At 39.3% G+C, this 115343-nt stretch carries 96 protein-coding genes, 2 tRNA genes, 1 pseudogene and 2 riboswitches (1 of these 101 running past the window's edge); of the genes and pseudogenes, 55 read left to right on the forward strand and 44 right to left on the reverse strand.

Annotated elements, in window-relative coordinates; genetic code table 11:
• Window positions 1–39: 39 nt before the first annotated feature.
• Together H5089_RS04210 and H5089_RS04215 are read right to left on the reverse strand one after the other, a co-directional pair.
• A tRNA-Tyr gene (locus H5089_RS04210) sits at window positions 40–124 on the reverse strand.
• 49 nt (window positions 125–173) lie between these two features.
• Window positions 174–258: transfer RNA gene (locus H5089_RS04215), tRNA-Tyr, on the reverse strand.
• 112 nt (window positions 259–370) lie between these two features.
• Between H5089_RS04215 and H5089_RS04220 the strand changes: the two genes are divergently transcribed.
• From H5089_RS04220 to H5089_RS04230, 3 genes are all read left to right on the forward strand, one after another.
• Complete coding sequence (locus tag H5089_RS04220; protein ID WP_182711546.1) at window positions 371–898, forward strand: VC2046/SO_2500 family protein; 528 nt, start codon at window positions 371–373, stop codon at window positions 896–898.
• Window positions 899–1077: 179 nt separating this feature from the next.
• A complete protein-coding gene (locus tag H5089_RS04225) occupies window positions 1078–1380 on the forward strand; it encodes a DUF6172 family protein (RefSeq protein ID WP_002961433.1) in 303 nt (100 codons plus the stop codon).
• Between the two features lie 194 nt (window positions 1381–1574).
• Window positions 1575–2492, forward strand: a complete 918-nt coding sequence (locus H5089_RS04230; RefSeq protein WP_182711547.1) for a diguanylate cyclase — start codon at window positions 1575–1577, stop codon at window positions 2490–2492.
• 74 nt (window positions 2493–2566) lie between these two features.
• Here the strand turns inward: H5089_RS04230 and H5089_RS04235 are convergent, their stop codons facing one another.
• The 3 genes from H5089_RS04235 to H5089_RS04245 all read right to left on the reverse strand — a co-directional run bounded on the left by H5089_RS04235 (window position 2567) and on the right by H5089_RS04245 (window position 4282).
• Window positions 2567–3046 carry a YchJ family protein gene (locus tag H5089_RS04235; RefSeq protein ID WP_182711548.1) on the reverse strand — a complete coding sequence of 160 codons (480 nt, stop codon included), beginning with the start codon at window positions 3044–3046 and terminating at the stop codon, window positions 2567–2569.
• A 38-nt stretch (window positions 3047–3084) separates the two neighbouring features.
• Window positions 3085–3519, reverse strand: a complete 435-nt coding sequence (locus tag H5089_RS04240; RefSeq protein WP_002961428.1) for a SulA-like leucine-rich domain-containing protein — start codon at window positions 3517–3519, stop codon at window positions 3085–3087.
• 298 nt (window positions 3520–3817) lie between these two features.
• Window positions 3818–4282: a tetratricopeptide repeat protein gene (locus tag H5089_RS04245; RefSeq protein ID WP_182711549.1), complete on the reverse strand. Its 465-nt coding sequence runs from the start codon at window positions 4280–4282 to the stop codon at window positions 3818–3820.
• A gap of 118 nt (window positions 4283–4400) precedes the next feature.
• On the opposite strand from H5089_RS04245, the gene H5089_RS04250 reads away from it, so the two are divergent.
• The gene (locus tag H5089_RS04250) at window positions 4401–5693 is read left to right on the forward strand and encodes an NCS2 family permease (protein ID WP_002961426.1); all 1293 of its coding nucleotides are present in this window, start codon (window positions 4401–4403) and stop codon (window positions 5691–5693) included.
• Between the two features lie 73 nt (window positions 5694–5766).
• Here the strand turns inward: H5089_RS04250 and H5089_RS04255 are convergent, their stop codons facing one another.
• A complete protein-coding gene (locus H5089_RS04255; protein ID WP_024594743.1) occupies window positions 5767–6525 on the reverse strand; it encodes a hypothetical protein in 759 nt (252 codons plus the stop codon).
• 324 nt (window positions 6526–6849) lie between these two features.
• On the opposite strand from H5089_RS04255, the gene cysB reads away from it, so the two are divergent.
• Window positions 6850–7827 carry an HTH-type transcriptional regulator CysB gene (gene cysB / locus H5089_RS04260; protein ID WP_002961670.1) on the forward strand — a complete coding sequence of 326 codons (978 nt, stop codon included), beginning with the start codon at window positions 6850–6852 and terminating at the stop codon, window positions 7825–7827.
• A gap of 76 nt (window positions 7828–7903) precedes the next feature.
• Here cysB and H5089_RS04265 read toward each other — a convergent pair whose 3' ends face one another.
• From H5089_RS04265 to pabB, 3 genes are all read right to left on the reverse strand, one after another.
• Window positions 7904–9280: an L-serine ammonia-lyase gene (locus H5089_RS04265; protein WP_182711677.1), complete on the reverse strand. Its 1377-nt coding sequence runs from the start codon at window positions 9278–9280 to the stop codon at window positions 7904–7906.
• A gap of 103 nt (window positions 9281–9383) precedes the next feature.
• Complete coding sequence (locus H5089_RS04270) at window positions 9384–9959, reverse strand: CoA pyrophosphatase (RefSeq protein WP_008135585.1); 576 nt, start codon at window positions 9957–9959, stop codon at window positions 9384–9386.
• Window positions 9960–9965: 6 nt separating this feature from the next.
• On the reverse strand, window positions 9966–11324 hold the full coding sequence (pabB, locus tag H5089_RS04275; protein ID WP_182711550.1) for an aminodeoxychorismate synthase component I: 1359 nt from the start codon (window positions 11322–11324) through the stop codon (window positions 9966–9968).
• A 155-nt stretch (window positions 11325–11479) separates the two neighbouring features.
• Here pabB and H5089_RS04280 point away from each other — a divergent pair, with 155 nt between their 5' ends.
• The 5 genes from H5089_RS04280 to H5089_RS04300 all read left to right on the forward strand — a co-directional run bounded on the left by H5089_RS04280 (window position 11480) and on the right by H5089_RS04300 (window position 19537).
• The gene (locus tag H5089_RS04280; protein ID WP_007375888.1) at window positions 11480–13006 is read left to right on the forward strand and encodes a fumarate hydratase; all 1527 of its coding nucleotides are present in this window, start codon (window positions 11480–11482) and stop codon (window positions 13004–13006) included.
• A gap of 429 nt (window positions 13007–13435) precedes the next feature.
• Window positions 13436–14476 (forward strand): Glu/Leu/Phe/Val dehydrogenase, encoded by a 1041-nt coding sequence (locus H5089_RS04285; protein ID WP_002961676.1) that lies wholly within the window; start codon window positions 13436–13438, stop codon window positions 14474–14476.
• A gap of 136 nt (window positions 14477–14612) precedes the next feature.
• Window positions 14613–15251 carry a chloramphenicol acetyltransferase gene (locus H5089_RS04290; RefSeq protein WP_182711678.1) on the forward strand — a complete coding sequence of 213 codons (639 nt, stop codon included), beginning with the start codon at window positions 14613–14615 and terminating at the stop codon, window positions 15249–15251.
• 176 nt (window positions 15252–15427) lie between these two features.
• Window positions 15428–16252 carry a M90 family metallopeptidase gene (locus H5089_RS04295; RefSeq protein ID WP_002961680.1) on the forward strand — a complete coding sequence of 275 codons (825 nt, stop codon included), beginning with the start codon at window positions 15428–15430 and terminating at the stop codon, window positions 16250–16252.
• A 105-nt stretch (window positions 16253–16357) separates the two neighbouring features.
• On the forward strand, window positions 16358–19537 hold the full coding sequence (locus tag H5089_RS04300) for an amidohydrolase family protein (protein ID WP_182711551.1): 3180 nt from the start codon (window positions 16358–16360) through the stop codon (window positions 19535–19537).
• Window positions 19538–19675: 138 nt separating this feature from the next.
• Here the strand turns inward: H5089_RS04300 and H5089_RS04305 are convergent, their stop codons facing one another.
• Window positions 19676–20017: a hypothetical protein gene (locus tag H5089_RS04305; RefSeq protein ID WP_002961684.1), complete on the reverse strand. Its 342-nt coding sequence runs from the start codon at window positions 20015–20017 to the stop codon at window positions 19676–19678.
• 150 nt (window positions 20018–20167) lie between these two features.
• On the opposite strand from H5089_RS04305, the gene H5089_RS04310 reads away from it, so the two are divergent.
• Entirely contained in the window at window positions 20168–20920 is a 753-nt protein-coding gene (locus tag H5089_RS04310) for a Nif3-like dinuclear metal center hexameric protein (RefSeq protein ID WP_182198005.1), read from the forward strand.
• Window positions 20921–20934: 14 nt separating this feature from the next.
• On the opposite strand, the gene H5089_RS04315 is transcribed toward H5089_RS04310, so the two are convergent.
• The 3 genes from H5089_RS04315 to H5089_RS04325 all read right to left on the reverse strand — a co-directional run bounded on the left by H5089_RS04315 (window position 20935) and on the right by H5089_RS04325 (window position 25421).
• Window positions 20935–21699 carry a YdcF family protein gene (locus H5089_RS04315; RefSeq protein ID WP_182711552.1) on the reverse strand — a complete coding sequence of 255 codons (765 nt, stop codon included), beginning with the start codon at window positions 21697–21699 and terminating at the stop codon, window positions 20935–20937.
• Between the two features lie 54 nt (window positions 21700–21753).
• The gene (locus H5089_RS04320) at window positions 21754–22641 is read right to left on the reverse strand and encodes a LysR family transcriptional regulator (protein WP_002961689.1); all 888 of its coding nucleotides are present in this window, start codon (window positions 22639–22641) and stop codon (window positions 21754–21756) included.
• Window positions 22642–23051: 410 nt separating this feature from the next.
• Window positions 23052–25421, reverse strand: a complete 2370-nt coding sequence (locus H5089_RS04325) for an EAL domain-containing protein (protein ID WP_182696419.1) — start codon at window positions 25419–25421, stop codon at window positions 23052–23054.
• 292 nt (window positions 25422–25713) lie between these two features.
• Here H5089_RS04325 and pyrC point away from each other — a divergent pair, with 292 nt between their 5' ends.
• The 9 genes from pyrC (at window position 25714) to H5089_RS04370 (ending at window position 34555) form a co-directional block, all read left to right on the forward strand.
• Entirely contained in the window at window positions 25714–26766 is a 1053-nt protein-coding gene (gene pyrC / locus H5089_RS04330) for a dihydroorotase (protein ID WP_024595527.1), read from the forward strand.
• A gap of 438 nt (window positions 26767–27204) precedes the next feature.
• Window positions 27205–27408 carry a cold-shock protein gene (locus tag H5089_RS04335; RefSeq protein ID WP_002961702.1) on the forward strand — a complete coding sequence of 68 codons (204 nt, stop codon included), beginning with the start codon at window positions 27205–27207 and terminating at the stop codon, window positions 27406–27408.
• Window positions 27409–28477: 1069 nt separating this feature from the next.
• A complete protein-coding gene (locus tag H5089_RS04340; RefSeq protein WP_024590812.1) occupies window positions 28478–29248 on the forward strand; it encodes a DUF3450 domain-containing protein in 771 nt (256 codons plus the stop codon).
• A 6-nt stretch (window positions 29249–29254) separates the two neighbouring features.
• Complete coding sequence (locus H5089_RS04345) at window positions 29255–30619, forward strand: MotA/TolQ/ExbB proton channel family protein (RefSeq protein WP_002961707.1); 1365 nt, start codon at window positions 29255–29257, stop codon at window positions 30617–30619.
• Window positions 30619–31143: a MotA/TolQ/ExbB proton channel family protein gene (locus tag H5089_RS04350; protein WP_002961709.1), complete on the forward strand. Its 525-nt coding sequence runs from the start codon at window positions 30619–30621 to the stop codon at window positions 31141–31143. Before H5089_RS04345 ends, H5089_RS04350 begins: the two co-directional genes overlap by 1 nt.
• A gap of 14 nt (window positions 31144–31157) precedes the next feature.
• Window positions 31158–31562 (forward strand): biopolymer transporter ExbD, encoded by a 405-nt coding sequence (locus H5089_RS04355; RefSeq protein ID WP_002961710.1) that lies wholly within the window; start codon window positions 31158–31160, stop codon window positions 31560–31562.
• Window positions 31562–32179 carry an energy transducer TonB gene (locus H5089_RS04360; RefSeq protein WP_024603667.1) on the forward strand — a complete coding sequence of 206 codons (618 nt, stop codon included), beginning with the start codon at window positions 31562–31564 and terminating at the stop codon, window positions 32177–32179. The genes H5089_RS04355 and H5089_RS04360 overlap by 1 nt, the downstream gene beginning before the upstream one ends.
• Before the next feature lie 11 nt (window positions 32180–32190).
• A complete protein-coding gene (locus H5089_RS04365) occupies window positions 32191–33450 on the forward strand; it encodes a lipopolysaccharide assembly protein LapB (RefSeq protein WP_002961712.1) in 1260 nt (419 codons plus the stop codon).
• 61 nt (window positions 33451–33511) lie between these two features.
• Entirely contained in the window at window positions 33512–34555 is a 1044-nt protein-coding gene (locus H5089_RS04370) for a hypothetical protein (protein WP_182711553.1), read from the forward strand.
• 16 nt (window positions 34556–34571) lie between these two features.
• Here H5089_RS04370 and H5089_RS04375 read toward each other — a convergent pair whose 3' ends face one another.
• A complete protein-coding gene (locus tag H5089_RS04375; protein ID WP_182711554.1) occupies window positions 34572–34898 on the reverse strand; it encodes a conjugal transfer protein TraR in 327 nt (108 codons plus the stop codon).
• A gap of 61 nt (window positions 34899–34959) precedes the next feature.
• Window positions 34960–35940, reverse strand: a complete 981-nt coding sequence (locus tag H5089_RS04380) for a tRNA-dihydrouridine synthase (RefSeq protein ID WP_182711555.1) — start codon at window positions 35938–35940, stop codon at window positions 34960–34962.
• A gap of 226 nt (window positions 35941–36166) precedes the next feature.
• Here H5089_RS04380 and H5089_RS04385 point away from each other — a divergent pair.
• The 12 genes and pseudogenes from H5089_RS04385 to adk form a co-directional block, all read left to right on the forward strand.
• Window positions 36167–36505: pseudogene (locus H5089_RS04385) on the forward strand (hypothetical protein); the annotation flags it as partial.
• A 73-nt stretch (window positions 36506–36578) separates the two neighbouring features.
• Window positions 36579–37436 (forward strand): DUF692 domain-containing protein, encoded by an 858-nt coding sequence (locus H5089_RS04390; RefSeq protein WP_024596352.1) that lies wholly within the window; start codon window positions 36579–36581, stop codon window positions 37434–37436.
• A 36-nt stretch (window positions 37437–37472) separates the two neighbouring features.
• The gene (locus H5089_RS04395) at window positions 37473–38225 is read left to right on the forward strand and encodes a DUF2063 domain-containing protein (RefSeq protein WP_182711557.1); all 753 of its coding nucleotides are present in this window, start codon (window positions 37473–37475) and stop codon (window positions 38223–38225) included.
• Window positions 38226–38297: 72 nt separating this feature from the next.
• Entirely contained in the window at window positions 38298–38420 is a 123-nt protein-coding gene (locus H5089_RS20230; RefSeq protein ID WP_002962301.1) for a hypothetical protein, read from the forward strand.
• 171 nt (window positions 38421–38591) lie between these two features.
• A complete protein-coding gene (apt, locus tag H5089_RS04400) occupies window positions 38592–39137 on the forward strand; it encodes an adenine phosphoribosyltransferase (RefSeq protein WP_002962303.1) in 546 nt (181 codons plus the stop codon).
• Between the two features lie 3 nt (window positions 39138–39140).
• Window positions 39141–41666 (forward strand): DNA polymerase III subunit gamma/tau, encoded by a 2526-nt coding sequence (gene dnaX, locus H5089_RS04405; RefSeq protein WP_182711558.1) that lies wholly within the window; start codon window positions 39141–39143, stop codon window positions 41664–41666.
• A gap of 60 nt (window positions 41667–41726) precedes the next feature.
• The gene (locus H5089_RS04410) at window positions 41727–42053 is read left to right on the forward strand and encodes a YbaB/EbfC family nucleoid-associated protein (RefSeq protein WP_002962306.1); all 327 of its coding nucleotides are present in this window, start codon (window positions 41727–41729) and stop codon (window positions 42051–42053) included.
• A gap of 7 nt (window positions 42054–42060) precedes the next feature.
• Window positions 42061–42669, forward strand: coding sequence for a recombination mediator RecR (gene recR / locus H5089_RS04415; RefSeq protein ID WP_002962308.1), 609 nt, complete (start codon window positions 42061–42063; stop codon window positions 42667–42669).
• Window positions 42670–42802: 133 nt separating this feature from the next.
• Window positions 42803–44704 (forward strand): MFS transporter, encoded by a 1902-nt coding sequence (locus H5089_RS04420; RefSeq protein ID WP_182711559.1) that lies wholly within the window; start codon window positions 42803–42805, stop codon window positions 44702–44704.
• Between the two features lie 4 nt (window positions 44705–44708).
• The gene (locus H5089_RS04425; RefSeq protein ID WP_182711560.1) at window positions 44709–45446 is read left to right on the forward strand and encodes an RluA family pseudouridine synthase; all 738 of its coding nucleotides are present in this window, start codon (window positions 44709–44711) and stop codon (window positions 45444–45446) included.
• A gap of 118 nt (window positions 45447–45564) precedes the next feature.
• Window positions 45565–47478, forward strand: coding sequence for a molecular chaperone HtpG (gene htpG / locus H5089_RS04430; protein ID WP_024596357.1), 1914 nt, complete (start codon window positions 45565–45567; stop codon window positions 47476–47478).
• A 191-nt stretch (window positions 47479–47669) separates the two neighbouring features.
• Entirely contained in the window at window positions 47670–48314 is a 645-nt protein-coding gene (adk, locus tag H5089_RS04435; RefSeq protein WP_002962321.1) for an adenylate kinase, read from the forward strand.
• 87 nt (window positions 48315–48401) lie between these two features.
• On the opposite strand, the gene tpx is transcribed toward adk, so the two are convergent.
• Complete coding sequence (gene tpx / locus H5089_RS04440; RefSeq protein WP_002962322.1) at window positions 48402–48983, reverse strand: thiol peroxidase; 582 nt, start codon at window positions 48981–48983, stop codon at window positions 48402–48404.
• 233 nt (window positions 48984–49216) lie between these two features.
• Between tpx and H5089_RS04445 the strand changes: the two genes are divergently transcribed.
• Together H5089_RS04445 and H5089_RS04450 are read left to right on the forward strand one after the other, a co-directional pair.
• Window positions 49217–50221, forward strand: coding sequence for a response regulator (locus H5089_RS04445; protein ID WP_182711561.1), 1005 nt, complete (start codon window positions 49217–49219; stop codon window positions 50219–50221).
• 3 nt (window positions 50222–50224) lie between these two features.
• Window positions 50225–51196: a diguanylate cyclase gene (locus tag H5089_RS04450; protein WP_182711562.1), complete on the forward strand. Its 972-nt coding sequence runs from the start codon at window positions 50225–50227 to the stop codon at window positions 51194–51196.
• A gap of 100 nt (window positions 51197–51296) precedes the next feature.
• Here the strand turns inward: H5089_RS04450 and H5089_RS04455 are convergent, their stop codons facing one another.
• The 4 genes from H5089_RS04455 to H5089_RS04470 form a co-directional block, all read right to left on the reverse strand.
• The gene (locus tag H5089_RS04455) at window positions 51297–52811 is read right to left on the reverse strand and encodes a SpoVR family protein (protein WP_182693978.1); all 1515 of its coding nucleotides are present in this window, start codon (window positions 52809–52811) and stop codon (window positions 51297–51299) included.
• A gap of 19 nt (window positions 52812–52830) precedes the next feature.
• Window positions 52831–54114, reverse strand: coding sequence for a YeaH/YhbH family protein (locus H5089_RS04460; RefSeq protein ID WP_182711563.1), 1284 nt, complete (start codon window positions 54112–54114; stop codon window positions 52831–52833).
• Between the two features lie 31 nt (window positions 54115–54145).
• Window positions 54146–56068, reverse strand: a complete 1923-nt coding sequence (locus tag H5089_RS04465; protein WP_182711564.1) for a PrkA family serine protein kinase — start codon at window positions 56066–56068, stop codon at window positions 54146–54148.
• 210 nt (window positions 56069–56278) lie between these two features.
• The gene (locus tag H5089_RS04470; RefSeq protein WP_002960323.1) at window positions 56279–56860 is read right to left on the reverse strand and encodes a superoxide dismutase; all 582 of its coding nucleotides are present in this window, start codon (window positions 56858–56860) and stop codon (window positions 56279–56281) included.
• Window positions 56861–57126: 266 nt separating this feature from the next.
• Here H5089_RS04470 and H5089_RS04475 point away from each other — a divergent pair, with 266 nt between their 5' ends.
• Window positions 57127–57465, forward strand: a complete 339-nt coding sequence (locus H5089_RS04475; RefSeq protein WP_004335359.1) for a Grx4 family monothiol glutaredoxin — start codon at window positions 57127–57129, stop codon at window positions 57463–57465.
• Window positions 57466–57554: 89 nt separating this feature from the next.
• Here the strand turns inward: H5089_RS04475 and H5089_RS04480 are convergent, their stop codons facing one another.
• From H5089_RS04480 to H5089_RS04505, 6 genes are all read right to left on the reverse strand, one after another.
• The gene (locus tag H5089_RS04480) at window positions 57555–58868 is read right to left on the reverse strand and encodes a PAS domain-containing sensor histidine kinase (protein ID WP_182711565.1); all 1314 of its coding nucleotides are present in this window, start codon (window positions 58866–58868) and stop codon (window positions 57555–57557) included.
• Window positions 58868–60199 carry a sigma-54 dependent transcriptional regulator gene (locus tag H5089_RS04485; RefSeq protein WP_182711566.1) on the reverse strand — a complete coding sequence of 444 codons (1332 nt, stop codon included), beginning with the start codon at window positions 60197–60199 and terminating at the stop codon, window positions 58868–58870. The genes H5089_RS04480 and H5089_RS04485 overlap by 1 nt, the downstream gene beginning before the upstream one ends.
• Before the next feature lie 71 nt (window positions 60200–60270).
• Window positions 60271–61479: an ABC transporter permease gene (locus H5089_RS04490; RefSeq protein ID WP_182711567.1), complete on the reverse strand. Its 1209-nt coding sequence runs from the start codon at window positions 61477–61479 to the stop codon at window positions 60271–60273.
• 11 nt (window positions 61480–61490) lie between these two features.
• Window positions 61491–62804 (reverse strand): ABC transporter permease, encoded by a 1314-nt coding sequence (locus tag H5089_RS04495; RefSeq protein ID WP_182711568.1) that lies wholly within the window; start codon window positions 62802–62804, stop codon window positions 61491–61493.
• 3 nt (window positions 62805–62807) lie between these two features.
• Window positions 62808–63518: an ABC transporter ATP-binding protein gene (locus tag H5089_RS04500; RefSeq protein ID WP_182711569.1), complete on the reverse strand. Its 711-nt coding sequence runs from the start codon at window positions 63516–63518 to the stop codon at window positions 62808–62810.
• Between the two features lie 42 nt (window positions 63519–63560).
• A complete protein-coding gene (locus H5089_RS04505) occupies window positions 63561–64814 on the reverse strand; it encodes an efflux RND transporter periplasmic adaptor subunit (protein WP_182711570.1) in 1254 nt (417 codons plus the stop codon).
• Between the two features lie 699 nt (window positions 64815–65513).
• Between H5089_RS04505 and gltB the strand changes: the two genes are divergently transcribed.
• From gltB to H5089_RS04520, 3 genes are all read left to right on the forward strand, one after another.
• On the forward strand, window positions 65514–69971 hold the full coding sequence (gene gltB, locus H5089_RS04510; protein ID WP_004335377.1) for a glutamate synthase large subunit: 4458 nt from the start codon (window positions 65514–65516) through the stop codon (window positions 69969–69971).
• A 9-nt stretch (window positions 69972–69980) separates the two neighbouring features.
• Window positions 69981–71396 (forward strand): FAD-dependent oxidoreductase, encoded by a 1416-nt coding sequence (locus H5089_RS04515; protein WP_004335378.1) that lies wholly within the window; start codon window positions 69981–69983, stop codon window positions 71394–71396.
• 792 nt (window positions 71397–72188) lie between these two features.
• Window positions 72189–73211 (forward strand): GGDEF domain-containing protein, encoded by a 1023-nt coding sequence (locus H5089_RS04520; RefSeq protein WP_404936376.1) that lies wholly within the window; start codon window positions 72189–72191, stop codon window positions 73209–73211.
• Window positions 73212–73224: 13 nt separating this feature from the next.
• Here H5089_RS04520 and H5089_RS04525 read toward each other — a convergent pair whose 3' ends face one another.
• From H5089_RS04525 to nadK, 4 genes are all read right to left on the reverse strand, one after another.
• Window positions 73225–73548: a hypothetical protein gene (locus H5089_RS04525; protein WP_024597395.1), complete on the reverse strand. Its 324-nt coding sequence runs from the start codon at window positions 73546–73548 to the stop codon at window positions 73225–73227.
• 32 nt (window positions 73549–73580) lie between these two features.
• A complete protein-coding gene (gene recN / locus H5089_RS04530; protein ID WP_182711572.1) occupies window positions 73581–75254 on the reverse strand; it encodes a DNA repair protein RecN in 1674 nt (557 codons plus the stop codon).
• Between the two features lie 75 nt (window positions 75255–75329).
• Window positions 75330–75887 carry a hypothetical protein gene (locus H5089_RS04535; protein WP_024597393.1) on the reverse strand — a complete coding sequence of 186 codons (558 nt, stop codon included), beginning with the start codon at window positions 75885–75887 and terminating at the stop codon, window positions 75330–75332.
• A 77-nt stretch (window positions 75888–75964) separates the two neighbouring features.
• Window positions 75965–76849, reverse strand: coding sequence for an NAD(+) kinase (gene nadK / locus H5089_RS04540; protein ID WP_004335384.1), 885 nt, complete (start codon window positions 76847–76849; stop codon window positions 75965–75967).
• A 154-nt stretch (window positions 76850–77003) separates the two neighbouring features.
• Between nadK and H5089_RS04545 the strand changes: the two genes are divergently transcribed.
• Window positions 77004–77969 carry an HrcA family transcriptional regulator gene (locus tag H5089_RS04545; RefSeq protein WP_004335385.1) on the forward strand — a complete coding sequence of 322 codons (966 nt, stop codon included), beginning with the start codon at window positions 77004–77006 and terminating at the stop codon, window positions 77967–77969.
• Between the two features lie 58 nt (window positions 77970–78027).
• Window positions 78028–78639, forward strand: coding sequence for a nucleotide exchange factor GrpE (gene grpE, locus H5089_RS04550; RefSeq protein WP_024597391.1), 612 nt, complete (start codon window positions 78028–78030; stop codon window positions 78637–78639).
• A gap of 26 nt (window positions 78640–78665) precedes the next feature.
• Here grpE and H5089_RS04555 read toward each other — a convergent pair whose 3' ends face one another.
• A complete protein-coding gene (locus H5089_RS04555; protein WP_182197406.1) occupies window positions 78666–79868 on the reverse strand; it encodes a Bcr/CflA family efflux MFS transporter in 1203 nt (400 codons plus the stop codon).
• Window positions 79869–80066: 198 nt separating this feature from the next.
• Here H5089_RS04555 and H5089_RS04560 point away from each other — a divergent pair, with 198 nt between their 5' ends.
• Window positions 80067–80864, forward strand: coding sequence for a M48 family metallopeptidase (locus tag H5089_RS04560; RefSeq protein ID WP_039487466.1), 798 nt, complete (start codon window positions 80067–80069; stop codon window positions 80862–80864).
• 111 nt (window positions 80865–80975) lie between these two features.
• On the opposite strand, the gene H5089_RS04565 is transcribed toward H5089_RS04560, so the two are convergent.
• The 3 genes from H5089_RS04565 to H5089_RS04575 form a co-directional block, all read right to left on the reverse strand.
• Complete coding sequence (locus H5089_RS04565) at window positions 80976–81992, reverse strand: alpha/beta fold hydrolase (RefSeq protein ID WP_182711573.1); 1017 nt, start codon at window positions 81990–81992, stop codon at window positions 80976–80978.
• Between the two features lie 198 nt (window positions 81993–82190).
• A complete protein-coding gene (locus H5089_RS04570; RefSeq protein WP_149602436.1) occupies window positions 82191–82979 on the reverse strand; it encodes a nucleoside-binding protein in 789 nt (262 codons plus the stop codon).
• A 132-nt stretch (window positions 82980–83111) separates the two neighbouring features.
• Entirely contained in the window at window positions 83112–84425 is a 1314-nt protein-coding gene (locus tag H5089_RS04575; RefSeq protein WP_182711679.1) for a Na+/H+ antiporter NhaC family protein, read from the reverse strand.
• A 352-nt stretch (window positions 84426–84777) separates the two neighbouring features.
• Between H5089_RS04575 and dapB the strand changes: the two genes are divergently transcribed.
• From dapB to ribB, 6 genes are all read left to right on the forward strand, one after another.
• Window positions 84778–85581 (forward strand): 4-hydroxy-tetrahydrodipicolinate reductase, encoded by an 804-nt coding sequence (gene dapB / locus H5089_RS04580; RefSeq protein WP_004335398.1) that lies wholly within the window; start codon window positions 84778–84780, stop codon window positions 85579–85581.
• Between the two features lie 361 nt (window positions 85582–85942).
• Window positions 85943–87079 carry a glutamine-hydrolyzing carbamoyl-phosphate synthase small subunit gene (gene carA, locus H5089_RS04585; protein ID WP_004335400.1) on the forward strand — a complete coding sequence of 379 codons (1137 nt, stop codon included), beginning with the start codon at window positions 85943–85945 and terminating at the stop codon, window positions 87077–87079.
• Between the two features lie 16 nt (window positions 87080–87095).
• On the forward strand, window positions 87096–90314 hold the full coding sequence (gene carB, locus H5089_RS04590) for a carbamoyl-phosphate synthase large subunit (RefSeq protein WP_039487473.1): 3219 nt from the start codon (window positions 87096–87098) through the stop codon (window positions 90312–90314).
• Window positions 90315–90362: 48 nt separating this feature from the next.
• Complete coding sequence (gene greA / locus H5089_RS04595; protein WP_004335404.1) at window positions 90363–90839, forward strand: transcription elongation factor GreA; 477 nt, start codon at window positions 90363–90365, stop codon at window positions 90837–90839.
• 158 nt (window positions 90840–90997) lie between these two features.
• On the forward strand, window positions 90998–92056 hold the full coding sequence (locus H5089_RS04600) for a S66 peptidase family protein (RefSeq protein ID WP_182711574.1): 1059 nt from the start codon (window positions 90998–91000) through the stop codon (window positions 92054–92056).
• A 76-nt stretch (window positions 92057–92132) separates the two neighbouring features.
• Window positions 92133–92304: riboswitch (FMN riboswitch) on the forward strand.
• 245 nt (window positions 92305–92549) lie between these two features.
• On the forward strand, window positions 92550–93203 hold the full coding sequence (gene ribB / locus H5089_RS04605) for a 3,4-dihydroxy-2-butanone-4-phosphate synthase (RefSeq protein WP_004335408.1): 654 nt from the start codon (window positions 92550–92552) through the stop codon (window positions 93201–93203).
• An 80-nt stretch (window positions 93204–93283) separates the two neighbouring features.
• On the opposite strand, the gene H5089_RS04610 is transcribed toward ribB, so the two are convergent.
• Complete coding sequence (locus H5089_RS04610) at window positions 93284–93940, reverse strand: nitroreductase family protein (RefSeq protein WP_182711575.1); 657 nt, start codon at window positions 93938–93940, stop codon at window positions 93284–93286.
• A gap of 132 nt (window positions 93941–94072) precedes the next feature.
• On the opposite strand from H5089_RS04610, the gene H5089_RS04615 reads away from it, so the two are divergent.
• From H5089_RS04615 to rhlP, 3 genes are read left to right on the forward strand one after another with little or no spacing between them, the layout of a single operon-like run.
• Window positions 94073–95008 (forward strand): LysR family transcriptional regulator, encoded by a 936-nt coding sequence (locus H5089_RS04615; protein WP_182711576.1) that lies wholly within the window; start codon window positions 94073–94075, stop codon window positions 95006–95008.
• 13 nt (window positions 95009–95021) lie between these two features.
• Window positions 95022–95366, forward strand: coding sequence for a lactoylglutathione lyase (locus tag H5089_RS04620; RefSeq protein WP_024597431.1), 345 nt, complete (start codon window positions 95022–95024; stop codon window positions 95364–95366).
• 18 nt (window positions 95367–95384) lie between these two features.
• Window positions 95385–96209 (forward strand): rhombotarget lipoprotein, encoded by an 825-nt coding sequence (gene rhlP / locus H5089_RS04625; protein ID WP_182711577.1) that lies wholly within the window; start codon window positions 95385–95387, stop codon window positions 96207–96209.
• Between the two features lie 77 nt (window positions 96210–96286).
• Here the strand turns inward: rhlP and H5089_RS04630 are convergent, their stop codons facing one another.
• The 3 genes from H5089_RS04630 to H5089_RS04640 form a co-directional block, all read right to left on the reverse strand.
• On the reverse strand, window positions 96287–97177 hold the full coding sequence (locus H5089_RS04630) for a dienelactone hydrolase family protein (RefSeq protein WP_182711578.1): 891 nt from the start codon (window positions 97175–97177) through the stop codon (window positions 96287–96289).
• Window positions 97178–97396: 219 nt separating this feature from the next.
• Window positions 97397–100546 (reverse strand): efflux RND transporter permease subunit, encoded by a 3150-nt coding sequence (locus H5089_RS04635; RefSeq protein ID WP_182711579.1) that lies wholly within the window; start codon window positions 100544–100546, stop codon window positions 97397–97399.
• A 2-nt stretch (window positions 100547–100548) separates the two neighbouring features.
• Window positions 100549–101727 (reverse strand): efflux RND transporter periplasmic adaptor subunit, encoded by a 1179-nt coding sequence (locus H5089_RS04640; protein WP_182711580.1) that lies wholly within the window; start codon window positions 101725–101727, stop codon window positions 100549–100551.
• Window positions 101728–101896: 169 nt separating this feature from the next.
• On the opposite strand from H5089_RS04640, the gene H5089_RS04645 reads away from it, so the two are divergent.
• Window positions 101897–102160 (forward strand): YkgJ family cysteine cluster protein, encoded by a 264-nt coding sequence (locus H5089_RS04645; RefSeq protein ID WP_007375812.1) that lies wholly within the window; start codon window positions 101897–101899, stop codon window positions 102158–102160.
• Between the two features lie 383 nt (window positions 102161–102543).
• On the opposite strand, the gene H5089_RS04650 is transcribed toward H5089_RS04645, so the two are convergent.
• Window positions 102544–104394 (reverse strand): TonB-dependent siderophore receptor, encoded by a 1851-nt coding sequence (locus H5089_RS04650; protein WP_182711581.1) that lies wholly within the window; start codon window positions 104392–104394, stop codon window positions 102544–102546.
• Window positions 104395–104734: 340 nt separating this feature from the next.
• On the opposite strand from H5089_RS04650, the gene H5089_RS04655 reads away from it, so the two are divergent.
• Window positions 104735–105223, forward strand: a complete 489-nt coding sequence (locus tag H5089_RS04655) for a peptide-methionine (S)-S-oxide reductase (protein ID WP_182711582.1) — start codon at window positions 104735–104737, stop codon at window positions 105221–105223.
• Window positions 105224–105600: 377 nt separating this feature from the next.
• Here H5089_RS04655 and H5089_RS04660 read toward each other — a convergent pair whose 3' ends face one another.
• From H5089_RS04660 to H5089_RS04675, 4 genes are all read right to left on the reverse strand, one after another.
• Window positions 105601–106152 carry a DUF4136 domain-containing protein gene (locus H5089_RS04660; protein ID WP_024595193.1) on the reverse strand — a complete coding sequence of 184 codons (552 nt, stop codon included), beginning with the start codon at window positions 106150–106152 and terminating at the stop codon, window positions 105601–105603.
• A 108-nt stretch (window positions 106153–106260) separates the two neighbouring features.
• Window positions 106261–109038: an ATPase gene (locus tag H5089_RS04665; protein ID WP_182711583.1), complete on the reverse strand. Its 2778-nt coding sequence runs from the start codon at window positions 109036–109038 to the stop codon at window positions 106261–106263.
• Complete coding sequence (locus H5089_RS04670) at window positions 109035–109583, reverse strand: condensin complex protein MksE (RefSeq protein ID WP_182711584.1); 549 nt, start codon at window positions 109581–109583, stop codon at window positions 109035–109037. The genes H5089_RS04665 and H5089_RS04670 overlap by 4 nt, the downstream gene beginning before the upstream one ends.
• Before the next feature lie 3 nt (window positions 109584–109586).
• Window positions 109587–110858: a hypothetical protein gene (locus H5089_RS04675; protein WP_182711585.1), complete on the reverse strand. Its 1272-nt coding sequence runs from the start codon at window positions 110856–110858 to the stop codon at window positions 109587–109589.
• Window positions 110859–111080: 222 nt separating this feature from the next.
• On the opposite strand from H5089_RS04675, the gene nhaD reads away from it, so the two are divergent.
• The gene (nhaD, locus tag H5089_RS04680; protein WP_101217585.1) at window positions 111081–112328 is read left to right on the forward strand and encodes a sodium:proton antiporter NhaD; all 1248 of its coding nucleotides are present in this window, start codon (window positions 111081–111083) and stop codon (window positions 112326–112328) included.
• A 101-nt stretch (window positions 112329–112429) separates the two neighbouring features.
• Window positions 112430–112602: riboswitch (Lysine riboswitch) on the forward strand.
• A 75-nt stretch (window positions 112603–112677) separates the two neighbouring features.
• Window positions 112678–114081 carry a lysine-sensitive aspartokinase 3 gene (gene lysC / locus H5089_RS04685; protein ID WP_182711586.1) on the forward strand — a complete coding sequence of 468 codons (1404 nt, stop codon included), beginning with the start codon at window positions 112678–112680 and terminating at the stop codon, window positions 114079–114081.
• Window positions 114082–114127: 46 nt separating this feature from the next.
• Here lysC and H5089_RS04690 read toward each other — a convergent pair whose 3' ends face one another.
• Window positions 114128–114886: a 4'-phosphopantetheinyl transferase superfamily protein gene (locus H5089_RS04690; RefSeq protein WP_182711587.1), complete on the reverse strand. Its 759-nt coding sequence runs from the start codon at window positions 114884–114886 to the stop codon at window positions 114128–114130.
• 141 nt (window positions 114887–115027) lie between these two features.
• On the opposite strand from H5089_RS04690, the gene H5089_RS04695 reads away from it, so the two are divergent.
• Window positions 115028–115343 carry the beginning of a sodium-dependent transporter gene (locus H5089_RS04695; protein ID WP_182711588.1) on the forward strand. 1007 nt of this gene lie beyond the right edge of the window, so the window shows 316 of its 1323 coding nt (coding positions 1–316); it begins with the start codon at window positions 115028–115030; the stop codon falls past the right edge of the window.

A 115343-nucleotide genomic window follows, 5' to 3' on the forward strand; every position in this document is an offset into this window, starting at 1 on the left:
GGAATATAGGAATATAGGAATATAGGAATAAAAAAAAAGTGGTGGAGGGAGCTGGATTCGAACCAGCGAAGGCTGAGCCGTCAGATTTACAGTCTGATCCCTTTGGCCGCTCGGGAACCCCTCCACACTATTTTTGTTACATTTGGCCCCACTTAACTTAGCGGTAAGAAAAGTGGTGGAGGGAGCTGGATTCGAACCAGCGAAGGCTGAGCCGTCAGATTTACAGTCTGATCCCTTTGGCCGCTCGGGAACCCCTCCAATGCAACGGCGCTGATAATAGCAAATTGCGTATTTAAGTAAAGAAAAAAGCTAAAGAAAATTGAAATAAAGCCGATAAATATCTATCAGTTACCACAATCGACTAAAGACTATGCAATTAGATGATTTGTTAATCACAGAGAGTCAGTTAAACAGTAGGCTCAATAATAGTGTGCATGAAAATCGCCGTGGCGAATTTTCTCTATTATTAGCGATGCTGTCACATGACGCACTCGACTTTAGCCAATTTCATTTACCAAAAACTGAAATAGATAATTTAGTTATAGAAGAAGAGGCATTAAGAAAGCAATTTGGCGCAGGTCCAAAGCAACTTTTAGCCCCTGATGAATACAATATGTTGGTTGGACAGTTTAATGCATCATTAATATCTCAAGAAGGAGAGCGCTGCGGTCTGACAAGTATTAAGTTAAGACAGTGCTTAAAGCCTGAACCACTTGCGATTAGAAATGATGATAAGCATATTCCACTTAATATAATAGATAACTGTGAGCTTGCTGTCAGAAGAAGAATTAAAAGCGAACAAACACAACTTGCTAATCCTCCTATAGATGCAGCTGCTTTTTACGACAGCCTTAATAATGATGCAATACATCAACCACTTCAGCTTATTGCGGTGTGATATATGATTGTAATAATCATCAGTTAATATATGCTTTATAACGGGCCTGCTTTATATATTTGCTAATAATTGATTTAATGAAAAAAAAGCATCCAAAAATTAAATGCAATTGCTATAATGGCGTCAAATGGTATGACATGAAATGCCATTATCATTAAACCAAGGTAATTAGGAACGTAATGAAGAAAACATTCACGCTAAATCACGAGAAAATCAAATACCCTCGTATGGTTGATGCTGCAAAGCACGAAGTGAAAAAATATTTGAAAAGAGAGCGTAATAAAACGCTACCTGAAGATGCTGACTATTGGGCATTTGACTGTAAGTTTGGTAACACAGCTGAAGATGCGCAAGTTGTGCACGTTGCTGAATTAAGTAACCAAATTGGCGAAATTGAAAAGCAAGGTTTGACCTCTTTCTACGTAGAGATTTTAGCTCGACCTGCTCAACGTCAGCAATTAGATTTAGATGATGACGAATAATACTTAACTAAATTAAGTATTCAAAGTTATAAAATGAGCCCAAGTGGCTCATTTTTTGTTTTTATGCAATAAAGATTTACTAAAAAGCATTTTTATTAGTAATCAACTAAGTAGAACTCCTGTTAACTAACATTTGCATAACAAAATGTGATGCTATAGGCTGTTTTTAATTAAAAAAACAAAACATTTTTACTATGCCAATAAATTACTCTGACCATCAATTAAAACTAAGTTTAAAGAATTCTAAAGTACTTATAGTTGACGATCAGTTATTAAGCTTAATCGTATTAAAAAAAATATTATCTGGGCATTTTAATGTGACAACAGCTGGAAGTGGTGAAGAAGCAATTGAAATTTGTAATGTAAATGTACCCGATATAGTCCTACTCGATATTAATATGGGTGGAATGAGTGGTATTGATACATGTTTAAAATTAAAAAATAATACTGAAACACAGGATATCCCAGTTATTTTTGTTACATCCTTTGAAAACGAAGAAGAAGAGTGTTGGGAAGCCGGAGCTGTTGATTTTATTAAAAAGCCGATTATAAAAGAAACACTATTTAGAAGGGTTCGTGCCCATATAACGTTAAAATTACAACACGACTTACTCAATCAAAAAGTATTTTTAGATGATTTAACTAAAGTATTCAATCGCCGTTATTTTGATGCACATTTTTCTAAAATGGAACGAAGCGCCTTACGAGAAAAAGTTGACTATGCACTATTACTCATCGATATAGATTACTTTAAGCAATACAATGATATCTATGGTCATGTGCAGGGGGATACGGTGTTAAACCTAGTAGCACAAACTATTACTAATAGTTTGCAAAGGCCAACCGATTTTGTTGCGCGTTATGGCGGCGAAGAGTTTGTAGTTGTTCTACCGCATACAAGCACTGAAGGTGCAATTTGTGTTGCTGATAAAATTAAACAAAATGTGGCCGATTTAGGAATATTACACAAATATTCAGAATATGATTTTGTGACTATTAGTATTGGCGGTGCAACCCTACAACCATACGTAAATAACAAAAACACGTTGCAGATCGCAGATGAAAAAATGTATGAGTCTAAAATGCAAGGGCGTAACAAAGTGTGTTTTTAAGTTTAGTTAGCTAATAAATCACTCTGCCACTTAAAAACACCTTTTAGGTGATAAATATTAAATAAGATTATTTATTACATGCTATGACATTTTTTGTACTTTTTATTGCTACCGCATGGGCAGTCATCATTTCTGCCTACTTTAATATCTTCAACAGGATATATAGTGCCATCTAAATAACGCCATTGAGTGTTTTCTTTAGTAAACTGCGATTTTTCATGAAGCTCACAAAATAAGTTTTGATAAAAATATTGGGCTTTAAATTCTACAGTTCCAGTATCGCCATCATGGCTTGAGTCAATTAAATCAAGATTTATAAATCGACAGCTGTTAGCAAAATCATTGATTTCTTTAACCGGATTCTCAGCTTGTTTTTCTTTTGCGTAGGTTTGATAAACATATTTTGCATTTTTAATAACATAAGCGCTGAATCGTGAGCGCATAAGTTGTTCAGGAGTGTCAGCTTGCTTTACAAATAAGTGGAGCGGCTCGCAGCAATCGGCATAATTGTGCCCACTGCTGCAAAAACATAATGTGGTATTGAATGAAGTCATAATAATAATACAGAATCTAAAACATTAGTTTAACAAGCTTATTGAGCGAGTGGTATCTCTGTGGTTTGAGCGTTTTTAGTAAAACAGTATAGTTTTGTATTCGTTTTACTTAAATCGAACGATAGATTTGTAAGTAGTTGGTTATTAACTATATCGGTCCAGGTAATTACCGCTGCAAAGTTTCCATTATGTAACGCAGAATTTAATACATACTCTAAATTTACTAGGTGCTTCTGTCTAATAACAAGTAATTTGCTTGTATCAATAGAGCATGAGTCAAGTAAAGCTTTGCTAGGTACATGATCTGGCGCAATTAGTAACGTCCATGCATTAGAGCTATTGTATTGGTGTAATACTTTTAAAAGCTCAAAGGTCGCTGAAATTTCATCTTCAATTTGGATCAAATTTACGCAATCGCTTTGCTCGTCTTGTTGGTAACTTTTAACTGTTCTTACGGTAATAGGCTGTAACATAGTTTCACTCACTGGGTTTTTATACAGTATTCATATACAGTAGTTTATACAGTGCTTTCGTGCAAGCATTTTATGCTATTTATTTGTACAGTTATTCAGCCTTTGATCATTGTTTTTTATTTTTAAATCTATAATTCTTTATTAATCAACTTGTTATAGGCTTGTTTTTGAGGGGGTTGTTTTAAAATAAATTTTTGAGTAGTGTTTTCATTTGTGGGTTTTATACTGTGTAGGAGTATCTTTGTAACTATATACAGTATTTTTCAACACTGTATACAGTACTTATTACTTAGTTAGTTTATGTGTTTTCACTGGTGCGAGGGATCATATGAGAAAACTGGAGTTGGTGGATTTGTTCGTACAAACTTGCTGCATAACATTGAGCATCTTTAAATCGCTTAGTTTCGATATGTTTGCGTATATCTGTAACCGCTGCAGTGGCAGGTGCGTACCCTTGGCTACTCGCTAAGCTAAACCACGCTACAGCATGAAATACACTTTGTGGCACGCCTTCACCTTTTACAAAAAATAAACCTAAATAAAACTGTGCTCTATGGTTTCCTGCCATTGCAGCAAGGCGCATCCATTTTGCAGCCAATGGAGCTTGATTATTTTTTAAATAATATAGGGCTTTATTAATAGTACTTTGCTCATCTTTTTTATTATCAATGGGCGCGGGGCTGCTTTCTGGTTGAGTAACAAAACCTAAAATGTTGTCTAGCTGTTGCTCTAAGTCTTGCTCACAAGGTGTTGTTTTAAGCATATTGGTTCATTTATTATTTTAACTACTTTAACAGTTTAGTATATAGCAAGGTAAAATGTCCTGTAAAAGATAATTTTTATGTTAAAATCTCGTCACTTTTTACTATCACAAGTTTATTATGTTTGAAGCCTTATTTAAACTCAGCGAAAATAACTCAACAGTTAAACGCGAATGCGTTGCTGGCCTAACTACCTTTATCACTATGGTATACATTGTATTTGTAAACCCGGCTATGCTTGCTGAGGCAGGGATGGACCAAGGGGCTGCATTTGTAGCTACCTGTATAGCAGCTGCGATAGGCTGTTTTATAATGGGTTTGTGGGCTAATTATCCATTAGCATTAGCGCCTGGCATGGGACTAAATGCCTTTTTTACGTATGGCGTCGTATTAGGAATGGGTTATACCTGGCAAGCCGCATTAGGGGCTGTTTTTATGTCGGGTTGTATATTTTTATTTTTAAGCTTATTTAAAGTCAGAGAATGGATTATTAATGCCATACCTCTGGTGCTCAAGCGAGCTATCGCAACAGGTATAGGTGCTTTTTTAGCCTTAATTGCCCTTAAAAATGCAGGTATTATTGTCTCAAGCCCAGCAACACTAGTGCAATTGGGCGACATTACTTCCCCAGGCCCATTATTAGCTATATTAAGCTTTTTTGTAATTGCAGCGCTTTTATACCGCGATTTTAAAAGCGGTGTACTTATTAGTATTTTATTAGTGACAGGCATTGCACTAAGTTTAGGGCTAGTTGAATATCACGGTGTTATGGCTATGCCACCATCAATAATGCCTACTTTTATGCAATTAGATTTTGCCGCCGCTTTTGATATATCAATGATGAGTGTTATTTTTGCATTCTTGTTTGTCGATCTTTTTGATACTTCGGGTACATTAGTTGCAGTCACTCAAAAAGCTGGTTTAGCTGATGAAAAAGGTAACATGCCTCGTTTAGGACGCGCACTAAGTGCTGACAGCTCAGCAACAATTGCAGGTGCGATGCTAGGCACGTCTACGACTACATCGTATATAGAATCGGTTGCTGGTGTTTCTGTTGGCGGACGTACTGGCTTAACGGCTGTAGTTGTAGGTATTTGCTTTTTACTAATGATGTTTTTTGCACCGCTTGCACAAATGGTACCGGCTTATGCTACGGCAGGTGCTATTTTATATGTCGCTGTACTGATGTTACAAAATTTAAAGTTTGTAAATTGGGATGATATGACCGATGCAATTCCTGTTACTGTGGTATTACTAATGACACCATTAACGTTTTCGATTGCGCACGGTATTGCACTTGGTTTTATATCTTATACGGCGGTAAAAGTATTGTGTGGTAAGCAAGATCAAATTAGTATTAGTGTTTGGATATTAACAGCCTTGTTTGTTTTCAAGTTTGCATTTTTGTCTTAATGACTAACAAATAGACAAAAAAGCCTGCATAAATTTAATTTGTGCAGGCTTTTTTAATGCTTTTATAAAAGAATTACCATTTCTTTTTAGGAGCAAACAATATATCTAAGTCGTCTTGCTCTTCTTCTGTTTTCTTTTTAAGTGCGCTTGCATTAGAAGCCCGCAGTTCAACACTAATTGCTTCTAAGTAACCTTCAACTTCTTGGCGTTTTGTTGTTACATATTCATCGGTGTATGTAACTGCATTGAGCGTTGCCTGTGCTTTTTCAAAATACTGCCTTGCAGAGCCAACCATACTCGCTGAGCGGGCAGATAAGCCACGTTTTATTTGGCTTTCGATATTAATACGCAGTTGTAGTTTTTCAAGACGTTTATCTTCTAAAACAAAAACTTGGCTATCAATACGACCTTTATTATGTTCAGAGCGTAAAATTGAGCGTAATTTTTTAATACCTTGAATTAGGCCAACAAGCTGCTTGTCATTACTCGGTAGCGTTAGGGCTTCACTGCTGTTGTCTAGAACTGCATTGGTGAGGTGCGTTTTAGCCTCACCTAAGCGGCTTTTGAGTGCTTTGGATGTTGGCGAACTAGTAACCATCGTGTTTAATGCTTCGTAAATACGGCGTTGCAATACACGGATTATATTTTCAGAAAGAGGTATATTGGCACTATTCATTAGTGCTTCTTCTGTTTCTTCTATTATAGCTTTTTGTTTTGTTAGCTCTTTGCGGCGTTCCGCTTCTTGTTTTTCTTTGTGTTGTTGTACAGCACTTACCCAAAGTGCAATCACAATCAATGCAACTATAAGCACTATTATAATAGAAACGATCATGGTGTAATTCTCGGATATATAATCTAATTATTTAATCTTACATTAAATATACGTTAACAGGGTAGCTTTGCGCCGATTAACTTAAAAAATACACCAAAAAATTGATAGGTTGAGCTCTTTATAAACCGTAGTCACCCTAAGGGCTTATAAACTAAAGCTGAATAAACATCGCTACCTCAAGCATATTTATTATGCTAGCCTTGAGCTCTAATCAGATAATTGCACACCTAAAGACCTAAAGTGATATTTTACGTAAATAACACTTGGTTTTAAGCGGTATTGCCTTTATAAATAATATGAATAATAACGTTAAAATTTGCAGCCATGAAATTACAACAACTCAGATACATCGTAGAAGTACAAAATCATAAATTAAATGTTTCAGCGACTGCTGAGAGTTTATTTACCTCGCAGCCAGGAATTTCTAAACAAGTACGCATGTTAGAAGATGAGTTGGGTGTACAAATTTTTGGTCGCAGTGGTAAACATTTAACGCATGTAACCGGTGCTGGCGAAGATATAATTAATATTTCTCGTGAAATACTCTCCAAAGTAGAAGGTATTAAAGCCGTTGCTAATGAGCATACGCTACCTGATCAAGGTAAGTTGAATATTGCCACAACACATACCCAAGCTCGTTATGCTTTGCCTAACGTTATTCAAGGGTTTATGAAAAAATATCCTGCGGTATCGCTTCATATGCACCAAGGTACTCCACAGCAAATATCGGATGCTGCAGCACGCGGTGATGCCGACTTTGCTATTGCAACAGAAGCACTGCATTTGTATTCAGATTTAGTTATGCTGCCTTGCTACCATTGGAACCGTAGTATTGTTGTTGCTAAAGACCATCCGCTCGCTAAAAAGGCAAATAGTTTAACTGTTGCTGACATTGCCCAATATCCACTCATTACATATGTATTTGGTTTTACGGGCCGCTCAGAGTTAGATAAAGCGTTTAGCGCACACGGGCTTGAACCACACATTGTATTTACTGCAACCGATGCTGATGTTATAAAAACATACGTACGACTGGGTTTAGGAGTTGGTGTTGTCGCTTCAATGGCGATAGATCAAGTGAGCGATACCGATTTAGTGTGTATTGATGCAAGCCACTTATTTGAAGCAAGCACGACCAAAATTGGTTTTAGAAAGGGCAGCTTTTTACGTACTTACATGTATGATTTTATTGAGCGTTTTGCACCGCACTTAACTAAAGAGCGCGTAGAGCGAGCAAGCTTGTTACGTAACCAAGATGACGTAGATAAGTTATTTGCAGATATAGAGTTACCCGTTAAATAAGGTGATTGCATTGAACGAACAATAAAAAAGCTGTCTATTTTAAAATAGACAGCTTTTTCTCTTTATAGCGAGCTGATTAACATTCGATAATATTAACTGCTAATCCACCGCGAGCGGTTTCTTTGTATTTGGTTTTCATGTCGTTGCCGGTTTCAAGCATGGTTTTAATCACTTTATCAAGTGATACCTTTTGCTCGCCACTGCCACGAATAGCTAAACGTGAGGCATTAATTGCTTTAATCGCGCCCATTGCATTACGTTCAATACACGGCACTTGTACTAAGCCTCCAACAGGGTCGCACGTGAGGCCTAAATTATGTTCCATACCAATTTCTGCTGCGTTTTCTACTTGCACAACATTGCCACCAACAATTTCTGTTAATGCGCCTGCAGCCATTGAGCACGCAACGCCCACTTCACCTTGGCAACCTACTTCAGCACCCGATATAGAGGCATTCTTTTTATATAAAATACCAATAGCAGCAGCCGTTAATAAATAACGTGTGGCTATATCGCGGTCTACTTCTTTCACAAATGTGTGATAGTACATAAGCACAGCCGGTAAAATACCCGCAGCACCATTAGTTGGTGCGGTAACTACACGGCCACCTGCCGCATTTTCTTCGTTTACGGCAAGGGCAAATAAATCAACCCAGTCCATTGCACGAAGTGGGTCGTTACTGACCTCTATATTTAGTTTTAAGTATAGGCTTGGCGCACGGCGCTTTACTTTTAAGCCGCCAGGTAAAATACCTTCGGTACGCATACCACGCTCAATACAGGCCATCATTACTTTCCAGATATGAAACAGCGTGTCTTTTATTTCATCTTCAGTGCGCAGTGTTTTTTCGTTCTTCATCATCAAGCTTGAAACACTAAGCCCTGACTCTTTACACATCTCTAGTAGCTCTTTTGCGCTACTGAAAGGGAAAGGAGCTGGGTTTTCTTCTCTAATATCGAGGGCCGCCTGTTTTTCGTTTTCAAACTCTTCATCAGTAACAATAAAGCCACCGCCAATAGAGTAATATACTTTGCTGTAAACTTTTTCGTCGTTGTTTGAGGCGATAATTTCCATTGCATTAGAGTGCTTAGGCAGCGTTTTGCGACGATGAAAAACAATAGCGCCTTGTTTTGGAAACTTAGCTTTGTGTGTTTTGTTTAGATAAATAACCTGATCTTTTTCGATGGTGGCTAAAATGTCGTCGACTAAATCGGCATCTATAGTTTCAGGGTCATAACCGGCTAAACCAAGAATTACGGCTTTACCCGAGCCATGGCCAACACCTGTTTGACCCAAAGAGCCATAAAGCTCTACTTTAATATCGGTCACATTTGCTAATAATTGTTGTTCTTGTAGGTCATTAACAAATAAGCGTGATGCGCGCATTGGGCCAACGGTGTGTGATGACGAAGGGCCAATACCAATGCTAAACATATCAAATGCACTGATCATAATGTGTGTGTCTCTACTTTGTTTTATCAGCACGAAGCTGCTCTTTGAACGGTCGAGCATGATAACGTGGAATTGTGATTGTGTAACTACTAATAACGAAGATTTAAACTGGTAAGGCGAGTTGTTTTGTAAAGTTTTTTATAATGCTTGCTGTCGCACCCCAAAGTAAACCATGTGGCGTTTTAAAACCTTGCAAAATAACCGTTTTCCCAAATCGTTGAAAAGGTAAGGGTTGCCAATTAGCTTCGTTATTTAACTCAGTGACCGAGAGTAAAAAGCTCGCTTGTACTTCATTATAGTCATTTTCCCAGGTGGTGCCTTTATTAAGTAAACCCACATAGGGGCTAATACTAAAACCCGTTAATGTTGAATACTCAGGTAAGTGACCTATTACATTAACGTTGTTTTGGGCAATATTTAGCTCTTCTTTTAGTTCGCGAAGGGCTGTGGTGCGAAGGGTAATGTCGCTTACTTCAAACTTACCCCCTGGCAAACAAATCTCCCCAGGGTGATGGTGTAAATAAGTAGGGCGTTTACACAGTAAGATATGTGCATGATTATCTATATCAATAATTGGCAGCATAACAGCGCTAGCACGTTTTTTACGCGTGTCTTTTAACTGGTTTGGCGCAGCTGTAGGGCTTAACAGAAACCGCGCCATAATGTGTTCACTATTCAAAGCGACCTACTGTTTTAATAAAGGGAGGATTTTATTTACTTTATCGTAAGTTTCTTGATATTCCAATTCGACTTTAGAATCAGCTACTATTCCGCCACCTGCCCAGCAGTAAATTTGCGCTTTGTGGCACACCAAGGTACGAATAGTGATACTCGTATCCATATTTCCACATGCACTTAAATAACCAATTGAACCACAATAAATGCTGCGGCGATGTGGTTCTAGTTCTTCAATTATTTCCATCGCTCTAATTTTGGGCGCACCGGTGATTGAGCCACCCGGAAAAGCCGCTTTTAACTGATCGACCGCTGTTTTGCCTTCATCAAGTTCTGAGGTTACCGTGCTTACTAAATGATGCACTGCCGGAAAGCTTTCAATAGCAAAAAGGGAAGGGACGTGGACGCTGCCAGGTTTTGCCACTTTGCCTAAGTCGTTACGCAGTAAATCAACAATCATGACATTTTCAGCGCGATCCTTAGCTGATGCTGCGAGTATTTGGGCTTGGCGTTGATCCTCCAGCGCATCCGCTTTTCGCGGCAGAGTGCCTTTAATAGGTTTGGTTTCTACAACGTTATTATTTACAGATATAAAGCGCTCAGGGGAAATTGATAAAATTGCCCCTTGAGGGTGATTTATAAAGCTCGAAAATGGCGCTTTATTTGCCTCACGCAGTTTAATATAAGCCGCCCAAGGGGAGCCTTCAAACTGAGCGTTAAAGCGCTGCGCTAAATTAATTTGGTAACAATCGCCACTTTTTAGATACTCCTCAATTTGGGCAAACTTTGCAGCGTATTCCGTTTCGCTCATATTTGATTGCCAGTCGCTGTTTAGGGCAAAGGACTGCGTATTAACTTGGGAGTTAGCGTGTGTATTTAAGTATTGCTCATAAAGCGCTAATCGATCGGTGTTTGGCTGCGATACATAAAACCAGCTTTGTTGCTGCTTGTCGTAAAGAAGGGCATCTAAGTAAAGACCAATAGCCATTTGGGGAAGATTAATATCTTCAATAGCACGAGTGGGGATGTTTTCAATTGTACGCCCTAAGTCGTAGCCAAAGTAGCCAAGCCAGCCGCCGTTAAAGGGTAAATCGTAATCGGCTTTTGTTTTAGCAAGATGCGAAAGCTCATTATTCATAATTTCAAAGCAGTTATCACTACTTTCTATATTATTTAAAAAGCTTTTATTATTTTTTACTTCAAGGGTACTTTGCGGCTCAATAGCAACAATATCAAAACGGCTGTTTATATGATTACTATTTGCAGAATCTAATAGAATTGCATAAGGCAAATGTGAAAAATGCGCAAAAACGTCAATGCAGTTTTGTGTTATGCCTAATTTAATACAATTTTTTTTATTGTTTAGCATTTACTGCCCCTTTAAGAACTGGCTCGAAACGGGCTGGGAGGGTATCATAAGTCAAATTTTTTGGCAGCACTAAGCTGCAAAAAACAGTGCAAACCACCGTCACCGGTTTGATTTAGATTACGCGACAACGCGTAACGGTAACTTAAGGAACCACTATGAGTACAATTTGTCAGCAAGACTTTATTGATAGCATTGAAGATGCATTGCAATATATTTCGTTCTATCACCCACTTGATTTTGTTCAAGCACTCGAAAAAGCGTACAACAAAGAACAAAGTAAAGCGGCTAAAGACGCCATTGCACAAATTTTAATTAACTCACGCATGTCGGCTGAAGGCAAGCGTCCACTTTGCCAAGACACCGGTATTATTACCTGTTTTGTTAAAGTAGGTATGGATGTTAAGTGGGATAAAACAGATTTAACCGTTCAACAAATGGTTGATGAAGGTACTCGTCGTGCATATTTGAATCCAGATAACCCTTTACGTGCATCTATTGTTGCAGACCCTGCTGGTACGCGTAAAAATACTAAAGATAATACGCCTTCGGTTGTGCATATTGATTTAGTAGCGGGTGGAAAAGTAGAAGTAATGGTTGCGGCTAAAGGCGGCGGCTCTGAAAACAAAAGTAAAATGGTTATGTTAAACCCGTCAGATGATGTTGCTGCATGGGTAGAAAAAACACTACCAACAATGGGTGCTGGTTGGTGTCCGCCAGGCATGCTAGGTATAGGTATTGGTGGTACGGCTGAAAAAGCAGCAGTAATGGCTAAAGAGTCGTTAATGGATCCGGTTGATATCCATGAATTAATGGAACGCGGCGCAGAGACAACTGAAGAAAAACTGCGTTTAGAAATTTTTGACCGTGCTAATAAATTAGGTATTGGCGCACAAGGTTTAGGCGGTTTAACAACGGTTGTTGATGTTAAAATTAAAACAGCACCAACGCATGCAGCTTCAAAACCTGTAGTAATGATCCCAAATTGTGCGGCAACTCGCCATGTACATTTTACGCTTGACGGTTCTGGCCCTGCTAATTTAAAAGCACCTAAACTAGAAGATTGGCCACAAGTAACATTTGAAGTGGGCGAAGGCACACGTCGTGTTGATTTAAATACACTGACTAAAAAAGATGTTCAAGAATGGAAAATGGGTGAAACCGTTTTACTTTCGGGCACTATTTTAACAGGTCGTGATGCAGCGCATAAACGTTTGCAAGATATGATCAACTCAGGTGAAGGTTTACCTGAGGGCGTAGACTTTGATAATAAATTTATTTATTACGTAGGCCCAGTGGATGCGGTACGCGATGAAGCAGTAGGTCCTGCTGGCCCTACAACAGCCACTCGCATGGATAAATTTACCGATATGATGCTAGAAAAAACAGGCATTGTAGGCATGATTGGCAAAGCTGAACGTGGCCCTGCAACGGTTGAGTCTATTAAAGAGCATAAATCTGTTTATTTGATGGCTGTAGGCGGCGCAGCTTACTTAGTATCTAAAGCGATTAAAAAAGCGCGTGTTGTAGCTTTTGAAGATTTAGGTATGGAAGCTATTTACGAATTTGAAGTAGAAGATATGCCAGTGACTGTTGCAGTAGACAGTGAAGGCGCCAATGCGCATACACAAGGCCCTGCTATCTGGAAAGCTAAAATTGAAGAGCTTGATAGCAAGCTAAAATAACGTACGTTTTGTATTTTTAAAAAGCGAGCCTAGTGCTCGCTTTTTTGTTTTTTAAATAGAGTTATTAGCAAGTTTACAGCTCTGACCAGTTTGCGAAAAAGCTTACTTTTTACTGGAAACCTATAGGCAGCGGTACGTAGCGGCCAGGTAGCACTTGTATATTAAACTTTACATGCAACAATTGTATTACGTTCACGTAAACGTAAGTCGGTGTGGTTCTTATATTTATAGTAATTAAAACTTAAAAATGACGGTTTTGTAAATTTTTTATCTATATAAAAGTTTTAATTAGGTTATTTAATTTAAGCTTGATGTTTTCATTGGTTTTATCATCTGTGAGTATAGCGAACACGTATATGAAGTGATAAAGTCTCGGCAATTTCCAGCGCGCATACCCTCTCACGGGTTAACTATTTCGGAGTATTTTAAGTGGCTGTGTTTAATCGAGTTGAATTTGATAACCATGAACAAGTGGTTTTTTGTTCTGATGAAGAGTCGGGTTTAAAAGCAATTATTGCTGTACATAATACCAACCTAGGTCCTGCAGTTGGCGGATGTAGAATGTGGGATTATGCAAACGACGAAGATGCTGTTTATGACGTGCTACGTTTATCAAAGGGCATGACTTATAAAAATGCAGTTGCGCGCTTACCCTTTGGTGGTGGTAAATCTGTAATTATAGGTAACGCGAAAGAAATTAAATCTGAGCAATTATTCCGTGCATTTGGCCGCCAGTTAGAGCGATTAAATGGCAGCTATTACTCAGCAGAAGATGTAAACATCACATGTGCTGATGTAGCTATCATGAATAAAGAAACTAATTACGTACTGGGCCTTGAAGGTAAAAGCGGTAACCCATCGCCATTTACAGCATACGGTACGTTTTTAGGAATTAAAGCAGCGCTACAGCATCAACGTGGCCATCAAAATTTTGCAGGTGTGAAAGTGGCTGTTCAAGGTTTAGGTGCTGTTGCTTATGGTTTATGTAAACATTTACATGATGCGGGCGCTGAGTTGTTTGTAACTGATATTAACCAAGCCGCCATTGATCGTGTAGTAAGTGATTTTGGCGCAACTGCGGTTGGCATTGATGACATTTACGACTTAGATGTTGATGTTTATGCACCGTGTGCACTAGGCGCAACTATTAACGATTTAACTATACCGCGTTTAAAAGCGACTATTATTGCAGGCTGTGCTAATAATCAGCTGGCAGAATCTCGCCATGGTGAAGTTATTCGTGAAAAAGGCATTTTATATGCACCAGATTACGTAATTAACGCCGGTGGTATTATTAATGTTTATTACGAAACAGCGCCAGATGGTTACAGTGCAGCAGCGTCTAATAAACATGTTGAAGGTATTTTTAATACGTTAACTGAAATCTTTGCCCGTAGCGAAAAAGAGCAAAAATCAACGCATTTAATTGCTGACGAATTAGCGCAAGAGATCATTAAAAACGGTCTGTGATCTAAGTTCTAATTTATATAAGGGTGTGCAATTGCACACCTTTTGTTTATCTGTAAGTTAATGCAATTGTTACTGAACAGCGGTACACTTTATTTTTAATTTTGTGCGGCAAATTATGACTCCCTCAACTTCTCTCATGCAGCCTATCGATTTAGATAATTGGCCTAGAAAGCAACACTTTGAATTATTTAAACACTTTTCTCAGCCTTATTTTAATGTGTGTGTGCGTTTAGATGCTCAAGCACTTTACGACTATTGCAAAACCAATCAATTTTCTTTTTTTCAAGCATATGTATATTGCACCTTAAAAGCGTGCCATGAGTACGATTCAATAATGCTACGTATAATAGATAGTAGGCCATGGTTACTTAATAGTGTTCGCGCAAGTGTGGTTGAGTTGTCTGAAAACGATACGTTTGTTTTTAGTTATTTTAATAGCGCAAGCGATTTTAAAGAGTTTGCAAATCATGCAAGTGACGTAAGCAAAAAAGCGAAACAACAGCCGTTATTTTCTGATGCATTTGCCCAAACAGAAGGGCAGGCCGACTTAATTCATATATCTGTTTTGCCGTGGCTGAATTTTAGTTCGTTTTCGCATGCATTTAGTGAAGGGGAGAGTTTAGGCATTCCTAAATTTGTATTTGGTCAGTTTGATAAACACACAGGTACAATGCCTTTAGCTATCGATGTACACCACTCATTAATGGATGGTTTGCACGTAGCGAAATTTATAAACACATTGCAGGGTACATTTGACTCCTTTTGCAAAGGTTAACTTAAACACGTCATTTAACGGCAGTGCAAAGCAGTAAACAATTTATAAGTAATCTATAAGTAATCTATAAGCAATGCGATGTGAATTACTTTTTATTCAAATACATAACCTTATATGCTTGAAAAGCACGTGTGCTGGACATATTTATATACCATACCTTAGCTCAGGAAATCCCCATGATAAATGGACTGTTAATTGTTGTTTTAATTCTTTTTGTGGTGATTTTCTGGCGTTGGCCATCAATTCAAAACCGATTATGGCGCAGTAAATATAAAGACTTTGCTTTAAATTCGCAGCAAAAAGATATTTTACTGCGTTGCATGCCCATCTATAAAAAAATGACCGACGCTGACAGAGAAAAGTTAGAGCGACATATTACGTGGTTTTTAAACGAAAAACGCTTTGTCGGTTGTGATGGCTTAAGGCTAACGTCTGCAATGAAGTTAATTGTAGCCGCCGATGCGTGTGTATTAGTGCTTAATAAACCGTGGCCGTTATATAGAAATGTAAAAGAAATTTTATTATACCCAAGTGCTTATTATGCTCCGCAATCAACTCGCGATAGTGCAGGACTTGTGAGTTACCACAATACGGTAAGACTAGGCGAGTCATGGCCTGGCGGCACACTTGTACTCAGTTGGCATGACGTGCTTGAGGGTAACCGCTTGCCAAGTGATGGACATAATTTAGTTTTTCATGAGTTTGCGCATCAACTCGATCAAGAAACAGGTAAAACAACGGGCACACCCATTTTAAAAAGCTCAGCAGATTACAAAGAGTGGGGCCGAGTATTTAGCCGTGCTTTCACCCAGTTAAAAAGTCACGTTGCTTATAGCATGCCGCATGTTATTCACAGCTATGGTGCGACTAACGAAGCTGAGTTTTTTGCTGTACTCACCGAAACCTTCCTCGAAAAACCCGCAGAGCTTCGCCGATACGATCCTGAAATTTACAGTATGTTAGTTAATTACTATCAATTTGACCCTATTGTTTGGCATTAAACCTACATAAACCGCGCTTTATCATATAACGCTGGCAAGTTGCGTTTGTTTTTGTTGCAATCATGTGAAATAGTTTTTACTGCAACAATAACAAGCGAGAAACGCATGAAAAAAATGCTTCATACAGTATTAGCATTGTCGGTGTCATTAGCGATAGGGCAGGTACATGCCGCCGAAAAAGACGAACAAAAATGGCAAGTAGATTCACCTAAGGGGCAATTTGTTGACGCTGCAATTAGCGTTGAGCAAGGCACATGGATGAATATAGATGTTAGCCCTGATGGTAAAACCGTGGTGTTTGACTTACTTGGCGATATTTACACTATGCCAATGAGTGGTGGTACAGCTACAAAGCTCACCTCTGATATTGCATGGCAAATGCAACCTCGTTTTAGTCCTAGCGGCAAAAGTATTGCGTTTACCTCCGATCAAGGTGGTGGCGATAACATTTGGATAATGGACTTAAATGGCGAAAACCAACACGCTGTTACCGATGAAACCTTTAGATTACTAAATAGCCCTGCATGGAGTCCTGATGGCGACTACTTAGTTGCGCGTAAACACTTTACAGCTAGCCGCTCATTGGGAGCAGGTGAAGTGTGGTTGTATCACAAAGCGGGTGGCAAGGGCGTACAGCTTACAAAACGCGAGAACGATCAAAAAGATTTAGGTGAGCCAATGTTTTCACCTGATGGTCGTTATGTATACTTTTCGCATGATGCAACACCCGGTAAAACCTTTCATTATTCAAAGGATTCTGTAGCGGGCATTTATAAAATTAAGCGCTACGACCGTGAAACGGGTGAAATTGAAACCATAATCGATACGATGGGCGGTGCTATTAGGCCTACACCGTCACCTGATGGAAAAAAACTGGCGTATATAAAGCGTGATGATTTTCAAACTAGTCTTTATTTATATGACTTAACCAGCGGTGAGCACACTAAGCTTTACGATAAGCTTGAGCGAGATATGCAAGAAACATGGGCTATTCATGGTGTATACCCAACCATTGCATGGACACCAGATAACGAAGAGTTGGTATTTTGGGCTGGTGGCACAATTCACAAGCTAGATGTTGCAGAGAAATCTGTTAAAACCATTCCTTTTAAAGTGCAAACAAGTAAAAAAATTCAAAAAGCGGTGCGCTTTACACAAAACTTAGATACTGATGAGTTTGATGTAAAAATGCTGCGTAATGTGCAAGTAAGCCCAGATGGCGAAACGGCAATTTTTGAAGCGCTTGGACATATTTATAAACGTGATTTAGAGTCGGGTAAAATTAAGCGTTTAACAAAGCAAACTGATCATTACGAATTATTTCCACAGTACTCTCGCGATGGTAAAAAAATAGTTTACACCACATGGGATGATAACAAACAAGGGTCAGTGAGAGTTGTGTCTGCGCGCAGTGGTCGTGGTGATACAGTTACTAAAGAGCCTGGCAAGTACGTAGAGCCAACGTTTAGCCCAGATGGTAAAACGGTTGTTTATCGAAAAGCCACTGGCGGCAGTATTTTAAACCCTAAGTGGTCACTTAATCCGGGGGTTTATAGCGTAAGCGAAAAAGGCGGTAAAAGTGAGCTTATTTCAAAAAGTGGTTATCAACCACAATTTGGAGATGCAAACGATCGCGTTTTTATAATGAGTCCTTGGCCAAAACCAACGCTTAGCGTAGTTGAGCTTGAAAGTAAAAAAGTTCGCAAACTGTACGAGTCAGAACATGCGACAGAATTTAGAGTATCACCAGATGGGCAATACCTCGCTTTTGCTGAGCGATTTAAAGTATTTGTAACGCCGTTTGTTCAAAGTGGTAAAACAATTAATATTGGGCCTAAAGACAGTCAATTTCCAATAGAGCAGTTATCGGTACGTGCTGGTGAAAACATTAGCTGGAGTGCTAAGAGCAACACGCTTTATTGGACATTAGGGCCTGAGCTTTATCATGCAAGCCTTGAGGGGATGTTTGCCATTAACAAAGCCGAAGATGCCGACTTTAAAGTGAAAAGTGGCGATAATATCGGTTTCAGTAAAAAAATGGCAGAGCCTAAAGGCATGATTGCGCTCACTGGTGCAAAAATTATTACTATGGACGGCGAAAAGGTTATTGAAAATGGTGTTATTATCACCGATGGCAAGCATATCAAAGCAATTGGTACAGCCAGCGAGATAAGCATCCCTAAAGGTGCTGAGGTTATTGATGTAACAGGCAAAACAATTATGCCTGGTATTGTTGATGCTCATGCACATGGCTCGCAAGCAAGCGGTGAAATTATACCTGAGCAAAACTGGAAAAACTTTGCAGGTTTAGCGCTGGGTGTAACTACAATTCACGATCCATCAAACGATACCTCTGAAATATTTACCGCAAGCGAAATGCAAAAGGCAGGCATGATTGTTGGCCCGCGTATTTTCTCAACCGGTACTATTTTATATGGCGCAAATATGCCAGGTTATACGTCGCATATTGACTCGTTAGACGATGCTAAATTTCATTTAGAGCGCCTTAAAAAAGTAGGGGCGTTTAGTGTTAAGTCGTATAACCAGCCACGCCGAGAGCAGCGCCAACAAGTTATTGAAGCAGGCCGGATGCTTGAAATGATGGTTGTCCCTGAAGGTGGCTCATTATTACAGCATAACTTAAGTATGATTGTAGATGGACACACAGGTATTGAGCACTCAATCCCTGTAGAGCACATATACGACGATATAAAGCAGTTATGGTCGCAAAGTAATGTTGGTTACACACCAACACTTGTAGTGGCTTATGGTGGCATTTGGGGTGAGAACTACTGGTACGATAAAACTGATGTGTGGAATCACCCGCGTTTAAGTAAATTTGTGCCAAAAAATCAATTATTACCACGCTCTATGCGCCGCATTAAAGCGCCCGATCATCACTATAATCACTTTAATAACGCACGCGTTGCTGCTGAGCTGCAAGACCTAGGTGTATTAGTTAACTTAGGTGCGCACGGTCAGCGTGAAGGCTTAGGTGCACACTGGGAGATGTGGATGTTCGCACAAGGCGGAATGACACCGCTTGAGGCAATACGTGCTTCAACACTCGATCCGGCTAAGTATTTAGGGCTTGATAAAAACGTAGGCTCGCTTGAAGTGGGCAAACTGGCTGATTTAATGGTTATAGATGGCGATCCGCTTAAAAATATTCGAGATTCGGATAAAGTAGATTACACCATGATCAATGGTCGACTATTCAATGCAGAGACAATGAATGAAGTGGGTAAAAAAGAACGCGAACCACTTTATTTTGAAGAACTGTAATTTATTTTAAACTTTTTAAAGCGGCTACATAGCCGCTTTTTTTAGCCTTACACAACTTATAAAGCTTTATGTTTTTGGCAAATAACGGATATAAAAAAACCGCTTAACGCGGTTTCTTTTAAAAATCATAAATGTTGATTAAACAACACCGCGCGGTAAGCGACAGTCATGATCTTTACGAGCTAAAATTACAATCCAAAGTTCTTCCGCTGTGTAACCTTCTTCATTTTCGGTAACAACAGTGAATGGCGCTTTTTTCTGTGCTTTAACAGGAGCAGCTGCTTTTGGTTTTTTCGTTTTAGTTGTTTTACCAGAGTTTAATTTTTTAGTAAGCTCTGCTACGTCAGCTAGGCGTAAATTTTTACCGCCATCAATGCTGTACCAACCAGGTTTGGTTGTGATTTCAGGTTTTTTACCATTGGCAGTTTCGTACGCTGCTTCAAAGGCAGATAACACTTCTGTTTTGTCTAGTTTGCTCATCAGAGACCCTATACGTTGTGAACACAGATAAAGAAGAGGTATTTATACCTATTTTAAAACAGTTTTTCAATTTTTTGCGATTTTCCTTCCATTTTAGGCCTATAAACGCCAAAATTTGCACAAAATTCAGTGCTAAGTAAGGTAAGTTGTATGCAACGTAGAGAATTTAACCAACTCCTAAATGACATTTTGAAACCTCATTTAATAAAAGATTTTTGCCCAAATGGTTTACAGGTCGAAGGTAAAAACGAAATTAAAAAAATTGTGACGGGTGTAACCGCAAGTCAAGCTTTAATAGAAGCTGCTATTGAGCAACAAGCAGATGCTATTTTGGTTCATCATGGTTTTTTTTGGAAAGGGGAATCTCAACCAATAACGGGTATGAAAAAGCGTCGCATAGGCGCACTACTAGCAAACGATATTAATTTATTCGGCTATCACTTACCACTCGATATTCATCCAGCAGTTGGCAATAACGCACAACTTGCAAAGTTATTAGATATTGAAATTGAAACAGGGCTAGAGCCAACTTCAAATAGCGTAGCAATGAAAGGGCGTTTAAAAACACCATTAAGTGGTGAAGATTTTGCAGATAAAATTGCAAAAGTGCTTAATCGAACCCCGCTCACAAGCTTAGTACGCTCAGCTAAAATAGAAACCATTGCACTGTGTACTGGTGGTGGGCAAGGATATATTGACTTAGCAGCAGAGCAAGGCATTGATGCTTACTTAACGGGTGAAGCATCGGAGCAGACAATTCATAGTTCTCGTGAGCAAAACATTGATTTTTTTGCAGCCGGGCATCATGCAACAGAGCGCTATGGTGTAAAAGCACTAGGTGAGTTACTTGCTCAAGAGCATGGTTTTGATGTGACATTTATAGACATAGATAACCCAGTTTAATTAGGCTATATAAGTTACAGCGCCTCTGGATCTATCCAGCGGCGCAAACTTATCCATATATTTCCTACTACTTCGTGACTGTATTGAGTAACCACAAGTAAGGCATGAGCATTGGGAATAAACTGCTTGCTCCATGGAAGTGCAGCAAAATTATGATAATCAGTGGCTGCGGTTATGACTTCAATACCTTGAGCATTAAATAAGTCTTTGGCACGGGGCATGTGCAGTACAGATGTTACTAGTGCAACTTTAAAGTCGACTAATTTTGATGCCAGTAATTTAGCTTCTTCACCTGTATCCATTGCTTTTGGATTTTGGAAAATACGGCTCTTATTAACGCCTAAACTAATTGCCGTTTGATACATAAGCCCGCTATTAGTGGTATTTTTATAACCCCCGCCTGAAACGATAAGCTCTGCATTAGGGTAGTGTTTCGCCAGTTTTACACCTTCGACTAAGCGCGTTAGCGCACAATTACCTAATTGATTATTTGAACTTAAAGCCGAATTTGGGTTTATATCGCAACCTAGTACAACTATTTTGTCTATTTTTGGATGCTTTAGAGTATTAAACGCAAGCGACGCTGGTTCATTATTTTGGATAATTAAATTGGCGATAAAGGGGGTGCTCAATGCAAGTAATACAATTAAGCTTAAAGTAGACAAGAAGAGGGCTGATTTGCGGCCTTTAAATGCCAGTGAGAGCATCAGGCACGCAAATAAACCAAATAGAGGCAGTGGCATAAGTAAACCACCAATCATTTTTTTAATAACAAACATAAGAGTTAAACGCTGTAGAGTTAATTACAGCGATATTACTTATTATATTGATGATTATCGACCGTTATTTAGCTTACACGTATTTAAAAAGTGACGATAAACAGGGTTATCTTTCATGTCTTTTTTCATCGCTAAATACATAGGACGAGTAAGGCCAAGAGCGCCCAGAGGAATTGATTTAATTAAGCCTTGGCTTTCATAAGGTGTAACTAGCCAATCAGGTAAAGCGGCAACGCCCATGCCGGCACTTACTAGTTGAAAAATAAGTAATCCTTGGTCAACCGTTTTTAATGTACCGTCAAAACGTGCATTTTGAATGAAATGCTTAAATATATCTTGGCGTTCTCGCGGGATAGGGTATGAAATAATAGTTTCGTTTTTTAAATCAAGCGCTGTTACATACGCTTTTTTAGCAAGTTCATGATCCGGTGCCACAATAAGCTTCAATTTAAAATCAAATAAGTGCGCGTATTCTAATGTGTCGGGTTCGCGTATGTCAGACGTTAAAACTAAATCGAGCTCATCGCTTAGTAAGTCAGGAATAGCGTCGTAACTAAAGCCACGTTCATAATCAATTTTTATATCAGGCCAAAAGTTATTAAATTCTTTAATAGTAGGTAATAACCAATGAAAACATGCATGGCATTCCACGCTCAAACGTAGTTGAGAAATAGGCTGGTTTAAGCTTTCTTTTAAACGACATTTAGTCGCTTCCATTTTTGGCAATATTTCGTGAGCTAATTCAAGTAATAGCATTCCCTGAGGGGTAAAGCGGACTGGTTGAGTTTTACGCTCAAATAATTGGCAATCCAATTTATTCTCTAAATCTTTGATTTGATGAGATAAAGCAGACTGTGTCAAAAATAACTCTCGTGCTGTATTAACCAAAGATCCTGTTTCTTTTAGGGTTGCTATGGTTTTTAAATGTTTAATACCAATCATCTTTAAAAATTCTCATGGGAAAAGTGAGTTCAGCTCAGATTAATTACATACTACGCCTATATAAAAAACGTTTCAACGTCTAGATGGCTAAAATTATGCGTTTTATTGCAGTTTATCGCTATGAATCGTGAAAATATTAGAGTTAGTAATGATAAAAGTCATTTTAAAACTGGTTTGATGAGTTTTAGATGAGTTTGCTTCATGTTGTATTTTAAATATAACGATTGCTGTGCGTTTTAGCTCAGCGTGAGTTTTAACCATGCTGATAACGGTATGAGGTGAGGTTTGTTGAATGCTTACTTTAGATTGTGCTTTAAAAAATAGAGTCGTTTTGCCTTATAGCTTAAGTTTAGCTCAATGGGAGAGTATATGCGTAATACCTAAGCCAGCGACCTACTCGCTGGCTCTTTTTATAAGGGTTTATTAATTAGTAATATGGCTTCTTTGGCAGTGACAGGTTTTGATTTTAAAAAGCCTTGACCATAGTCGCACGCGGTGGATTGCAAAATAGTTAATTGCTCAACTGTTTCTATTCCTTCAGCTACAACTTCAAGTTTTAATGATTGCGCAAGTGATAAAATGGCTTCAACAAGTGGGTTAGTAGAATCCTGTAGATGGTCAATAAAGCTTTTATCTATTTTTAAAATATGAATAGGCAGTTGGTGCAAGTAGCCTAGTGCTGAATAACCTGTTCCAAAATCATCAAGACATAATTTTACTTTTAAAGGTGAAAGACCTTCAATTATTTGAGTGGCGAGTTCTAGATTTTCTATTAAGCCAGATTCGGTAATTTCTAAGCATAAAGAACCAAGAGGTAATTGGTACTTATTATAAATGGAATGTATTTGCGCTACAAAATCGAGGCATGCAAAGTGTCGTGACGATACATTAACGGTGACTTTTAAAAAGCGATGGCCTTGTTGGTGCCAATTTGAAATATGCTGGGCCGCCAAATCAAGTAAATGTAAATCAAGATTTATAATTTGCCCTGTAGTTTCAGCTATCGGTATAAAGTCATTAGGGGGAACAAACCCTTTTGTAGGGTGATGCCAACGAACAAGTGCTTCAAAGCCGATAACTTCACTGGTAGTAATGGTGAAAATTGGTTGAAAATAAAGTTCAAACTCGTTGTGTTCAATACCGTGTTGTAAGTCGTTTTCTATATCGGCATGGGTTTTAAGTTTTTTACGCATCGTGTTATTAAAAAACTTTACCTGACCACGTCCGGTTGACTTAGCTTCATACATAGCGGCATCGGCTTGTTGCAGTAATATATAAGCTTCGTCGTTTACGTTATCTGTATAGGCAACCCCAATACTCGTTGATGCTTGGAGTAAGTGGTTATCTATATTTAAAGGTTTTGATAATGCGTTTTTAATGCGGTTTAAAGCTTCATTAACTTGGTTTTTATGCGTGATGTTTTCCATAAAAATTGCAAATTCATCGCCGCCTAAACGTGCAAATGTATCCGTGCTTCGTACTGTACCTTTAATCAAGTCGCATATTTTTATAAGGAAGTGGTCCCCAACTTCATGCCCGAGCGAATCATTAATACTTTTAAAACGGTCAAAGTCTAGATACAACAGGGCATGGCTAGTACTCTTTTTAGCACGCGTTAAACGTAAAATAGCATGTTTTATACGTTCAATAAGTAGTGAGCGGTTAGCTAGGCCTGTAAGCTCGTCATGTAATGCTTTGTGCTCAAGTTCTTGGCGGGCTAATTGCCTATCAATTGCCATACTTATTTGGCGACTTACATACGTTAGAAGAGCACTATCGTGTTCGTTGTAATGCAGTGTTTTATCGTAGCTTTGTACAACGATAACCCCGCTTATACGATCACTTGTTTGAAATGGAACACCTAACCAAGACTCAGATTGCCGACCTACCATTTTAAAATCACCGTTATTAATGTGACTTTGAAAGGCATCTTTGTTAAGTAATAGGGTTTGCTCTGTTTTTAGAAGGTAATATGAAGCGGTATCTTTAAGTTGTTCTTTAGATATTTTTTGATGAGTTTTAGTGTTTATACCTTCTTCGACTATGTAAACGAGGTCAAGTATATCTACTTTTTTGTCGTATAGAGCGATAAAAAAGTTATCGGCTCGAAGTAAGTTATTTATGATTGAATGCAAGGCTTTAAAAAATGTATCTAGGTCATTCGCTTTGTAAGTTAGGTTAGCTATTTGTAATAAGCTGTTTTCTAATTTTTGTGCATTGTTGAGTTGCTCAACTGTTTTTTGTAAGTTGTTTACTGTATTAACCTGGTTAATCTTGGCACTGAGTAAGTGAGCAACTGTTGTAAGAATTTCAAGGTGTGCATTGGTAAAATAACCTTTGATTGGGTGCTCACAATCAATAACACCTAAAACTTGTTCTTTATATATAAGGGGAACACATAGTTCTGATTGAGCAGGGCGTTCATCAGCGATATAACGGCTGTCTTTCGTTACATCGTTAATAATTACCGCTTTTCCGGTCGTTGCAACTGCGCCCGTTATACCTTCACTAAAACGTATTATTTTACGTTCCGCTTGATATTTGTCCCGCGCGTGTGCAATACCCATTGATGCAACTTGGTTTAATGTATTTGCATTATTGTCAGCTAGATATATGACACAATCAACAAACCCTAAGCGATTTACAACGTGCGTTGTAACATACTCAAACAATTCTTCTAATGTATCGAGTTGCAATAGGCTAGATGAAAATTGATTAATGATACTTAGTTGATCAGTTTTTATCTCAAGCGCTCTAGTAGCATCGGTTTTATAAGACATAGGCAATTTATATTGTTCTTTTTATTTTTAAATTCGCAGTTAAGTTAACCTAATCTTGGGTTTTTGTACAAATTAAAGCGATGAGTGGTTTCAATACACTGTAAAGTTTTAATATAGCGAGTTTTAATTAATCATAAATCATTACAATAAGCTAATAACATTGAATTTGCTCATTGTGCTTTAAATAGTACCTCAGTAATTTTATCCATATAAAAACTTTATTTTTAATAAAATCTTTACTCGAAAACATCATATGCCTATGATCGGATAAATTCAGCCGTGGAACAAAGTAATGACAAGTAATAATACAAACTCTGTAACAACCCTTACTATCACTCGCCCTGATGACTGGCATGTACATTTACGTGATGGTGACCAGTTAAAAGACACTGTACGCGATATTAGCAGATACATGGGCCGCGCTATTGTTATGCCAAACCTTGTTCCGCCAGCAACGTGCACAGATACGGCATTGTCGTACAGAGAACGCATTATGTCTGCAAATCCACAAGGCAACTTTGAGCCATTAATGGTTTTGTATCTCACGGATAAAACTACACCAGATGAAATAATAAAAGCTAAAGCGACAGGTAAAATAGTAGCAGCTAAGCTTTACCCTGCTGGCGCTACCACTAATTCTGACTCGGGCGTTACATCAGTAAAAAATATTTATCCAGTTTTAAAAGCAATGCAAGAAGTAGGCATGTTGCTGTTAGTGCATGGGGAAGTGACAGATTCGTCGATTGATATTTTTGACCGTGAAAAAGTATTTCTGGATACAATTTTAGGAGATGTAGTAAATGACTTTCCTGAGCTTAAAATTGTACTCGAGCATATTACGACTAAAGATGCAGTAGAGTTTGTAGTTAATGCACCTAGCAATGTAGCGGCAACAATTACAGCGCATCACTTGCTTTATAACCGCAATCATATGTTAGCGGGTGGAATTCGCCCACATTATTACTGTTTGCCAATTCTCAAGCGTAACATTCACCAGCAAGCATTAATGGCTGCAGCAATAAGTGGAAATAAAAAATTCTTCTTAGGAACTGACTCTGCACCACATTATAAAGATAAAAAAGAAGCAGCTTGTGGGTGTGCTGGTGCATACACGGCTCATGCCGCTATTGAATTATATGCTGAAGCATTTGAGGATGCAGGAGCTTTGGACATGCTTGAAGGGTTTGCAAGCCACTTTGGCCCTGATTTTTACGAATTGCCGCGTAATACAGATACAATTACATTACAAAGAAAGCCGTGGAAAGTACCTGCAAGTTATACATTGGGCGACTCTGAAGTTGTGCCTATAAAGGCTGAAAATACAATGGATTGGTCTGTCGAATAACCAATAATATATTTAAATCTAAAGCCGCTTAATTTTTAATGCGGCTTTTTTGTTTGTGCTTTTGATATTATTGAAGCGTAATTCGACGACAGGGTGGTTGTAGGTGGCTTTTGATCTCGCTTACAGCAATAAATATTACAATAATACTTATAGTTTTTTGCTTGTAAATTAGTCAGTTAAAGGCGATTTAAAACAAATTTATATTTTTAAGAAATAATTCCTAATTAATAGAGCGAAAAAAAATATAATGTGTTAATCTTACCTTGCTTTGAGTTTTTATGTATTGAATTTACGGATATTGTGCTGCGTTTAAGGTTACCGGTTAGGTTATTACTTGTTCCTGTACTGTACCTCCATATTTTTGAGCATTGACTCAGGGAGGATATTGCCATAATAATATGGCTGAATTTTAATTATTGACTTACAGGAAAATTTAGTATGTCGGTTACTGGTAAAGTAAAGTTTTTCAACGAAGCTAAAGGCTTTGGTTTCATTGAACAAGAAAATGGTCCTGACGTGTTTGTACATTTCAGCGCAATCACTGGTTCTGGTTTTCGCACTCTTAGCGAAGGTCAAGCAGTGACATTCAGCATCAAACAAGGTCAAAAAGGCCCTGAAGCTGAGAACGTAGAAGCAGCATAATTTATTATGTGAACTCTAGTTCATCTTGGTGAAGCAGGTTTCTGTTTCACCATAATTCCCCTTCCTTAAATCTATTTATTTCATACCTCAAATTCTCCTTTTTTTAAACTTAAAAAACTACTCAAACATTCTATCTTTGCAAAGCTAAACAACTAATAATCTAACGGACAAAACAATCCTCTAATACTTTTAAAAACCATTCATAAGAATTTATTCAATGGGCCTGATACCAGCTTAAATAAAATCGATGCTCAATATCCATCCATGCAAATTCTGTTTTAAGCTTACTCTGTGTGACGAAGGCTACTCATTGATAAGGGCTTCTAGGTGCTTCTATTACTTTATTATGTGAACGTAAAGCTTCATTTATAGTGTATTACTAATAAAGTAGGGTAACTCTTCATGATTAACTTAATTACTGAATTAACCTTAACGTTAAAATAGTATTAAAGAATACTTTAAAGCGGTAAATACAACCTGTTTAATTATCAAAAGCTTTTATGCTGCTAAAAGAAATGCATTGTTGAGTTTATTATTACTATTTATGGAAAAACACGTTTTAAAATAGTTTTAAAAGTAACGTATATAAAGCGTGAGTATCCGATATTAAATATTATCCAGTGTTGTTTTTTTGTGCGACAAATGGTTTGTTTTTTCAGATGAAGTGTAACTGAGGCGATAAAACACGATAAAATCGTGTAAAAAATAACTTTTGTTATATCAATTTATATTTTTTTTAGTTTTTTTTCAGTGCGAATTCAGCTTTAGCTAAATGTTGCAATAATGTTGTTTTATGTCAGTGCAATGCGAATAAATACACCCCTTAAAAGGCTTTAATAGAAATATTAAGAAAAAGCTTCGTTGCAATAATGTTAACTGTTGTGGGCTGGTACTTTCGTTTAAGCATTAACTTAGCTATTTATTTACTGAGATTAGTAAACATCAAGTTGACAGCGCTAATTGCATTTAGCATTATTGGAAGGTTGATATCTATTAAAAGATATCAGGGTTGTTCTCCTCGGAGGATAATTAAATTATAAAAGTAACATTACTTAATTGGTTGGGAACTATGTCTGTTAAAATCAGAAAGAGTCTTGTAGCAACTGCGTTGGTTGGCGCATTTGCATTTGCAAGCAGCAATGTGATTGCAGATCCTTTGAATGACGTGCAAAAAGCAGGTCAACAAATTCAAAAGGCTGCGGTTAAGTCTCAAACTAAAATTGACAATGTATATGGTCAAACTCAGGAGCTAATCGCTGAGTACCGTAGCGTTGTTGATGAGACTGAACTTATGAAAGTGTATAACGATCACGTGTCGCGCTTGGTTGATAGCCAAAACGCTTCAATTGAATCGTTTGATCGTCAAATCGCGACTATTGATAACACTAAACAAAACGTTGTGCCTTTGATGTATCGCATGATCGATACGCTTGAGCAATTCATCAAAGCGGACGTTCCATTTAATCTTGAAACGCGTTTAGGACGTGTTGAAAGACTACGTGAGATCATGGTTTCTGCGTCTGTAACGACGTCTGAAAAATTCCGTCAAGTACTTGAAGCTTACACTATTGAAACAGCATACAGCTCTCTTGTATCTGCTTCACAAGGTACTCTAGAAGTTGATGGTAAAAGCATTAACGTTGATATCGGTCAGTTAGGTCGTATCACTTACGTTGCTCAGTCTTTTGACTTGAAACATGCTTGGGTGTGGGATAACAACACTAAACAGTGGAAAGAATTAGGCGAAGAATACCTAAAACCTGTTAAAGAAGTTATTCGTATGGCGCGTAAGCAAGCGACATTAGAACTTGTTAAACTACCTATCTTTGGCGCGGAGTAATCAATAATGAAGAAACTATTTAAAGGTTTTGCTGTTGCAGCAGTACTAACTGTTTCTGCAGGTACCGCGCTTAATGCACATGCAAATACTGGAGCTCTAGATAAAATTCTTGAGCAAGTAAAGCAAGAGCGTATCTCTGAAGGTAAAATCAATAAGCAACGTGAGCAAGAGTTCTTATCAGAACGTGCTGACAAGCAAGCATTACTTAACAAAGCTAAAAGCCAACTTGCTTCTGAGAAGTCTCGTGGTGAAAGCTTAGCTAAGCAATATGCACAAAACGAAAATACGTTAGCTGAAAAAGAAGCAGCTCTTCAAAGTGCCCAAGGTACTTTAGGTGAGATGTTTGGTGTTGTACGTCGTGCAGCTCAAGATGCTATCGGTTCTATCGAAGCGTCACTAGTTAGTGCTGAAAAACCAGGTCGTGCTGAAATCTTACGTTCGTTAGCAGCAGCTAAAGAACTTCCTACAGTTCGCGAACTTGAAGAACTTTGGATTTCACTTCAAACTGAAATGACAGAATCAGCTAAAGTTTCAACTTTTGAAACTGAAGTTGCTGGTCTTGACGGTAACCCGTCAATGAAAAAAGTAACACGTATTGGTAACTTTAACTTAGTTACAGACGATGGTTACTTAATTTATTCACCAGAGACTAAGTCTATCCAGCCTCTAGGTAAGCAACCAGACGGTTATATCTTAGACGGTATCACGGCTCTAGAAAATACATCACCAGATAACTACGCTGGTGTTTACATAGATCCGACTCGAGGTGCTATCTTACGTATCAACACTCAAAAAGCGACCCTTATGGAATACTTCCATCAAGGTGGCGTAGTTGGTTATATCATCACGGCTTTACTTGGCCTAGGTATGCTAATTACTCTAATCCGCTTTGTTGACCTTACACTTACTACTAGTAAGATTAAGAGCCAGCTTAAAAATGTTGCTACACCGAATACAAATAACCCACTGGGTCGTATTCTTAAAGTGTACCATGACAACAAGAACCAAGATGTTGAAAACCTTGAGCTTAAACTTGATGAAGCGATTCTACGTGAAACGCCACGCATTGAAGCTGGTATCAATATAATTAAGATTCTTGCTGCAATCGCACCGTTACTAGGTCTACTAGGTACAGTAATCGGTATGATCTTAACGTTCCAAACAATCACATTGTTCGGTACGGGTGATCCGAAGATCATGGCAGGTAACATCTCTCTAGCACTTGTAACTACAGCGCTAGGTCTAATTGCTGCATTACCACTAATTCTACTTCATGCTCTTGTAGCTGGTCGTAGTAAGTCGGTATTACACATCCTTGATGAGCAAAGCGCGGGTATCGTTGCTACTCACGCGGAGAAGGAGAAAGCCTAATGCTAGTCCTGATGGAGATATGGGAATCTATCAGGGATTTTGTTGGCACAGGCGGCCAGGTTTTATACGTGGTCGCGATAGCACTCTTTCTTATGTGGGTTTTAATGATTGAGCGCTATTGGTTCCTACTTGCAGAATTTCCTCGCACAGCGAAAGAAATTGTAGCAAAGTGGGATGCCCGCCAAGACACTACGTCTTGGTACGCACACAGAATCCGTGAAGCATGGATTTCTGAAGCGTCTGAAAAATTAGATCAGCGTATGTTGTTGATTAAGACATTAGTAGCTGTTTGTCCTTTAATAGGCTTACTTGGTACTGTTACTGGTATGATCTCGGTTTTTGAAACCATGGCCAACCAGGGTACGGGTAACGCACGTTTAATGGCATCAGGTATTTCAATGGCAACAATCCCAACAATGGCTGGAATGGTTGCGGCATTATCTGGAGTATTTTTTAGCTCACGTCTTGAGACAAAAGCTAAAATGGTGAAAGCCAAACTTATTGATAGTATGCCTCATCACTAGAGAGAGAATTAAATATGGCACGTAAACAACGTTTTCGTGAAGAAGAAGAAGCAGCGGTTGATATGACGCCAATGCTTGACATCGTATTTATCATGCTTATTTTCTTTATCGTAACTACATCGTTCGTTAAAGAGGCTGGTATCGAGGTCAATAAACCTAAAGCGGCTCAAGCTACTAAGCAAAAAAATGCTAACATTTTTATTGCTATTCGTAGTAACGGCGAGATCTGGATTGATAAACAGCAGGTTGATGTTGAACGAATTTCAGCAAAAATCGAAAGTTTATTAGCAGAACAACCTACTGAAGTTGTAATTTTGCAAGCTGATAAAGAAGCAAAACACGGCGTAGTGGTTAAAGTTATGGACCAGATTAAAGCGACGGGTGATAACCTGAGAATTTCAATAGCTGGAGATCAGTAATGATTCGTTTTCTGTTTTCACTGATTGCAGGTGGGGCAGTTACTTTCGGCTTGTTCTACTTCATGGCATTCCTCATCTCTGGTGGGGCTGACCGTAATACGGAACAAAAAGAGCAGATCATAGTCGAAATAATGACGAATCCGCCTGAATCTAAGGTGCAGGAGAGGAAGCGTGTACCGCCTCCTCCTCCGCCACCGCCAAAGCAGCCGCCTAAACCGCAGCCGCCACAGCCGGAAAATAATAATCCAAATCCTGGTGCTATGTCATTTAATATGGGAAGCATTGATGTTGGTAGTTCGGCAGGTGGACTAAGTGGTCCTGGTGCATTTGGACGAGATGGTGATGCGACACCTATCGTTCGTATAGAACCAAAATATCCAACGCAAGCAGCACGTGATGGTAAAGAAGGTTGGGTTCAACTTTCATTCACAATTGATGAGCTAGGTGGAGTAACTGACGTTGAAGTAATTGACGCAGAACCGAAACGTATCTTTGACCGTGAAGCTAAACGTGCACTGCGTAAGTGGAAGTACCGTCCTAAGATCATTGACGGAAAACCACAGAAACAACCAGGTTTACAAGTTCAATTAGACTTTAAACTTAACCAAGGCAACTAAGGAGGCGAGTAATGAGAAATTTTTCTAAAGTAACTGCTCTTGCAATTCTTATGTCTGTGTCGGGTGCTACTTTAAGTGCATCTGTTTTAGCAGCGCCGGATTACGCAAAGATTGAAGAGCGTAAAAAAGCAAAAACTAAAATCATGGGCGAGCGTACTGGTAAAAAAGTAATTAAAGCATTTGATTTGTACAACGAAGAAAAAGTTGATGAAGCAATTGTTTTGCTTAGAGAAATCGAGCCTTCGAATGACTTTGATAAAGCGACCGTAAATCGTTACTTAGGTAGCATGTACGCTCAAAAAGAAAAGTATGACGAAGCGATCAAGTACTCTAAGCAAGCCGTTGCACCTGATGTTTTAAACTTTGCTGATCAAGAACAAACTCTTAAGTTGTTAGGTGACTTATACGCTGGTACAGAAAAGTTCCAAGAAGCTAAAAAAGCATATGTAGCTTGGATGGACTTTACCGGTGAAGAGGACCCTACGGTTTATACACGTATTGCTCAAGCTAACTATCAGTTAGAGCAATACCGTGATGTTTTTGAACCAGCAGATAAGGCAATAAAACTTCAAAAAGAGCCTAACAAAGGCCCTTACCAATTAAAACTTGGCGCATACTTTGAGCTTAAAGATTATGCAAACATGGTTAAAATTGGCGAAGAAATTGTTCGTGTATGGCCTGATGATAAAAAAGCTTGGGTTAGCTTAGGTAAGTATTACCTACAAACTGAAGATTATTCTAAAGGTTTAGCAACTATGGAAGTTGCATACAAGAATGGTTACTTTGAAAATGAAGTTGAGTATAAAGTCTTATCTAACTTTTACTCTCTAAATGAGATCCCTTATAAAGCAGCTGTAACGCTAGAAAAGGCCATTAAGAGTGAAAAAGTAGAACGTACAAAGCAGAATGTTAGCGCGATTGCGAGTAATTACCATCGTTCTAAAGATTTAGAAAAAGCTGCTAAGTACTACGAAGATGCTGCTAAATTTGATGACGACGCTGAGCTTTACCGCAAAGCAGGTTCATTACTTTTACAATCTGAAAAATTCAGTGCTGCTATTGTTCGCTTGAACAAAGCATTAGAGCTTGGCTCTGACAAAAAAGGCACAATTTATTCAGATTTAGCTGAAGCGTATTACTACCAAGGTAAGTATAAGCAAGCATATGCTGCAATTACTAAAGCTATGGATGACCCTCGCACACGTAAGTTTGCAAAAGGTTGGTCTACATATATTAAAGATAAAGCCGCTCGCAACGGTGTTAAAATTTAATTTTAATTAGCTTAAGCAACTTATAAAAAGCCCCTCTGGGGCTTTTTTTATTGGAACTACTATGTATAAAAAGCTCTTTTTATCATCACTACTGTGCCTATTTTTAGCTGCATGTTCAAAGCAGCCTCAACCTTATGAGTCGTTTGAGGACGCACAAGTCGCTTTAAAAGCTTTAAACATGGCGCTTGTACAAACAGGTGCTACTAAAGGCAATAACATTGAAAAAGATCAATTGGTTTTCTCTGATGCTTACTTAACAAAACGCCATACTATTTATCAGAGCCTAATGGGTATGGAGCTTAATCTAAATCAAATTGCGCAAGTAAACTATCTGGTAATTGCAGAGCGTTTCCCTGAACGCTACTTTAATTGGCCGGCCCAAGTAAATGTTTTAGAAAACATGCTCGCTTTTGAAGGCTCAAAAAACACACCGGATAATGTTATTACTTGGCTCAAGTTAACCCAAGATACCCTAGACAGTGCTCAACAAAGCAATTTAAAGCTGAACAAGGTTGAACTTACATTGTTACAAAGCTACGTATTAATTGCGATAGCAAGTAACGATGTTCAACCAGCGCTTAAAAGCCATATAAGAGCTTTTAGCGATTATTTAGCTAGTTATAAGCCAAGAGGAAGTGTGGGTCTAAGAGGTCTGCCAAATGGCACTCAGTGGTATCAGAGCAAACTTAATTACTTTAGTGGCGAAGTACATTCACCGTTAGAATGGGTTACTCTTTTAAACGAAAAAATAAAAGTATTAGATCGTGTTGCATTCGACAGTAAGCTGCCAACTTCTCACCAAAAATCGTTTTTAGTTCAGTATTTATCTGATGAAAAATTAATAGAAGGCTTAGATTGGCAGGCTAACTATCAAGACTTACCTGCAATGGCGATCGCTATGGATATGTCTCATAAAGATAAAACATTGATGCTTGCGATGATGGAATCAGATATAGGTATTCACTACCATGCGTGGACTTTACCTCAAGCAAAGGTAAACCTTATAAAGCGCCTACAAATGAGTCCAGAAGAGGCCCAGTACTTGGTTGAAGATATAATTCTCTACCCAGGGCAATCATTTAGCTTTATACAACACATTATATAATGATTTGAAAGTGCGCTTATTGTGCGCACTTTGTACACCGTTGAGTTGCGGGGTCTAGTTCAAGTGACTTAGCTGATATTTTTTCTTCACAATCACAGCAGTAGCCATACTGGCCAATTTCTATTTGACTTAGTGCGGCTTCTAGTTTGGTCATGCGACTGATTAAAAGTGCATACTCAGGGCCTAACTTCTCTGCTGCGCAGTCTAACCATTCACTATTTGCTGTATCAGCTAAAATTTGTATTAAATGGTGATGTGCAGGGTAAGCTGATTTAGAAAGCATGGTTAATATATTTAATTTAACTTGTGCTATTTCATCGTTAAGTCTTTTTTGATGATGCATTATCAGTACAACCTTATTAAATGGGCTTTACGTTATTCTGATATTATCTAGAGTCTTTAAGTTAGTCGTTATGATTTGAATCAAGTTGAGGTGCTTTGGCATATTTATTTAATACGCTCGCCACATCTTCTTTACTTTTTAAACGTCTGATTTCATCAAACAAATCGATAGCTTGCGGGTACTGGCGTTTTAGATAACCAAGCCATTGTTTAGTACGTGAAGCAAAGTATTTTTCATCCTTCGCGGGGTCTTGATGAATAGCTGAGTGAATTAAGTGATAAATAATATGCTCCCACTCAAGGCTATCATATTGCTCATTATTTACATGAGCTTTAATTTTTTTTGCTAAATCAGGGTGCGAAAGGGCGCCACGACCAAGCATTAAATCAGTGCACCCACTTCGTTTTTGACAAAGCATTGCGTCCTCTACTTGCCAAATTTCACCATTGGCAACAACGGCAATATTCTTACCTTTTATTATTGGTGGAATTTTTTCCCAATAAGCTGGCGGGTTATAACCATCTCGTTTGGTTCTGGCGTGAATAGCTACACTATTTGCACCTGCACTTACCACAGCATCAACAATTTCTTGGCTGTTACTGTCATCATCAAAGCCTAAGCGAATTTTTGCACTTACTTCATGTTTATCATCTACAGCATCTCGGACTGCTTTAATAATCATATACATATGGTCAGGGTCTTTAAGCAGTACAGCCCCCCCTCGGCTACGATTAACTGTTTTTGCTGGGCAACCAAAATTTAGGTCGACCCCATGGGACCCTAATGCGATTGCTCTTATTGCATTTTCGGCTAACGGATTTGCTTCTTGACCGAGCAATTGAACACGCACAGGAGTACCTGCTCGTGTAAATCCATTATTATGTAGTTCAGGGCAAAATCGATGAAAAACTTTGTCAGGTAAGCATGTTTCAACCACTCTTACAAACTCTGTAACGCACAAATCGAACCCACCAATGTCTGTGAGTAATTGGCGCATTTTAAAATCAACGACACCTTCCATAGGTGCTAAAACAAGTTTCATAAAGAGATTAATTTTGATAAAAAACTGGAGGCATAGTTTACCTGTAAATCACACATTGATAAATCTGTAATTACCGCCCATATTTGATGTATAAATTGCAAAAGTAAATATTATGAAAATAAATGAAAGTTTTTATTTTTGTACGGGTCTACTTAAGCATACAAGCAATTTAAAAATACATTTTTATTGCTGAGATTTACAATCCTTGATTAAAGAGAGTCATAAAATGAATACAGTTAAAAAAAATACAATCGCGTTAACTTTAGGTGCAGTAGTAGTTGGCTCTGCAAGTTTTGTATCTGCAGATGTACAAGCTAACCCATTTGAGTTTCAACAACTAGTAACAGGTTACCAATTAGATGCTGCAGAAGGTAAGTGCGGTGAAGGCAAATGTGGCGGTGACGCAAAAGATAAAAAAGAAGGTAAATGCGGCGAAGGTAAGTGTGGCGGCGATGCAAAAGACGCAAAAGCTAAAACAGAAGGCAAATGTGGTGAAGGTAAATGTGGCGGCGACGCTAAAAAAACTAAAAAAGAAGGTAAGTGCGGCGAAGGTAAATGTGGTGGCCGTTAATATCTTATTCTAAATAAGTTATGCTAAAAGGGCCCTAAGGCCCTTTTTTGTTAAGTTAGAGGTAGTTATGATACAAACTCAAAGTAAAGATTTTGGGATGGTGGGCCTTGGCCTACGACGAGAGATGCTTGATGAGCTGCTTGAGCATGTGCCTAATCAAGTAGACTTTTTAGAAGTTGCGCCAGAGAACTGGTTAAAACTGGGTGGACGCTTTAAAAAGCAATTTAAAACATTAACCGATGCTAATAATTTTGTGTGTCATGGATTATCACTGTCTATCGGTTCTCCCGAACCTCTTGATGTTGAATTTGTTAAGTCTTTAAAAGTGTTTTTTGAAGAGCACAATATAAAAATTTTTAGTGAGCACTTAAGTTACTGCTCCGGTACAGGGCATATGTATGACTTAATGCCCATTCCATTTACACAAGATGCCATAGCACATGTTGTACCTCGCATTAAACAAGTTCAAGACATACTAGAGCAGCAAATTGCGATAGAAAATGTTTCCTATTATGGTGCTCCTGGACAGCAATTATCAGAGCTTGAATTTACGAATATTATTTTAGAGCAAGCTGACTGCAAGCTTTTACTTGATGTGAATAACATTTATGTTAATTCGATAAATCATGGCTACAACGCGCAAGCATTTTTAACTGGGTTACCCTCTAATCGTATAGCCTATGGGCATGTTGCTGGCCATTATAATGAGGCTGATGACTTAATTGTTGATACACATGGCGCTGATGTGATTGATCCTGTTTGGGAGCTACTCGATAAAGCATACGAAGTGCATGGCGTATTTCCAACCTTGCTTGAGCGCGATTTTAATATTCCTACCATGAATGTTTTAACCAAAGAGTTAGATATAATTCATGATCTACAAGCTAAACACTTTGATTCAACTGTTTCAAAACAACGAGCTTAATATAAGCCTTTATCAACATTAAAAGAGTGCCTAGTTATGAGCTTTATTGAAATACAAAACGAATTTATGGCGCATATTCGCGAGCCTCAAAAAAATAAAAAGCCCAGCGGTATCGAAGACAGGCGTATGGCTATTTATCGCGACCTATTTTTTAATAACATTGAAGGTTTTATATCATCAGGTTTTCCGGTATTAAAAACGTTATATACCCAGAAGCAATGGCAAGCCCTCGTACGCCAGTTTTTTAGCGAATATGATTGTCATTCGCCGTACTTTTTAGACATAGCAGGGGAGTTTATTAATTACTTATCAAGTGATTATAAAATGAAAAAATACGATCCCGTGTTTATGCTTGAGCTTGCCCATTATGAATGGGTAGAGCTAGATGTATCCATTGCACACGAAGATGAGCAAGAGAAAAAATTACAAACAACAGCGCTCACTAGTTCAGCTTTATATTTATCGAAAACGGCAAGAAATTTAAGTTATCAATTTCCGGTTCAAAATATTAGCAATCGCTTTAAACCAAAAGAGCCATCACCTCAGCCTAATTATTTTGTTGTATATAGAGACGAAAATGACGACGTTCAATTTCTGGCTACGAATGCGATGACAGCTTTGCTATTGTCAATCATAGAGGCAAGCGAAGGCGCGACATTTGACAACGTCTGCCAACAGGTATTAGCTCATGCACCACAATTTAATGCAGAGCAAATTACTCAAGGTGCACTGGTTACTCTTAATGCTATGGTTGAACGAGGGGTAATTGTGACAAAAAATCAAGACTAAGGTCTTTATTGATGATTTTACATCGTCTATTATGGCAGCCTTATTTGCCGTGCTTAATAAAAGGTTGTACCAATGTCAGATGATAAAGACTTTAAAGATCCGTTCAACGCTACTTACTTTCTTGCTTTTTTAGCTGTATTTGCAGGGATTGGTTGTTTAAATGCAATATTAGGCTGGATCACTAGCTTAACGTAAAATGTATAGCGTGTATTAAGGCTGTTGCTAACTTCAGCCTTGAACCACTTTATTTTAATTACCCCGCCCATATTTAATACTTCTTTTATAATAACGCCAAACTCGCAATTAAAGGTTAGTTAAGGTTATAATCACCTGCTTTGTAATATAAACAATTGAGCAGTTAAAATTATGACTCAAGTAACACCAGCAATTATCAAAAACAGCATAACTACAATTGCTGATTATCCAAAAGCGGGCATTATGTTTCGCGATGTAACCACTTTAATGGCAAATCCAGAAGCCTTTAAAGCAACTATTGACGCGTTTATCGCAGAATATAAAGATCAGGGCTTTACTAAAATCATAGGCACAGAATCACGTGGTTTTATTTTTGGTGCGCCATTATCTTATGCGTTAGGCATTCCGTTTATTCCAGTACGTAAACCAGGTAAGTTACCACGCGAAGTTATTCGCCAAGATTACTTACTTGAGTACGGTGAAGATACGCTAGAACTGCATGTAGATGCAATTGTACCTGGCGACAAAGTATTACTAGTTGATGACTTATTAGCAACTGGTGGCACAATTGAAGCCACTGCTAAGTTAGTTAATAAACTAGGTGGCGAAGCCACAGATGCAGCATTTGTTGTATCACTACCAGAACTTGGTGGCGAGCAGCGCATCAAAAAAATGGGTATTAAAATCCTAAAATTGGTTGAATTCGAAGGCGAGTAATCGATGAGTTATCAGGTTCTAGCGAGAAAATGGCGTCCTCAAACCTTTCATGAATTGGTTGGGCAGTCTCATGTTAAGCAAGCGCTTGTAAATGCGCTTACGCAAAATAGACTGCATCACGCTTATTTATTCACTGGAACCCGCGGTGTAGGTAAAACCACCATTGCACGTATTTTTGCTAAAAGCTTAAATTGCGATGAAGGTATATCTGCAAATCCGTGTGGACAATGTAGCAGCTGTTTGGATATAGAAGCAGGGCGCTACATTGACCTACTCGAAATAGATGCGGCTTCTCGTACAAAAGTAGAAGACACTCGCGAAATACTTGATAACGTTCAATATGCACCAACTCGTGGACGTTATAAAGTATACCTAATCGATGAAGTTCACATGCTTTCTAAGCACAGCTTTAACGCGCTTTTAAAAACGCTTGAAGAGCCACCAGAGCATGTGAAATTTTTATTGGCGACCACCGATCCTCAAAAATTACCAGTTACTATTTTATCTCGCTGTCTACAATTTAACTTAAATGCCTTGTCGCAAAGTGAAATTAAAACACAGCTTGAACACGTACTTACTCAAGAGCAGCTTAGCTTTGATACCGATGCACTTAGCATTATTTCAAAAGCCGCTGATGGCAGTATGCGTGATGCACTTAGCTTAACCGACCAAGCTATTGCGCAAACAAATGGTGATATTAATAATCAAGCAGTACAAACAATGCTTGGTTTAATGGATACTCATTATAGCCAAAGCTTGCTTGCGGCATTACTTGCACAAGATGGCGCTGCGTTAATGGATGAGATTGCGCAGGTGGCAAGTCGTAATCCTAATTATGTGGCATTGCTTGATGATTTAATTGCACTTACACATTTAACACAACTAACCCAGTTAGTGCCTGAAGCGGCAGGGCTAGATGAAAAAAATGTAGATTATATTGCTCATGTTGCACAACATACGAGCCCACAACAAATTCAAATTTATTATCAGTTACTGTTAAATGGTAAAAAAGATTTACAATGGGCACCAGAGCCTCGCTTAGGTTTTGAAATGATTATGCTAAGATTATTAGCATTTAAGCCTACAGACGCGCAACAAACTGTACACACAGCAAACGAAGAGCCGGCCCCAAATAAACAAGGCCGCGCAAATGCTCTGCGAGATATATTAAATAAAAATAAAACATCGCAAAGCACCGTAGTAGGCCAAAGCAGTACTCCAGTAAATAATATTAAGCCAGTTAGCAATGCAGAGCAGCCTAAAGCCGTTGAGATAGAGCCTTCAGCTAACGCTGCCGCTCAGTCATCAAATAATGAAGTCGTGCAAAGTAATAATGAGCCTGCCCAAGTTGCAGTAGAGCAACCGGTTCAACAAAGTGAAAACGCTTCAAAGCAACAGGCTTTAGCTAAAGAGCAACCACAAACCAATGTTGTTTCAGATGCTCAAGCCCAGCGACAAAGTGAAGATGAAGCTTATATGCTCCATAGTGATGCTGAACAAACGCTGGCCTTGCAATTTGACGATATAATGAGTAGCGCTGTAGATCAGGGTTTTAAACCTGCACCTACTGCAAACTCAGAGTCTTCACCAGAGCCCTTAACAAATCACAATGCAAGTACGCCAATAGCTGAACAAGAAGCGCAGGCGCAATCTGCCATTGCTCGTATTTTACGTGACAGAAACATATCCGGTGCGGGTAGGTTATCAAGCAAGAGTACAAGCACCTCTGCAAATAATGTAGCAGCGCAGCCAAACCAAGCGCCCGCTAAAAAGCCTGAACACCAGCAAAGAATGCCTAAAGCTCAAAGTGTTAACCAAGATAGCACCGCTGAAAATACAAACGAGCTCAACAGCGTTACAAACGTAGCACCTAGCGATCCCCCACCTTGGGTGAATGATAGTGCAGGTGCAAGTGAAAAAAAGCATGAGCTCCCACTAACAGGGAGCGAAAGCCAGGCACATGGTCACGCTAATACAAAACCAGCACGAAAAGTTGATTTTAAAGAAAAGCATCAAACAATTACCGAAAATCTAGCGCCAGAGCTACTTGAGCAAATAAACCCTCAAAAAGTACCTGAAGCAGCGCCCGAGGAAATTAGCATTCCCGTGCCTGATGATTTTCAAAGTCCAATTAGTGAAATTAGATTTGCACATCAACAAGATGAATGGGCTTATTTAATTAAACGTATGGGACTGGGTGGTCGTATGCGCCAATTTGCGTTGCATTCAATATTTACCAAGCAAGGCAACAGCTTACATATAGACGTTGATGAATCACAAAAGCATTTAGATACACCGATGCTTCGCCAAAGATTAGATGCCGCATTGTCGAGTATTTATGAGCATAACGTGTCGTTAAGTATTAATTTTGCTAAGGGAGTTATTGATTCTCCTTATCTTATTCAGCAAAAAATAGATGCAGGTCGTCATCAACAAGCAATCGATGTGATCACATCGGATGAAAACATAGTACAATTTCAGCAAGTATTTAGCGCCGAAATTGACGAAAACAGTATTCAGGCATTGTAATTACTTACAATCGCCCTTATGTTCATGTTAATTAATGTATTAAAAGAAAGAGAGAAAGTTATGTTTAAAGGTGGAATGGGCAACATGATGAAGCAAGCGCAGCAAATGCAAGATCGCATGCAAAAAGCCCAAGACGAAATCGCAACATTAGAAGTTGTTGGTGAAGCCGGTGCAGGTTTAGTTAAAGTAACTATGCTTGGTAACCACAATGTACGTCGTGTTCAGCTTGATGAAAGCTTGATGGAAGACGACAAAGACATGATTGAAGACTTACTTGCAGCAGCATGTAACGATGCTGTTCGCCGTGTTGCAGAAGAAACACAAGAGCGTATGGGTAAAGTAACTGGCGGTATGCAATTACCACCAGGTATGAAAATGCCGTTTTAAGTCAATAATGCAACTTTCAGATAGTTTAAATCAGCTTATAGAAGCACTGCGCTGTCAACCGGGCATTGGTCCAAAGTCAGCGCAACGTATTGCTTTTCACCTGCTTGAGCGCGACCGAAAGGGAGGCACTCAGCTGGGCAATGCACTCACTAAAGCAATGACCGCCATAGGGCACTGTCAGTCTTGTCGTACTTTTTGCGAACAAGCTCAGTGCGATATTTGTTTAAGTACAAAACGCCAAGACAGCGGTATATTATGTGTTGTTGAATCGCCTACTGACGTACTTGCCATCGAGCAAACAGGTCAGTATTTAGGTCTATACTTTGTATTAATGGGTCACTTATCGCCAATAGACGGTATTGGTCCTAAAGAGATTGGCTTAGATGTTTTAGAGCAAAAGCTTGCTCAAGGCGATATTAATGAGGTTATTTTAGCGACTAACCCTACGGTTGAAGGCGATACTACCGCACATTATATTGCTCAGCTTTGTCATAAATACAAAGTAGGCGCTTCACGTATTGCCCATGGTATTCCTGTGGGAGGTGAGCTTGATTTAGTAGATGGTAGAACACTTATGCATGCCTTTAGCGGCAGGCGCCTAGTTACTCAAGACTAGCTCTAAGTCACTATTTGAAAACAAATTACCAAAGCCTACATGATTAAATCATGTAGGCTTTTTCGTTTTTAAGGTAAGCTTAAAAACAATCTAATTTATTTTTGGGCTATGTCTCTAATTAGTAAGGAATACAATGAAAGATAACCAACCCTATCAAGGTGCATTACTCGGTAGTAAGCGTTTTTTACCGCTTTTTATTACGCAGTTTTTCTCAGCGATAAACGATAACGTGTATAAGCAATCAGTGCTTATTCTATTAATATTTCAGGCTGCAACGCTTGCAGATGGCGCACTTTATTCAAATATTGCTGCTGGGTTATTTATTCTTCCGTTCTTTTTATTTTCAGGGATGGCAGGGCAGCTTGCAGAAAAAACAGAAAAATCAAAATTGATTAGAATCGTAAAACTATGTGAAATCCCTATTATGGTTGTTGGGGCAGTTTCTATTTTAACTCAGTATGTGTGGCTAATGTTAGCCACCGTATTTTTAATGGGCGTGCAAAGTACGTTTTTTGGTCCATTAAAATATTCTATTTTACCGCAGCACGTAGCACCGAATGAATTAACAAAAGCGAATGGTTTGGTTGAATCAGGCACGTTTGTGGCGATACTAATGGGTACAATTTTTGGCACTTATTATATTACTCAATCAGTAGGGCCTACGCTTATAAGTATTGCAGTATTAGTATTGGCCGTGATGGGTTATGTGAGCAGTCGCTTTATACCCACTAGTGAAGCAAACGAGCCTAACTTAAAATTTACCTATAATATATTTTCATCCACAAAAAATGTATTTTCAGTACTTAACTCGCAAACAGAATCGGTTGGTAAATCAGTCCTCGGGATTAGTTGGTTTTGGTTAATTGGCGCCATCGTTTTAACGTCCCTACCAAATTATGTAAAACACACAATGGGCGGCGATGAACTGGTTGTAACTAGCGCGCTTGTTGTGTTTTCACTAAGTATTGCTATTGGTTCGTTACTGTGTGAAAAGCTTTCCCGCTCTCGAATAGAATTAGGAATTGTGCCTTTTGGCGCGATCTTAATTACCTTGTTTTTATACTTACTGAGCCAAGAGCCAGCCATTAGCTCTTATTTACCTCAAAACCTTGAGTTATTGACGCTTCAGGAGCTATTAAAAACAGGCGATATGGTGTGGCACTTTGTATGGATGGCAGGCATTGGTATTGGCTCTGGTTTTTACACTGTACCGCTGTATGCGCTTATTCAACAGCGTACTGAAGAGTCGAGTCGCTCACGAGTTATAGCGGCTAACAATGTATTAAATGCACTGTTTATGGTGGGCAGTGCTGTTTTAAGTATTGTAACGCTGTCTGTTTTTCAGTGGAGTATTTCAGAGTTGCTACTGTTACTTGCCGGGCTAAACTTACTTATCTCTGTTTATATTTATACCAAAGTACCAGAGTTCTTTTTACGATTTATTATATATATTTTAGCTATTTGTATGTACAGAGTGCGTACAAAAGGTGAAAGTAATATACCTGATGCAGGCGCTGCGGTTGTCGTGTGTAATCATGTCAGCTTTGTTGATTGGATGTTTATTTTAGCCGCATCACCAAGGCCTATCCGGTTTATGGTATTTGCCCCTATTTATTATTCGCCGGCTCTACATTGGTTATTTAAAATGGCTAAGGCTATTCCCATTAACAGTGAAAAAACCAATCCAGAAGCGTTTAAAAAAGCCTTTGACGAAGTAGCTGCTGCGCTTAATAAAGGCGAACTTGTTGGTATTTTCCCTGAAGGAAAACTAACCAGTGACGGCTCAGTGGATATTTTTCGCCGTGGAATCGAGCGCATTATTGAGCGCTCACCTGTGCCCGTTATTCCTGTGCACTTAGGTGGTTTATGGGGCAGCATGTTTAGTCGTAAAGCTAAGTGGCAATTGCCTCGATTAAAATGGTCTTTGGTGTCGGTTGCAGTCGGTGCCCCGATTGCTGCTGATAAAGTAGTAGCAGATGATTTACGTGAAAAAGTATTGGCTTTAAAAGCGCTTCATTCAAAAGATAGTGACTAATTTAATGATTAACTTAATGGCTAACTCAACATCGCAAACACCTTCAGAACAACCCATTATAGTTGATGATTTTGTAGCCCCTAAGTGCGACGGGTTTATTGAAATATTATATCAAGATGACGATATTTTACTGATCAATAAACCCAGTGGACTATTAAGCTTATCAGGTAAAAATCCGCTTAATTGGGACTCAGTGCATTACCGCTTAGTAAATGGTCAAAAGGGCTTAACAGCTGCATTTGCAGAGGCTAAGTTACCGCATCGGCTAGATTTGGGCACATCGGGCATTATGATTGTTGGGTTAAACGCGATTGCGTCAAAGCACCTTAATAAGCAATTTCAAGCGCGTACTATTCAAAAGCGTTATGTAGCCATGTTAGAGGGATGCTTGGCTGTTGATGAAGGGCAAATTACTGCGCCAATTGCAAAAGATAAACTGCTTTTTCCGCGTGTTAAAATTTGCCAATCGACAGGTAAAACAGCGCTGAGTGAATATAAAGTACTTAAGCGGCTCAGGCAGCCGTGCAGAACCTTAGTGCAATTTACACCTATTACTGGGCGTACCCATCAATTACGAATACACAGCCAGTTTATAGGGCACCCAATTTTAGGCTGTGATTTATATAAAAGTGCGCAAAGTGAATATATGGCAGGGCGGTTACAATTACATGCCAGCGATTTATATTTTGAACATCCAACAACTGGTGAAAAGATTCATATTAATTGTCCGCATTCGTTTTAAACAAATTAATGGTTCTTTGTTTTCGTTTCACCTTTTTTAAATTTTTCCCTTGAAGTTCTAACACCTCACCCCATATTAAGTGCATAACGCAGACACTTTGCAAATTGGAGATATATAAATGACTGCAGCACAAAAAGAAACATTAGGCTTTCAAACAGAAGTAAAACAATTATTAAACTTAATGATTCATTCTCTTTATTCTAATAAAGAAATATTTTTACGTGAGCTTGTGTCAAATGCATCAGACGCAGCAGACAAGTTACGCTTTTTAGCATTATCTCAAGGTGACCTTTACCAAGGTGATGCCGATTTACGTGTTCGTATTAGTGCAGATAAAGAAGCAAATACAATTACCATTTCAGATAATGGTATTGGTATGACGCGCGATGAAATCATTAGCTCATTAGGTACTATTGCAAAGTCGGGTACTGCTGAGTTTTTCAAAAACTTAACGGGTGATCAAAGTAAAGATTCACAGTTAATTGGTCAATTCGGTGTTGGTTTTTACTCAGCATTTATTGTTGCTGATTTAGTCACTGTTCGTACACGCAAAGCCGGTGAAACAACCGCTTATGAGTGGGAATCTCAAGGTGAAGGCGAATACACACTTCAAGAAATTGAAAAAGAAGGCCGTGGTACCGACATTATTTTACATCTTCGCGATGAAGAAAAAGAATTTGCTGATGACTGGCGCCTACGAAGTATCGTTACTAAATACTCTGATCACATCTCAACGCCAGTACAAATGTTTAAAGCAGAAGTGCCTGAATCTGAAGGCGAAGACGGCGAAAAAATTCCAGCAGTACCAGGTGAGTGGGAAAGCATTAACCGCGCGACTGCATTGTGGACACGCGATAAATCAGAGCTTTCTGATGATGAATACAAAGAGTTTTACAAGCATGTAAGCCATGATTGGGAAGAGCCACTTAGCTGGGCACATAATAAGGTTGAAGGTAAAACTGAATACACTAGCCTTTTATATATTCCTAAAAAAGCACCTTTCGACTTATGGAACCGTGAACGTCAAAGTGGTTTAAAACTTTACGTACAACGTGTGTTTGTAATGGATGATGCTGAGCAATTCATGCCAAGCTACCTTCGCTTTGTAAAAGGCTTACTAGATTCAAACGATTTACCACTGAACGTATCTCGTGAAATTCTACAAGACAACAAAGTAACGCAAGCTATTCGTAAAGGGTGTACATCGCGTATTATTAAAATGCTTGAGCGTATGGCTAAAAACAAAGCTGACGATTACCAAGTATTTTGGAATGAGTTTGGTCAAGTAATGAAAGAAGGCCCAGCTGAAGATGCTGCCAATAAAGAAGCTATTTGTAAGCTACTTCGTTTTTCTTCGACACACACTGATTCACAAACACAAGATGTGTCGCTTGAGCAATATGTTGAACGCATGAACGAAGGCCAAGACAAAATTTACTACGTAGTAGCTGATACATTCACCGCTGCGAAAAACTCACCGCATTTAGAGATTTTCCGCAAAAAAGGCATTGAAGTATTACTACTAAGTGACCGTGTTGACGAGTGGATGATGAGTCACCTAACTGAATTTGCTGATAAGCAACTACAGTCGATCACACGTGGTGACTTAGATTTAGGTAAGCTTGACGACGAAGAAACTAAAAAAGCGCAAGAAGAGTCTGAAAAAGAAATGGCTGGCCTTGTTGAACGTATTAAAACAGCACTAGGTGATGACGTTAAAGAAGTGCGCTTTACGCACCGCTTAACAGATTCTCCAGCATGTGTTGTAAGCGACGACAACGACATGAGCTCACAAATGCAAAAGCTAATGGAATCTGTTGGTCAAGCAGCCCCTGAAGCAAAACCTGTGTTTGAGCTAAACCCAGAGCATCAACTTGTTAAGCACTTAAATGACGAACAAGATGAAGATAAGTTTGCGCAGTGGTCACACGTTTTACTAGATCAAGCGCTACTTGCAGAACGCGGTACACTTAAAGATCCAACAGGATTTGTTACTCGCTTAAATAAATTGATGCTTGAACTAAGTAAATAAGCAAATAGCTATTTACTCAGTTAATAAAGTATAATTTATGTACTTTAAATAAAAGGGAACGTGTGTTCCCTTTTTTAATGCCCTGTAAACACCCCAACGGCTCATCAATTAGTATAAGTTGCTTGAGTATCGGCGGCGCTTGTGGAAGAATTCAGGCTTTAAAATAAATATCCATACTAGGGGACAATAATATGCGCATTATTCTTTTGGGCGCGCCGGGTGCAGGTAAAGGTACTCAAGCTCAGTTTTTAATGGACAAATACGGTATTCCACAAATTTCTACTGGCGATATGTTACGTGCGGCAATTAAAGAAGGCACGCCACTGGGTCTAGAAGCAAAAAAAGTAATGGATGCTGGTCAACTAATTTCTGACGATATTATTATTGGTTTAGTTAAAGAGCGTATTACTAAAGCGGATTGTGAGAAAGGTTTTTTACTTGATGGCTTCCCGCGTACAATCCCGCAAGCGGATGCAATGAAAGAAAATGGCGTAGTGGTTGATCACGTTATTGAATTTGACGTGGCTGATGAAGTCATTGTTGAGCGTATGGGCGGACGTCGCGTTCATCCTGGTTCTGGTCGTGTTTACCACGTTGTTTATAATCCACCAAAAGTGGAAGGTAAAGACAACGAAACTGGCGAAGACTTAATTGTTCGCGCTGATGATACTGAAGAAACAGTACGTAAACGTTTAGGTATTTACCACGAGCAAACTATGCCATTGGTTGATTACTATCAAGCAGAAGCGGCTGCTGGTAATACTCAATACCATAAACTAGATGGTACACAAGCTGTTGAAACTGTTAGCCAACAACTTGGTGAACTTTTAGGTTAATTATAAAAGCACATTAAAAAACCGCCAATTGGCGGTTTTTTGTTTTAAGGGATTTAGCATTGCTTAATTAGTGCTACTTAATGGACTTTACAATGTTTTAAGTTTTTCAATTACGCTGTTGTATTCTGGTTCAGTTGAAAGGCTACTCACTAACTGTTTATAAATGACGTTATGGCTTTCATCTAAAATAAAGACTGTTCGCGTTAGTAAGCCCATGTCTTTAATAATCAATCCGTATTTCTGACCAAAATCACGCCAAACAGAATCTGATAACGTAGTGATTTTATCGATATTTTCAGCTTTGCAAAAACGCTTTTGAGCAAATGGTAAATCAGCACTAATTGTTAGCATAACTACACTTGGGAATTGTGAGGCTACTTTTTCATTAAAGTGCTTAGTTTGCAGGCTACAAATGCCGGTATCTAGGCTGGGTACTACACTTATTAATACAGCTTGGCCTTTATAATCCTCAAGTGTCACTGGAATAAAGTTGTCATCAACAACTTTAAAGTTTGGCGCACTATCTCCAATTGAGATACCTTGACCTAATAAAGTGACTGGTTTGCCTTGTGCGGATACTTTTCCTGCATCAAGTGTGTTTTCTGGATAGTCGGCTGCAATAGCCACAGAACAAAATGCACTCAAAGCAAAGGCAAGTGAACGTAACATAAGGTATTTCCTTTTAAATTAACGCAATGGGCGTCAGTGTATTATACTGGGCTTTAGTTACCAAGTGATTAAACCTGCTTAATAGAGTGGGTATTAGCTCTGAAATATAAAAATTGTAACTATGCTAAACTTTGATTAACATGAAGTTACAAAAGATATCTTCAATAATAAAAATAAAAACCATCATAAAATGATTTTAATGCTCATTACTGGTTTAGAAACAGAGAGATAATATGTCAACATCGGTATTAATATGTGATGACTCGAAATTAGCTAGGCGTCAGCTAGCTCGCTCATTACCTGAAGATTGGGACATTAAAGTTGAATTTGCACTTGACGGCGTTGATTGTATAAAGCAAATAAAGTTAATTGAACCAGAGATACTTTTTCTCGATTTAAACATGCCAGAAATGGACGGTTATGAAGTTTTAATCGCTATGAAAAAACAGGGGCTTAATATTCTCACTGTTGTTGTCTCTGGTGATATACAACCAAGTGCACACCAAAGAGTGCTTGAGCTTGGTGCTATCGATTTTATTCAAAAACCATGTTCTCCCGAAAAACTAGCCAGCATAATTGAACACCATGGGATTAAAGATAAAGCCATGCGTGAGCGTCTCTCTCATTCGCTAGGAGAGCAAGTCGACCCTGATGTTCGGGATATATACCAAGAGCTAACTAACGTTGCTATGGGGCAGGCTGGGGATTTACTTGCACGTCTTCTTAATGTATTTGTAGAGTTACCAATTCCTAATGTGAATATTTTGGAAGTTAATGAACTCGATATGGCGCTGCAGTCTATAGATAATAACGCAGCTACATCGGGTGTGTGCCAGGGCTTTATTGGCGGTGGTATTTCGGGCGAGGCGCTATTACTTTTAAATGATTCAAGCTTTAAAGAAATAGCTTCTTTGATGAACTATGACGGCGAGTTAAACGATAAAGTTGAACTTGAGCTGCTTATGGATATTAGTAATATTTTGATAGGCGCTATTTTAACGGGTCTTTCAAAACAGCTCGATATGTCATTTAGCCAAGGGCACCCGATTGTACTTGGCCAACACAGAGATGTATCTGAGTTGGTTAAATCAAACAAGTCACGTTGGCAACGCACCCTTGCAATAGAGATTAGTTACGGTATTGAAAACCATGATATAAATTGCGACCTCATGCTGTTATTTACTGAAGATTCACTTAAAACTTTGAAATACAAAGTTGCTTACCTATTAGAAGATTAAGTTATGGCCGCTGATTTAGAAATGAATGAGATCCATTGGTTAATGGATATGTTTAATACCGTTGATGTAGGCCTTGTGGTACTCGATAGGGATTATAAGGTGTGTGTATGGAATGGTTTTATGGAAAACCATTCAGGGCTTCTACCAAGCGCAGTAAAAGATAAAGATCTATTTGATTTATTTCCTGCAATAGACGAAAAATGGTTTAGAAGTAAATCTGAGTCGGTTTTTGTTTTAAAAAACCGCTCTTTTACGATTTGGGAGCAGCAGCCATACATTTTTAGGTTTAAAAATTATCGACCTATTACTGGTAAAGCTGATTACATGTATCAAAATGCGACATTCATCCCTCTTACCAATACGATGGGCGAAGTTAGCCACATTTGTATTATTTTGTATGATGTAACAGATGTCGCGGTAAATAAAAAAGAGCTTGAAGAGTTAAATAAAAAATTAGAACAAGTAAGTCAAACAGATAGCTTAACGCAGCTTGCAAACCGTGGACACTGGGAAGGTACGCTACGCCAAGAGTTTTTAAGAGTTAAGCGAAGTGGTGGCTGTAGTACATTATTAATGTTTGATATTGATCACTTTAAAAAAATAAATGATGAATATGGTCATAGCTGTGGTGATGAATCGCTTCGTCACTTATCTAACTTAATACGTACGACGCTGCGCGAGACTGATGTTGCAGGGCGCTATGGCGGTGAAGAGTTTGCAGTGACATTGCTTGATACAGATAAAGAAGGCGCTTTTGTATTTGCTGAGCGTTTAAGGGTATTGATTGAAACTAACCCTGTTAAGTATAAACACTTTGAAATAACAATGACGGTAAGTATAGGGCTGGCTGGTAGCAGTAATGATTTTAAAAATCATGAGCGCTGGATAGAGGCTGCAGATAAAGCACTGTACCAGTCTAAAAATACAGGACGAAATAAAGTAATAGCCTACGAAGATATAAAAAATGACGCTTAAGCGTCATTTTTTATATCCAGAATTTAGGGTTAAATAATACCGTGTTTTTTTACAATCTGCTGAGCAAATCCAATCAGTATGGAAATTGTATTGCCCTTCATTATTGTGTTGTGTGTCGAGAGTCATCTATTGGGCATTGACCAATCATTGAAACCTCACCAGAATTTGACTCTTGCTCTAGTTTTACTTTAAAGCCCCATAATCTGTAAAGATGCTTAAGCACTTCCTCGTGCGAGTTTGCTAAAGGAATATTGTTATGAGGTACATAGCGTAGGGTTAATGAACGGTCACCTCTAATATCAACATCATACACTTGAATGTTAGGCTCATGATTACTTAAATTGTACTGCGCTGAGAGTGCTTCTCTCACTGCCTTATAGCCGTTGTCGTTATGTATTGCGCCAATTTCTAGATGGGGATTATTAGTATGGTCAATAATAGTAAATAATTTAAAATCACGAATTAACTTAGGCGATAAAAACTGGCTAATAAAACTTTCATCTTTAAAGTTTTCCATTGCAAAATGCAGTGTATCTAGCCAGTTACTACCTGCATATTCAGGAAACCAGCGTTTATCTTCTTCAGTTGGGTGTTCACATATTCTGCGAATATCAACCATCATATTAAAGCCTAAAGCATATGGGTTAATGCCTGAATAATACTTACTGTTATAAGGTGGCTGATAAACTACGTTGGTGTGGCTTTGTAAAAACTCTAACATGAAAGAGTCGCTGAGCTTTCCCTCATCATATAAGTGATTAAGGATGGTGTAATGCCAAAAAGTTGCCCAGCCTTCGTTCATTACTTGAGTTTGTTTTTGTGGGTAAAAGTATTGCGAAATTTTACGAACAATACGTATCACTTCACGTTGCCAAGAGTCCAGTAATGGGGCATTTTTTTCAATAAAATACAAAATATTTTCTTGAGGTTCAGAAGGGAAATGGCGGACTTTCTTTTTGGTTTCTTGCTGTTGCTCAGGAATAGTTCGCCATAATTCGTTTACTTGCGATTGAAGGTAGTCTTCGCGCTCTTGTTGGCGTTTTTGCTCTTCAAATAGCGATATTTGTTGTGGACGTTTGTAGCGATCGACCCCGTAATTCATTAATGCATGACATGAGTCGAGTAGGGCTTCTACTTGTGTAATACCATGCTTTTCTTCACAGCGGCTTATGTAGTTTTTAGCAAATACCAAGTAATCAATAATTGAACCTGCATCGGTCCAGGTTTTAAATAAGTAATTACCTTTAAAAAATGAGTTATGTCCGTAACACGCATGTGCCATTACAAGCGCTTGCATAGGTAGGGTGTTTTCTTCCATTAAGTACGCAATACAAGGGTCTGAATTTATCACTATTTCGTAAGCGAGACCCATTTGTCCGCGCTTATAATTTTGCTCTGTTTGGATAAATTTCTTACCGTAAGACCAATGACTGTAGCCAATAGGCATACCAACGCTTGAATAAGCATCCATCATTTGCTCTGCGGTTATCACTTCAATTTGATTAGGGTAGGTGTCTAACCTGTAGTGAGCTGCAACACGGGCAATTTCACCTTGGTACTCATCTAATAAATCAAAGGTCCAATCTGGGCCATCACTCAATCGTTTATCATTCATAATACTACCTCGCTTTTGGCTATGCAGAGTTTTGCTGTTGACGACCTTTTTTAAATAGCTCCCTAAAAATTGGGTAAATATCTTCAACGCTTTGAATATGCTGTATGGCGAAATTATTATGGCTGTGTGTTATTGATTCATATTCGCGCCATAGGCTTTGATGAGCACGAGTGGTTATTTCAATATAAGCAAAATAGCGTACTGCGCTTAAGAGCTTATTACGTAATATTTCACCACACTGCGGCGTGTCATCCGCCCAGTTATCGCCATCAGAGGCTTGTGCGGCGTATACATTCCACTCGTTTGCGTGATAACGCTCTTTTATTATTTCGTTCATTAATTTAAGAGCGCTTGAAACAATAGTGCCGCCAGTTTCTTGGGAGTAAAAAAACTCTTGTTCGTCTACTTCTTTAGCTTGTGTGTGGTGGCGAATATAAACAACTTCTATGTCTTTATAACTGCGCGTTAAAAATTGATAGAGCAAAATATAAAAACGCTTTGCCATGTCTTTTGTTGGCTGATCCATTGAGCCTGACACATCCATAATACAAAACATCACGGCTTTGCTGGTGGGGTGAGGGCGCTTTTCGTAATTACGAAAACGTAAATCGTAGTTATCAATAAACGGAACCGACTTAATTTGCACTTTTAATGCTGCAATTTCTTTTTGTAATAAAGCAATTGCCGCTTTATCGTTATGTGGACCAGCAAGCAGCAGAACAAGTTGTTCTTCGAGCTCTTTTAAACGGCGTTTTTTACCTGCACTCATGGCAACACGCCGTGCAAGCGAGCCTTGAAGAGAGCGTACAATGTCAATATTACTTGGCATGCCGTCGCTACAAAAACCTGCGCGATGGGTTTTCATTTGCACTAACTTATCAAGCTGGTTCTCTTGTAAGTTAGGAAGTTCTAGATCTTCAAACAGTAAATCAAGGTATTCATCTTTTGATATTGAAAATACAAACTCATCTTGTCCCTCGCCCGAATCGCTGGCGTCACCTTCACCGGCACCACCGCCTTGTCCGCCTTTAGGGCGCTCAATTTTATCACCTGTAGAAAACTGATCGTTACCAGGGTGAATTTGTTCTCTATTCCCGCCTTGCCCTTGATGAAATGTAGGTTCGCTGATATCGCGTTGTGGAATAGAAATACTCTCACCAGAGCTTGAATCGGTAACGCTGCGTTTGTTAATCGCATCTGAAACCGCTTCTTTAATTTGTTTTTTATAGCGCCTAATAAAGCGCTGGCGATTAAGCGTACTTTTATTTTTTCCGTTTAAACGCCTATCTATAAAATGCGCCATATTGACCTCCTATATACTACGACTATGAAGGTTATTGCGATTTTCTAACCCGTAAATACCACTCAGAAAGCAAGCGAACTTGTTTTTGTGTATAGCCTTTTTCGACCATACGGTTCACAAAGTCTTCGTGCTTTTGCTGATCCTCTGCAGACGTTTTAGTATTAAACGAAATAACAGGGAGTAAATCTTCGGTATTAGAGAACATTTTTTTCTCAATCACCGTGCGTAGTTTTTCGTAGCTTGTCCATAGTGGGTTTTTACCGTTGTTGTGTGCACGGGCACGCAGTACAAAGTTCACTATTTCATTACGAAAATCTTTAGGATTAGAAATACCCGCTGGCTTTTCTATTTTTTCAAGTTCAGCATTTAGCGCTGCGCGGTCAAATAGTTGCCCTGTATCGGGGTCGCGATATTCTTGGTCTTGTATCCAAAAATCTGCATAAATAACATAACGGTCAAAAATATTTTGTCCGTATTCTGAGTACGATTCTAAATAAGCGGTTTGCAGTTCTTTACCTATAAACTCGACATATTGTGGAATTAAATAGCCTTTTAAAAAGCCTAAATAACGCTCTTCTATTTCACTTGAAAATTGCTCGCGCTCTATCTGTTGCTCAAGCACATAGAACAAATGCACCGGATTTGCAGCAACCTCAGTGGTATCAAAGTTAAACACACGGGACAAAATTTTAAACGCAAAGCGGGTAGAGAGCCCCGTCATACCTTCATCAACACCTGCGTAATCACGATACTCTTGATACGATTTTGCTTTAGGGTCGGTGTCTTTTAGGGTCTCGCCATCGTATACCCGCATTTTAGAATAGATACTTGAATTTTCTGGCTCTTTTAAACGTGATAGCGTCGTAAATTGCGCCAATGTTTTGAGTGTACCCGGTGCACATGGCGCGTTGTATAGCTCGCTGTGCTCAAGTAATTTATCGTAAATTTTAATTTCTTCAGTTACACGTAAGCAATAAGGGACTTTTACAATATAAACACGGTCTAAAAATGCTTCGTTGTTTTTATTGTTTTTAAAGGTTTGCCACTCAGACTCATTAGAGTGAGCGAGGATCATGCCATTAAAGGGCAGGGCGCTAATACCTTCTGTGCCGTTATAGTTACCTTCTTGGGTGGCGGTAAGTAAAGGATGCAGCACTTTAATAGGCGCTTTAAACATTTCTACAAATTCCATCAGCCCTTGGTTAGCTAAACATAAAGAGCCAGAGTAGGCGTATGCATCAGGATCGTTTTGGGCAAAGTGCTCAAGCTGGCGAATATCGACCTTACCAACCAGTGCTGAAATATCTTGGTTGTTTTCATCTCCTGGTTCGGTTTTGGCAATGCCTATTTGGTTTAAAATAGAAGGGTAGCGTTTAACCACTCTAAACTGGCTAATATCACCATTGAACTCTTTTAAGCGTTTGCCAGCCCAAGGCGACATAATGGTTTTTAAGTAGCGCGGTTTAATACCGTATTCTTTGCTGAGTACGTCTGCATCTTCGATAGGATCAAACAAGGAGAGGGGGTGGTCGTTTACAGGAGACCCTTTAATTGAATAAATAGGCACTTGTTGCATTAAATACTTTAGTTTTTCAGCAATGGATGATTTACCCCCACCAACAGGTCCAAGTAAATAAAGCACTTGTTTGCATTCTTCTAGCCCCTGAGCCGCATGTTTTAAATAAGAGACTATTTGCTCAATGGCGTCTTCCATACCATAAAAATCAGCAAAGGCAGGGTAGCGCGCAACTACTCTATTTGAAAATAATCGACTTAGCCGTGCATCCGTTGCGGTATCTACCATGTGTGGTTCGCCAATTGCCATGAGTAGGCGTTCTGGTGCGCTGGCGTAGGCAGACTTATCGGTTTTACAAATCTCAAGAAATTCAGCGATACTGTATTCTTCTTCCTGTGCCGCTTCGTATCGTGCTTGGTAATGCTCAAAAATCGTCATAATAACCTCCGAAACCCGCTGTAAAAAGGTGCTTACCTTTTAAAGTCTAGTCACGAATGTGTATTTTTGTGCAATAAAATTAAAAATTTAAGTGAAAAAAGATCATGTTACTAAAAGTGTTTTATTAGATGATGAGGCGCTTAGGTGTGATAAACAACAAACAAAAAAAGACGCCTAAGCGTCTTTTTTACATTAGCGTTTAAAGGCTAATTAAGCGAAGTTAGCGTTCGCGAATTCCCAGTTAACAAGCGACCAAAAACCTTTAAGGTAATCTGGACGAACGTTACGGTAATCGATGTAGTAAGCGTGTTCCCATAAATCCACTGTAAGGATTGGAGTAACGCCATCATCAGTTAATGGTGTAGCAGCGTTAGATGTATTAACGATGTCTAGTGAACCATCAGCAAGCTTAACTAACCACGTCCAGCTTGAACCAAAGTTATTTACTGCTTTGTCATTTAATGCATCTTTAAACGCATCAAAAGAACCCCATTTAGCGTTGATTGCATCAGCAACTGCGCCAGTAGGCTCGCCGCCGCCGTTTGGAGATAAGCTGTTCCAGTAAAAAGTATGGTTCCAGATTTGTGCTGCGTTGTTAAATACGCCGCCTTCTGATGAACATACGATCTCTTCTAGAGATTTGTTTTCAAACTCAGTACCAGGGATTAAACCATTAAGCTTAACCACGTAAGTGTTGTGGTGTTTGCCATGGTGAAACTCTAGCGTTTCTTTTGAAATATGTGGCTCAAGTGCGTCGATTGCATATGGTAGTGACGGTAGTTCAAATGCCATTTTTTTATCTCCATCTTCTTTGGTTGATAGTCCATTTGGTAATACGTAATGCCTGTTGAAACAGAGCAGTTACCTATACCAAGCGGTAATATAGTGTTACTATAATTGTTGAGTATTTTACTCAAGTTTAAGCAAACAGCAATGCTATTGCGAAAGACTATTTCAATTGCGGCTTTATTTGCCCATTTTAAGTTATATATTTGTGGTCACGATGAGTTATTTTCAAGACCTAAATATATTTAGCTATCGTTACTTTGAGGTTGTAGATGGAAACCATTGATAAAATTAAACAGCAAATTTCAGAAAATCCAATAATCCTTTTCATGAAAGGGTCACCAAAATTACCAAATTGTGGTTTTTCTTCACAAGCATCGCAAGCGTTAATGTCATGTGGTGAACCATTTGCATACGTTGATATTTTACTTAATCCAGACATTCGTGCTGAGCTTCCAGCATACGCAAATTGGCCAACATTCCCACAACTTTGGGTAGATGGCGAATTAGTTGGTGGTTGTGACATTATTATCGAAATGTTTCAACGCGGTGAATTACAGCCGTTAATTACTGAAACTGCTGCTAAATACAAAGAAGCTGACGCAGAGTAATTTATTACTCAACCTGAGCTCAGGTTATTAAGCTCTTTAAACACAAAGCCACTTTTTAAGTGGCTTTGTTGTTTTTAATTTGTGTAAATTTATGAATAAGGAAGGCTCACTTGTACGTTTAAGCCGCCCTCTATTTTGTTATGTAAACTTATATGGCCTTGGTGCGCTTCTGCTATTTCTCTGCATAAAGCTAGCCCTAAACCGCTCCCCGTACTTTTTGTTGAATAAAAGGGCACTAAAGCATTTGCCATTACTTGCTCGCTCATTCCTTTGCCGCAGTCACTCACATTTATAACACATGCTTGGGGTACAAACTCGACCTGAATATGTATTTCATTGGCGTTGGAACCTGACTCGTGTGAATTTTTTAATAGGTTTATGAGCAGCTGCTCGAGTTGTGTTTGATCAGCTTGTAATTCATTGTGTGAATTTTTTATTTCGTAGCTAAATTGCCAGTGGTTTTTTAAATTATTGAGTGTGTTTTGCCAGTTAACCCGCGTTTTTTGTGGCTGAGGTAATTTAGCAAACTTGCCATAGCCTTGTACAAATTCAGTTAAGTGACTAATTCGCTCATCAATAGTTGCAAATACACGGGCAAGGCGAGGCTCATCAACTTTATTTGCGAGCAATTGTGCGCTGTGTAGCATGGATGACATAGGGCCGAGTGAATTATTTAATTCGTGGCTAATAATGCGTATTACTTTTTTCCACACGGCAACTTCTTGGCGACTAAGTTCACGGGTTAACTGTTTAAATATATATAAATGATGCTTTTGATTATTGAGTAAAAACTCCCCAGTGGCTAAATGCCAAGTTTGCGAGTCTTGATTCTCTATTTCTATATTAAAGAGGCCATCAATACCGTGCTCTATAGCTGTTACTAATTGCAGAGGCGAATTTTCGAGTAATTTACTTAGCTGCATACCTTCAAGGCGAGTTGCTCTATTAAATAAACTACGGCTAATTAGATTACTAAATACCACCGTATTATTATCATTGACCAGCAATAACGCTTGCGGCGAGCTTTGCAAAACTTTATCAAGCATTAACTCGCGCTGGTAAATCCATTGTTTTTCTTGGCGAAGCTGTTTTGCGGTTTGATTATAAAGTTGGCATAGTTTTCCAAGTTCATCATTACTTTTATACGCAAGCAAACTGGAGAGCTCACCATCTTTAAAATTAAGTAATCCGGTTTCAAGCGATTGCATGCCAAGCTTTATTGGCTTGGTGAGAGCTCTTGAAAGTAGAGTGCTAAATGTAAGCGTTAGTAATATTAAAAACAGAGTGTAGTAAATATCAAAGCCACTTAGCGCGGCAATAATAACAACAGGCAGCGCGCTACAAAGCCCGCAAATTAATACAACCTTTTGGCTTAGGGTAAAGTTGCTAATAATGTTTGGCATTAATAATCAATACCCATTTTTTGTAATCGACGATAAAGCGCTTGTCGGCTTAAACCAAATTCACGGGCGACTTTGGCTATAACACCTTGATGAGCGCGCATTGCGTGTTCTATTTCCTGTTTGGTAGGCTCTGCTTTTGCTTCTTGTTGAGCAGTGACCGGTGACGATAGTGCAAAGTCATCGACTGTAAGCGCACCTGTAGGTTTTAGTACCGCTACACGCTTACAAGCGTTTTCTAGCTCTCGAACGTTACCTGGCCATTTGTAGTGTTGAAGTGCTTGCTCTGTGTTTATAGTCAGCTCTCGGTGAGGTAAAAAATGGCTAATAAGTGCTAAAACATCATCTTGTCTTTCGCTTAGGGAAGGCACATTGAGCTCAATTACATTAAGACGATAATATAAGTCTTCCCTAAATCGACCTTGTTGAATTGCTTGTAGTAAGTTTTCGTTAGTGGCCGATATAACCCGCACATTTACCTTTCGTGTTTGTGTTGAGCCTAAACGTTCAAACTCGCCGGTTTGTAGTACGCGTAGTAATTTTATTTGTCCTGAAAGTGGTAAATTACCAATTTCATCTAAAAATAACGTACCGCCATCAGCTGCTTCAAATCGACCAATACGTTGTTTGGTTATCCCCGTATATGCACCGGCTTCAGCGCCAAAAAGCTCGGCTTCTATAAGTTCTTGCGGTAGTGCACCGGCGTTTACCTTAATAAAAGGCTGCGATACAAGCGGGGAGTTTTTTTGAATAATATGCGCAATACACTCTTTGCCACTCCCATTAGGGCCTGTAATTAATGCAGATATATCAGATTTAGCCACTTGAAGCGCCATAGTAACCAGTCGTTCCATCGCAGTACTTTTAAATATTAGCCCAGCAAGGTCTGCATTTTTAAATGTACCTTCACGTTCTTGTTGATGGCGATTATGCGTCGCCATTATTTTTTTAGCACTGCCTAGCTCTATTAAATTACTGATACAAACTAGTAGTTTTGCATCATCCCAGGGTTTTGGTAAGTAATCAGCAGCACCGGCTTTTACAAGCTCAATGGCGGTGGCAAGTTCGGTCCAAGCTGTAATAAGTATAATAGGTAAGTGTGGGTTTATTTCTCGTAGTTCATAAAACAACGCTTTACCTTCTTCGCCAGAGGTGGTGTCACTGGTAAAGTTCATGTCTTGAATTACAAGCTCAATTCGCTGATAGCGAACTATTTGCAGAGCATCAAACGGATTTGTTGCAGTGACTACCGAAAAGTCGTGGATCTCGAGCAACAATGAAAGTGCGTCGAGTACTGCTTGGTTATCATCAACAATGAGTATTTTATGAGTCATAGGTTATTTTTATAATTTTTTGATGGCTACACTGCCTTACTAAGCAGTGTAGCATAGTGATTTACATATAATTAAATAGTGCGAGTTGCAATACTGGGCGAAATATTGGCAGCGCGTTTAGCCGGCGCTAATACTGCAAGTAAACTCATTAAAAATACGGCAATGGCGGTAACGGCTATATAACTTGGCGGTAGTGCGGCTACAGAAAAATACTGCATTAACATTTTCCCAAGTAGTATTGCTGTTACTACACCTAAGGCTAAACCTAGGCTACAAATTAATGCATTTTCTACTAAAAAGTAGCTAACAATAGCTGACTTTCTTGCGCCAAGTGCTCTGCGTGTACCAATTTGCTTAGTACGTTTGCTAATATTAAATAAGGTTAAGCCAAAAATACCGAGAGCGGTTATAAGCACTAAAATAGTGATTAATACTATGAGCATGCGCATCATAAGGCGATCTTGAGCGGTATACTCATTTTTTAATTCATCAAGCCCTTTAATGTTGTTAATAACGCGTTTGCTGTAATTTTCGAGCATGGCATTTTCTATTTCTTTCATTACAGCTGCTCGCTGACCAGGCTTAGTACGAACGGCAACTTGTGCATAACTTGCTGCTTTAATATAAGGAATAAACGCAAGATTATCGGGTTTACTGTCTTTGAGCCACGGGCCTTTCATTTTTCCGATCACGCCAATAATTTTAAGTGGTAGGTCGCCAAAATAAACGATTTTTCCTAAACCATCTCCATCAGGGTAGAGCTCATCAAGTAAGGCTTTAGTGACTATAGTGACGTTGGTGCGCTTTTGTGTAATTTCGTTTGTAACGAGCACTTCATCTTCGGTAAAGTTTCGCCCTGCAATTAAGTTAACGCCGTAGGTATTAATTGCGTGGTCATCTATAAAAATATAAGCGGTCCTGACACTTAGGCCTTCTTGTGGAGCAGGTTTTAAATTAAAGCTCGAAGCGCTGCCACCCCCTGATAGCGGAATACTACTGCTTAATGCGGCATCAACTACGCCTGGCATTTTTCTAAGCATGCTTTCATCAAGCTCAAACTGCTGGCTTAAGTTAATATCAGTACCAAAGGTCATTACATTAAACTTAAATATATCTTGCTCAGGGTAGCCCGTTTCTTGGTTTAAATAGCTAATTCTATCTTGAATAATAAACGCAGCGTTACTGACTATAGCTGTGGTAATTGCAATTTGAATTAGCAGTAATACAGCGCCCACCTTTGAGCGGCATAAGGCGTTAAATATAGGTTTTATTTCTAACATTGTGACATTCCTTATTGGCTCTTAAGATAAATAGCAGGATTGGTTTTACACACTAACCAAGCTGGGTATAAACCAGCTAAAATGCAGGTTGTAATTGCAATCAATGGGGCGCTCAATAGCATGGTTAAATCCATTGTCGCTAAGTTTTCATAGTAGTCGTAGCTTTGCCCTACGCCCATTAAGCCAAGTTGTGCTAGTACAATTCCTAGCATGCCACCTATAAAGCCAAGCATGGCGACCTCAACTAAGTGCTGTAAAAATATTTGCCTTTTACTAGCACCTAATGCGCGTCTTACACCTACTTCTGGCGCTCTGCGTAAAAACTTAGCTAAAAGTAAACCTAAAATATTGGCTAAGCAGACACCTAAGAACATAAAGCTCAGGCCCACTAAAATTTTATTGTCTTCGGTGACGACGTTGTTATATTGCATCCATTGGTTTACATCGCGAAGTTTATACTCAAGTTCTTTACGATTAAATCGACCACGTTTTTGTTGTTCTTGCATATAGGCTAATAAGTAATTTTGATAGGCTTGTTTTTGTTCAAGCGTATTTAGCTCTGCCCAAAACTGAATCCATACTTGCTCAGATTGCAGTTTATCTGCAAAGGTTGGTGTGTTTTCGTGTTTCCATCCATTGCTATTGCCCCAACTTACTAGCTCTTTTGTCTTTATTAAGTTAAAGGGCATAAATAACTCTTCTACTTGATTAAATGCACCGTTATTTAAATCATAATATTTAATATTGAGAGGCCAATGGTTAATAACACCAACTACTTGATAGCTTGCATCATCTAAGTAAATCAGTTCTCCGACAGAGTTTTTTCCTGCAAATAGTTTATCGTTTATCTCTTGGGTAATAACAACCACAGGTGCGGCAGAGTCTTCTTGCTCTTTGCTCCAAGCCCCTCCGTATAAAAATGACAAATTAAACATGCTAAAAAAGTCAGGCGTTGTCATGCGAGCATTACCTATAAAAGGTTTTATTTTGTCGGAGTCTAGATAAACTGAAAAGCCGGTACGCATCATAGCCACTTTTTTCTCTGGCGTGGGTGCGTTTAATAAGTTCTCTGCATCTTGGTAGGTCAATTGCAGTGGCATGTTATCTTCTGTCCACCACGTACTACCATCGTCCATTATTTGTAATTGCACACTGTAAAGTTGGCTGCTTTTTTCTGGGATAGGATCGGCCGACATCATGTGATAAACACTAAGGCTGGTCATTGTTATGCCTATACCTATCGCAATGGCAAGTACCATTAAAAAGCTAACCAATGGGGTGCGCTTGAAGCTGCGCCAACTTAAATCTAAATAATGAATAAACATTAGTTAAACCCCCGATGCTGTTTTTATAGTTTGCGCGCCTTGATAAACTGTAAAGTCGGCAAGTTGCCCATCAACTACTTGAATATTACGCGGAGCACGGCGGGCTAATTCGCTATCATGCGTTACCATTATTATAGTGGCACCGTCGCGATTTATTTGCTCAAGTAACTCCATAACTTGGCGAGCCATTAAGCTGTCAAGGTTACCTGTTGGCTCATCGGCAAGTAAAAAACGAGGTTCACCAGCAAGCGCACGAGCTATTGCCACACGTTGTTGCTGGCCACCGGAGAGTTGCTGAGGTAAGTGTTTAGCGCGAGATGCTAAACCAACTTGTTCAAGGCATTGCTCAATTCGACGTTTTCGCTCATTTGCTTTAATCCCTCTATAGCGAAGAGGAACTTCTATGTTTTCATATAAATTTAAATCAGGGATCAAATTAAAGCCTTGGAATATAAAGCCAATTTTTTGATTCCGTAAATCAGCACGTTGGTTATCGTTTAGGCTGCCAACATTAACGCCATCTAACAGGTACTCACCTTCGTTAAAAGGCTCGAGCATACCTGCAATATTTAAAAAGGTTGTTTTTCCTGAGCCGCTAGGACCGGTAACAGCAATAAATTCGCCTTCGTTTACTTGCAGGTTAAAGTCTCGAAGCGCATGGGTTTGTACCATTTCTGTTTGGTATACTTTACTTACATTGTTCATTTGTAACATGGTTGTTCCTAATTATTTTTAGCGTTGGTTGAGAACGTCTGTTTAATTTAATAAAATCGTATCGGCTTGCTTAAAGTCGCTGTAGCTTGAAATAATAATTTCATCGTTTTCTTTTAGTCCGCTCAAAAGCTCAACCGCATTAATGCTGGTGGCGCCTATTGTAATAGGTATACGCTTTGCAATATTGCCTTCTACCTTATAAGCAAAAGTTCCGTCTTGCTGCATAAAAGCGCCGCGTTTTACCTGCATTACACCTTCTCGGTTGTCGAGTAAAATACGTGCAGTTAAGCGTTGGTTTTGACGGATGTTGTTAGTAACACCTTTAAATCGGACGCGTGCTGTTACTTCACGATTATTAACTTCTGGTGATATGGCGGATAAATTCCCCATCACTGTTTCATTGCCTAACTTAAGCTCTACTTCCATACCGAGTCCTAATTCGTTGGCGTAACTTTCAGGTACTTGAAGTTCCGCTTCGAAATTACTTAAGTCGACGAGAGTCATAAGAGGTTGGCTTTGCGTCACTGCGGCTTTTTGTTGCACTAATAGGTTACCCACGATCCCTGTAACGGAAGCCTTAATAGATAGGTTGCTTACTTTTCTGATTAAATCATCAACAATAAGTTGTTGGCGGGTCACATCACTTTTAGCAGCTTGTAGTTCAAAGGCGAGCGTGTCTTTGGCAAGCAATACCTCTTGTTGTGCATGTTTATACGAGAGCTTAGCTCGGGATAAATCATCTACTGCTTTTTCAAGATCAATTTGGCTAATTAAGTGCTTTTGAATTGATAACTGCGCCCGGCGATTTTCGCGCTCAGCGGCGTTAAGCTCAACTTGTGCCATATCGAGTGTTTTATTTAAAGTGAGTGTTTGGCGTCTTGCTTGCAAATGCTGCCTTTGCTGCTCGCCTTGTAGTCTTTTAAGTACAGACTCCTGTTGCTTTAATTCATTAGTTAACTCAGGGCTTTGCAGCAGGGCAAGTGTGTTGCCTTGCTTTACTGTATCGCCGGCCTTTACTTTTAAATCTATAAAACCACGTTCTGGGCTGTAGATTTTAGGAGCATTAGCAGCAACAATTTTACCACTGGCGGCAATGTCTCGAATGAGCGCTTTAACATGTACTTTGGCAACCTGTACTTTTGAGCGGCTAATAGAGCTTTTAGCGCTATGACTCGTTAAAAAAATATAAGCAATTGTAGAGGCTGCAATGAAAATAACCGCAGTGATGATCGCGTATTTTTTATAGCTTATAGGTGCCTTTACTTGTACGTCTTGTGCGCTGGTATCTTTAATCATTTAATCCCCCCCTACATTGCTTTTATGTATTTTTCGCACAGCAGTAATAAAGCTGCGGTGCAAATGGCGGCAATAGGAGAGAGCAAAAATAAGCTTAGAGTAAACATGGTAATTCCAATTAGCGATTATATGTAAAGCTATACGATTAATATGCCAACTAATATCGCATTGATATTAAAGTGCTTTTTATTTTTTGTTCTTTAAAATGATGTCCGCGGACAGTTTTTATGTCCGCATCGGACACCGCTTTAAATAAAAATTCACTATTAATGTACAAAAAAGGACATGAACTTTCATAACTATACTAATGAGCAGCAATAATCGGGGATGTTAAGCCATTAAAGTAATGAAATAGCATAAAACTATCTAAATGTTAACTGAATAGCGCTTCACGTGTTGAATACTTATTCACTTTTGTCTGGCTTTACGTTTACGTAAGCTGCAGCTTTGAGCGCTTGTGTTTTTTACAATATGTTAAACTTGACACCAGTGTCATGAAAAAATAGTGGTTAAAATAACGCTAAATGTTAAAAATAATGATAAAAAGAAATCTTGCTATGAAGTGAGAAATATTCAAGAATGTGAATATGTATTCAAAGTGCTATTGACTCTATTTAAGATAGAGGCTAGTTTTGTCCGTCTGTTAGCAAATCGTCGAGCAGTTCATCCACGCTAACAGTGCAGCAAGGGGAGGGGTCTATGTTATACGACTCAAAGTTAGAAAAAGAAAATTGTGGCTTTGGCTTAATAGCCCAAGTTAATGGTCAAGCTAGTCATAGGCTTATTCGTACTGCTATTACGGGGCTTGATCGCATGCAGCACCGTGGCGGTATATCTGCCGATGGTAAAACAGGTGATGGCTGTGGTTTATTATTACAAAAACCAGATAGCTTTTTCCGTGCAATTGCCAGTGAACATAATTGGCACTTAGGCAAAAACTACGCAGTGGGTATGATATTTTTAAATTCAGACCCTGTTTTAGCACAAGCTGCAAAACAAATACTTAGCGAAGAATTAGAAAAAGAAACGCTAAATATTTTAGGTTGGCGTGTTGTACCAACCGACCCATCTATGTTGGGTCCTATTGCTGTACAGCAATTACCAGGTTTTGAACAAATTTTTGTTAGCGCGCCAGAAGGTTGGCGTTCTAAAGACTTAGAGCGTCGCTTATATGTAGCACGCCGCCGCGCTGAAAAGCGCATTGTTGATGATGAAGCTTTCTATATCGCAAGTCTATCTGGTTTGGTAACTATCTATAAAGGCTTAATGATGCCTGCGGATTTACCTAATTTTTACCTAGATTTAGCTGATATTCGTATGACGAGTGCGATTTGTGTTTTCCATCAGCGCTTTTCTACTAATACTCAGCCGCGTTGGCCTTTAGCTCAACCTTTCCGCTATTTAGCACACAATGGTGAAATTAATACTATTGAAGGTAACCGCCAGTGGGCACGCGCACGTTCTTATAAATTTGCGTCACCGCTTATTCCTGATTTACAAAGCGCAGCGCCGTTTGTAAACGAAACCGGTTCTGATTCATCAAGCCTAGATAATATGCTTGAGCTATTTTTAGCTGGCGGCATGGATTTATTCCGCGCTATGCGTATGCTCGTGCCGCCTGCATGGCAGAAAAACCGTGCAATGGACGACGATTTACGTGCATTTTACGACTTTAACTCTATGCATATGGAACCATGGGATGGCCCGGCAGGTATTGTTATGTCGGATGGTCGTTTTGCGGCGTGTAACCTTGACCGTAATGGACTTCGCCCAGCACGTTATGTAATTACACAAGATGGTTTTATTACGCTTGCATCAGAAGTGGGTATTTGGGATTACACTGCCGATGAAGTGGTTGAAAAAGGCCGTGTTGGTCCAGGTGAATTATTAGTTATTGATACTAAACTTGGCAAAATCTGGCACTCGGATGAAATCGATCAAGATTTAAAATCTCGCCATCCTTACAAGTCATGGCTTGAAGAAAACGTTAAACGTTTAGTTCCATTTGAAGAACTTACTGAGCAAGACGCTGGTAATCGCTCATTTGATGACGAAACGCTAGCTAAATATCAAAAAATGTTTGGTTATACCAACGAAGAGCTTGATAGCGTTATTCGTGTAATGGGTGAAAACGGCCAAGAAGCGACAGGCTCAATGGGTGATGACACGCCATTTGCTGTGCTTAGTGAAGGGCATCGTTCACTTTATGATTACTTCCGCCAAAAATTTGCGCAAGTAACAAATCCACCTATCGATCCACTACGTGAAAACCATGTAATGTCGCTTGCAACCTGTATTGGTAGTGAGCAAAACGTATTTAACGAAACAACGGGCCACGCTAAGCGCCTACAGTTTGATACACCAATTTTAATGTACGCAGACATGCAGCAGCTATTAAATGCTGATGAAGCGCACTACAGCTACTGTAAAATTGATATTACCTATACAGTTGAAGAGGGTTTAGAAAACGCGGTTACGCGTATTTGTGACCAAGCACAAGAAAAAGCAGCTGCGGGCTGTATCATGCTTATTTTAACTGACCGTAACTTTGATGAAATAAATTTACCAATTCCAGCAGCTATGGCTGTAGGTGCGGTACAAAAACGCTTAGTTGATAACAACTTGCGCTGTGAATCAAATATTATCATTGAAACTGGCAGCGTGCGAGATGCGCACCAGTTTGCTGTGCTATTAGGTTTTGGTGCTACGGCAATTTATCCATACCTTGCGTATGAATCGTTAGTTGCGATGAGCGACAGCAAAATTATTGATAAGTCGTATTGCGAAGTGACCCTTGCTTATCGTAAAGCCATTAATAAAGGCTTGTACAAAATTATGTCTAAAATGGGCATAAGTACGGTTGCGTCTTATCGTTGTTCAATGTTGTTTGAAGCGGTGGGATTATCTGATGCGATTATTGAAATGTGCTTTAAAGGCGTTGCAAGTCGTATACAAGGTGCATGCTTTACCGACTTTGATGACGATCAGCAAAGTTTGCACAAACTTGCTTTAAGTAAGCGTAAATTATTAAGCCACGGTGGTTTATTTAAGTACGTTCACGGTGGTGAGTATCATGCTTATAATCCAGATGTTATTCAAACCCTGCAAAAAGCGGTTCGATCAGGTGATTATAAAGACTACAGTGCGTACGCTGATTTAGTTAATAATCGTCCAATTGCGACTTTGCGCGATATGTTAGCGCTTAAACTACCTGAGCAAGGTATAAGCATCGATGAAGTAGAGTCTGCAGAAAACCTATACAAGCGTTTTGACTCAGCAGCAATGAGTATTGGTGCTTTATCACCAGAAGCGCATGAAGCGCTAGCAATTGCAATGAACCGCTTAGGTGGTTGTTCAAACTCGGGTGAAGGCGGTGAAGATAAACTGCGTTATGGTACAGAGAAAAACTCGCGTATTAAACAAGTCGCTTCAGGTCGATTTGGTGTAACGCCTCATTACTTACGCAGTGCTGACGTTATTCAAATTAAAGTAGCGCAAGGTGCAAAACCAGGCGAAGGTGGACAATTACCAGGTGAAAAAGTAACGCCGTATATTGCTAAGCTTCGTTATTCGGTACCAGGTGTTACGTTAATTTCGCCACCACCGCATCACGATATTTACTCAATTGAAGATTTAGCACAGCTAATTTTCGATTTAAAACAAGTAAACCCTAAAGCACTTATTTCTGTAAAACTTGTTTCAGAGCCAGGTGTGGGAACCATTGCAACAGGTGTTGCTAAAGCATATGCCGATTTAATTACTATTTCTGGCTACGATGGCGGTACAGGCGCAAGCCCACTTACTTCTGTTAAATATGCGGGTAGCCCATGGGAGCTTGGACTTGCTGAAACACAGCAAGCACTAGTTGAAAATGGCCTTCGTCATCGCATTCGCCTGCAAACAGATGGTGGCTTAAAAACAGGTTTAGATATTATTAAAGCGGCAATTTTAGGTGCTGAAAGCTTTGGTTTTGGTACTGGTCCAATGGTTGCCCTTGGGTGTAAATACTTACGTATTTGTCACTTAAATAACTGTGCGACCGGTGTTGCAACACAAGACGAAACACTTCGTCAAAAGCATTATCACGGCTTACCAGAAATGGCGATGAACTACTTTAAGTTTATAGCGCAAGAAGCGCGTGAAATTATGGCTAGCCTAGGCGTTGCAAATTTAACTGACTTAATTGGCCGTTTAGATTTATTAGAAGAAATTGAAGGCAAAACTGCAAAGCAGAAGAAAATTGATTTATCGTCTGTTATTGCTCAGCCGAACAACCCAACTGGCGAAACGCTTTATTGTAGTGCGCCTAACAGTTCGCATTATCTAGGTAAGTTAAACGAAAGTTTATTAGCTAAAGCGCAAGAGGCAATTGATACGTCAAGCGGTATCTCGCTTGTGAGTCGTATTTGTAATACTGACCGCTCTGTAGGTGCAATGCTTTCGGGTTATATTGCTGATAAACACGGTAATCAAGGTATGGCGGCAGACCCCGTAGCAATTGAATTACACGGTACGGCGGGTCAATCGTTTGGTGTTTGGAATGCCGGTGGTCTTGAAATGACATTGGTTGGTGATGCTAACGATTACGTAGGTAAAGGCATGGCAGGCGGTAAGTTAGTTATTCGTCCACCACTTGGCTCATCTTTTGAAAGTCATAAAGCAACCATTGCTGGAAACACATGTTTGTACGGCGCTACAGGCGGAAAACTTTTTGCAGCGGGTTGTGCCGGTGAGCGCTTTGCAGTTCGTAACTCAGGTGTGCAAGCGGTTGTTGAAGGTGTAGGTGACAACGGTTGTGAATACATGACCGGTGGCGTTGTGTGTGTACTTGGTAATGTAGGTGTTAACTTTGGCGCGGGCATGACTGGTGGTTTTGCTTATATTTTAGATGAGCGAAATGATTTTGAAAAACGCATTAATCCAGAGCTTGTAGAAATAGTAACACTAGACGAATTAACGTCACATCAAGAGCATTTACGCGGCTTAATTGCTGAGCATTTAGAGCTTACGGGTTCGTGCAGAGCTGAAAGCATTTTAGCTAACTTTGAACTGTACTTACCGATGTTCAAATTAGTAAAACCAAAATCAAGCGACGTAAAAAGTTTACTCGGGCATCGCGCTCGCAGTAGTGCCGAACTACGTGTTCAGGCGCAATAAGGGGGCAGTATGAGCGAAAATGTATATCAATTTATAGACGTGCAGCGTGTAGACCCACGCAAAAAACCAATCTCGTCACGTAAAAAATCTTTCGTAGAAATTTACGAACCCTTTTCAGAGAATCAGGTTAACTCACAAGCTGATCGTTGTTTAGATTGTGGTAACCCGTATTGTGAGTGGAAGTGCCCAGTACATAACTACATTCCACAATGGTTAAAGTTAATACGCACAGGTCGTATTATAGAGGCAGCTGAGCTTTCACATCGTACAAACAGTTTACCAGAAGTGTGTGGCCGCGTTTGCCCACAAGACCGCTTGTGTGAAGGCTCGTGTACATTAGATGAAGAGTTTGGTGCTGTAACGATTGGTAATATTGAAAAATACATTACCGATGAGGCATTTAAAATGGGCTGGAAGCCTGATATGTCTTATGTAACTTGGACCGACAAAAAAGTAGCTATTATTGGTGCAGGCCCAGCTGGTTTAGGGTGTGCTGATATTTTAGTTCGTAACGGCGTAAAACCAGTGGTGTTTGATCGTCACCCAGAAATTGGCGGACTACTCACGTTTGGTATTCCTTCTTTTAAACTTGAAAAAGAAGTGATGCAAAAGCGCCGTGAAATTTTCACTGAAATGGGCGTGGAGTTTAAGTTAAATGTTGAAGTAGGTGTTGATATTACGCTTGATCAAATTTTAGCTGATTACGACGCCGTATTTTTAGGAGTTGGTACGTATCAAAGTATGCGTGCAGGTCTTGAAAATGAAGATGCACCAGGTGTTCACGATGCACTCCCGTTCTTGATTGGTAACACTAACCGTGTAATGGGCTATGACGAGACTAAGCAGCCGTGTATTGATATGGCTAACCAAAAAGTAGTTGTACTTGGTGGTGGTGATACAGCGATGGACTGTGTGCGTACGTCTATTCGTCAAAATGCTGCAAAAGTAACGTGTGCTTATCGTCGTGATAAAGAAAATATGCCTGGTTCTAAACGTGAAGTTAAAAACGCCAAAGAAGAAGGCGTTATATTTACCTATAACGTTCAGCCTAAAGGTATTGTATTGAACGATAAAGGTAAAGTAACTGGCGTTAGAATGGTTAAAACTAAATTAGGCGAACCTGACGCAAATGGCAGAAGTCGTGCTGAAGAAGTACCTGGTTCAGAGCATGTGATAGAAGCTGACCAAGTTATTATGGCATTTGGTTTCCAGCCTCACAAAATGGATTGGTTAGAAAAATACGATGTAGAAATAAACCACTGGGGCGGCATTAATGCACCAGAACAGGGTGAATTTACACATCAAACAACGAACCCTAAAATATTTGCTGGTGGCGATATTGTGCGTGGTTCAGATTTAGTGGTAACCGCTATTTTTGAAGGACGTAATGCTGCAGAAGGTATTATGGATTACTTAAAAGTTTAATTGTTCGTATTAATAAAATAAATAAGAAGCAAGCCAACTGGCTTGCTTTTTTTATTGTTTGATTCGAATGTAATGCCAACGTAGTTAGCCACAAACGGTATTATATTAATATCACCTGTAGCATAGCTTGCTTTAGCGACACCTTGAGCTTTTACCTTTAGTGTAACTACCAAGAGGGATTATTTTGCTTTAGTGAGGGTGTGCTTGTTTCGAGCTAAATACGGATGCTTTGGGCATCTATTAAGCAGCCTTGAGGGTTAATTTATACATGCAAACTTTACGCTTTACGTAACCAACACAAGGGTACAGGCATATACTTATAGCAACTCGAGTTTTTGGATTTTCAGCAGTACTAGCTAACGTTATTTGGCCATAATCTGTAGCTTCTTTTGTTGCTTAATATGCTATAACTCTTGTTTGCATCGTTGTATAAATACTTTGATGTGAAGAGTTAATTGATTGGTTGCTTGTCTAAATACATATATACAGTACCGTTAACACCATCTTTAACTGCGAGTGTTATACCACTACTTTTACTATTACTCAGTACTATTAGTGCGGGTAGTGTGGGAATAAAAAAGTAAACTTATTTATTTTTTAACTCTTAATGTTATTGCATTATCCCTAACAAAGGTAAGTAATGGTTAAAGTATTCGCTTTTATCAACCCGAAATAACTAATCTTAAGAGTTGATTTAAATATAAAGTTGGTCCATTATCGCACGCTGTTTACGGTTTGCTTACTTTTTGTCTACAAGTAAGCTTTTATATATTAATAAAATAAATAGAAATTATGTACGAATATTCAAACAAGTCGGAAAGGAAACTCATTGTTCGATTCTTCTCTTCAATAGGGTTTATAGCAACGTTTTCTATGGCTAGCTTAGCATTTATTAATAGCAGTTATTTATTAGCGTGTACCTTGGTGGTTTCTTCGTTTGTTTATTTATTGGCATTTAGCATAAGTAGGGGAGTAGAGAAGTCAGGCACTGTAATTTTATACAACCTTTATGCACTAATGTTTTACCTAGTCCTCACTGGTGGAGCACAAGGAACAGGGCCTATATGGATATTCATAGTGTCTCCAGTTACTTATTCAATACGCGGACTTAAACGAGGTACATTTGATATAATTTTGTTTTTATTAGCGATTGTTTTAGGCTTTTACTGCGCTGATACATTCAATATATATGACTATAGTCCGGAACAGTTTCCTATCAGAATCATACTCGCTTTTATAATTGTCGCGTCGCTGAGTGGCTACTACGAGTTTTCAAGAGAAAAATACAGCAGTAAAATAATTGCTTTGAGTCAAAAAAATGAATTTTTAGCAACTATAGATCCACTCACTAACCTGCCAAACCGTCGCTATACCATGAATAAGCTTGTGGCTTTTAAAAGTGAGCTGAAAGATAATAATACTCCCTTTGTAATTTTATTAGCTGATGTAGATAATTTTAAAAAAATTAATGATCAATTCGGCCATGATTTTGGCGATGAAGCACTTATTCAGTTAGCTAAAACCTTTGATAAAAGTATTCCAAAAAATGCGATTGCATCACGTTGGGGCGGAGAGGAGTTTTTAATTGTTATCCCAAATGCAACAGTTGAGCAGGGGGAGCAAGTTGCAGAAAAAATCCACAACGCCCTTAAAGCTTCAGTTGTGAGCTTATTTTCAGATAGTACCAATATTACGCTAAGTATTGGTGTTATCTCTGCAAGTGCTGAACGCTCAATTGATCTTGATATCAAGCGTGCTGATGAACTACTTTATAAAGCAAAAGCGCAAGGTAAAAACAGAACGTGTTCTTCTTAAAAGTTTATCTACTTTAATCCATTGAAAACGAATCAAGTGATGGCTTTATTTTAGCCTTTCTGCGCTTTACGCTCATGTAACACATTGCATTACAGGCAATCTGCATTGTAATTAATAGCCAATAACTTATGCCTAAGTCACTTAGGTTATTTATTTTTTCGCTAGTAAAGTAATAGGCTACGGCGATTATCTGAAGAACTAAAAAGCTATTTAAAAACCCCAGTAAACGCTGTTTAAAGTAAGTATGCTTATATTTACTAAAAATAATTAAACAGCTGCTTAGCGCTAATAAAAACCAACTTAAAATGATACAAAAATTAACTAAAGTACTGTGCATTATTTAATCCTTCAAAGCTCTATTAACCAATGTTAGGCATGGGCCATTATTAGTTCTTTAGCATTCGCTTTAGCTGTTTTACTGATATTATCACCACCAAGTAAGCGAGCTATTTCATTAATACGACCATCTTTATTCAAAGGCAGCATATGAGTGAACGTTTCGCCTTGTGCTATTTCTTTAGCTACAAAAAATTGTTGGTGTGCGCTACTAGCAACTTGCGGTAAATGGGTAACACAAATCACTTGAGTAGACTTACCTAACTGGCGCAATAGTTTGCCTACGGCTGATGCTGTAGGGCCAGAAATACCTACATCAACTTCATCAAAAATAAGCGTTGGGGTTGTTACTTTTTGGGCAATAATTACCTGTATAGCAAGGCTAATTCGCGAAAGCTCACCACCTGAGGCTACTTTAGCTAACGGCTGAAGTGGTTGCCCCGGATTAGTTGATACTAAAAACGACACATTATCGTACCCTAAGCTATTAGGTGCGCGGCTACTCTCTTGAGTTAAAGCTATTTCAAATACACCGTTTTCCATCGATAAATTAGCCATGCTTTCACTTATTAGTGTGTTAAGTGTATTAGCATACTCATAGCGACTTTTACTTAGTTCATCGGCAGCTTGCTTATAACTAATTAACGCGCTTTCTATTTCTGACTCTAGTTGCTCCAGACGATTACTATTATTACTTATTGACTCAAGCTCCTGAGCAATCGATTGATGAAACTCAACTAGCTGCTGTGGTTTTATGTGATGCTTACGCGCTAAATCCATCGCACCGCTTAGTCTATTTTCTACTTCACCTAAACGAGCAGGATCTAAATCTGCTTGCTCAGTATAATTTCGAACTTCACGGCTTGCTTCTTCAACTTGTACTGCGGCTTCACTAAGGAGCGCTGCTACGCCTGCTAAGCTTTCGTCGTATTGAGCCAGCTCAGCGAATTGTTGGGCACTGTGCTGCAGCATTGAACAAGCATTTTGTTCATCACTTTCATATAAGTATTGTAATTCACGTTGGCACGATTCTAATATTGTTTGGCTGTTACTAAGTTTGTAATGCTCGGCCTCAATTAAATCAAACTCACCTTCTTGTAAGGCAAACTCATCGAGCTCTGCAACTTGGTATTCTAACAATTGTTTTTGCGCTGCTTGTTGCTGCTGTTGTTGCTCTAAATGTTTAAATTCTTTTTGTAAGTTAGCAAACTGTTTATAGTTGTTATTTACATCATTTACTAAGTGGTGATGCCCTGCGTAGGCATCTAAAAGCTGTAACTGATGCTCAGCTTTTAATAAGTGTTGGTGGGCATGTTGTCCATGAATAGATATTAAATATTGACCAAGTTCTTTTAATTGTGATGCGGTAACGGCACTGCCATTAATATAGCTTTTACTGCGTCCATTTTTGCAAACAACACGACGCAATAAACATTCATTATCGTCATTGTTTAGCATATGTTGCTCTAAAAACGATTGAGCTAGCGGTAAATCTGTTAGGTCAAATTGAGCGCATACTTCTGCTTTATCAGAGCTTGGGCGCACTGCTGATGCTTCAGCTCGTTCACCTAAACATAATGATAGCGCATCAATAGCAATAGATTTACCAGCACCTGTTTCGCCAGTGATCGCGGTCATACCGCTGCGCCATTCTGTGCTTAAATTACTAACAATTGCAAAATTTTTAACTTCTAAACCAATTAACATACTGTTTATCCATCCAGTCAATTGACTGTTAATTTATACAGTGTTTTGGTTTTTTGCAAATTAATTTTTTATTATTTATGCAACGCTTACATCTTGAGTAAATTGTGTATCAGAAGTTTTTGGGGAGGTATCAATTTGATCATCAACAATATCAGTAGCTTGTATAATGTCTTCGGTTTTAAGTAGCCCGATAAGTGGAGGTAAAGTATTTAGGTAAAAACTCTTATTGTATAAAATTCCTTGCTGAGGTAACTCAGATACAAAGTACTGTATATTATCAATCAATGGCTGGATTATATTCGTTTGATTAGTTTTAATTAACTCGTTGGACAACGTATTAATTAGTAGGTCAGCGGTATCTTCAAGTTGTTGCAAATTCTCGTCTGTATGCGATTGCACAACAAAAAAATTATTTACAATAGCTTGAATACGAGGAACGTATTTTGGGCGAATTATTTTAGCATCAAGAAGATCATTAAGCTTTGCTTTAAGGCGTGAATTTACATGCGAAACACGTTCATTAAATAGCTTTTTTCTAGCTTCGATTGCTTTTTTACGATTACTCTCAATTTTGAGGTAACTGTATAAAAGTGTAATTAATAGCAGTAAAGCAAAGAATACTACATAAGTCATTGCTACTCGTTCCTAAATTATTTGATTATTATTTTAAGCCGCCATTTTGCTTTATAGTACTAAATTTGGCAATAAAATTAGTACAAACGACTACCCCAATTTAGTTTTGTACGTAAAACGTTGTAGTACGAGTAATTTTTTGGATGAATTAAGCGCAGTTGTTTATCCGCTTTTTTAATTACTACCTCATCGCCGGGTAATACGGCAAGCACAACATGGCTGTCGCAACTTACCTGTAGGCTATCTGTATTTTCTAGGCTTAGCTTTAAGCGTACTTCGTTATCGGCATCGACCACTAAAGGTCTGCTAGATAAGGTATGAGGAAACATAGGCACTAACGATATTGCATTTAGCTCTGGCGTTAAAATTGGCCCGCCACCTGAAAGTGAATATGCCGTAGAGCCAGTAGGGGTTGATACTATTAAACCGTCAGAGCGCTGAGAAAACACAAAGTCATTATTTATAAAAGCTTCAAACTCAATCATATGCGCTACTTTATCGGCATGAAGTACCGCCTCGTTAACGGCAGAATTTGCACTCTTTAATTCGTTGTGGCGATATACTTCTACTTCTAATAAAAAGCGTTTTTCTTCAAGGTACTCACCACTGAGGACTTGCTCTAAGCTCGCTTCAAACCCTTCAGGGTTTAAATCAGTTAAAAAGCCAAGGTTACCTCTATTTACTCCAATTACAGCAATGTTAAAGCGCGCAAGCACGCGTGCAGCACCAAGCATGTTACCGTCACCGCCTACAACAATAGCTAAATCGGCTTGTTCTCCTAAGTCGACTAACTTAACAAGTTTGTCATGCGGGATATCGTCTAATTGACTCCCTGTGCGTTTTTCTACTATTACCTCAAAACCAAGCGCAAGTAAAAATGTATGTAAGCGCTGAAGGGTAGCAGCGGCTCCCGGGTGATTAGGTTTGCCAATTAGGCCTATGGTATTAAAAGGAGAGTCCATAATGTACGCACAAAAAGATTTAATAATTGTAGAGTAACTCAAAACAGAAGTGTTTGAAAATACAGATTATAGCAATATTATAAACCTTCAATTTTATTCGCAGTGAGTTAACTGCACGACTTGAAAAACAACTAAACGCCCCGATATCTCTTTCATGCAACAAGATGTAGATACCATGAAACTAAACTCACGAGATCAGCAAATTTTTTCAGCTGTTATGAACATGTACTGTAATGGTGAAGGCTTGCCTGTTCCATCAACAAAAATTGCCAAGCTCAAAGGCATGGCAGTATGCTCGGCTACGGTTCGTAATGCTATGGCTCGCTTAGAAAAAGTGGGGCTATTGTATTCACCTCATACATCTGCAGGACGAGTGCCCACAAATGAAGGGTTTGATTATTGGTTTGATGAGTTTTTTCCACTCGCTGACATTGCTAATTATTGGCAACCAGAGCAATCGCAACTCGTTGAACTAGCACATGGTTTGAGCCAAAAATACCAAATATGTTGTTGTGTTGGTTTACCACAAGCCAGCTCGCAGCAAGTGTTTAGAGTAGAAGTGCTTGATTTTGATTCTACCGACTGGCTTATTTTATTAATAGACAGGGCTGGGCAGAGCCACAACATTTGTATTGATAAACCTCATGATTCGTCAGATTCTGTTCGTTATCAGTTTGCAACATGGTTGAACACCGTATTTAGCCAACAAACTCTTATGGAGGGTTTGTATCGTATGCAGGCGATGGCAAATACAGCGCCTCGAAATTGTCATGATTCGCTTAATCAATGGACGCGACAGCTAAGTCAAAAATTAGGCTCAGATAATAGTATTGTAGTTGGCGAAAATTACCTCTATAAACAAATCGATTGTGAGCAAAGTTTAAATATTGGTGTTTCGTTTTTAAATTATGTAGAAGATAAACTCGCTTTTAAAAACGGTGTATCGGTACTTAATAGCGAAAAATTGCCTTTTACTGAGTGTGATGAATTGATCGTAATAAGCGTGCCGTACTTTCAAAATCAAGAATACCAAAGCCGCTTTTGTATAATTTGCCCTAAATCAGCGCAAATCGAAGAAATAATTCGAGAATTTAAATTAATTGAGGCATCTAACTCTTGAATCTTTTTATTCAATCCCCATAATTACCGCAGTTGTAAAGAATTGGAGCACGTATTTTATGTCTGAGCAGACACAAAACCCTGAGCAAGAAGTAGAATTAAACGAAGAAATTTCTAAAATGCAGGCTGATGTAGAAGCAGCAGTAGAAGCCGCTGATCAACATGCAGAAGAAGAGCAAAGCCCTGAAGCAGAAATAGCTATGCTATATGCAGAGCTTGAAGCTGCTAAACAAACTATTGCTGATCAAAAAGATGGTGTTGTTCGTGCTGCAGCAGACGTAGACAACATTCGTCGTCGTGCAGCACAAGATGTAGAAAAAGCGCATAAGTTTGCACTAGAAAAATTTGCTAACGAATTACTACCTGTAATTGATAATCTTGAGCGTGCTATTGAGTTTTCTGATAAAGAAAATGAGACTTTAAAGCCGTTGCTTGAAGGTATCGATATGACAGTTAAAAGCTTTAACGATGCTGTTGCAAAGTTTGGTGTTGAAATTGTAAACCCTCAAGGTGAGCAGTTTAATCCAGATTTTCATCAAGCAATGTCAATTCAACCAAGTAACGATGTAACACCTAATACAGTACTTGCTGTTATGCAAAAAGGTTACACATTGAATGGTCGTTTATTACGCCCTGCAATGGTTATGGTTTCTAAAGCTGCTGATGCTTAATTGAATTATTAGTTTTAAAAAATGCCTCATATTGAGGCATTTTTTTTGTCTTTTTTATAGTGAATTAACTGTACGAGCATAGTAAGCAAAACAGCGCTGAACATTAAACTTGAAAACGGCACTGCGCTTTTTGCATGCATAATAGCGAGTAGTGGGCCAACTAATGCGCCACTGCCAAAACGAAGTGTGCCAATTACGGCCGTTGCCGTGCCTGTGTTTTTTTCAAACTTCATTAATATTAGCGAGTCAGCATTACTTGCAGTGACGCCTAAGCTCATCATTAATGGCGCAATAGCAGCCACAATATAATAAAGTGATAAATGCAATAAGCTAAATGTTAACAAAGCCAGCCCCGATACAAATCCAAATGTAAGCCCAATATAGAGCATTTTTCGAGAGCCCAGCCTTGGTACAATTCGCGTATTTAAAAAGTTACCAAACATCAGCGCCATTACGTTAAAGGCAAATAACACACCAAATAACTGTTCTGACACTTCATATAAATCTAAATAAATAAATGGTACTGAGGTCAAAAAGCAAAAAAATCCAAACGATACAAACATAGAACTGAGTATGTCGGCACGTGCATCTTTATTACTGAGTACTGTTTTATAGCTATCAAAAAATAGAGCGAGACCCTTTTTTTCGTTTTTGTGAATAGGAATATCAATTAGATACACTTGCACAAACGCCAATATTAAAAAGCTATACCCAGCAAGAACCAAAAATATGGTTGACCAAACAGAAAATCCTAAAATAAACGAGCCAACAGAGGGGGCAACTAACGGCGCTACCATCATAATCATCGACACATACGACATTCCCTTAGCTGTATTTTGCTGATAAATATGGCGAATAATACCCGGTACTACTACCGTTGCTGCCGCTCCCGTAAATGCTTGCACTGCTCGAAGAGTCCAAAAAGCATGGATTTCGGTGGTAAATGCCAGTGCAAGTGAGCTTGCACCAAATAAGGTTAAGCCGATACGTGCAAGCTTACGGCGGCCAATTTGATCGGCAATGGGGCCAAAAAATAGCATCCCTAATGAATAGCCTGCTAAGTAAATACTCAACGATATTTGTACATTGGGCATATTAGTGTGTAAATCGTTTGCAATTACCAGCATGGCAGGTAAGTACATATCTATCGCCAATGGCGTAATCGCCACTATACTGGCTAATAAAGGCAATAAAATACGGGTATTAAAAGACGAGGCTGAGGCGTCCATGTGTAAACTCAACAATCACTAAAAACAAGGGTTATAGTGTAACAGGGCATTGTATTTGGATAAACTTAGTTTGCCCGCTAAGTTTATCGCCATATTGCTTTTTTTTTAATATAACGGTACATAAAGCAAATATTTTAAATTGGTACTGTGTTTGCTATTCTACAAGCAATAAAAAATTCATTACTTAAGAGAATTATCATGAAAAAACTAGTACTTGCAGTATTAGCGACAGCCGTTTTAGCCGGTTGTAAAACGTCACCAACAGGACGTACTCAAATAGCGCTTTACTCAGATCAACAAATGAGTGAAATGGGTACTGCTAGCTTTGCCGAAATGAAAGCATCTCAGCCAATAAATAAAGACGCTAAAACAAATTCTTATGTAAATTGTATTGCTGAAAAAGTAGTGGCTGTATTACCAAAAGAATACGCGTCGCAAAATTGGGAAGTAGTGGTATTTGAAGATGAATCTGCTAACGCTTTTGCATTACCTGGGGGTTACATTGGGGTTCATACGGGCTTATTAAAAATAGCCACCAATCAAGACCAACTAGCAACAGTGCTAGGGCACGAAGTAGGGCACGTAATTGCTGAGCATTCTAATGAACGTGTTTCACAAAGCTCTATTTTAGATACCGGTATGCAGCTTGGTAGTGCTGCACTTGAAATGGGTAATATTCAATACCGTAACGAAATTATGCAAGGCTTAGGTTTGGGCGCACAATATGGAGTTGTTTTACCATTTAGCCGCTCTCACGAATCAGAAGCCGATACTATAGGTCTGGATTTAATGGCACAGGCGGGGTTTAATCCACAAGAGTCGGTTACACTTTGGGAAAATATGAGTGCAGCGGGCAGCGGTACAACCCCTGAGTTTTTATCTACTCACCCAGCGCCAAGTAACCGTATTAAAAATCTACAAGCGCAAATGAGTAAAGCACTTAGCGAGCAAAGCACTGCTAAAGCACAGGGTAAAAACCCACAATGCACACTGTAGTTAAGCGCTTTACTATCTGAAGCAGTGTACGTTTAGTATTAATGCGTAATTAAAATAAAACCCCTGTAAGTATTTTACCTACAGGGGTTTTATTTTAGTTTTTAAGCGAGGTTATTCAGCAGCAAGTGCTTGTTTAAATACATTTTTAAAGCGTTCGAAATCTTCAATGTGCGGCAAGTGCCCTAAATTATCCAGTTCAAATAATTGTGCGTCAGGGATAAGTGTGGCAGCGTGTTTGCCTAATTTATCATATCGACCAAGCTCGTAATCAACACCGTCTTTTTTCCAGTTACGGCCAGGGCCGGTTCTATCGCGTGTACCAATAATTAATTTAACCGGTACAGTTAAATCTTTAAATTCGGTTATTACAGGTTGAGTGAAAATCATATCGTATGTTTTTGCATTTACCCATGCCATTTGTTCTTTATCCGGGCCTTGTATTTGCCCTGTTATAAAGTCGGTTAAGGCTGAATATGTGGCATTCCACTTACCATCGTAGTAATTTTTTTGTTGGTATTTTCTTACGCCTTCTGGCGTTTTTGAAAATTCGTTTTTATAGAAAAAATTTGTATCTTTGTAATCAACATACTGCAGGTAGTTTTCAAGCCCAATAGGGTTAAGTAAAATTAATTTACTAGTTGTGTTTGGGTACATTAGTGCAAAACGACTCGCTAGCATCCCACCCATAGAGTGCCCTAATACAATTGACTCTTTTATATTAAGTGAGTCCATTAACGCATGAGTATGATGAGCAAGAGCCGCAAATGAATACTGGTAATTAGTTGGTTTAGATGATTTTCCAAAACCAATTTGATCAGTAATTAATACGCCGTAGCCTAAAGATTGCAGGTATTGCGCAGTGGTAGTCCAGTAATCTGCATTAAAATTTTTGCCGTGCATAAGCGTCACTGTAGGCATGTCGGGTTTGGTAGGCTTTAAGTAAATATACGCCATTTTAAGGGACTGTTTTTGTGACTCAATGTTAAAGTAATTTACTTTAAAGTCGTACTGATAACTGCTTAAAAGTGCATCATAAGAAAGTGAAGAGGTATCTTGCGTTGTGCTCGCTAATGCATTGTTTGTTAATAACAATAAAGTAGAAAAGCAAATAACTTTAATCGACGACATTTGGTTACTCCAATTAAGGACAAATAATATGAGCTCTAATATATAAAACTCAGAATAATTCATTATAGTAACCAAACATTAAGTACTATTCAATTGAGGCTTTGTCATGCTCAACGTTGTTTAATTTGGAGATGAAAAAAGCGAAGCTAAAATAGAGCTTCGCTTATTAATGTACGGTAAAACGAGTATCGTTAAAGCTTAAAACGTCCACTCAATATGGATTTGTGGCACTGACTCAGTGACTTCAGTACCTAGTTTATTGTGCCAGTATTGTAATTCCATACCCAACAGTAGTGTGTTTTCTTTCATTTGAAGAGCGTGGCCCATATCCCATACTAAAATAGGCTGTGCGAGTATCCACGCCTCTACATCGTTACCAAATTCATCTTCACGCTCTGCAATGTATTCAGCGTGGCCTTTAAAGCTAAATTTTTGTGAGCCAATATTAAAAGGGTATTCAAAGGCAACATCAAGCATCCAGCTATTTGTTTCAATAGGAGCCCCGCCTTTTGCTACACCTTCACTATCGTCAATGTAGGCTGTGAACAGCGTTTGAAAAAAGTTAAACCCAGGTACATCCCAGCTTAATTTAACACCAGGCAAGTATTTCATTACTTTAGCGTCGCCAGCAACGTTAATACCACCGGTAAGGCCCACATCTAATAATGCGCCTGCGCCAATTTTTTCGCCGCTAATGGCCGATAAGCTTACCGTTGAATACCACTCACCATAAAAATCAGCATCTTGGTAACCATCATCGGTATCGTCTTTACTGTAATCGATAAAAAAGAAGTTATCGCCGTAATCGTAACCCGATGCATGTTGAACCGAGTAAACAGTGGTGTTTGACTCTTGCTCAGTGAATGGGTTTTTTTGGTCGCCATTATTAATATGTAGTGCTGTGCTGCTCCAATTAGCCGCAAAAGCAGAAGACGATAAAGCAATTGATGTAAAAGTAACGAGAGGAAGTAATTTTTTAAATTTCATATCTGTATTTAACTATAATTTTAGTGACACGCGAAGGCGCGCATTATAGCAAAAGTGATTGATATGTAGAGTATTATTTTAACATATGTTGCAGCTTACTTATTAAGCTGCAACATAGTGTCGATGTTTAAACTATGCTTTATTACGGCGTAAGCAAATAACTGCAATGGCTGTAAATGCTAAAATAAAGCAGTAATAAGAAGACGTTGATACTTCCCACGGGCTAATTTTAAACGTAGCACCTAATAACAATGCTTGGGCACCGTATGGCAATGAACCCTGTGTAACACAGGCAAATATATCAAGTAAACTGGCAGAGCGTTTAGAGCTTATTTCACCGTCATCTGCTAGCTTTTTAGCAATAGGACCCGCGACAATAATAGACACTGTGTTATTAGCAATACATACATTACTTGTTAAAACTAACGCAGCGATACCTAATTGATCTGCCACTTTACGGTGCCATTTTGCAATGATTTTAGTAATCGCTTGAATTTTTTGTGCAATGTAATCAAGACCACCGTTAATACGAATAAATTCAGATAAGCCACCAATAAACATAGAAAGTAAAAATATTTCCTGCATATCAGTAAAGCCTTTGTAAATGTCTTTTACAAAGCTTGCGCCTTCGTAACTTCCTGTAAAGCCCATTAATGCGGCAAAAATAATACCGCTAAACAACACTACAAATACGTTCAAGCCAGCAACTGCTAACACTAAAATAAAGGCATAAGGAAGTACTAACCAAATATCATAGTCTTTAGTTTCAACTACTTGTGCAGCAGGTGTTAAATAAAACAACAGGGCGATTGTTAGAATGGCTGCAGGGACTGCAATTTTAAGATTTTCTTTAAACTTGTCTTTCATTTCACAGCCCTGCGTGCGCGTAGCTGCAATAGTGGTGTCTGAAATAATAGATAAGTTATCGCCAAACATAGCGCCAGATACAATCGTACCGGCCATTAATGCTGGATCTATACCCGTTTTAATTGATACCGCATAAGCGATAGGGCCAATGGCGCCAATCGTACCCATTGACGTTCCCATTGCAGTAGAAACAACGGCCGCAATTAAAAACAAACCAGGGAGCAATAACGAAGGTGGAATAAGCGATAAGCCTGCATTTACTACCGCATCTACACCACCGGTTGCACTTGCCACAGCCGAAAAAGCACCTGCAAGTAAGTAGATTAAACACATGGTAATAATATTGTTGTGTCCGGCACCTTTAATAAAGGTCTCTACACATTGGTTTACCGTGCCTTTATTTAAAATAAACGCAAGCATGATGGCGGGCAATATAGCAACAGGTGCAGGTAGTTGGTAAAAAGCATAATCAACCCCTTGCGATTGCAAATACAAACCTGAGCCTAAAAATAGCGCTACAAAGGTAAGTAGGGGAAGTAAAGAAAGTATTGCTTTGTTTTTATTAAATGATGGCTGCATCATAATCCTCATAACCAGTAAAATTTATCACAGCCAAAACTCCTCTTTTAGCTGAATTTAGCAGTACAACTTTTTATTTTAAAAAGTTGTTAGCCGCAGCGTCCGCAAGCCAAAGACCAAATCGACGCGAAAGAGAAGTTTAAATGTATAGATGGCTAAAGTAAACTGGTATTGTTATTATTATTAAATTAAAAGGTCACCTGACTATTGCATGACTTTTAGATAATATCTATAAAGCAACGCGATTTTCAGCGATTAATATTTATCCAACTGCATAAAAATACCCACCTGCGTATTTTTATGCCCGGATATATGGCTAATAAACGGATTCAAATTAAATTAGGTAAAAACCATGACTACAAATCGAATAGGTGTTTTTGGTGCTAACGGCAGAATGGGCTTAGCCCTATTAGAAGCCGCGACAATTAAAGAGCAAACACAACTTACAGGCGCATATGTTCGTAGTGGTTCATCGCTATTGGGCATTAATGTAAATCAAGTAAATAGCGCAGCCGATAACAGTGTTAGCTTTAGCGACGAAAGTACAATAGATGATGTAGATGTTTTAATCGACTTTACGCTGCCAGCGGGTATGAAAAACCATTTAAAAACAGCTGTTGCACAAAAAATTCCTATGGTGATTGGCACAACAGGTTTAACAAATGATGATATGGCGCTATTACACGATGCCGCTAAACATATCCCTATTGTATTTGCGCGAAATTACAGCGTAGGTGTCAATGTATTACTTAACCTTGTGCAAACTGCAGCGACTAAATTTGGTGACGATTTAGATATCGAAATATTTGAAGCGCATCACCGTCATAAAATAGATGCACCATCAGGTACTGCACTGGCAATAGGTGAGTCAATCGCGCAAGCGAAAGGGTGGGATCACGACGAGGTTGCGGTATATGACCGAAGCCAAGTAGAAACAGCGAAATCTCAAAATGAGATTGGTTATTCTGTCCTAAGAGGGGGCGATATAGTAGGTGAACATACCGCATACTTCGCTACAATGGGCGAAAGGCTTGAATTAACACATAAAGCAAGTTCGAGAATGACGTTCGCTCTAGGTGCTATAAGGGCTGCAAGCTGGTTAAAAAACAAACCTGCTGGACTTTATGATATGCAAGATGTGCTAGATCTTAAGTAGTTTAGTTACTATTTTAACTGTTTGGGTCTAATTTCACCTACAGTGACTTATTTGTAACAATTAACCAAATAATGTTAGACCTAAATAGCAACTTCATGTAATATGCAGCCAATTTGCCAAAAATTACTAAATGCGTGTTTCCAATTATACCCAAGTGGCTAGTAAATCCAGGGTTTCAGTGGGAATGAAAATAGTTTTAGGCAAGAAAAATGATTGAAGGTTGAATGCTTTACATCTGCATCATTTAAGACTGCGTAAAACAATTTAAGCTCACAAAAATCTGGTTTTGACGATCCCTCTGGGTATTGGCGGGGTGTTAAGCAATTGCTTACTCCCGTTTTTTACTGTTAGGAGGTTTAACTTGACTAAATCCGCTCTGTTAGTCCTAGAAGACGGCACAGTGTTTCGCGGTACTGCAATCGGCGCTGACGGCATGTCTGTCGGTGAAGTGGTATTCAATACGTCTATGACTGGTTATCAAGAAATTTTGACTGATCCATCATACGCGGAACAAATCGTAACTTTGACGTACCCACATATCGGTAATACGGGTACCAACAGCGAAGACGAAGAAGCGAATCAAATTTGGGCTAAAGGCCTAGTGATCCGTGATTTGCCACTGCTAGCAAGTAACTTTCGTAACGAGCAATCGTTAGATGATTACTTAAAAGAACGTAATATTTTAGGTATTGCGGACATCGACACCAGAAAGCTAACTCGAATTTTGCGTGATAAAGGCGCACAAAACGGGTGTATTGTTGCCGGTGACGAGCTAGACGAAAATAAAGCGTTACAAGCCGCGCAAGCCTTCCCAGGCTTAAAAGGTATGGATTTAGCAAAAGTTGTCTCAACCAAGGAAAATTTTGAGTGGCGCGAATCAAGCTGGACATTAGGTGAAGGATTTAAAACCCTTGACGCTGCTGATGAAAAGTTTCATGTTGTTGCCTACGACTTCGGTGTAAAACGTAATATTTTACGTATGCTTGTAGACCGTGGTTGTAAACTTACAGTAGTACCAGCGCAAACTTCTGCCGCTGACGTACTTGCTTTAAACCCTGATGGTATCTTCCTATCTAATGGCCCTGGTGATCCTGAGCCATGTACTTACGCTATTGAAGCCATTCAAGCCTTTTTAGAAACCGACACACCTATTTTTGGTATCTGTTTAGGTCATCAGTTATTAGCCCTTGCTTCAGGTGCTAAAACAGAAAAAATGAAATTTGGCCACCACGGTGGTAACCACCCAGTTAAAGACCTAGACCGTAATGTAGTTATGATCACAGCTCAAAACCATGGTTTTGCAGCTCAAGAATCAAGCCTACCAAGTACGCTTCGTGCCACGCATAAATCGTTATTTGATGGAACGCTTCAAGGTATTCATCGTACTGATAAGCCTGCGTTTAGCTTCCAGGGTCACCCTGAAGCAAGTCCAGGTCCACACGATGCAGCACCATTATTTGACCACTTCATCGATTTGATGCAAGCGCGTAAACACTAATTTAACTGGAGTAATAATGCCAAAACGTACCGACATAAAAAGCATTCTTATCTTAGGCGCAGGCCCAATTGTAATTGGTCAAGCTTGTGAATTTGACTACTCTGGTGCTCAAGCGTGTAAAGCACTTAGAGAAGAAGGCTATAGAGTTATATTAGTTAACTCAAACCCTGCAACTATCATGACCGATCCTGAAATGGCCGATGCTACCTACATCGAACCAATTCACTGGGAAGTGGTAGAAAAAATTATTGAAAAAGAAAAGCCAGATGCAGTACTGCCTACAATGGGTGGTCAAACAGCATTAAACTGTGCACTTGATTTAGACAAGCACGGTGTGTTGGCTAAGCACGGCGTTGAGCTAATTGGCGCAACGGCGGATGCAATCGACAAAGCAGAAAACCGTGAACGCTTTGACGTAGCAATGAAAAACATTGGCCTTGAATGTCCTCGTGCTGAAATTGCTCACTCAATGGAAGAAGCTAAAGATACAATGAGCCGAATTGGCTTACCATGTATCATTCGTCCTTCTTTCACCATGGGTGGCACCGGTGGCGGTGTTGCTTACAACATGGAAGAGTTTGAAGAAATTTGTGAGCGCGGTTTAGACTTATCGCCAACAAACGAATTATTGATTGATGAATCACTGATTGGTTGGAAAGAGTACGAAACAGAAGTTGTACGTGATAAAAACGATAACTGTATTATTGTTTGTACCATTGAAAACTTTGACCCTATGGGTGTTCACACTGGCGATTCAATCACCGTTGCACCAGCGCAAACGCTAACCGACAAAGAATACCAAATTATGCGTAACGCCTCTATGGCGGTATTACGTGAAATTGGTGTAGAAACTGGCGGTTCTAACGTGCAGTTTGGTATTAATCCTGAAGATGGCCGTATGGTTATCATTGAGATGAACCCACGCGTATCACGTTCATCTGCACTTGCATCAAAAGCAACGGGTTTCCCAATTGCTAAAATTGCTGCAAAGCTAGCAGTAGGTTATACGCTTGATGAACTTCAAAACGATATTACTGGCGGTAAAACTCCAGCATCTTTTGAGCCTTCAATCGATTACGTTGTAACAAAAATTCCTCGCTTTAACTTTGAAAAATTTGCCGGTGCTAACGATCGCTTAACTACGCAAATGAAATCAGTTGGCGAAGTAATGGCGATTGGTCGTAACCAACAAGAATCATTACACAAAGCATTACGTGGTCTTGAAGTGGGCGCAACAGGTTTTAACCCAATAGTTGCACTTGATGACCCTAAAGCTAAAGAAAAAATCATCCGCGAATTACGTGAGCCAGGTGCTGAGCGTATCTGGTACATTGCCGATGCAATGCGCCATGGTATGAGCGTTGATGATGTTTATGAGCTGACTAAAGTTAATCGCTGGTTCTTAGTACAAATAGAAGATATTTTAAAAGACGAAGCAAAAATTGGTGAAGTAGGTATGGCTGGTTTAAATGCCGACTTCCTACGTAAACTTAAACGCAAAGGTTTCGCAGATCCACGTATAGCTGAAATTGCTGGTGTATCTGAAGCTGAAATTCGTAAAAAACGTCACCTATTAAACATCGTGCCAGTATACAAGCGTGTTGATACGTGCGCCGCAGAATTTAGCTCAGACACAGCTTACATGTACTCATCTTACGATGAAGAGTGTGAAGCAAACCCAACAGATAAAGACAAAATCATGGTTATTGGTGGCGGTCCTAACCGTATCGGTCAAGGTATTGAATTTGATTACTGTTGTGTACATGCCTCGCTTGCGCTTCGCGAAGACGGTTATGAAACAATTATGGTTAACTGTAACCCTGAAACGGTTTCTACCGATTACGATACATCTGATAGACTATACTTTGAGCCAATTACACTTGAAGACGTACTCGAAATCGTACGTGTTGAAAAGCCAAAAGGCGTTATCGTGCAGTACGGTGGTCAAACACCACTTAAATTAGCGCGTGAGCTTGAAGCGAATGGCGTTCCAGTAATAGGTACTTCACCTGATGCGATTGACCGTGCAGAAGACCGCGAACGTTTCCAACAACTTGTTGAGCGTTTGAACTTACTTCAGCCAGAAAATGCAACAGTAACTTCAACTGAAGAAGCACTACTTAAATCAGTCGAAATTGGTTTTCCACTAGTTGTACGTCCGTCGTATGTACTAGGTGGTCGTGCAATGGAAATTGTATACGATGAAGACGATTTACGTCGCTACATGACCGAAGCTGTATCTGCATCAAACGAAGCACCTGTATTACTGGACCGTTTCTTAGATAACGCAATTGAAGTTGACGTTGACGCAATTTGCGACGGTGAGCAAGTAATTATTGGCGGTATCATGGAGCACATTGAGCAAGCCGGTGTTCACTCTGGTGACTCAGCATGTTCATTACCAGCACATTCTTTATCGCAAGAAGTGCAAGATGTAATGCGCAAGCAAGTAACCGATATGGCGCTTGAGCTTGGTGTTGTTGGCTTAATGAATACACAGTTTGCTGTAAAAGATGGCAAAGTGTACTTAATTGAAGTTAACCCGCGTGCCGCACGTACTGTACCGTTTGTATCAAAAGCAACCGGTGTAGCGCTTGCAAAAGTGGCGGCTCGTTGTATGGCGGGTCAGTCTTTGGCAAGCCAAGGTATTACTAAAGAAGTGATCCCTCCTTATTACAGCGTTAAAGAAGTTGTTTTACCATTTGCTAAGTTTCAGGGTGTGGATCCAATTCGTGGCCCTGAGATGCGCTCAACGGGTGAAGTGATGGGTGTTGGTGATACTTTCGCCGAAGCATTCGCAAAAGCACAATTAGGTGCAAGCAACACTTTACCACGCGGTGGTCGCGCGTTATTATCTGTTCGTAATAGCGATAAGCCACGCATTGTTGAATTAGCCAAGATTATGACCGACTTAGGTTTTGAACTTGACGCAACGGGTGGCACGGCACAAGCTCTTGAAGAAGCTGGCATTGAAGTACGACGTGTAAACAAAGTATATGAAGGCCGCCCGCATATTCTTGATTATATCAAGAATAAAGAGTACAGCTATATCGTTAATACCACCGAAGGTCGCCAAGCGATCGAAGATTCGAAGGTGTTACGTCGTGGTGCATTGCAAAATAAAACCAACTATACGACAACCTTGAACGCGGCTTTTGCTAACTGTACTGCTAACAAAGCAGATGACCGTAGTAAAGTAACGTCAGTTCAAGAGCTACACCTGCGATTGAACTAAGGAAATGTGCCAAGGCCAACTAGGGCCTTGGTGTTAAGTGAGAAAAGTATGCAATCAATTCCGATGACAGTTCGTGGCGCAGATTTACTGCGCAAAGAGCTTAACGAATTAAAAACAGTTACCCGTCCAAAAATTATCGCCGACATTGCTGTTGCGCGTGAACACGGTGACTTAAAAGAAAACGCTGAGTACCACGCTGCACGTGAGCAACAGGGTTTTTGTGAAGGTCGTATTCAAGAAATTGAAGCTAAACTTTCAAATGTTCAGATAATCGACGTAACTAAAATGCCAAATACGGGAAAAGTTATTTTTGGTACTACCGTAACTATAGTAAATGTAGATACGGATGCTGAAGTAAAATACCGTATTGTAGGCGATGATGAAGCAGATATTAAAAACAACTTAATTTCTGTTAATTCACCGATTGCACGTGGCTTAATTGGTAAACAAGTAGACGATGCAGTGTCTATCCAAACGCCAAAAGGTATCGTTGAGTACGAAATCATTGAAGTTGAGTATCTTTAACGCATAACTCACTTTAACGTTTTAAATAAAAACCGATGTATTTACATCGGTTTTTTTATGCCTTAAATAAATCACTATACTGATAAGGGTGTTCATATTGCATAAAGAGTGAGCATGATGATATAGGTACATAATCACTTCATTAAAAGGAACACTCAATGGCTAATATACTTTACCCAGCGCCTTTAAAAGTAGGCTCTAAAATTGCTATTTGCTCGCTTTCATCTGGGCTAAAAGAAAAGTATCACGGACGCTTAGATATTGTTATAAATGGACTACAACAACGAGGGTATAATGTTGTTGAAGGCGAGTTTTTACGTCAAAACAAACCACGCGAACAGCTTAATGCTAAAGCGCATGCTAAGCAGCTAATGGGTTTTTTATTAGATGATGAAATAGATGCGATTATGCCGCCAATGGGTGGTGAGCTGGCAATGGAAATACTGCCACTACTTGATTTTAACGCCATTAAAGAAGCAAAGCCTAAGTGGTTAGTTGGTTTTTCTGATGTGAGTACTATTGCATGTGCACTCACTGCTAAGTGCCAATGGGCAACCCTCCACAGCGCCAATCTTATGCAGTTACACCCAGATGAAAAAAATCCGTACAGCTTACAAATATTTGAAACTCTGACCTACGAAGCCGGTAGTAAGTTTGAGCAAGGTCCTTCTTCTTTATACCAAAAAAATAAGCCTAATTACGCGCAAAACCCGAACGAATTACTCAGCCCGAGTGAGCCCACAAACTGGCAATGTTTAAACTATGCAGATAAACGTACCATAGAAATGTCTGGTCGGTTATTTGGTGGGTGTTTAGATACCGTAGGTTTATTGCTCGACTCGCCATTTTTAGCGCTGCATGAGTTTAAAAAGAACAGTGCGCCCGAAGGGCTTATTTTATACCTCGAAAACTCAGAACTTACACCAACAACCGTTGCACGATTTTTACTGTCATTAAAATTAGCCGGTATATTTGATGATATCAATGGCTTGGTTTTAGGGCGAAGTGAAATAACACAAGGTCATTACGATGCCTTTGATTATCGCCATGCGTTAGATGTAGCGCTAGGTGGGTGTTTATTTCCTGTAATTTTTGATGCGGATATAGGGCACGTTCAACCTAACTTAAATTTGGTAAATGGTGCTACCTGTACGCTAGTTGCTGATATAAACGAAGGTATAGTAGATCGCGCATCGTTAAATATTCAACTTTCGTAGTTTTTATTGTATTTAGTTTTGAAAAACAAATAAATACAAGCGTATAATATGCCTACAGTAAGTGCTAATGCTTACTGTAAATTCTCAGGGCGGGGTGAAATTCCCCACCGGCGGTATGTTTAATGTTTTTTATGACTTAAACGAGCCCGCGAGCGCTTTATTTAACTTATTTTAGGTTAAGTAAAGGTCAAGCAGATCTGGTGAGATGCCAGAGCCGACGGTTACAGTCCGGATGAAAGAGAATATGGCTTATTATACTAAAACCAATTTTATTAAAGACATGACCGTTGTATCGCGTTAAGTGAGCTATTTTCTTTGCGCTATAATTAGTCACTAATTTAATGTTATTGGTATAACAGTGTGCGCTGCATTTTGCTGCGTGCTTTTTGTTATTTTATTTAAGCTATTTTGGTAGTGATCGCTTTAAATTTAAGTGATGTATTACTGATCCTTTCACAGTCCTGAATCTATTATTTTTATTTGGAATATAATGATGATTCAGTCTCTACTTACTCAATTCGGCGAAAGCCATACCCGCGTACAAAGCGCCATCACTGCACTACAGCAAGGCCAAGGCGTACTTGTTGTTGATGATGAAAACCGTGAAAATGAAGGCGACTTTGTTTTTTCAGCTGAGCATTTAACGACTTCTCAAATGGCCGAAATGATCCGCGAAGGCAGCGGCATTGTTTGCTTATGCATGGGGGAGGAACGCATTAAACAGCTCGATTTACCGCAAATGGTAGCTAAGAATACGAGTCAAAATAACACCGCTTATACAGTCACTATTGAAGCTAAGCATGGCGTTACAACAGGCGTGTCTGCTGCTGATAGAGTAACTACTATAAAAGCAGCGACAGCGGATAATGCAAAACCAAGTGATTTATCGCGCCCAGGGCATGTATTTGGTTTAAAAGCACAAACGGGTGGCGTATTAGTGCGTCGCGGTCATACCGAAGCATCCGTTGATTTAATGCAACTTGCCGGCTTAAAACCATTTGGCGTAATTTGCGAACTAACAAATCCTGATGGTTCAATGGCGCGCTTACCTGAGGTGAGTGATTATGCTAATAAACATAATATGACCGTTGTTTCTATTGAAGATTTAGTGCAATACATTCAGGCTGCACAGCGCAAAGTAAGTTAAACTGCTTTAAAGCAAAAAAACCACTTATTTAAATAAGTGGTTTTTTAATATTGTTATCATTTAAGTTTATAACGTATTACTTATAAAACCTGAATAACTTGCTCTTTTGCTAAGCGAGATTTAGGTAATTTAGCATTATAATCTTCAGCGCTATCATGATAGCCAAGCACTAATGCCACGTCGCATACGTAACCATCGAGTTCTTTTTCAAAGACTTCGCCAATCAGCTCGGCATCTACGCCTTCCATTGGGGTTGAATCAATGCCTAAACGTGCAGCGGCATGCATAGTGTTACCCAGTGCAATGTAAGTTTGTGCTTTAGTCCACTCTTCATTAACGCCTTGCTCATCAGTATTCATATCAACAAACGCATAAGCACCAAAAGCTTGTTCGCGATTTTCTGCTTTAGTACGGCCATTTTTAACATCTGCATCAATAACTTGTGCGTAGTCATCGCGGGTATATTTAGGATTGTGAGCGAACAATATTATATGAGAAGCTGTTTTAATATGTGGCTGGTTAAACGCAAATTTATTAGCAAATGTACTGTGCATACGCTCTTTGGCTTCATCTGATTCAATTACGATGAATTTCCAAGGTTGCGAGTTAATTGATGATGGAGATAAGCGCATAGCTTCGTAAATAACTGCTAAATCGTCTTGAGATACACGTTTCGTTGCATCGTAACGTTTTGCTGTGTAACGCTTTTCTAAGTCATTAATAATAGGGTGAGTCATTGGTTTCTCCAAAATAAATAAGATTAGCTGTACAAAGTATTCGTCATTTACTTTATGTATAAATAATACAGCTTGCTTTGCATTAAATAAATCGCATAATCATTGAATCATTATCAAATATAAATAGATAATATGAATATAGAAGATTTAAAACTTATTTTAAAAGTCGCTGAGTTTAGAAGCATTACGCTTGCAGCTGCTAAATTAGATATGCGTACAGCCACAGCAAGCGCTGCTATTAAGCGTGTTGAGTCTGCGCTTGGTAGTGAACTATTTGTTCGTACAACACGTCATTTAAGGTTATCGGCTGCTGGGGAGCGCTACATACCACAATGTGAGCAGGCTTTAGCAGTACTTGAACTTGCAAAGCAAAACCTTAAAGGTGAACATGACGAAATCGAAGGGGAGTTACGTGTTGCACTTTCATCTGATTTGGGGCGCAATTTAGTGATCCCATGGATTGATGAGCTCATGGATAGTTATCCTAAGTTAAGCCTACGAACACATATAAGTGATAGTAATATCGACTTTTATCGTGACTCAGTTGATATAGCACTTCGTTATGGCTCGCCTAATGATGCAAGTGTTTATGGTTTTAAAATTTGTAACGTACCACGCTTATTATGTGCAACTGACGAATACCTCTTACAAAACGGGACTCCCGTGCATCCTGATGATCTAGCGTCGCATCAAGGTTTGTTTTATCAGTTGCAGGATATTATAAATAATACGTGGGAATTCAGTGATGGTGAGTCAAAATTTAAAGTTAAAATGGGTGGCAGGCGCGCCTCAAACGACGGCGATTTAGTAAGGCGCTGGTGCGTTGCGGGTAAGGGCTTAGCTGTAAAGTCGGCACTTGATATAGCCGACGATTTGCTTAACGACAGGGTGGTTACCGTAATGCCAAATTATCAACATGTTAATGGTGAACTTTGGCTTATTTGCCCAAGTAGGCAGTCAATAACCCCTGCGGTGCGTTTACTACGTGATGCATGCAGAGCAAAATCCCAAGCAATTTTGCAGCAGTTGGTAAATAAAGGAATTATTGATAAAAGCGTACTGAGCTAATTAAGGAAGAGTTATGCAAGTTGATGATATTAGGGTTTTTATTCCCTGTAAAAGCTATGAGCAATCTCAGCGCTTTTATAAAGCGCTTGGATTTAAGATTGAAGATGCCTCAAATGATTTATGTGTGTGTACCTTTGGCGAATGTACGTTCTTTTTACAGCGTTATTATAATAAAACGTTTGCTGAAAACTTAATGCTGCAACTTTGTGTGTTAAATATAGATGAAGCATACGAACTCATTAGTAACCTAAACGGTTTTGACATCCGCTTTGAGGGTATAAAGCAAGAACCTTGGGGTAGCGTTATTTACTTATGGGGACCATCGGGTGAGCTTTGGCACGTAACTGAATTAAATTAAAAATAAAAAGGAATAAATATGAAATTTAATAAATATATAATCATTTTGATGGCGGCCTTACTTGCTTCTTGTAGCTCGTTTATGAGTAACAATACAGGTAAAAATACACAATCTAGTAGCTTAATGGATTTTTTATATCCTGATCAACAAAGCCGTGCTACCTATAAACCTGAAATACCTGTTTTAAAACTCCCTGTTACCGTCGGAATTGCATTTGTACCGTCTAAAAACTGGCAGCCAGACGGGTTAGAGACCCAAAACCAAGTCGAATTACTCGAAAAAGTAAAAAAGTCATTTCTTCAATATGATTACATTGACCGCATTGAAGTTATACCAAGCACCTATTTAAAGGGTGGTGAAGGTTTTGCAACACTCGAGCAAGTAGGGCGACTTTACGATGTAGATGTAATGGCACTGGTTTCATATGATCAAATTACGCAATCTTATGAAAATAATGCAGCCTTACTTTATTGGACAATAGTGGGTATGTACGTTATTCCAGGTAATGAAAATACAATCCAAACCTTTGTGGATACAGCTGTTTTTGATATTAAAAGTAGAAAAATGCTATTTAGAGCACCAGGTATAAGTAAGCTTGAAAAAAGAACAACAGCAATAGGTATTGATGAAACGTTATCTGAAAAGTCGGCTGAAGGTTTTAATCTAGCGGTTAGTGATATGAGTACTAATTTAGATGCAGAACTAGCAAGGTTTAAAACACGTGTTAAAGAAGAGAAAATTGCAAAAGTCGAAAATAAAGATGGCTCCAGCAGCGGTGGATCTTTGAGTATTTATATACTCGTTTTGTTGTCGTTATTAGTTATGCGTAGCAAAAAAGTTTAAAGCAAAAAATAGCTAAGTACTTTAATAATGCCACCTACTTTGAGCAGGTGGCATTATTTTTTATTCGCTAACTTAGCTTAACTTAGCTTTTTATTAAAAAACTCAACGGTACGTTGCCATGCAAGCTCGGCATTGTCCTTATCATATCGACCTGTAGAGTCGTTATGAAATCCATGATTTGCCCCTTTATACATATACATAGTGTACTCAACGTTATTGGCTTTTAAGTCTTGTTCGTACTGTGGCCACGACGCGTTTACACGTTTATCAAGCTCGCCTAATTGAATCATTAATGGTGCTTTAATGTTTTTACGTAAACTTTCGCTGGCTGGAGTACCGTAAAAAGGCACTCCGGCGCTGATTAAATTACTATCTACTGCCGCTAAATAATTAACAATGTAGCCACCAAAACAAAAGCCCACAGCGCCAAGTTTACCGTTACTGTTAGCATGCGATTTTAAAAAGTGTGCTGCGGCTACAAAATCGTTTTGAATTTTAGCGCGGTCCATGGTTTTTTGCATAGCGCGTCCTTCATCATCGTTACCAGGGTAGCCACCCAGTGGAAAGAGCGCATCGGGCGCAAATGCAATAAAACCTACCTTCGCTAAGCGTCTTGCTACATCCTTTACGTATGGGTTTAATCCACGGTTTTCGTGTACCACGAGTACAACAGGAAGCTTACCCTCTACATTTTTAGGGGTTGCTAAGTAACCTTTGCCTTTACCGTGTCCGTCTGGCGAATCGAATTCTTCGTACGTTGCCGTTATATCGTCATCGTTAAACGACACTTGTTCAGCCAGTGCGTAATTAGGTAATAATGCCGATGTAAGTACAGCCATCGAAAAGCCAAGTGCAGCAAGGCCACCGAGTTTTTTCATAAAAGTACGTCGGTCCATTAAACCGTGGGCGTACTCGTCATACCAATCAAAGGCTTCTTGAGGAATGTGATCAGAGGGAGATGTATTCATGGCTGTTCCTTAATTTTATTATGTCTATTTATTATTTAAATACCATAACGTATTAGAGATAAAAAACGAGCAATATTTCTATCAATTATTAGGACTGGTAATTAATCCTGCGTGTTAAAAAATAAGTAATGTTAGCAAATAGGTGAATATCATTTTTAAGCTAAAAATAAAAAGCTCGACATAATATACCGAGCTTTTTTGGTTGGGATGTTACTTAATTTAGCTGTGAGTAGGCGCTGGTTGGGCATCTACTAGTGGTGGCTTGCCACGCATTTTACGTACTAATCGTTTAGCATCTTCTAGTGCAACATACTGGCACGGTATAAGTATCAGTGTAATTACTGTGGCAAATAACACACCAAAAGCAAGTGATACAGCCATTGGGATAACAATTTTAGCTTGTAAACTCGTTTCAAAAATAATTGGCATTACACCAATAAAGGTAGTGATTGAGGTAAGTAATATCGCTCTAAAGCGACGAGCACCGGCTTGCATTACAGCATCCTTAATCGCAACACCTTCAGCGCGTGCTTTGTTTACAAAATCAACCATAACGAGGGAATCATTTACGACCACACCCGCTACAGCAATAATGCCAAACATCGATAAGCTACTCATGGTCATACCTAAAATCATATGCCCAAACATCGCGCCCACTACACCAAACGGAATAACCGACATTATAATAAGTGGCTGCGAGTAAGAGCGAAGCGGAATGGCTAACAAGGCAAATATAATCATCATTGATATACCAAAATCACGAAGCTGCTCTGAAGCGCTATCCATTTCTTCTTGAATGCGCCCAGCTACATCACTTGTAACGCCAGGGTAGCTTTTAAGTAATGTTGGTAAGTATTCATCACGAATTTCTTCTGCAATCGCAAATGGTTCGGCTTGGTCGGTATTTACCGCAGCCCATACGTTTACAGTACGTTTAGAGTTTTCGCGGCGGATACGGTTAACACCGTCAACAAGCTTAACTTCGGCTACTTCACTTAGCGGTACTTCAGCGCCAGTAGGTGTAATAATACGCACACTTGCGATGTCACTAATTGAGTTACGTTCGTCTTCTGGATAGCGGATCATGACTTTAATTTCTTCGCCTTCACGCAATATTCGCTGCGCTTCTAAGCCGTAGTAACTAAAGCTAACTTGCGATGCGACATCAGCAAGCGTTAAACCCATGCTATAAGCGAGTGGTTTTAAATCAAGTTGCACTTCGTCGGTGGCACTTTGCATTGAGTCGTTTACGTCGCCAACACCTTCCATTGTTTGTAATTTGGCTTTTAATTTACCAGCCACTTCTTTTAGCTCGTTAGCATTTTTGCCTTCAAGTTTAAAGCTAACGTCGCCATCATCTCGACCGCCATTCATTATACTGTCTTGAATGGTCATGGTTTTAATGCCTGGTAGGGCGGGCATTTGCTCGCGCCATAACGCACTTAGGGCAAAGGTGTCGATAGGGCGTAAGTCAGGCTCTACCAAAATGGCCATAATATTTGCTTCAGTTCGCCCGCGCAGGCTTACCGATAAATCGCGGATCATCGGTTTACCGTATTGCTCTTGTAGTTGCTGATCGACCTTTAACAACACGCTTTCTATTTTACGTGCGGTTTCAAGCGTTGCTTGCTCAGATGAAGCAAGGTTCATTTCTATATCAATACGTGGAAAGTCGTGCGGTATTTTAGGGTTTGGTACAAACTTAACTAAACCACCTGCAAACATACCTGCGCTTACAATAAGCAAACACATAAAGCCGACAATCACTGTATAGCGATAATGAATACAGCGGCTAACAAAAGGAAGGTAGTAGTTATTCACAAAGCCTTTTAAGCTGCTATCAATCACCATACGTAAGCGATGTAATAGGTTTTTAGGATTTGGTTTACGTGGGTTCATTGCTGCAATATGTGCAGGCAAAATAAGTTTTGATTCAATGAGTGAAAAAATCAAACATAAAATAATCACGCCACCAATGGCCTTAGAAAAAGCAGCACCAGGGCCGGTTGCGAGTGTTTGTGGTAAAAATGCAGCAATAGTCGTTAGCACACCAAAGGTTGCTGGCATCGCAACGCGTTTTACACCGCGTACAACGTTATCAAGTGTGTGGCCGTATTTTTCTATTTCGGCACTGGCTGACTCGCCCACAACTATGGCGTCATCAACAACAATCCCGAGTACAAGTATAAAGGCAAAAAGAGAGGCTAGGTTAATTGTTACATCTAAAAAGCCAATAGGCATAAACAAAAAGGCGCCTAAAAACGAAACCGGTAAGCCCATCATTACCCAAAATGCTAAGCGGAGCGGTAAAAATAGTGCCAGCACTATCATTACTAACAAGCCACCCCAAATCATGTTATCGACCATCATATCGAGTCGACCTTCAAGGTAGTAAGTTAAATCAACAATAGGAGAGAGCTTAACGCCTGCAGGTAAAAGTGGCTCTTTAGTTGCCATGTAGCTTTTAAGTACTTTTGCTACATCGGTAATGTCTTGATCTTTTGATGCGTTTACTTCAAACGAGAGTGAATTTTTACCATTGTATTTTGAATATTGTAGACCTTCTTCAAAGCCATCATTAATAGTTGCAACATCGCCTAAATAAATTTGTGCGCCATCAGCAAGGGTAATAAGTGGCAGTTTTTCAAACTCAAAACCACGGTAGGCTTGTTTTTCAACACGCATCGAAATATAACCATTTTCAGAGCGTATTTGCCCCGCCGACATATTTGCCGAAAAATTTTGCACAGCACCTGCAATATCTCTAAATGTTAATCCGTACTCGCGTAGTTTATCAGGGCTGACTTCTATACCAATTTCGTATTCTAAGCCGCCGTTAAAATTAACAAGGTTAACGTGAGGCAGTGCTTGTAGCTCGTCTTTTATATCGTTGCCAAGCTCTTTTAACTGGTAATTACTCATGTCGCCGTAAAGCGCGAGTATCATTACCTCTTGCTCAAACTTATCGCGGCGCACAACAGGGCGCTCCATCCCCGCAGGAAAGGTGTTTATTGAATCAACTTGTACTTTAATTTCATCAAGTACTTCTTGTGGATTGTATTGTTCTTCTATTTCAATCCACGCTTGTGAAAAACCACGGTTAGAGTACGTAATTAGGCGTTTAATGCCTTCAATACCTTCGAGGTTTTCTTCAACTTTTATGGTTATGCCTTCTTCAACCTCTTGCGGGGCTGCACCTGGGTAAACCGCTTGTACGCTTATCCAGTTGCTTTCAAACTGTGGGAACATTTGTTTGCGAATGGTCATCGCCATTAAAATACCGCCTACTAATATAAATATCATTAGTAGGTTGGCAGCAACGGGATTTCGGGCAAACCATGCTATTAACCCTGTTTCACGAGTGTTCATGATTATTCCTCTTTCAGCGCAAGTTGAGTTACATCAGTTTTATCAGGCGCAATATCTTCAATTTTTACTGCCATACCTTCAGTTGGGTATTCAAGCGCTGAGGTAACAATTTGCTCGCCATTCTTTAACCCTTGGCTGGCTATAATCATGCCGTTTTGTTCGCGTATAATATTGAGGGTTTTAAACGACAATGTTAAATCGTCATTTAAAATTACAATTTTATTATCTTTAACTAAGTGGTGCGCAACAATAATTGCGTTATCAAGCGGGCGACCTTCAATGGTAGCGTTAATGTACGAACCAAAACGAAGAGGGCGTGTTTTGTCGCCATAAGGTGTTGCAAGTTGTGCAACCAAGTAGCTCATGCGGCTTGTTTGATCAACCACACCTTCGGTGCGAATTACTTTGGCTTGCCACATTGTTTGTTTACCTGCGTATTCTGCGTTAAATGTAACATTTGAGCCTACGCCGCCATTTTTTAAATATTGCAGTTCTTGATCGGCAACCGGTAAACGTACCTCTGCAACTGAGGTTGCGCTTAGTGCGCCAAAACTATTACCTGGGTTTACTACTGAACCCAAGCTAATTGTGCGCTCATTAATAATGGCATCGTATGGGGCTTTAATATAAGTACGCTCAAGATTGCGGCTAGCACGCTTAACACTTGCTTGAGCAGAGCGGTAACGCGCTAATTTTTCTGCCAGCTGTGGTTTTCGTAAATAAAGTTCTGATGCAATAGCGTCGCTTGAGTCTGACTTAATGCGCTCCCACTCAGCTTGAGCGACATGTGCTTGCGCGCGTTCTATTTCAAGTGCTGAGCTTGCTTGTGCTAAACCCGCTTGCGCTTCAATAAAGTCTGCCTCGTAATCATTTGCGTCAATTCGTGCTAAAATATCGCCTTGCTTTACAAACGCGCCTTCAACAAATTGATCTGATACCGAAATAACTTGCCCGCTAACTTGTGCTATTAGCTCGGTACGATACTTTGGTTTAACAATGCCGTACGATTTAACATCGAGCGTTATAGAATCTAAAAGTACGCGTTGTGTTGCTACTAAAGGACGTAAATCTTGCTCTGGCTTTTCTTCGGGTGGTTTTTTCATTGCCATAAAGGCGAAAGCTAAAGCAATACCGCCTGCTAAAACAGCGATTGGGAGTATTATTTGTTTTGTAGTAGCCACAAGGCATTCCTTCATAATTGGTGGTGACAGAGCAATAATACGCAATAAAGTGTTTACAAGCTGTTTTAAGATGTAACAAAGCATTACATGTGTGTGTTACAACTCACTATGCGACTAATTAAGTTCCTAAAAAGAAATTAAAGTAAGTGTTTTTTATACAGAGGAAATTATGAAAACCGAATCGATGAATTGCAGGCTAGGCTGCGGCGCATGTTGTATTGCGCCAAGTATTAGTTCGCCTATTCCAGGTATGCCAAATGGTAAAAAAGCCGGAGAGCGTTGTATTCAGCTAGATGAACGTAATTTATGTAAGTTATTTGGTGACGAAAGTCGCCCAAAAGTATGTAGTGATTTTAGCGCCACGCTTGATGTGTGCGGGTCAACAAATGCACAAGCTCTAGCGCTTATTACAGAGCTCGAAGAGCTCACTTAATCCTCATTTTTAATACACATCTATTTACACTTATTTTATTACTGAGTATTTATTTTACGTCATTCAAAGCTGCGCTTTTCACGCGAGCAAGCTCTACGTTTACCGCCAAAGTGTAGGCTTGTGTTTGTTTTGTAGACGTGAAGCTTGCTTACGTGACAGGCAAAGCCTGTAAAACTGATTTATTCACAAAGAGGGGAGGAGGCGCTGCGCTTTTAGAGGAGGAGATTAATTTAAAGTAATAGTTGGCTTTTGTTTTTCTCATTTACTCCTAATTCTTTTCTCTTTGTGTAATATTTTTTCCTAAAAACTGCACTTTTATATAAATAAACACAGCGTTTACAAACCAAAGTATAAATTGAGTTCGTAAACGCTGGCTTTATTTTCTACCAGCTATACGTTGCGCTTAACGTATATTGCTCACCGCGCCCAGGTGTACCTGGTATTTCTTCAAACGACTCATCCCATAAGTTATCTGCCGCTAAGGTGATAAATAAATTACTCAACTGTGGCGGCGTTATTTTAAGCGTTAGCTGGGTAAATAACGCATTGTCATTGCCGTTTCTAAGTGAATTTTTGTGTTGTGTACGCCATTCGTTATCTATTCTAAATTCTAAAATATCAGTTGGGTTGTACACAGCGCCAAGTGTTAAACGGTGATCAGGAAAGTTTAACGCGTAAAAGCTGGCATCAATATCGGCTGCGCCGTAGTTTTCTGATTTATGTAAATAGGTGTAGCTTGCTATAAGCTTTGCTGTATCAAAGTGCTTAGTCGCTAAAAATTCAACCCCTGCAGTATCAATATCTACTGGGTTTGCAAAGCGCGCTGAGGTTGAATCAAAATTAAAGGTCCAATCGGTCAAGTTATTATCTTTTCGATAAAAAATAGCCGAGTTTAACTGCCAGCTTTGTTCTTCAAGTAATAAACCTAGCTCCAAGTTTGATGTGGTTTCGCGCTCAAGGTTGTAGTTACTTCTAAATAACCCGCCAGAGTCGCTGCCGCCAATGGCTGTGTAGCCTGCAACTTGACTCGCTTGCGCGTATGATAAGTAAAGGGTTTGTGCTGTGCCGTCACTATTTTGGGTGTTTAAGGTTATGTCACCAATAGCTGATACTTCAGCATCATCACGATTTGTATCGTCATAGGCTGCGCCTAAACGAAAGGTAAGCTGTTGGTTTTTTTGCGCTATTGTGTATTGGGGCAATATACTTAGCTTGTAATACTTTCGTGAGGTAAAGTTGTTTTCAAGTGTGGTTGATTCAATCGAGTCATCAATAAATTGTGCAGAGTAATTTATTGCCAGTGCATCGCTTTGTGCATGGCGACCCGAAAGTCCAAACGATTTAACTTCGCTTTTATGAAAAGCTTCAAATGCACTAGGATTTTCGCGAGAGTAAATATAGTGATCGTCATGGGTACGATAATAAGCAGATACTTCAAAGTTGCTGTTATCAGCGTAGTTTTGCTTGTGATTAAGCATCCAAAGACGGGTTTCTAAATCTTCAGTTTCGTTAACGCCAAAAGGGGTGTACAAGTTAGGCCAGCCAAAAAACTTATCTTGTGAGCCAAAAAACAAATCTGTTTGGCTATGCTCGCTTGCTAATTGCACGCGAGCTGAGGCGCGCGAGAAGTCATGATCGCCATTATCAATGGTGCCATCACTTTGCGAATGAGAATACTCACCTTCAAAGCCCAGAGTATAGTTAGCTAAGCTATCAAGTTGTGTGTTTTTAGCAGCGTGAATACTTTGCAGATTAAAGTCGTTTGTACCAGTACCAAGGGATACACTACCGCCAGTAATAATCGGTTTCCAACCAAACGAAACTGTACCTACAGAGCTATTCATACCGTAAAGTGCGTTATCGGCACCGGTTAAAACATCTGGGCCGGTTAGCATTTGCGGTGCAATGGGTATTTCAGCAAAATAATGCCCAGATTGCGGGTCAAGCAGGGTAACGCTTCCTACTCTAAAACCGGTGTTTTCAAAAATCCCTCCACGAATAGTTACATCAGCTTGCGCCTCAGCCATATTACGCGATTGAAGGTCAACACGGGGGTCATATTCTAAATTAGAAATAGGCGAGTCGAATGTACCTACTGGCAACTTATTTGCAGTGGGTGAGGCCTCAACCGTTATTTTCTCGATTGGTGACTCATCAGATAGCGTATTAGCATTAGCAAATGCAGTAACGCTGCATAATATTGCAGGTATTATAAGGTGTGGTGTGCGATTCATGTGTTTCTCGTCATTTTTTATTTGTAGCTGCGGTTACAATTAATTTCAAAGCTTATATTTGAGCATGATAAAATAATTAAATGTAACAGCAGTCATTTTGTGCGCGATTGTACATTAATTTGTTAATAACTGCATTTGATAACCATTTACGTAATACCGGCTTTATTAAAAACATGGTCATTCTATCGTATTAAATAGCGCACTCACTGCGTTAAAAATTATTTATATAGAACAACTATATGTCATAATTTTCGCCTTGTTATTGCGCTATTTTCTTGGCGCTATAATAGAACACTATTTTAATGCAATCGGTATAATTACTTATTAGGTAACATTTATAATGGATACGACACAACAAAATACTATTTACTTTGCTGGTGGCTGCCTGTGGGGCGTACAAGAGTTTTTAAAGCACTTACCAGGCGTAATAAGTACTGAAGCAGGTCGCGCTAATGGTACAAGCAAAACCACTGACGGCGAATACGATGGTTATGCCGAATGCGTAAAAGTCATTTTTGATTTAAAAGTCGTTAGCCTAAATAAGCTGTATGACTACTTTTTTGAAATTATTGACCCGTATAGCATTAATAAACAAGGGGATGATGTAGGCCCTAAATACCGCACTGCCATTTATAGCAAAAACCAAAGCCATTTAGATGCAGCAAGCAATTATATAAACAAGCGCAGAGATGCCGATAAAATTGTGGTAGGGGTAGAGCTGCTAACTAACTACGTGCCAAGCGATCCTGAGCATCAAGACCGTTTAACTAATTATCCTGATGATTACTGCCATATACCGCTTGAGTTATTGCATAAGTATAAATCGTAAATTTGAGTAGGGTAAGCGCACAAAGATAAGTAATTAGAAGCTATCGCTTCTCGCGTAAGCAAGCTTAGCGCCTACGGGTAAAGTTTGACGCGGTGTTTTTTGTAGACGTGCAGCTTGCTGACGTGACGAGCGCAGCTCGTAATTTAAGGTTGAATATAGCGTTAGGTAAAGGTAAGTGATTAGAAGCTATCGCTTCTCGCGCAAGCAAGCATAGCGCCTACAGGTAAAGTTTAATCCGGTATTTTGTAGACGTGCAGCTTGCTGACGTGATGAGCGCAGCTCATAATTATTTAAACCTGAAGTCCCAAAAATACATACCCACAAAAAAGCTCACGTACTGTGAGCTTTTTTAAAACTTACTTATAGCTAATTTTAACTTACTGCTGCTTTTGCGGGGGGAAGTTACTTAATATTTCGCTCACTGTCTTATTAATTGATGCTTCACGTTGTTCTGGCGATTGGTTTTTCTTTAATCGGCCTTCTTTTGCGCCGCGCCATACTAGCTGGTTAGATTCACGGTCTACAATATCAATAATCAGTGTGCCCACTTCGTATTCACGCGCGGTTGTGTCACGTTGAAAACCAGTACCCCAATAACCCCAATGCGGGCGGTAGTTTACATTAAATGTATCTACTTCAAGCTCTTTATCTACCGATGCATGATAGTTAACAAGTACATCAGCATTTGCTGCATCAACTAAGCTCATACCTAGTGTTTGGCTCAGTTCTGCGTTAACGGCAGTGCGAACACGTTTTTCCATTAGGCCATTAATTTGGTAATTATTTGTATCTTTAGTTAGGCTGGCGTTTTCTACCCAAGCAAATGTTTTAAAATTACTAAAGTTGGCTGATTTATCGTAATCCCAATCAGGGGTTTGTGTACAGGCTGTAAGTAGTGCTAGCGCTGCAACAATAAGTATATTTTTCATTACGTTTGCTCCAATAAAATGCATTAATTTAAAATAACACACATCGTTTAAATGTGTATTATTTAAACGTCCTATATTTTAGTTTAGTTGGTTTGCCTTAACGGCCAATTAATTGTGTTCAACTTCAATCCAATCTTTTTCATCTACCCAGTTTTGTGCACCGTCTTTTACCGAGCGAATCGGCACAATGTAGTCACAACTTATTTGCGGCTTAACTGAGGCAAATATAGGCACAAAACCAAAGCTTAGTGCGGTTTCTATAATCGCTTTTTGATTTTGCGGGTCAATGTCGGCCGCTTCATCTATGTAAATAGGTATACGGTATAGGTTTTGTTCCTGATCGCTTAATAAGTAACGAATAAACAACATGCCACACAATAACTTAATCGTAATACGTGTGCCGTTTGAACCTGCAGAATCTATTTTTTCAAAGTGCTCTGTTTCACCTGCGCGGTTAACCACTTCAAATCGAATATCAAATAAATCGGTAAGTGTTAAGCCCGCTTTATCTGATGCGAGTTTAATTAAGTGATCTTTTGCTTCGTTTACCGCACTTTCGCTGTACGGTTCTTGGCTAAGTAAATCAAGCGTGTCACCTTGCTCAAACTGATGCGACGTGCTGATAATGGTATCTATACTATCAACCAGCATTTTGCGCGGTATGACGTTAATTTTAAACGCTTGCAGGTTTGAAATACGGTGCTGGCTTATGCCTTTATTAAAGCTATTCATTTCGCGGCGAAGTCGGTCTAAATCTTCTCGCAAGCCTTTTATAGTTGCGGCCACTTCGGTAAGCGCAACGCGTGCTTGGCGCTCAACAGCATCGCGTTCGTTATCAATATTATGAAAGGCGCTTATTAGCTTTTGGTATTTAGTGTATTCGTCGTTTTCATTGTCGAATTTAGTAATACCCGCGTTATATACATGCAAATAGGTATTACGCACGTTTATGTCAAAATTACGCAGTTCTTGGCAGTCTTTATTAAAATGATGAACAAGGTCGCTTAAGTTATCAAAGTCGACCGTAATATCAATCATGTATGGAGTTACTTTACCGCTGTATAAATCAAGCGTGTGATCAATTCGCTCGCTCTTAACTTGGCGTAATCGCTCAGTTTGGCGATTAATTTGCTCTTGTTTCGATTTAATTAACGAGCGACGATCGGCAATTGAGCCGCTATTTTTTTGAATATCTTGCAAGTAGTCGTCAACTTGTTCGCGCTCAGCTAATAACTGCTCTTTTAGCATGGCTTGCGCTTCAACCGAATGCTGCATTACCTCAAACTGCTCTAAGCGTTTTAGCGCGCCCTCGAGGCTCATAAGCTCATCGTATAACGCGTCTTTTTCTTTTTGCTTGTCGGCAACGTTTGCAGCAACATCGCGCTGTTGCTTAAACTCTTTAAGTGAATGCTCAAGTGCATTTAACTGAGCGGTTAATTGCTCTTTGTTTTCGCCGCTTTGCATTTGCACAGGCGAGAGCTTTTTAAGCTTAATGCTCGCACCTGGTAGCGTTAAGACGCCGCCTTTAACGTTTTCACTTAATAGCGATAAAAATTCCCCAAACGCGTCTTCGTCATCAATGGTTATATCGCCATTAGTGGTGGTTGCAAACGAGAGAATATCAGGGTTTAAAATGCGCGATATTTCTTCTACTTCTTTTAACGAGAGGTCTTCGCGCATGCGGGTAAACAAATTAAATTCAAGATTTTTAAGTTGCAGCTTTAGGCTCTTAATTTGTTTTTGTGTTTCGCTGATGCGGTAGTCAAGCGTGTGCAGGCTTTGCCCTTGTGCGCTAGTTATAGAGTGCGAAAGCGACTCGTAATCTTGCTTTAACTGAGTCAGGCTGGTTTTAAGGGTGGCTTTATTTACTAGTTCAAACTCGCTTTTAAGCGCATCGTAATCTAAAAACCACTGCTCAATTTGAGTTTGTCTGCGCTCTATATCACGCGATTGCTGTACGTATAGGCTTTGCTTTTGCTCAAACTCGTGTTTTTCGTGCTCTATATCTTCAAGCGCTATGGCAAGCTCAGAGAGTTGCGACTCTTGATAGGTATCAAAATCAATCAGTGCTTGGTCAATTTTAGGCGCGTATGCGGCTAATTTACCTTTAAGCACGGTTTGGTTTTCAAGCATTGATTCAAGCGCGGCTATTGGCTCTTGCATTGACTCAAGGGCTTTTAATTCGCGTTTTGAGCGATTTACTTTATCAAATGAGCGACGCCATACTTCATAAAAGTCGACTTTAGAGTTTGACATATGGCGTTCAAACACGCGTAACATAAAGCGTTTTACGTCGCTTGCGCCTAATTTGTGTAAGTTAAGAATACGTCTAAATATTTCTTTATAAATAGAGGAGTCTTGCACATTATTAAGCGGGATCATTTTTAAGTTTATGTCGCCATCAAAAGGCGTTGCGCCACCAGTCAATAGCGCGTTTAGCTCTTGTGCTTTTAACTCAATAGGATTGTAGTTAAGCGATTTTAAATGGTTGAACAGCTTGGTAAATTTAATAATAGTTTTACCTTGCGTGTACTGCTCTAAATCAAGCTTTCCTTGATAACAAAAGTACTGATGCGCGTAACCGGCAATTTTACCAAGTCCCGCAACGCCTATTACTACCGAGCCATGAGGCAAGTTAGCTTCTAGTAAAATGTACGACTGATCGGATGAAAAATAAAACTTACGGGTTTCATCTAAATCGTGTCCGTCCCATTCTGTTAAGCGTAAATCGTTAATAAGCGGAAACTGCAGGGCGTTAATAACCGAGCTTTTACCGGTGTTATTGGGCGCGCAAATAGAGCTGCTTTTATCAAGCGGGATCACACATTTTGCATAGCCTGCGGTATTAAGTAGGGCGAGTTTACTTAGTCCGTATAAGTTTTTCATTGCTCGTCCTCTGTAATGTAGGTTTCTTCGTTTACTTCCATGAGTGCATCTATGTAGCGGTGAATTGGCGCTTGTAGCATAAAGCCGCCTTCTACTTCACGGGCTAAACCTAAGCGCACCATGCGCAGGTAAACGTCTTTACGCAAATCCGATCCCGAAAATATCTCAAGCTGATCAAACAAATGTTTGTTAATTTGCACCAGCGTTTGCATAAGCTCTAAATCGTTTACGTCGTCAAACAATGCGCGCATTGGGTCTTTACCCGTATTGGCGTAGTGCTCAATTAAAATGTAAATGGTGAGCGCGATAGCGCGAGATATTTTGCCCATATTTGGCGTACTTTCGTCGTTACCAAAATAATAAAAGCCACGGCTGTCGTGTTTTAAATCGTTACCTAGGGCGGTAAATAGGGCGGTGTAGTCTTCTATGTGTTGGTCAAGCTCTTGCCACATTACGTTGTCTTGCTCGCAAATGTGATAACCCGCTACTAATTTTTTATTAATGGCTTGTAGATGGGTTAGCTCGTCTAAGTTTATGTGTGTCATGGTTTATTTACCTGCCTTTGAATCTGGCTGAGGCTCTGAATTAAATGGATATAAAGAAAAGTGCTGACCGGCAATTTTTACGCGGGCTTTTTCATCGCTTTGAATTATTTTAATATCGCTGTCGCTGACTAATTTTTGATACAAAAATAGCATTTCGTCGGCATCGAGATCTGGATAGCTTTCGTCTAAAAATTGCAGCAAGGGCTGCGGCTTTTTGCGTTTTTTATTAAAGCGCTTAGCAAAGTTGGTTTTAACATCGTTGTAGTCAGGAATATTAGGCGTAACAAATGCAGGCACGTCTTGCTGGTCAGGCAATTGGTATTCTTCGTGTTCAAATTCAACCAAGCTTGCCATGTAAGCCACAATATGGCGTTGCTGACCAAGCGAATATCGCTGCGCGTCGCTTACAAAATTTGGCTGCACAGCACTTAGCATATTGTCTACACCACTTTTACGCACCAGCCCAAGTACTTTGGCTGCTTGGCGAGTAATTAAGTTATTACGACGTAGCTCCTCGCGCAGTGGCATAAGCATATCAGCACTTTTACGTAAGCTTTCTCGGCCCATTAAATGCATTTCGAGTATACGGGTACGTAATTGCTCCAGCATACGTTTGTCGTTATACGCTTTACCTGAGCGCTCAATGTGCAGTATTTGCTTACTTATTTGCTCTTCAATGAGGGTAAAACATGCATGAAACTCACCACGAATATCAACCATTTCAAGCATTGGCTCTATGTATTCGTCAAAGGCTTCTATTACCGCTTTATAACGCTTTTGCAGCGATTGCACTGCATTATTTGATTTGGCTTGTTCAACAATATTTAAAATAGCGTTTTCGTTGTGCGTATAGAGCTTCATTATTTTACGCACCCGATCATCCATAATGCGGCTGTAGCGTCGTAAGTCGTCAAAGTCTTCTATTTCGCCAGCGTTATCTAGGCGGTTACCTAAACGAGCAAGGTCCTCTACTAATACGCTAATTTCTTGCGCTAAACCTAAATGCTCTTCTTGCAGTAAAAAAGTAGCAAAATCAGCAATAGCACGATTTATTTCAAGCTGAGAGGATTTAGCCAGTGGAATTAAAATATCTTGGTTTAACAAACGATTTGTTTCTTTATAAATGCGTTCGTTTGACCACGTAGGCTGCTTTTGCTTAATCGCGTTTTGTACGTCTTTTAGGCTAAAGTCAGCCATTTTAAAACGTTTAAATAATAGCTCTAATACACCCCAATGTTCGGTTATGGTGTTTAGCAGCTTTTTAGCTGGGATCATAAGGGGTTACAACATCCTAGTATTTTATTATTGAGTTCTTTTAGAAGACTCATTATTACGTATTTTTAATTAACCTTGTCTGTATATAGTATTCGTTTTTAAGACCATTTAATAATAGTTTTTGCATAGAGGCAGTGCTAAAATTCGCGCCGAAAATAGGCACATGAAATGGAATGTTATTTGTGTGTTCTTTAAAACTATATCAAAGGTTGTTTAACTACCATGGTTTCCTCGATTATTCTAACCCTGATAGCGATTGCATTTTTACTGATCGTTATAGAAGATATAATCCATGTAAATAAAGCTAAAACCACGCTGTTTTTTGGTACGCTTTGCTGGATTCTTCTTTTTATATACCCCCTACACGGGCAAAGCCCCGATACGATTCAGCATCTTTTAAACGAAAATATTTTAGAAATTGCCTCATTATGGCTATTTTTAATGGCTGCAATGACCTTTGTCGCGTATTTAAATTCAAAGGGGTTTATAGAAAATATTGTGCACCGTGTTATGCCAAAAAGTATTAGCGAAAAAAAGCTCATGTTTTTGGTGGGTGGTTTTGCGTTTTTGTTTTCGTCGATTTCAGATAACGTAACAGCGACGCTTATATCGCTTGCGGTTGTTATGTCGTTAAAGCTTGAACCTAAAAAGCTCGTTAAATACGCCACGCTTATTGTGTTTGGAGTGAACTCAGGTGGGGTATCGCTAATAACAGGTGACGTAACCACACTAATGATATTTTTAGATGGCAAAGTAACCATTGCTCATTTATTACTACTTATAGCGCCAGCACTTGCAAGCGTTATGCTGCTTGCTGCGTTACTGTCTATAGGTATGAAAGGGCGTGTTGAGTTTGCTAGTGCAGGTAAAACCCGCATTGAAAAAACCGACATAACCATTGCTGTTATATTTTTATCTACCGTAGTGAGCACACTTACGTTGAGTGTAATTTACAGCGTACCGCCTTTATTAACCTTTTTGTTTGGCTTATCAGTGATGTTTTTAGTGGCGCAATTTTTAATGCGCAAAAAAGACATAAACAAAGACATAATCGATTTTGTTCGCGATATAGAATACGACACATTATTGTTTTTTGTAGGTGTACTTTTACTTGTAGGCGCACTTAAAGAAATTGGTATGTTGAGTAAATTTACCGACCTATACACGGTAATGGCACCAGAATACGCAAACTACTTAATGGGCATATTATCAGCTGGGGTCGATAACGTACCGCTTACCGCTGCATTATTAAAAGCCAATATAGTAATGAGCCAACAACATTGGTTGTCGTTTACGTATGCAACGGGTGTGGGCGGTTCAATGCTTATTATTGGTTCGGCTGCGGGCATTATTGCCATGAGTAAAGTTAAAGCGCTTACCTTTATGAGCTACTTGCGTTTATCGCTGCATTTATTAATTTGTTACACGGTTGGATATGCGGGCTCGTATTACATGGGCAGTTTTATTTAACTCATAAATTATTAAATGCTTGACAGCTAGACGTCTAAACGATAACTTTCAAAGCCCCGCTACTTAGTGGGGTTTTGTTTTATTAGCCACTGGTTAATAAAGCATTCAGAAGAGGTGCGATACTTAGGTACTTAATGTTAGGCGACGAAAGCCAATGATCATTAAGGAGGGAAGTACTCGCCGAGGAAAATAATGGTACGTCGTCATTGTTTTTCGGTTTATGGGGCTGAATCCTCAAAACTGTCACCAATATAGGTGGAGAGCTTCTGGCAGTGGACTTATCTTCAAGCATTCCTTTGCCAAGTTCTTCTTGTTTTATTGCGGTTTGGATACCGCGAAAGGAGACTAAATGACTACCCAATCAGCGCCACAAACAGTACCACAAACAGAGTTAAGCGCAAAATCAGATTACATCGTTGCCAAATTTGGCGGAACCAGTGTTGCAAACTTCGAAGCGATGAGTCGCTGTAGCGAAATTATTGTTGCAGATAAAAGCGTACGTATTGTTGCCGTGAGCGCCAGTGCTGGCGTAACTAACCATTTAGTTGCACTGTGTAAATCAAGTATTACCCCAAGTGAGCGCCAAGAACACATAAACGGCGTGCTTGCTATTCAACAAACTATTTTAGATGAGTTATCGCTTGATGCCGATTTAGCGGTTGGCTTTAACGAAACCCTAAAAGCATTTCAAACATTGGCTCAAGAGTCACTAACTACCGATCAGCAACACGACGAGCTACTTAGCTTTGGTGAGCGTTTATCGTCGTATTTGTTTGCTCAGGTGCTGCGTTTACAAGGTTTAAATGCCGATCGCTTTGATGTGCGCAAGGTGCTTAAAACCGACAGCCAATTTGGTAAAGCAACGCCTAATGTTGCGGCCACAGCACAAGCTGCTAAAGAATTCTTAATCCCGTTATTAGATGAGCAAGTAATTGTTACTCAGGGCTTTATTGGCAGTGACGAATACGGCCAAACAACAACGCTTGGACGTGGTGGTTCTGACTATAGCGCTGCACTTTTAGCTGAAGCAATTAACGCTAAAAGCGTGCATATTTGGACCGACGTAGTGGGCATTTTTAGCACCGACCCGCGTTTGTGTGCAAAAGCGACGCCTATTGCACGTTTAAGCTTTGACGAAGCCGCCGAAATGGCGACCTTTGGCGCAAAAGTATTGCACCCAGCGACTATTTTACCAGCAAGCCGGAGCCACATTAACGTGTTTGTAGGTTCTAGCCGCGAGCCAGAGCGTGGCGGTACATGGATTGAGCGCGAAAAATCGCAGCAACCAGGCATACGCGCAGTAACGCAACGTAAAAACCAAATATTGCTTACGCTTAAAAGCCCAGAAATGCTACTCGCTAGTGGCTTTTTAGCACGCGTATTTACACTATTAAGTGAATACAATATATCGGTAGATTTGGTAACCACATCTGAAATTAGCGTAGCTATAACGCTTGATAACGCGCAAAACGCCTCGCGTCCAGAGCTTGACCAAGAATGCCTAGATAAGCTTGCAGAGTTTTGCCATGTGTCGGTAGAAAACAATTTAACACTGGTAGCACTTATTGGCTCTGAGATTCAATTACGCCAACACGAAATGAACTTAATGAGTGTACTAAAAGACTTTAACATTCGATTAATTTGCCACGGTGCTAGTAAGCACAACCTGTGCTTTTTAGTAGAGCAAACTGAGTCAGATAACGTAGTACAATCTATTCATAGCCGTTTATTAGAAAGCGATTTTGCTGCGTAAATAGCGGTTATTCAGGAAAGCGATTTATTAAAGTTACCTAATAAAGTCACTTAACAAAATCAGTTAATAAAAAGCATCGCCAGTCGGTGCTTTTTTTATGCACCACACTCATATCAAAACAAACATTACTGTCACTGCTATCAGCTACAGTAACGCTATTACTGCAAGCACTGAGCTTTGCACTATGTAATTCGTCAAACACATTGGGGCTAAGTAGTTTTGCAATAGGGCGGCTGGTGGCTTTAGCAAGTGACTCTTTTAATGTCCAAATTCTAAAAAATGTATCCGCTTGGGCTTGGGTATTAGTGGGCTTTGTAATAAGTGTAATTTCATCATTATGATAAAAATGCTTAGCGAGCTTTTCAAACGGGCGCTTTAAGCTTACTTTTTCAATATCAAAACCAAACTCACTTTTACCAAGGTTAAGCGCAACCCCAACTAAACCATTCGAGTGCGAAATACAGGTATTAATAACATCATCACTTACATGTACTTGCAGCTTTGAGCTTGCTTCGTCAAATTCTGTACTCATTTTATTAAGGGCTACGTGCGCATGTTGCGGCTGCGTTATTTTAATAAGGTGTTTTAACAATAACCGCGTAGCTAAATACTCTTGCTTAGCTTGCGGGCTTTTGCGGCGGTTTATAATGGCTAACTCAACCGGGCTTAAGCAATCGGGCAAATTAAAGTCACTAAGCTCAAGTGTTTTAGCATTAAATAATAAAATACTGTTACTAGCTAAAGACAAGTTTACTAATTGAGTTGAAGTAATACTCAAGGCGTTTTTAAAATAGTGTTCAGTCATAAAAGCCCTAAAGCAAAAGAAGTCGCTGATATTGTGAGCGGTTAACGCCCCTAATAAAGGCTGGGTACAATTTTATTACTCAGCTGGCATGAAATATGGTTTAATTCACAATAATCAAAATAATAACAGATTTGTAGATGTATGGCACAAGTGCGTGATGGGTTTCAAAGCCGACTTGGTTTTGTTTTAGCCGCTGCTGGCGCAGCAGTGGGTTTAGGTAATATTTGGGGTTTTCCTACGCAAGCGGCCAACCATGGCGGCGGCGCTTTTTTACTGGTTTATTTTATTGTTATATTTTTACTTGCGCTCCCTGCATTGTATACAGAACTTTATTTAGGTCACAAAGCACAAGCTAACCCGGTAAAAGCATTGGGCGATGCATGGCAAAGCACTAACCGTAAAGTGGGTGCGGCAGCAGGTTATATAGGACTTGCGGGCGCAGTTGTTATGCTAAGTT

Source organism: Pseudoalteromonas sp. SR45-1, from assembly GCF_014163655.1.
Lineage (GTDB): Bacteria > Pseudomonadota > Gammaproteobacteria > Enterobacterales > Alteromonadaceae > Pseudoalteromonas > Pseudoalteromonas distincta.

Coding starts and splice junctions, on each gene's coding strand:
- H5089_RS04345 (WP_002961707.1), top strand. CDS start 29,255: ATGAAGAAACTATTTAAAGGTTTTGCTGTTGCAGCAGTACTAACTGTT.
- H5089_RS04230 (WP_182711547.1), top strand. CDS start 1,575: ATGCCAATAAATTACTCTGACCATCAATTAAAACTAAGTTTAAAGAAT.
- gltB (WP_004335377.1), top strand. CDS start 65,514: ATGTTATACGACTCAAAGTTAGAAAAAGAAAATTGTGGCTTTGGCTTA.
- H5089_RS04535 (WP_024597393.1), bottom strand. CDS start 75,887: ATGACTTATGTAGTATTCTTTGCTTTACTGCTATTAATTACACTTTTA.
- H5089_RS04320 (WP_002961689.1), bottom strand. CDS start 22,641: ATGATTGGTATTAAACATTTAAAAACCATAGCAACCCTAAAAGAAACA.
- H5089_RS04220 (WP_182711546.1), top strand. CDS start 371: ATGCAATTAGATGATTTGTTAATCACAGAGAGTCAGTTAAACAGTAGG.
- H5089_RS04465 (WP_182711564.1), bottom strand. CDS start 56,068: ATGACGATTTTTGAGCATTACCAAGCACGATACGAAGCGGCACAGGAA.
- H5089_RS04570 (WP_149602436.1), bottom strand. CDS start 82,979: ATGAAATTTAAAAAATTACTTCCTCTCGTTACTTTTACATCAATTGCT.
- H5089_RS04635 (WP_182711579.1), bottom strand. CDS start 100,546: ATGAACACTCGTGAAACAGGGTTAATAGCATGGTTTGCCCGAAATCCC.
- H5089_RS04665 (WP_182711583.1), bottom strand. CDS start 109,038: ATGAAAAACTTATACGGACTAAGTAAACTCGCCCTACTTAATACCGCA.
- H5089_RS04675 (WP_182711585.1), bottom strand. CDS start 110,858: ATGATCCCAGCTAAAAAGCTGCTAAACACCATAACCGAACATTGGGGT.
- H5089_RS04560 (WP_039487466.1), top strand. CDS start 80,067: ATGAAAAAACTAGTACTTGCAGTATTAGCGACAGCCGTTTTAGCCGGT.
- H5089_RS04355 (WP_002961710.1), top strand. CDS start 31,158: ATGGCACGTAAACAACGTTTTCGTGAAGAAGAAGAAGCAGCGGTTGAT.
- H5089_RS04360 (WP_024603667.1), top strand. CDS start 31,562: ATGATTCGTTTTCTGTTTTCACTGATTGCAGGTGGGGCAGTTACTTTC.
- H5089_RS04610 (WP_182711575.1), bottom strand. CDS start 93,940: ATGACTCACCCTATTATTAATGACTTAGAAAAGCGTTACACAGCAAAA.
- H5089_RS04245 (WP_182711549.1), bottom strand. CDS start 4,282: ATGCTTAAAACAACACCTTGTGAGCAAGACTTAGAGCAACAGCTAGAC.
- H5089_RS04645 (WP_007375812.1), top strand. CDS start 101,897: ATGAAAACCGAATCGATGAATTGCAGGCTAGGCTGCGGCGCATGTTGT.
- H5089_RS04650 (WP_182711581.1), bottom strand. CDS start 104,394: ATGAATCGCACACCACACCTTATAATACCTGCAATATTATGCAGCGTT.
- H5089_RS04555 (WP_182197406.1), bottom strand. CDS start 79,868: ATGGACGCCTCAGCCTCGTCTTTTAATACCCGTATTTTATTGCCTTTA.
- H5089_RS04340 (WP_024590812.1), top strand. CDS start 28,478: ATGTCTGTTAAAATCAGAAAGAGTCTTGTAGCAACTGCGTTGGTTGGC.
- H5089_RS04655 (WP_182711582.1), top strand. CDS start 104,735: ATGGATACGACACAACAAAATACTATTTACTTTGCTGGTGGCTGCCTG.
- H5089_RS04335 (WP_002961702.1), top strand. CDS start 27,205: ATGTCGGTTACTGGTAAAGTAAAGTTTTTCAACGAAGCTAAAGGCTTT.
- nadK (WP_004335384.1), bottom strand. CDS start 76,849: ATGGACTCTCCTTTTAATACCATAGGCCTAATTGGCAAACCTAATCAC.
- H5089_RS20230 (WP_002962301.1), top strand. CDS start 38,298: ATGTCAGATGATAAAGACTTTAAAGATCCGTTCAACGCTACTTACTTT.
- H5089_RS04690 (WP_182711587.1), bottom strand. CDS start 114,886: ATGACTGAACACTATTTTAAAAACGCCTTGAGTATTACTTCAACTCAA.
- H5089_RS04290 (WP_182711678.1), top strand. CDS start 14,613: ATGCAGCCTATCGATTTAGATAATTGGCCTAGAAAGCAACACTTTGAA.
- H5089_RS04475 (WP_004335359.1), top strand. CDS start 57,127: ATGGAAACCATTGATAAAATTAAACAGCAAATTTCAGAAAATCCAATA.
- H5089_RS04255 (WP_024594743.1), bottom strand. CDS start 6,525: ATGATCGTTTCTATTATAATAGTGCTTATAGTTGCATTGATTGTGATT.
- H5089_RS04480 (WP_182711565.1), bottom strand. CDS start 58,868: ATGCCAAACATTATTAGCAACTTTACCCTAAGCCAAAAGGTTGTATTA.
- H5089_RS04390 (WP_024596352.1), top strand. CDS start 36,579: ATGATACAAACTCAAAGTAAAGATTTTGGGATGGTGGGCCTTGGCCTA.
- H5089_RS04265 (WP_182711677.1), bottom strand. CDS start 9,280: ATGATCAGTGCATTTGATATGTTTAGCATTGGTATTGGCCCTTCGTCA.
- H5089_RS04235 (WP_182711548.1), bottom strand. CDS start 3,046: ATGACTTCATTCAATACCACATTATGTTTTTGCAGCAGTGGGCACAAT.
- H5089_RS04615 (WP_182711576.1), top strand. CDS start 94,073: ATGAATATAGAAGATTTAAAACTTATTTTAAAAGTCGCTGAGTTTAGA.
- H5089_RS04445 (WP_182711561.1), top strand. CDS start 49,217: ATGTCAACATCGGTATTAATATGTGATGACTCGAAATTAGCTAGGCGT.
- H5089_RS04370 (WP_182711553.1), top strand. CDS start 33,512: ATGTATAAAAAGCTCTTTTTATCATCACTACTGTGCCTATTTTTAGCT.
- rhlP (WP_182711577.1), top strand. CDS start 95,385: ATGAAATTTAATAAATATATAATCATTTTGATGGCGGCCTTACTTGCT.
- cysB (WP_002961670.1), top strand. CDS start 6,850: ATGAAATTACAACAACTCAGATACATCGTAGAAGTACAAAATCATAAA.
- H5089_RS04565 (WP_182711573.1), bottom strand. CDS start 81,992: ATGTCGTCGATTAAAGTTATTTGCTTTTCTACTTTATTGTTATTAACA.
- H5089_RS04225 (WP_002961433.1), top strand. CDS start 1,078: ATGAAGAAAACATTCACGCTAAATCACGAGAAAATCAAATACCCTCGT.
- H5089_RS04470 (WP_002960323.1), bottom strand. CDS start 56,860: ATGGCATTTGAACTACCGTCACTACCATATGCAATCGACGCACTTGAG.
- pyrC (WP_024595527.1), top strand. CDS start 25,714: ATGACAAGTAATAATACAAACTCTGTAACAACCCTTACTATCACTCGC.
- ribB (WP_004335408.1), top strand. CDS start 92,550: ATGATTCAGTCTCTACTTACTCAATTCGGCGAAAGCCATACCCGCGTA.
- lysC (WP_182711586.1), top strand. CDS start 112,678: ATGACTACCCAATCAGCGCCACAAACAGTACCACAAACAGAGTTAAGC.
- H5089_RS04600 (WP_182711574.1), top strand. CDS start 90,998: ATGGCTAATATACTTTACCCAGCGCCTTTAAAAGTAGGCTCTAAAATT.
- H5089_RS04300 (WP_182711551.1), top strand. CDS start 16,358: ATGAAAAAAATGCTTCATACAGTATTAGCATTGTCGGTGTCATTAGCG.
- carB (WP_039487473.1), top strand. CDS start 87,096: ATGCCAAAACGTACCGACATAAAAAGCATTCTTATCTTAGGCGCAGGC.
- H5089_RS04375 (WP_182711554.1), bottom strand. CDS start 34,898: ATGCATCATCAAAAAAGACTTAACGATGAAATAGCACAAGTTAAATTA.
- H5089_RS04450 (WP_182711562.1), top strand. CDS start 50,225: ATGGCCGCTGATTTAGAAATGAATGAGATCCATTGGTTAATGGATATG.
- H5089_RS04305 (WP_002961684.1), bottom strand. CDS start 20,017: ATGAGCAAACTAGACAAAACAGAAGTGTTATCTGCCTTTGAAGCAGCG.
- H5089_RS04620 (WP_024597431.1), top strand. CDS start 95,022: ATGCAAGTTGATGATATTAGGGTTTTTATTCCCTGTAAAAGCTATGAG.
- htpG (WP_024596357.1), top strand. CDS start 45,565: ATGACTGCAGCACAAAAAGAAACATTAGGCTTTCAAACAGAAGTAAAA.
- H5089_RS04515 (WP_004335378.1), top strand. CDS start 69,981: ATGAGCGAAAATGTATATCAATTTATAGACGTGCAGCGTGTAGACCCA.
- H5089_RS04410 (WP_002962306.1), top strand. CDS start 41,727: ATGTTTAAAGGTGGAATGGGCAACATGATGAAGCAAGCGCAGCAAATG.
- H5089_RS04630 (WP_182711578.1), bottom strand. CDS start 97,177: ATGAATACATCTCCCTCTGATCACATTCCTCAAGAAGCCTTTGATTGG.
- apt (WP_002962303.1), top strand. CDS start 38,592: ATGACTCAAGTAACACCAGCAATTATCAAAAACAGCATAACTACAATT.
- H5089_RS04460 (WP_182711563.1), bottom strand. CDS start 54,114: ATGGCGCATTTTATAGATAGGCGTTTAAACGGAAAAAATAAAAGTACG.
- H5089_RS04325 (WP_182696419.1), bottom strand. CDS start 25,421: ATGTCTTATAAAACCGATGCTACTAGAGCGCTTGAGATAAAAACTGAT.
- adk (WP_002962321.1), top strand. CDS start 47,670: ATGCGCATTATTCTTTTGGGCGCGCCGGGTGCAGGTAAAGGTACTCAA.
- nhaD (WP_101217585.1), top strand. CDS start 111,081: ATGGTTTCCTCGATTATTCTAACCCTGATAGCGATTGCATTTTTACTG.
- H5089_RS04670 (WP_182711584.1), bottom strand. CDS start 109,583: ATGACACACATAAACTTAGACGAGCTAACCCATCTACAAGCCATTAAT.
- H5089_RS04380 (WP_182711555.1), bottom strand. CDS start 35,940: ATGAAACTTGTTTTAGCACCTATGGAAGGTGTCGTTGATTTTAAAATG.
- H5089_RS04310 (WP_182198005.1), top strand. CDS start 20,168: ATGCAACGTAGAGAATTTAACCAACTCCTAAATGACATTTTGAAACCT.
- recN (WP_182711572.1), bottom strand. CDS start 75,254: ATGTTAATTGGTTTAGAAGTTAAAAATTTTGCAATTGTTAGTAATTTA.
- greA (WP_004335404.1), top strand. CDS start 90,363: ATGCAATCAATTCCGATGACAGTTCGTGGCGCAGATTTACTGCGCAAA.
- H5089_RS04395 (WP_182711557.1), top strand. CDS start 37,473: ATGAGCTTTATTGAAATACAAAACGAATTTATGGCGCATATTCGCGAG.
- H5089_RS04295 (WP_002961680.1), top strand. CDS start 15,428: ATGATAAATGGACTGTTAATTGTTGTTTTAATTCTTTTTGTGGTGATT.
- recR (WP_002962308.1), top strand. CDS start 42,061: ATGCAACTTTCAGATAGTTTAAATCAGCTTATAGAAGCACTGCGCTGT.
- H5089_RS04490 (WP_182711567.1), bottom strand. CDS start 61,479: ATGTTAGAAATAAAACCTATATTTAACGCCTTATGCCGCTCAAAGGTG.
- H5089_RS04420 (WP_182711559.1), top strand. CDS start 42,803: ATGAAAGATAACCAACCCTATCAAGGTGCATTACTCGGTAGTAAGCGT.
- H5089_RS04525 (WP_024597395.1), bottom strand. CDS start 73,548: ATGCACAGTACTTTAGTTAATTTTTGTATCATTTTAAGTTGGTTTTTA.
- H5089_RS04240 (WP_002961428.1), bottom strand. CDS start 3,519: ATGTTACAGCCTATTACCGTAAGAACAGTTAAAAGTTACCAACAAGAC.
- H5089_RS04545 (WP_004335385.1), top strand. CDS start 77,004: ATGCAACAAGATGTAGATACCATGAAACTAAACTCACGAGATCAGCAA.
- H5089_RS04575 (WP_182711679.1), bottom strand. CDS start 84,425: ATGCAGCCATCATTTAATAAAAACAAAGCAATACTTTCTTTACTTCCC.
- dapB (WP_004335398.1), top strand. CDS start 84,778: ATGACTACAAATCGAATAGGTGTTTTTGGTGCTAACGGCAGAATGGGC.
- H5089_RS04250 (WP_002961426.1), top strand. CDS start 4,401: ATGTTTGAAGCCTTATTTAAACTCAGCGAAAATAACTCAACAGTTAAA.
- H5089_RS04500 (WP_182711569.1), bottom strand. CDS start 63,518: ATGTTACAAATGAACAATGTAAGTAAAGTATACCAAACAGAAATGGTA.
- tpx (WP_002962322.1), bottom strand. CDS start 48,983: ATGTTACGTTCACTTGCCTTTGCTTTGAGTGCATTTTGTTCTGTGGCT.
- H5089_RS04505 (WP_182711570.1), bottom strand. CDS start 64,814: ATGATTAAAGATACCAGCGCACAAGACGTACAAGTAAAGGCACCTATA.
- H5089_RS04520 (WP_404936376.1), top strand. CDS start 72,189: ATGTACGAATATTCAAACAAGTCGGAAAGGAAACTCATTGTTCGATTC.
- grpE (WP_024597391.1), top strand. CDS start 78,028: ATGTCTGAGCAGACACAAAACCCTGAGCAAGAAGTAGAATTAAACGAA.
- H5089_RS04365 (WP_002961712.1), top strand. CDS start 32,191: ATGAGAAATTTTTCTAAAGTAACTGCTCTTGCAATTCTTATGTCTGTG.
- H5089_RS04315 (WP_182711552.1), bottom strand. CDS start 21,699: ATGTTTGTTATTAAAAAAATGATTGGTGGTTTACTTATGCCACTGCCT.
- H5089_RS04455 (WP_182693978.1), bottom strand. CDS start 52,811: ATGAATGATAAACGATTGAGTGATGGCCCAGATTGGACCTTTGATTTA.
- pabB (WP_182711550.1), bottom strand. CDS start 11,324: ATGCTAAACAATAAAAAAAATTGTATTAAATTAGGCATAACACAAAAC.
- dnaX (WP_182711558.1), top strand. CDS start 39,141: ATGAGTTATCAGGTTCTAGCGAGAAAATGGCGTCCTCAAACCTTTCAT.
- H5089_RS04495 (WP_182711568.1), bottom strand. CDS start 62,804: ATGTTTATTCATTATTTAGATTTAAGTTGGCGCAGCTTCAAGCGCACC.
- H5089_RS04485 (WP_182711566.1), bottom strand. CDS start 60,199: ATGACTCATAAAATACTCATTGTTGATGATAACCAAGCAGTACTCGAC.
- H5089_RS04425 (WP_182711560.1), top strand. CDS start 44,709: ATGATTAACTTAATGGCTAACTCAACATCGCAAACACCTTCAGAACAA.
- H5089_RS04350 (WP_002961709.1), top strand. CDS start 30,619: ATGCTAGTCCTGATGGAGATATGGGAATCTATCAGGGATTTTGTTGGC.
- H5089_RS04280 (WP_007375888.1), top strand. CDS start 11,480: ATGAGTACAATTTGTCAGCAAGACTTTATTGATAGCATTGAAGATGCA.
- H5089_RS04660 (WP_024595193.1), bottom strand. CDS start 106,152: ATGAAAAATATACTTATTGTTGCAGCGCTAGCACTACTTACAGCCTGT.